Genomic DNA, 115,343 nt, shown 5'->3' on the forward strand with positions numbered 1-115,343 from the left:
GGAGTTGTTAACAAAGAAAAAGAAGCAAAAAGAAAGCTTCAACAATAATAACAACTCGTTTATTCTTGTTGAAGCTAATCTAAAGGTATGTCTTTATTCAGGAACCTACAACAGATCCTTCAAATGTTTGTAGTTTGATTTTACAGTATCCAGCACTTCGTCCATATGGCCGTTGAGCATCAGTTTGGTCATCGATACCGCCATACCCTTTACTTGTTCAAACTCAATTTTGGGTGGCATAGCCAGCGCGTTCGGGTCGGTAAATATATTGACTAATGCAGGGCCATTAAAAGCTAGTGCTTCAGCGATCGCCTCTTGAACATCGTCTGGATATTTGACGTTAATACCTTTGATACCCATAGCCTGCGCCACCAAAGCGAAATCGGGATTGTACATATCGGTTTGCCAATCGGGCAGTCCAGCAACCTCCATTTCTAACTTGACCATGCCTAAGGAACGGTTATTAAAAACGATGATCTTAACCGGAAGTTTATACTGAACAATAGTAGCCAGATCCCCCAGTAGCATCGACAGCCCTCCATCGCCGCAAAGCGCTATCACCTGTTGATCCGGACGGGCCAGGGCCGCACCAATAGCCTGTGGCATAGCATTAGCCATAGAACCGTGGTTAAAAGAACCTATCATTTTTCGTTTACCTGTGGCATTTATATAACGGGAACCCCATACGCAGGACATGCCGGTATCCACCGTAAATATGGCATCATCCGCGGCTATTTTATCCAGTACGCTGGCTACAAATTCGGGATGTACCTTGTCCTGGCTGCCGCTGTCGTCCACATAGGTTTGCATTTTGCTTTTTACATCGGCATACACTTTTAGCTGGGCCTTTAAAAAGCTATCGTCCTGTTTTTGATTGATTATTGGCAATAACGCTGTTAGTGTATCCTTGATATTTCCGCATAAGCCCACATCAACTTTGGCCCGGCGACCAATACGCTCCGGTTTAATATCTACCTGCACAATTTTACAATCGGTAGGCATAAATGGCGTGTAAGGGAAATCGGTGCCTAACAATATCAGCAGATCACTTTCGTGCATGCTATGATAGGCCGATGGCAGGCCTAAAAGTCCGGTCATGCCCACTTCGTTAGGATTGTCATACTGAATATCCATTTTAGCCCGGAACGAGTAAGCTACCGTAGCATGAAGTTTTTGTGAGAGGGCCACTACCTCGTCATGAGCTTCGGCCGCACCTATGCCGCAAAAAATAGTGATCTTTTGATGCTGGTTGATCAATGCAGATAGTTCTTGCAGATCGGCATCTGAAGGCCTGATCACAGGAGCAGGGTTAAAGTTTTGTGTCGACGTATTAATTTCCACAGCATCCATGCTGGTGATATCGCCGGGTAAACCAATTACAGCAACGCCTTTCTGATGCAGCGCACTTTGTATTCCGGCCTGTAGCATGCGTGGCAACTGCCTCGGGGTAGCAGCCACTTGGTTATAATAACTGCAATCATCAAACAATTTTATGGTATTGGTTTCCTGGAAATAATCTGTACCGAATTCAAAAGTGGCAATCGTTGAAGCGATGGCAATAACTGGCGCGCCAGACCGGTGTGCATCATACAAACCGTTAATGAGGTGCACATGGCCCGGCCCGCTGCTGCCTGCACAACACGCAAAACCATTCAGTTGTGCTTCGGCGCCGGCCGCGTAAGCGCCAACCTCCTCATGGCGCACATGTATCCATTGTATATTTCCTTCGCGTCTTACAGCATCATTTACCTCGTTAAGGCTATCGCCGGTAACGGCATATATTCTTTTTATACCAGCGTTTGCCAGCATTTCTACCAGTTGGTCTGCAACATTTTTTGCCATGGTTAGGTTGATTTATGTTTTGATATTTATAAAGCTAACCATTGAATATGATGTGGGTTTTAAAAATTGTAAATTGCTGTAAAATATGACAATTATGGGGCGAATAGTTATTGTGGCATATAAACCAAAACCGGGAAAAGCAGCTGCTTTAAAGCAGCTCACCAGAACCCATGTACCCCGGCTTAAGCTGGAAGGGCTGGTGACTGATCGTGAACCCATTATTATGGAAACCGCAGATGGTATCATCATTGAAGTTTTTGAATGGTTAAGTGCCGAGGCCATTAACCAGGCCCATCAAAACAAGGCCGTTCATGAAATGTGGGCCGAGTATGCCGATGTTTGTGATTATGTAAGCCTGAATAGTTTAAGCGAAACGGCAAACATGTTTGCTGAATTTAATGCCTTAGACTGAACTGGGGTGTAAAACAAAACAGGCAGACTTCAAAGAGTCTGCCTGTTTTTATGTGTCAATATATAGAGAAGCCTTAAACGGCTGTTGATTTCTTGTATTGATTAAGGATGACTATTTCCTCAATCAATACTCTATGTATTATATATGATAGAATTTACAGCGATAAAGATTATCTGTAAATGACGGTTAAAATTTGATAGGTTTCCCAGTAGAGCTGTAGCAACCTGCCTTTTAGTAAGTTTAAGTTTTGTTTTTTCATGACCTTTATTTCTTATTGACAAAACAAAGGTACTGCGGATAGCAAGGCGCATCAATCTCAATAAATCGGTTTTAAGAACCAATTTTTCCGGTAGATAGATTTCACCGTCAGGCAACGGTCACGAAAGGTGTATTTGGGTCGGAAAAAGTGATCAGCTTTTTATTGCTGTTGCTTAAACTCCGAAGGGTTATTACCCGCAAAGCGTTTAAAAAAACGACTGAAATGCGAGCTGTTATCAAAGTTAAGCCGCTCCGTAATTTCTTTAATACTAAGTCCCGATGATGATAGCAGATATTGAGCCTCCAGGTACAACCGGTTATGGATAACATGGAGCGCATTTTGCCCTGTTTCGTTCTTCACTATTTCAGTTAAATATTTGGCTGATATAAAGAGTTCGTCAGCATATTCCTGTACGGTTTTCAGGATTAAAAATTTCTCCTCAACCAGTTTTTTGAATTTGTATACCAGTTGATATTGTTTACTCAAATGACGGGTTGAATTTAATAAACAACTTTCGCAGGCCCGGTTCATTTCGTATAACAAATCGGTTAACAGCAAGCGCAGGATCTGTAAATGAAATGCTCCCTGCTCTTTACACTCATCGCTTATCTTTTCGTACAAAGCCTTTAATGATGCTACTCCTTTTTTGGGTAGACCATAAATAGGCGGATAATCGGGATTTACCTCCAGCAGGTTATCCAGGATGTTTTCTTTCAGAAAATTATGGGATAGAAACTCCTTTTTGAACAGCACCTGGTACAATAACAGATCATCAGACGCATCCTCAAAAGAAGTAATGTATGCAGGCGATACCAGGTGAATAGAATTTGTATAAACCTCAAAAACAAAATGGCCTATAGTTTTTTTACAACTACCGCTGAGGCATAAAATAACCGAGTAATAATCTGTTTTAACTGGCACGCCATGCTGCACCCCGTTTTCATTACTTAATACCGCAAAATCTTCCTGGCTCCAGTTATCGTTAACAATACCAAAATCAGGTTTGGTAATATTGGCGGATGTGATGTGGCGTTTAAGCGTGGAAGGAATATCAAAAACAGTTACTTTATTACTCATATGGGATGGTAAATCAAATATAACGCAAAATTATGATTCGTTGGTGCTTAGTCAAATTGTATCTGTTCGGCTTTGAGCTTTTTTTGAACATCCTGTTTATAATTACGACCTATGGGTAATTCATGACCGGCCACTTCAATACTATAAGAGTAAAAAGAGTCAATTTTACCCAGGGCTACAATGAACGACCGGTGGATCCGTACAAATTTGTTTTCAGGTAGCATTTCTTCCAGTATGCTGATCTTTTGCCTGGTAATATACACTTGATCTTTAATGACTACTTTTACATAATCGCGCAGGCTTTCTATCCATAAAATATCATTCACATTTACTTTAATGGTTTTACGCTCAACTTTAAGATAGATAAATGCTTCATGATCGCTTACCGGAGTTTCATGTATGATCACTGGTCTTGGTTTACTCTCGGCTAACTGGTAAATTTTATCAATGGCACGCAAGAAACGCTCGAACGAGATAGGTTTCAGCAGATAGTCAACCGCGTTTAGTTCAAACCCTTCCAGCGCATATTCGCTGTATGCGGTGGTGAAAATTACCTTAGGTGGGTTTTTTAGACTTCGGAGCAGGTCGGTACCTTTGATGCCCGGCATTTTGATATCCAAAAACATCAGGTCAACTGGTTTTTGTTGGAGCAACTGAAAAGCCTGTATAGCATCTGCGCATTTCCCTACCAGTTCCATTTGGTTAAACTGGGCCAGGTATTTCTCCAACACGACTATGGCATGAGGCTCATCATCAACTATCAGTGTGCGGATCTTCATGCGCTTATCAATTGTTTTTCGGTGTGTTTAACCACATTGAGTTGCATATCAAGTACAATCAGGAAAGTGTCGTCCTCATTCATGATCTTTAGTTTTGAGGTAGCAGGATAAAGCAGATCGAGCCGTTTCATCACATTTTTTAAACCGATGTGCCCACGAGTGTTCTCTTCATCTTCCTCTGCCCGATGTTCGGGCCTGTTATTAGCCACTTTTAGTTTAAAACGATTGCCGGTAACATTTACGTTGATGTTTATCCAAACCTGCCCCGTTTTTTCACTGGTACCGTGTTTAAAGGCATTTTCAATGAACGGCAGTATCAGCAATGGCGCTATTAATTTATTCCTCAGATCGCCTGTAATGGTAAAATTAATGTCGATACGGTCTTCATAGCGCAATTTTTCCAACTTTACGTATTGCTGCATCATGAGTATCTCTCGTTCAAGAGGCACTTCATCGGCATTGCACTCGTAAAGCATGTACCGTAAAATATCTGATAACCCCAAAATCAACTGAGGCGATTTGGGCGATTGATCTAAACTCAACGCATACAGGTTATTTAACGTATTGAACAAAAAATGGGGATGCACCTGGGCCTTTAAAGCACTTAATTCAGCCTCCAAAGAAGCTTGCTTGCGCTCATACCACATTTTAAATAGTTTGATGGCCAGCACAAACCCAATAATGAGGTTTACCCCTTTAAAAGAATTTACAAGATTTTCTATATCAAATAGTTTGGTGAAAAAAGGCAGCTGATCATACCGTATATAATCCGAATACGTAACCGGCATTACCCTGACTAGGTATGGATGCACAAACAATAAGCCCACAGACCGCGTAGCTAATGTTGAAACGATAACCAATATTAATAACAGAAAAGTGAACAAGAAATACCGGTTAACAAACAAATAACGTGGAATCACCCAATAAGCGATAGCATAATAATAAGCTATCTGAACCGGCATAAAAATTAGGTTGTTTCTTAAGGATATTACAAAACTGGACTGCACCGAGTACATACTGGCTATCAGAAGGTAACCCACACCCCAAAACAACAGGTGCTGGTAAACCCGTGGTATTTTGATGTTTTGCAGCCGGATATCAATCCTGTTATTCATATAGCTAATTTACCTGATATCGGCCGAAAGATGTAAAATCTTTTCAGTAAATGCGATAAACCGCACACTTTTATCGACATACAACCATAAAACATTTAACCAGGGTAATTATTTTTGACAAATGCTGATAGAGCTGCATTAAATGCTGTTTGTGCGCAAAAAATGGTTGAGTAACGACATCGGTTCTTTATCAGATCTGGCCTGGTTAATTTTAATCATCAAATGAAAATGGGCTATGAAAACAATCATGTTAACAGCATTGATCCTGATAAGCGCTGTATGCAGCCAGGCTCAAACAAAAACACCCGGATACGGTTTCTGGGTATAGAAAGCAACCCTAGTCAACCAAAGGTGCAAACCATTAGGTTTTATACAGATGACTCGAAGCTGATTTATGAAGAAACTATTAACGCCAGGCTGAATTTGAAACGCGAAAAAAGAAAGCTGGCTTTAAATCAGTTGTCTAGCAAACTGAACGAAGGGAAGGATAATCCAGAAAACAAAAGGCTGATCGCGCTTGCGTTCAATCTGAATAGATAAATGACCTTTTTTAATTATACTTTGAACAAGGGTTGGCGCGAGGCCAGCCCTGTTCTGTTTTATGCCTGTTCCTGTTCTACCCAGTTACCATCCTCTTTGATGATCCCGATCAGTTCATCCAGCGCGTTATTTGAGCTGATGTTTTTTTTGACGGCTTCTTTACCACGATAAAGGGTAACCTTATCGGTACCTGAACCTACGTAGCCGTAATCGGCATCAGCCATTTCGCCGGGGCCGTTCACAATACAACCCATAATGCCAATTTTAAGACCTTTGAGATGGCTGGTACGGCTGCGGATCATCTGGGTAGTCACCATCAAATCAAACAGGGTACGGCCACAGCTTGGGCACGATATATACTCTGTTTTGGAGATCCTGGAACGGGTAGCCTGTAAAATACCAAAGGCGGTTGAAGTGATAACATTTGCGGGCAACTCTGGTGCATCTATCCAAATGCCATCGCCAAAACCATCAACCAGCAGGGCGCCCAGATCGGTAGCGGCGTATAGTTGAAGTTTGGTAGTTAAGTCTGTTTGTCCATGGTCCATGGTCGATGGTCCATGGTCTTTTTCAAATTCATAACTTCTTTTCATTATCACCGGTATTTCCAATCCAAGCTCTTCCAGTTTAAAGAAGAAGGAGCGTTGATCGGCCATGCCATGTAATGCCTCAGTTTCCAGTACAAATACCAATGAGTTATCAAAGGGCAATGAACCAAATTCATCCGAATCCATATCGGCAGGCAATATTCTCACCAGGTTCAATTTAGATGAGCGATCGGTCCCCGGTGCAATATACTCGGCCAACGAAAACACTGGGTGACAATTGGTTTTGTCGGTCAGTTTTTGCCAGGTGTTATAGTTATATAGCTGTTTTAAATTGCTTGGAAATACAAACGAAGGCAATTCATCGGCCAGGTAAACAAAATCTACCGATTGCTCGGCCATATTGTATTTATCCAATAAAGGCGAGTAGAGATATCCTGCATCCTTCAAAACAGCCGGATCTTTTAAATTTTTGGCCGACAGATCAACCACTACCCTCGGTACCATATGTCCGCCTATGAATGCGTTAGCCTCATAGGTATGACGCTTTTTGTATTCGTAGGGATTGTGTGGTGTTTTGTCCATGGTCCATGGTCTATGGTCTATGGTCTCTTCTGCTTTTTGCTTTTCGCTTTCTGCTTTCCGCTCGGTATACCGGCGCACCAATTCAATAGCTACCGGAGCTTCTGCTTCGGGTTCTTCGGTGAGAGAAACACGTACGGTATCACCCAAGCCGTCTTCTAATAAAGTACCGATACCTACTGCCGATTTGATGCGGCCATCCTCACCGTCGCCTGCTTCGGTTACACCCAGGTGCAGCGGATAATTCATACCCTCGGCCACCATGGTATCTACCAGCAAGCGATAGGCCTGTACCATTACCTGCGGGTTGCTCGATTTCATGGAGATCACGAGGTTATAGTAGTTCAACGTTTCGCACATCCGCATAAACTCCATGGCCGACTCTACCATACCCTGCGGGGTATCGCCATAACGGCTCATGATACGGTCGCTCAGGGAGCCATGATTGGTACCAATACGCATGGCGGTACCGTATTCCTTACAAATGTTAACCAGGGGAGCAAATTTTTTGTAGATGCGTTCCAGTTCGCCTTGGTATTCCTGGTCGGTATAATCTATCTGGTCAAATTTCTTTTTATCGGCATAGTTGCCGGGGTTTACCCTTACTTTTTCAACTATGCGTGCGGCCACCTCGGCAGCATTCGGGGTAAAATGTATATCGGCTACCAGCGGAACGTTATAGCCACGCTGGCGAAGCTGCTTTTTGATCTCGGCCAGGTTTTGGGCCTCTTTGATGCTGGGCGCGGTAATGCGCACATATTCGCAGCCGGCATCAACCATACGGATGGATTGTTCCACCGTACCTATGGTATCCATAGTATCGGTAGTGGTCATGCTTTGGATCCGGATAGGGTTATTGCCGCCCATGGGCACATCACCAATATTCACCTCGCGGGTAACAAAACGCGAATATTCGGTTAGTGAATTACAATAACGGCCTTGAAGCAACTTAACAGCATCAGTATTCATGCAGCGAAAATTAATAAGATGCAAATTTAGTGAATATAGTCGAATAGCTATTTAATTTTCTAAGAGGCGTCCCCTTCTATGAATCGCCTCTAAAACAGTCTTTCCTTGATCACCAGGGTATTGGCCAGCATATCATGCAGGCATTGCTGTTTTTTATTGAAGAAGGCTATCACATAACCCAAACAAAACGGCAATGCTGAAAGTAGTTTGAGCAAATTACGACTGATAGCCACTCCTGTACTGATACGATCGCCATTGATATCTACCACTTTGATCTTGAGCATTTGTTTGCCATAGGTTGCCTGTTTGGCCGAGCTTTCCATCACGATATGATAAATCACTTTAGCCAATGGGATAACGCCTAAAATGCTGAAGGATACTATAATGCGCGTTTCTTTATCCTGTATAAACAGCAACACTACGATAAAAGCAATGATCACAAATACTCCAAAAAGTATAAACCAATCCAGTACCGAAGCCAGCAGGCGCTGATCAAAACTGCCATAATATTGCATGAGCAACGATGGTTTGGCAAAGCCGAAAAGTGTGCGCAGTTCGGCAATTTCCTGTGCTTCTTTATAATCGTCCATTTCGGGGGTTTTTATAAAATCGGTAGGTTTTACTTTGAGGTCTTTTAGCTGGTCGATGCTAAAAGGGCCCTGTGGTTTGCCTTCAATTACCAGTATATAAGTTTGAGCCATTGATCAGGATTTTTTGTGAGGCATTTACTCCCGTTTGATTATCGCAAACGCCCGAAGTTACTTTGTTGGATAGAAAAACTTTTTAAACCTCAAATTTTAACACTTTTTTGGTCAAAAATCGGACAAAAAGGACCAGCTATTACCCACTTTAACTAAGTTTTAACGCCATTTTAACACTTTTTAACAAATTTTTGATGGGTTTTGAAAGATTTAAAAAGTGTTAATTTGTTGATAGTTAAATATGTATGTGCTAAACGGTCGGTTTTTGTTGTCTTTTCATCTTTAACAAAACAGCCCGGTTTTCTGGTTTAGAGAATCCCGGGCTGGTTACTTGTATAAAGATACGGAAAATTACAGATATGTTTTGATGACAGTGCTCGTTTCGATTACTAATTAGCTATTATTGTCAGATTCCTATAAACCCCATGTCATTTCGAACGAGGTACGAGGAGAAATCTTATACAATATTCACAATCATGCAGCAGAAGATCTCTCTTTCGCGCCACCTTCTGTCCTCCAAAAGCTCTGTCGAGATGACATAACGATTTTTACATCATAATCACGACAAATACGGTTTCCACCAGTTGCTGTTGTAGGCTTCTTTTACTTCGGTTGGTTCGCCGGGTTTGGGCACAAACAGGTTGATGTTTTTATCTTTTGCCAGATCGGTTAAACGTTCAATGGGTTCGTACCAGGCGTGCGGGGCCAGGCTGAAAGTGCCATAGTGTACGGGCATCATCAATTTGCCTTTGAGGGCCAGGTGCGCGTTCGAAGCATGGTCGGGGCCCATGTGTATATCGGGCCAGTATTTGCCATAAGCGCCAATTTCCAGTATGGTCAAATCAAATGGGCCGAAGGCTTCGCCAATCTCCGCGAAACTGGGCGACCAGCCCGAATCAGCACCAAAATAAATATTGTGTTTGGGGCCCCTGATCACGAATGACGACCATAAAGTTTCATTACGTCCGGTAATTCCCCGACCCGAAAAATGCCTCGAAGGAGTAGCCGTAACCACTAGATCATTACCAATCACTACGCTATTACCCCAATCCATTTCGGAGATACGATTTTGGGAAATGCCCCATTTACTCAGGTGTTGGCCTACACCTACCGAACAATAGAACGGCGTTGAAGAAGAACCAGCGAAAAATTGAATAGTATCCTTATCCAGATGATCATAATGATCATGTGATATAATGATAGCATCCAGCGGGGGCAATTCACTTAATGAAAGCGGTGGCTGAAAAAAGCGTTTGGGGCCGATGTATTTGGAGAACGAAACACGTTCGCCCCAAACCGGATCGGTAAGGATGCGTTTGCCGTCTATTTCAATCAATATACTGGTATGGCCTATCCAGGTAATGCGCAGGCCGCTGGCCGGCGGATTTTGGTATGCAGTAGTATCGGTTTTAAAGGGGCCTAATGTTTTAAGAGGAGTATTCTCGGCTTTGTTGTTAATGTATTCTCCCAGTATAGGAAGTATTTTGCCAAAACCGCCTTCGTCGGTTGGTATAACGTTAATATATTTTTTTCCTTCTTTTCGTGATCCTTCTAAACTCATGGTAAGCTAATAGTATTTTGGTTTAAGATAGGGTTAAGTGTTTAAAGTTACGGTAATGGGGTGTTTATTGACGGAGGAATGACTGTTGGGGTTTATTGGGAGGATGAGCCTGTTATTCCCCTTTCCCGTCGTTTGTGTCCTCACAAACAACTTACTCGATAGAGACAAGACCTGTCGTAGAGCGCTCAATTGCCGCTAGGGCTGTTACTTTGTCTTGATACAAAGTAACCAAAAATCAAGTCATCAGAAATGCTTCTTTGCCGCACAGCGCCTTTACCTGGCAAACCGGACAGAACCAGGGCTGCAATTATTTTGCTCCACTTCGTTCCCTCATTTTTCCTGCGCTTCAGCAAAAACTTGCTATGCCCCGCAGCCACACAAGCCATCATTGTTCTGCCCGGTTTCGCCCGAAGCTTATCTGCTGACGGGGGAGAAAATTTAATAAATCACGGTAATCTCTTAATCTGAAAAATCATGGTTCAGACAAAATTCACTAATTCAATAATTAAAAAAGGCTATTGTCCTATCACAAAACCCCTGTAAGGAAGTGGGCAGCGTATCCCCTGTATAAGGATGCGAGGCTCCTAAAACATGGTCGCCGCCTTTGATGATCACCAATTCGGCCTTGGGTTGGGCTGTGTGTAATTCTTTGGCATGATCAAGGGGAACTGTTGGGTCGATGTCGCCATGTACCAGTAGCCAGGGCTGTTGTACTTCGGCGGCTTTGGCTTGGATATTCAGCCGTAAAGGGTGTTTGTCCAGGTCATCCAGCAAGGTTGATTTGAGCGGCATTTGCTGCCCGGTGCGGGAGTTATGCATATAAATGACGCCCTGCAGGTACCATTGCGCCTCGCTTTGCTGCGGCCACAGATTGCGGAAGCCGGATATAGAAGCCATAGTTACCAGTTTTTTGATGCGACGGTCCTCTGCCGATTTGATGATGCTGATGCCGCCGCCCATGCTATGACCTATTAAAAATACGCCGTTGGCCGCTGCCATGCCCGAGCCGCTGCAGGCAAAATCAATAATAGTATCCAGATCTTCCAGCTCGATGGAAAAGGTATTATCACTAAAGGCAATCAGATCGGCAAAATCGGTAGGATGATCGGGCGTAGTGCCGTTATGCGAGAAGTTAAATTTGAGGTACCGGAAACCGTTACGGGCGAAATAATCGGCTACCAGGTTATGTGTGCCCCAATCCTTAAAGCCTTTAAAGCCATGCGCAAAGATCACTACCGGCGCGTTTTTAAGTGCATCTTCATACGTTACATCTATCAACATCGGGCGACCCTTAGCGCCGGGCAGTGTATAATTATCTTTACGAACCATGGGTGAAAATTACACTTTTTTGGCGTGAATTGGTTAGTGCATACTCGGTATGTGTGCGTCAATTGTGGATGAAGAATTCAGCTGCCGCGAGCTTTTAGCTCGTGGTAAACATGGCTTCAGCTTTCAGCTGAACTATAAAGCTGAAAGCTTTAATCATGATCTCCACGAGATACGCTGCGCTAATCTCGCGGGAGCGAAAGAAGAACTCTGCTCCGAATTTTATTTTGCCAGCAACTCTTTTAAAGTAGTTGATGTAACTGGCTCGTTATTGATTGCAGTTAAAATAATCGAGTAAAGGGCCTGGTTTTTTTTGATAAAATAAATGGAAATTGGCATAGATGCCTTGTCATCTTTTGGTTTGATATAAATATCCTGTGCCTGATTCTGTCCATATTGAATGGAAAGATTTTTAAGATCTGAATAGTAGCCCGCTATAGAGTCCCTTTTTTCAATTGTTTGTGTGTCATTACCAAATATATTAAGCAAAATGGCCGATATCTTTTCTGGTTGCCCCACCTTATAACTGATGGAAAAAAGTTTATGATCACTAATCTTTCTATAAGATTGATCATAAGTAATGTGCTTATCCTGATGGCTTTCTGTGATAAAATCTGATAAAGAATGATTGAAGGAGGTATCTATTTTATACACCTGGATAAAATATTTGTTGTCATATCTGATATCGGCAACCGCATTCCGGAACCTGGTATTTGTCGTTTGGTCGGATGAAAGTTTGTTTTTGTATTTAAATAAGGCCGCATAATCGGCCGGAATAGTTTGACTTATTGTTACGTTTTCATTTTGCGTCGATTTTACATCTCTGTCGCCTGTATTTTTAATAAAAAAAAACAGCCTTATGAATAAAAGAGCAATGATCAAGCATATGATTAGGGGGAGATTTTTTTTCATGCGATGGCAAATTTAATTTAAAACCCCGCCAGTTCAAGCGTCTTTCGCTTGAACTATAATGATTGTAAGCGTATACACTTACTCTAAAATATCAATCAGGCGTTGACGCTTTATTGGGCAAAGCTTTAAGCCGGAGCTTCTTTAGTACAATCACTTGTTTTTTATTTAAAGCATTAGTCACAGCTAGCCAGTTTTTTTGTTTAACTAATTCAAAGAGGGTTTTTAATTCAGTAAATATTGGATTTGTTTGATCTGCTCCTGATAAAATATGATGTTCAACCCGTTCTTTCAAAATAGCCAAGGCATATTCATCACAGTGGTTGTGCAATTCACAAAATAAAAACAGATTGCCATTGCGTTGATGGAGTGCAGTTATTTGACGCAGATCGAAATCTTTAGGGTTGGCAAGAATTTGCGCGGCAGAATTGTATTTGTCGAAGTAAGGGAGAACAAATTCTATAATCTTCCTGGTTAAAAAATCAGCAAGCAATTCATATTCCTGGGTGATCCGATAAAAATTCCGGAGCCCGGGGATAATCTGTTCAATTTTCTTTGCTCCTGTAAGACCCCGGTTGTGAATAAATGAATCTTCATCATAAATGGTTGTTATGGCAATTTCCACATTAAATCTATCAGACATGCCCGTCCAACTCCCGCGTGTATCCAGATGGATAACGTGTAATAATTCGTTTGACTGTTTAATAAGCATTCGCCCATAACGCTTAAAGCCAAAATGAGATAAATTATGGAATATAATATCTGTAAACCGCTTGTAGCTATGCTTAAGATCTTCCTTTTTTAATGGTTTGTAAATAGTTAGATCTTCCCATTGAATGTAGCTTTCCATCAAAGGATAATATTACACCTTTTTGCCGTTAAATGTAATATTATACAAATCAGTTCGGCGATCTTTCAGATTCTGTACACTGCCGTATTCATGTAACTCATCCAGAAGGGAAAGATCTACGTCTGCAATCACAATCATTTCGCTGTTGGGCGTGGCTTCGGACTGGATACCATTGGTGGGGAAGCCAAAATCGGATGGCGTAAACACTGCCGATTGCGCATAGCTGATACCCATATTATTTACATTGGGCAAGTTGCCCACACAACCGGCTATGGCCACATAACATTCGTTCTCCACCGCACGGGCCTGGGCGCAAAATTTAACCCGGTTGTAGCCGTTCTGGGTATCGGTGAGGAAGGGTACAAACAATATCTGCATATCCTGACCAGCCAGTATACGCGACAGCTCCGGGAACTCTACATCATAACAGATCAGGATGCCTATTTTACCGGCGTCGGTTTCAAATACTTTTACCTCATCGCCACCGCGCATACCCCAGGAGCTGATCTCGGCCGGGGTTGGGTGTATCTTATAAACTTCCTCCATACTGCCGTTTCGCCTAAACAGGTACGATACATTGTACAGTGAATCCTCAAAAATAAAAGGCATGCTACCGGCAATAATATTCACGTTGTAGGATACTGCCAGTTTAGAAAACTCTTCGATAATAGGCTGCGTGTATTTAGCCAGCTCGCGCATAGCCTTGGCTGAATCCATGTGGTTATAATCGGCCATCAGCGGGGTGTTGAACAGTTCGGGGAACAAAATAAAATCGGCCTGGTAATCACTCACGGCGTCAATAAAATATTCGGCATGTTTCATCAATTCGCTGATGTTGCTGTACGAGCGCATTTGCCATTGCACCAAGCCAATACGCACCACCGTTTTTTGGTTAATGGCCGTGCTGATCTCTTCGTAATACACATTGTTCCACTCAATCAACGTAGCAAAACCTTTGGAACGGCTATCCTCGGGCAGGTAATTGCGCAGCACCTTGCGTACGTGAAAATCATTGGCCAGCTGGAACGACAGGGTAGGATCATAAATCTCCTTGTACTTTACCTTATCGATATATTGCCGGGGCGTCAAATCATTCTGGTATTTTTGATAATTGGGGATGCGGCCGCCGGCGATGATGCTTTTCAGGTTCAGCTTTTCGCAAAGAGCCTTTCGGGCTTCGTACAATCGGCGGGCCAGGCGCAGGCCGCGATAATTAGGATGGATAAAAATATCGATGCCATACAACACATCGCCTTTATCGGTATGGGTTTTAAAAGTACTGTCGCCGGTTATTTGTTTGTAGGTATGGTTATCGCCAAATTTTTGGTAGTCGACCATAATAGATAGCGCGCAACCTACCACTACATCGTTTACGGTGATACAGATCTGACCTTCGGGGAACAGCTTGATGAGCCTTTTGATGGAATTGGCATCCCAATAGTCCTCGTCCATATCCATATAAGCCGATTTCATTGACTTTTTAAGCTCCTGGTAATCCTGTACTTCCAGGTTACGCATTTCAACACTTTGCAGATCCATAGGTTGTTATTTTATATTTTAAGGGGAGCAAGGATTTTTGGAGCAAAGAGTAAGGATTTTTCTTTCTTCTTTATGTCCTTGCTCCTTGTTCTTTCTATCCTTGTTCTCAAAGTCCTTGTTCTCAGGATCCATACTCCCAATGTCCTTTATCTTTGTTCTTCAAATCTTCTTCCTCATATCCTTGTTCCTTGCTCCTCAAATCCTTGCTCCAAAAATCCATTTCCCAACTACGATTTAGTATACCACCATGCCCAGGCCATTAACACAGGCTGCAAGGCCAGCCGTATCCAGGCCAGTAAAGGTGTTACATTTAACTTGCCCAATCGGAATGGGGCATTAACGAGCATGGTTATGTGTACAGGTAAAAAAGCGATCAGCATTAATATGATAGTATAAGCCGCCCATGGCCTGATTTGGGTAGGGATAAGCAGCAGGGCCAGCAATATTTCGGCAGCGCCCGCTATGATATTAATAACTACCGGGTAGGGCAGGTAATGCGGAATGATGCGGTGATACGACGTTGGATTAACAAAATGGTTGATACCTGCAAGCGTATACCCAATTATCAGGATAATCAGGCTTATATTTTTGATAAGATGCATTATGTAATATACATTATTTTGTTAAATATTGTTTTAAGCAGTTTTAATGTTGTTTTACGGTCAGTTTTCGTAATTTATAAACATTCTAAATAGCCCTGTATGACAAAGTATTGACACGGTATCTCATTTATAGTGATATTTTTGTTCGGTCAAATTTAAAACTGCTTTGAAGTATTTAAAGGTTATTGCTTTTACACACAAACAGATTGAACTGAAGGAATTAGGTAGATTGGTGGTTTGCCAGGAAAATCTGACAGAAAAACTTCAACAGGTAAAAGCTCAATTTGGAATTCCGGAGATATTTTATCTGGCTACGTGTAACCGTGTTGAATTTGTTATGACAACCGCTCATAAGGTCGACAAGGATTTTGCCCGGAAGTTCATCGAATCGTTTAATACCGAATTGTGTGATCATTCCTTGAGTACCTTTATGGCCAGTGCTTCTATCTATGAAGAGCAGGAGGCCATGATACATCTTTTACGTACTTCGTGCTCGCTGGAAAGTTTGATAGTTGGCGAAAAAGAAATACTGGCCCAGCTGCGCAAAGCTTATGAGCATTGCAAAGAGGCAGGCCTTACCGGCGACGGTTTACGCATGGTGATGAACTGTGTGGTGAAAACCGCCAAAGAGGTTTATACACATACCAACATCTCTAAAAATCCAATCTCGGTAGTATCATTGGCTTACCGCAAACTGCGCGACCTTAACCTATGTGCTACTGATGCCCGTGTACTGATCATTGGTGCCGGCGAAACTAACCGCAATATTTCCAAATACCTTAAAAAGCATAAATTCACCAACTTCGCGGTATTTAACCGCACCCTGTCAAAGGCAGCCGAACTGGCGAGCGACCTGGGTGGTGAGGCTTTTGACCTGGAGGCTTTAAAAACATATAATAAAGGTTTTGATGTGATCATCACCTGTACATCAGCCATAGAGCCTATCATTACTACCGAAATATACCAATCGCTGCTGAACGGCGAAACCGGTCGCAAAACTATTGTCGACCTGGCTATACCAAATGACACCGCTCCCGAAGTACTGGAGCAGTTCCCGGTTAACTTTATTGAAGTACATTCTCTTAACGAAGTTGCCAAACGTAACCTGCAGGAACGCTACCAGGAACTGGTTCATGCCGAAGCTATTATTGAGCAAAACATCGCCGAGTTTTTAACCCAGTTAAAACAACGCCGTATTGAAGTAGCCATGCGCCAGGTACCGGAGAAGATTAAAGAGATCCGCAATACCGCTATTAATTCTGTTTTTGCCGATGAGGTGCAGGGTTTGGACGAGCAATCGCGCGAGATCCTGGAAAAGGTGATCAACTACATGGAGAAAAAATATATCAGCGTGCCCATGATTATGGCTAAGGATATATTGATCAACGAAAACTAATCTTACTGTTTTTCTGATAATTTTTAAAGTATGTCATTGCGAGCGCAGCGTGGCAATCGCATGCTATACAGAGCGGACAATGTATATCGCAGAGCGCTCAATTGCCGCTAAGGCTGTTACTTTTCCTTGATGAAAAGTAACCAAAAATCAAGTCACCAGAAATGCTTCTTTGCCGCACAAGGCCTTTGCCCTGCAAACCGGACAGAACCAGGGCTGCAATTATTTTGCCCAACCTTGTTCGCTCTTTTTCCTACGCTTCAGCAAAAACTTGCTAATGCCCCTGCAACACAGGCCAGCATCGTTCTGCCCGCTTTCGCCCGAAGCTGTTCTGCTGACGGAAAAAAGAAATCAATAATTCACTAATTCAATAATTAAAACCCGCGTTAGGGACAGCAGCGGATACCGGCCCCGAGCCTAATGCCTGCAGGCGTATGAGCGGATAGCCCGGGCCGCAGGCAACGCCCTTATTAAGTCAAAAGTTAAAATTCAAAAACTGCATGGTGTATACGCTGCATGTAGGATGCTGAAATAAATTCGGCATGACTTCCGGATGAACTAACCAGGCAATTCATTCCCTTGGCAATTCTTTGATAAAACATTAACAAACTCAAGTTGAATGCACTCCAAATCGCCCTTTTTTGACTTTTTAATTTTAACTTTTGAATTATCATTAGTCAGCCTACTTTCATAACATGAATTAATGTTAAATTCATGCCTATAAAAAATTAAATTTGCACCGTAAAAAATCATTCTTTTGGACAGAACACTGATAATAGGAACCCGCGGCAGTGAATTGGCACTATGGCAGGCTAATTTTGTAAAAGACAGCCTTGCCGCCATCAACGTAAACGCCGAGCTAAAGATCATAAAAACCCAGGGCGACCGTATACTAAACCTGAGCTTTGATAAGTTAGAAGGAAAAGGTTTTTTCACCAAGGAATTAGAAGAAGAATTATTGGCCGGTACCATTGATGTTGCGGTACACTCGCACAAGGACCTGCCAACTGAAAACCCTCCGGGACTCATCATCGCAGCAGTTTCAGAACGGGAGGACCCGGCTGAACTGTTGTTGATCTTGAAGGACTGTGTGGATGTGCACCAAAAGCTGTCGGTAAAATATGGCGCTATTGTGGGTACATCATCCAACAGGCGCAAGGCGCAGCTGCTGGCACACCGCCCCGACCTGGAGATAGAAGATCTGCGCGGCAACGTGCCTACCCGTATAGGCAAACTGCGCGACGAAAAATACGATGCTATTATGATAGCCAAAGCAGGGGTAGTACGTTTAGGTTTAGATCTGAGCGAGTTTCACGTAGAGGAAATTACCCCTGTGGAGCTGATCCCTGCCCCCGCACAGGGGGCGCTTGCTATTCAGATTCGCGAAAGCAACCAGGAAGTTTTTGAAATACTCCAGACACTTCACCACCCCGATGTAGCCGAAGAGCTGGCGGTGGAAAGAACCGTGCTGAGAATGTTCGGCGGCGGCTGTCATCTGCCATTAGGCTGTTATTGCCGGCGCGATGAAGGGATGTTCCAGGTATTTACCTCCAAGGCTGATGAAGGGGATGAATTTCCGAACCGGTTGTTTTTAGAGGCACCCACTACAGAGGGTCTGGCAGAAAAGGTTATAGCTAAATATGCCAAAGACCGCAAACACCCATCGAAGGTATTTATATCACGCGAACTGTCTGAGCAAAGCTACTTTAAGAAAGCGATGGAACATTTGGGTATCGAGGTAGAGGCCCGTTCGCTTATCCGCACCGTACCGGTAATCACCAAGTTTGATTCCTATATATTAAAAAATATCGACTGGATATTTTTCTCCAGTAAAAATGCAGTGGATTACTTTTTTCAGTTGAATCCGCTGTTTCCTAAAAAGGTAAAGTTTGGTGTAATGGGCAGCGGCAGCGAAGAGATGCTGCGCCGCAAAGGTCATTTTACCGATTATGTGGGCGAAGGCACCGATACTGCCGAAGTAGCCGAAGAATTTGCCAAACTGGCTAACGGCAAGATCGTGTTGTTCCCTGGTGCAGAAAGCCCAATGAGAAGTATACAGCAAGGATTATCTGCCGATACCAAAATTATTGACCTGCCGGTATATGAAACTGTATTGGTAGAAGATGTAGAGCCTAGTGGGGCCGACGTGATGGTGTTTACCAGTCCGTCAAACGTTGAGGCTTATTTTGCCGGTAACCTGCTGGATCCGTATCAAAAGGTAGTAGCCATAGGTAAATCGACAGGCAAAAAATTTGATGAAATGGGTGTAAAATATACCCTGCCTTACTCGCCCGACGAAGTTGGGCTGGCAGAGGCTGTGTTTGGATTGTAAGCCCCACCCAAACCCTCCCCGGTAGGGAGGGCTTTTGATAAAATTTAAATAAAAAGTCTCCCCTACCGGGGGAGATTTAGAGGGGGCTTATGTTACAAAGACCACGTAGAAACCGGAAAAGTGAAGTGATACGCCAAATGGTGCAGGAAACACATGTTAGCGCGGCTAATTTGATATTCCCACTGTTTATTGTGGATGGTACGTTTCAAAAAACAGAGGTGGCTTCCATGCCCGGCATTTATCGCTATTCTGTTGATAACCTGCTACGCGAGATTGAAAGCTGCCTGAAACTGGGCTTAAACTCTTTTGACCTGTTCCCCAATATTGAGGATGCATTAAAAGATCCATTAGCTACTGAAAGTTACCGTGACGACAGTTTGTACCTGCGGGCCATACGTGAAGTTAAAAAGAACTTTCCGGAGGCTTGTGTGGTTACCGATGTGGCGATGGATCCCTATAGCAGTGATGGCCATGATGGTATTGTGAAAGACGGTGTGATCCTGAACGATGAAACCTTAGAAGTATTGGGTAAAATGGCCCTGGCTCATGCGCAATGCGGTGCCGATATCATTGCCCCGTCTGATATGATGGATGGTCGTGTGGGATATATTCGCAATGTGCTGGACGAAAATGGCTTTACCAACGTTTCTATTATGTCATACTCGGCCAAGTATGCCAGTGCTTTTTATGGCCCGTTTAGGGATGCCTTAAATTCGGCTCCTAAGTTTGGTGATAAAAAAACGTACCAGATGAACCCCGCCAATCAGCGCGAAGCATTGATAGAGGCTAATCTGGACGAACTGGAAGGCGCCGACTTTTTAATGGTAAAGCCTGCATTGCCTTATCTGGATGTGATTAAACTGATAAAAGATAATACCGAATTGCCGGTAGCTGCCTACAACGTAAGCGGCGAATATGCGATGATCAAAGCAGCCATACAAAAAGGCTGGTTGAATGAGCAGCGCGCCATTACCGAGGTGCTCACCAGCATCCGCAGGGCAGGCGCTACCGCGATACTAACCTATCACGCCAAAGAGGTGTTGGAAAATAAATGGCTTTAAAATAAGTCAAAATTCAAAAGTTAAAATTCAAAACAAATACTGAATTTTTGACTTTTGAATTTTGATTTTTGACTTATAAAAAATGTTAGATTCAATAAAGAAAATGTTTTCGGGTGAGGCCAATGAGCCTTTGAATACTACAGGCAAACCTGATATCAGCAGGGAAAAGTCTGCGGAGTTATATGCGAAAGCGAAAACCTATTTTCCGGGTGGTGTAAATTCACCGGTAAGGGCGTTTAAATCTGTTTATGGTACACCTTTGTTTATACAAAAAGGTGATGGCAGCCATATCTGGGACGCCGATGGTAACGAGTTTGTTGATTTTTGCTGTTCATGGGGACCGCTTATTCTGGGACATAACAATACCAAGGTTCGCGAAAAAGTTACCGAGGTAATGCAAAACGGCATGTCGTTCGGTGCGCCAACCGCTTTGGAAAATGAGCTGGCCGAACTCATCCTGAAAAATAATAAACTGATTGAAAAACTGCGTTTTGTAAGTTCGGGTACCGAGGCCGTAATGTCGGCAATCCGCCTGGCCAGAGGTTATACTAAGCGCGACAAAATATTAAAGTTTGAAGGCTGCTATCACGGTCACGTAGATGCCTTGCTGGTAAAAGCGGGTTCGGGACTGGTAACTTTTGGCGAAACCTCATCAGCAGGTGTACCCAAAGCCTTTGCCGACGAGACCATCGTAGTGTCCCTGAACGATAAAGAAGCTTTAACCAAAGCTTTTGAAGATTTTAAAGACCAGATAGCCGCTATTATTATTGAGCCTATACCGGCCAATAATGGTTTGCTGCTACAGGAAAAAGAATACCTGCAGTTTTTGCGTGATATATGTACCCAAAACGGCACCCTGTTGATATTTGATGAAGTAATATCAGGCTTCAGGATTGGTTTTGAAGGTGCGTCAGGCCATTACGGCATTAAACCGGATATTATTACCTACGGTAAGATTATCGGTGGTGGTATGCCTGTTGGCGCTTACGGGTCATCGGCGGCTATCATGAGCAATATATCGCCCGAAGGGCCGGTTTACCAGGCAGGTACCTTATCGGGCAACCCGGTAGCTATGGCAGCGGGCATTGCCCAATTGAGCGAACTGCTGAAAATGGGTTTTTACCGCGACCTGAACAACAAAACTGAGGAGTTTCGCGACGCGGTACAGCGCTTTGCCACTGCACGTAGCTATAAGTTTAAAGTGTTTGGCATCGGCTCTATATTCTGGTTTGCTTTTACAGATAAAGAGTATATTCGTAAAGCCGAAGATATTGATGCTTCCAGCATGGAAAAGTTCAAGAAATTTCACCGCGAACTGATCAACCGGGGCATTTACCTGGGGCCATCTGGCTATGAAGTGGGCTTTATATCATCTGCACATACAAAAATAGACCTGGAGAAGGCTAAACGTGCTATCTTTGATAGTCTTGATCTGGTATTTAACGGAAAATAGGTTCGAGTTGCGAGGTTCGTGTGACGGGTAGTTTAGTTGAATTGCCGGCAACCCGAACCCCGCAACCCGAACCCAAAAACTAAAATAATGAAAAAGCCATTTATTATTTTCTATGCGCTCATCATATACGCCGTTTCCGAACTGGTTTGGTGGGGCTATATGCTGATGAAATTACAGCCGCAACGCATTGGGATGATCCTGGGCGAGGGCTCTATGTTCATATTGATATTAGTGGTGGGGGCGTATAGCCTGCATGCGTCCATCAATAAAGAGCGTAAGTTACAGGAGCAGAAAAGGAATTTTTTGCTTTCGGTTACGCATGAGCTTAAATCGCCGCTGGCCTCTATTAAAATATTACTGCAAACCATTCAGAAGCGTTCTTTAACTAAAGAACAGGTGCTTGATTTTGTAAGCAAATCATTGCTTGATGTGGAACGTTTGGATGATATGGTAGAGAATATGCTGCTGGCATCAAAAATTGATAACCGGTCATACACTTTCCCCAAAAATAGCTTTAACCTTTCGGTATTGGTGGATAGCATTGTTAACCGCTTGCAGATCACTAAGTGCGATTGTAATCAGCAGATCATTGATGCCGAAATAGAACCCAAGATAGAGATCACCGGCGATAAGTTTGCGCTGACATCGGTAGTAACTAACCTGATCGAGAATGCGGTAAAATATTCCAGTCCCTGTTCGGCAGTGGCTGTAAAACTGTTTTCTAAAGACGATAAGGTTTACCTGGAAGTGGCCGACCAGGGCATTGGTATAGCCGATAACGAAAAAACACGTATTTTCGATAAGTTTTACCGTGTAGGCAGCGAGGACACCCGTAATACTAAAGGTACCGGACTGGGGCTTTATATTGTAAAAGAAGTGCTTGATAAACACCAGGCCAGCATTAAAGTGCGGGATAACCGTCCGGCGGGTAGTGTTTTTGAAGTAGTATTTGGATAACCTAAATTTAAAAAAATAACATGCCTAACAAGAAAAGAATTTTATTAGCCGAAGACGAAGAACATTTGTTGGAAGCCATCAAACTTAACCTTGAGCTGGAAGGGTATAAAGTGTCTACAGCTAAAAACGGTAAAAAAGCTTTGCAATTATTTAAAGAAGAGCGTTTTAACCTGGTGATATTAGACGTAATGATGCCTGAGATTGACGGCTTTGTTGTAGCCGAAACCATCAGGTTGGAGAATACCGAAGTGCCTATTATGTTTTTAACCGCTAAAAACACTAACGAGGACAAAATAGCAGGTCTTAAAAAAGGCGCAGATGATTATCTGACCAAACCATTTAACCTGGAAGAGTTGATTTTAAGGGTGAACAACCTGGTAAAACGCAGCCTGAAAGGTGAGGATCTGAAAGAGTTTAACAGCTATAAAATTGGTGATAAAACCATCCATTTTAACTCTTTTGAACTGGTGAATGCCGATGAATCCATCACCGCACTTACCAAAAAAGAAACCATGCTGCTTAAACTGCTTATTGAACGCAGAAATGATGCCGTATCGCGCGAGCAGATCCTGGAAACGGTTTGGAATTATGATGTATATCCATCCACCCGTACTATTGATAACTTTATCCTAACCTTCCGTAAGTATTTTGAACCAGATCCTAAAAACCCGGTTTATTTTCACTCTATCCGTGGTGTAGGTTATAAGTTTACCGATAATCAGCATTAATGTTCAGTAATAGGGTACGTTTATTTATAGCATTTATTTTCCTGTTATCGTTGGGCCTGTTACTGTACTTGCGCATTTATGAGTTAGCGGCAGTAGCGGTAATGATGATATTGCTGCTCATCTGGGATTACTTTAAACAAGGCACTCTGGTAGTAGCTGCCAAACATTTTCATGCTAAGGACTATGTAAAAACCGAAGCATCGTTAAAAGAGATCAGTAACCCCAAATGGCTAAGCAAAAAGCGCCGAGGGTTTTATGAGTATATATACGGTGGTGTTTGTGTACAGCGGCAGGAGTTTGAGGCGGCAGAACAGCATTATGAACTGGCGGCGCAATATCCGCTGCATACGTTGAATGACCATGTGGCCGCGCTGGTTACGGTTGCCAATCTTAACATCAGGTTTGGTAACTATGATAAAGCCAAAGCTTATTTGGGATTAGCTGAAAAGCACACAGAAAAAATGACAGCCAAAATGAAGGAGGTGATTAGCCGTCTTCATCAGGAATTGAAAAAACACTAATACAGAGGCAAGAGATAAGAATCAAGACATAAGACAAAACTACAGTACATCGATAGTAGTTAAAATCTTGATTCTTGACTCTTATTTCTTGCCTCTTCTAAAGAATATGAAAGATTCGTTATTAATAAAAGCAGCTTTTTCCGAGAAAACAGAACGCCCGCCGGTGTGGATGATGCGCCAGGCTGGTCGTTTCATGAAAGAATACTGGGATATCAAAAACAAGTATTCGTTCCTGGAAATGTGTAAAACCCCGGAGCTGGCTGCTGATGTTACCATGTTGCCGGTTGATCTGTTGGGTATAGATGGAGCCATCTTGTTTTCGGACATATTGGTTACCGGCGAAGCTATGGGCGGCGATCTGAGTTTTACTAACGGCGTTGGGCCAAAGTTTGCCAACCCGGTACGTACAAAAGCTGATGTGGATAACCTGCAAATAGATGTATTGGATAAATTGCAATATGTTGCCGATGCCATTAAGGTAATACAACAGCGCCTAAATGGCCGTATACCATTGATTGGTTTTGCGGGCGCTCCATTTACCGTGATGAGCTACCTGGTAGAAGGTGGATCGACCAAAGATTTTAAACTCACCAAACTGATGCTGCACAATGAGCCCGAATTGGCTCATCAATTGTTGTCAAAAATAGCTACCGTTACCGCCGATTATCTGAACATGCAGATAGCTGCAGGTGTAAATGCCGTACAGATATTTGATAGCTGGGCACAAGCTTTAGCCTGGGACGATTATAAAGAATTTAGTCACCGCTATATTGCCGAGATCATCAGCAAGCTGAACCGGAAGGATATCCCCGTGATATCATTCTGTAAAGGCAGTTCTGTATTTGCACCGCTAATGGCCGAAGCTAAACCGGATGTGATCTCGATCGATTGGAATGTTGACTTGTTGGATATTAAAAAACGGTTACCTGCCGGTATTGCCGTACAGGGTAACCTTGACCCACATATTCTGTATGCCGATAAAAAGGTGATCAAGGAGCGTATTCATCGCCTGTTCGACAGGATGAAGGGCGAAAAGGGTTTCATCTTTAACCTGGGCCACGGTATTATGCCCGACATCCCGTTTGATAACGTGAAGTACGCGGTAGAGGTGATTAAGGAATACAGGAACTAACAGCAATAGGCGAATATCACCAACTTGCTTCATGGATAAATTGAACTCCGTGAAATTTAATTAATTTCATGAAGTTCAATTTATTAATCCGTAATTAAATATATTACCTATGTACGATTACGTAAAAGCTGTACACATTATTTTTGTGGTTTGTTATATGGCGGGCCTGTTTTACAGCGTGCGCCTGTTTATTTACCATACCGAGGCTCAGGAAAAACCGGAGCCCGATCGTAAGATATTGTCAGATCAGTTTACCATTATGGAGCGTAAGCTGTGGAATATCATTACCATCCCCTCCATGATCCTTACGGTTGCTGCCGGTATTACCATGTTGATCATGAGACCAATATGGCTTCATTTTGGCTGGATGCACCTGAAACTCACATTTGTAGTAGTGCTGGGTGTATATCACCATATGTGCCAGAATAAAATAAAGCAAATGGCCAATGGCGTATTTAAATGGACATCTACCCAATTACGTTTATGGAATGAGCTGGCCACGCTATTGTTGTTTGCCATCGTTTTCCTGGTAGTACTTAAAAGCGCCCTCAACTGGATATTTGGCGTAGTTGGTCTGGTTGCCTTAGCCATGATCCTGATGATAGCCGTGAAAATATACAAGCGTTACAGAAGGAAGAAGCAATAAAATCCCACAATACTCCGCTCCCGCGAGATTAACGCAGTGTATCTCGTGGGTGGCATGATTAAAGCTTTCAGCTTTAATTTCAGCTGAAAGCTGAAGCCCCATAATTTACCACGGGCCGGAAAGCCCGCGGTAGCATAAGTAGAATCACACCGGGATTTTATACATACTCCCCTCCTCTTTGCATCTCAAGAAAATATTTTCGATACCATGCAACCAATTACCAAAGCATCACATCTTACTGTTATAAATGATGTTTTTGGAACCAAAGTTTACTATTCAACAATTGATAGAACGCTGCAAAGCGGGCGAACGTAAAGCACAGGAGTTGCTATACAAGCAATTCGCGGCCAAAATGCTGGCGGTGTGTATGCGTTACGCTACCGACAAAATGGAAGCCGAGGATATGCTGCAGAATGGATTTATCCGGGTGTTTCAAAAAGCAGCCGATTACCGGGGCGACGGTTCATTTGAAGGCTGGGTAAGGCGCATCATGGTACACAGTTCCATTGAATATTATCGTAAACATCATAAGATGCTGCAAGTAGTTAATACGGATGAGGTGGGAAATGAGCCATCGGTAAACCCACTCGCAACATCAAATTTAGATGCCCAGGTATTGCTGGGTTTGATACAACAACTGGCTCCGGGCTATCGGATGGTATTTAACCTTTACGCGCTGGAAGGTTATTCGCACAAAGAAATAGCAGAGATGATGGGTATCAGTGAAGGCGCGTCCAAATCACAATTATCAAGAGCGCGGACTATATTAAAAGAACAAATTGCAAAAATGGAGGGCAAAAGTTATGGATATGCAGGGTAATGAATTGGATGAGTTTTTTCGGTCGTCACTTGATGAATTGGAGATACAGCCATCGGCCCATATATGGACAGGCATAGCCGCGGAGCTGGACGCCGGCAGGCGCAAAAGATCGCTGGTATCCTTTTTGAGTATCGCGGCAGGTATTGTATTGGTGCTTACTATTGGCGTGCTGTTTATTCCTAAACAGAGTAAGGTGAATAAGCAACATCCAAAGGCCGATAGAATAGTTAAAAACATATCTCCGGTTACTAAAACAACTCCTGTTGTAATATCCAGCGAACAGCAAAACAAAAAAACAGAAAAGGCAGTTATCACCCCAGCTAATCATTTGGCGATTGCAAAGCTCGAAAGGACGAACAACAGGGTAGATGCTGACAGAACAAAAAAAATAAAAGCACAGAAGGAAGGGCTAGCAAAGATAAATAACGATCCGCAGGTTGTTTTAACAACCCGTGGAGACGATTTGGCCAATGTAGTTGTTCCCGATAATATCGGAGACGGAATATTAGTAAAACCAGCCATTCATGACCTGAGTTTACTGGAGAATAAGCCGCAGCTGGATGCTTTGCCTCCAAAAGCGAAAGCTCCGGTTAAAAGACGTCGTATTCGTAGTATGGGAGATGTGTTTAACGTAGTGATTGCGGCAGTTGATAAACGGAAAGACAAATTCATTGAGTTTTCCAATACCGATGAGGATGATGCCACCATTACCGGCATTAACCTGGGTATCATTAAAGTGAAGAAAGAAAAATAATATATTTACCATCATATATGAAACGCCTAATTTTTACCATCATCATATGTCTTGCTGCAAGCACAACATTTGCGCAAACTAATTCTGATTCAACGCACACTTCGGCCGATAGTGGTCGTAAAAAACATGTAAGGGTAAAGTTGGGTGTTGGGGATGACGCGCCGGTTGTTGCAGTAAATCAACCGGATACAGCCTATCATGCTCATAAAGCGCCTGGCTTTTCATTCGGAGTAACCTTTTCCCGTATCGACCTGGGTTTAGCTACCCTGGTTGATCATGGTAGCTTCACCTTATCGCCCCAAAACCAGTTTTTGAGTTACCGCCAATGGAAAACCAGCAACGTTGGATTTGATGTGGTACAATTTGGCTATCGTTTTAACAGTGCCTTTAAAATATATGTTTCGGGCGGTTTCGACTGGACGTTGATCCGTTTACGCAGGGATATCACCATACAACGAAACACGCCGGTTTTAACTTATACCGAAGATGATATCCATTACAGTAAAAACCGGTTTTCATCAAGTTATCTGCGTATCCCGCTGTCGTTTTACTACCGTAGTCATGAAGATGACAGAGGCAATTACTTCCGGGTTGTTGCAGGCCCCGAAATTGGCGTACTCCTTAATGGCCGCGTAAAACAAATAAGTGAGGAGAACGGCAAACAAAAGTTTAACGACGATTATCATTTTACCAGGCTGCGCAAAGGCGCGTTTGTACGCGTGGGTTATGGCATTATGGGTATTTATGCCAAATACTACTTTAGCGATATGTTTGAGAACAGCCCGGCACAGAATGGCTTAAGGAATTTCTCTTTTGGTTTAACGCTGGGATTCTAAATGTTGATTTATTGGATTATGGTGCCTGTTGATCAGGTAATTAAGGGGAGAGCTGGAGACCCACCGGCTACAAAATATCCAGGGTATATTAATAATAGATAAAATGAGTGGTTTATACAGTATTGGAGGAGTTGCTTTATTGGGTGTCGGTTTATATCTCACGGTAAAGCAAATCAAGATATTTATGGCTGGAAAACAAGATCAATTAGGGTGGGATATTAGGGGATTAGGTACAGGTATCATAAGTATTATGATAGGTGTCTATTTGATTGTAAAATATCTTTAGCCCCACTGTCCGAATGTCTCCAACTTCAGACTACTGTGCTAATGCAAAGCAATCATGTTTAAGAATATTCTAAATATCTTTTGTACTAAGCTGATTAGTGTAAACCCACTCCTTACGGATATAATAAGTGGGTTTACACTAATTATGAAATAATTATACAATTTATTGACTGTCAGTAAATTAATCCAGTGTCAACCATGAAATGTGTAAACCATGTAAACCCACTTTTTGATATGCCCAGTCTGGGCAAGTTCTTAAAATCGTGTATCTTTGCCAGCGATGTCAGATACTCCTTTTTTGCAGGCTCTTGCGGTAAGTAAAATATATCCTGGTAAACAACTCTCGGGTGTGAAACCAACCAATATGGTGGTGCAACCCGGTAAAATAACGGCCATTATTGGCGAAAGCGGCAGCGGGAAAAGTACTTTACTTAAATTGCTTTATGGCTTACTATCGCCTGATACAGGAGAAGTACAATTTAAGGGTGAGCGCATCTGGGGGCCCGAAGAAAAACTGATCCCCGGGCATGATGCCATGAAAATGGTTACCCAGCACACCGACGACCTGAACCTGTTTGCCAAAGTTTGGGACAACGTAGCCGCCATGCTGCCAGCAACTGATCTGGCAGCCAAGCAACATAAAACAGAACAGGTATTGAAGCAATTGAATATGTTGCATATGGCCGAAAGGCGTGTAGCTGATTTGAGTGGTGGCGAAAAGCAACGTGTAGCCATTGCTCGCGCCATTATTACCCGTCCGCAGGTATTGTTACTGGACGAGCCATTTAACCAGGTGGATACTTCGTTCAGGGAGGGTTTGCAAAGCGATATCAGGCAAATAGTGAAAGAAACCGGGCTTACGGTGATCATGGTATCACATGACCCTGCCGAAGTGCTCTCCATGGCCGATGCATTGATCGTGCTACAAAACGGGGAGATCATCGAACACGGACATCCTAAAGCTTTATATCAATCGCCCCGTAATCTTTATACGGCGCAATTACTCAGCAACTGTAATGTACTTACCACAACCGAAGCCCGGCTTTGCGGTGTCGATATTAAAAAGGAACATGCCGTTATATATCCGGAATGGATAAAGATAAAGGTGGTTACCCCAAACAAAGGCTGGACTGTAAAGCAAGTGCTTTTTAAAGGTTTTTATGAGGACCTGATACTGGAGCAGCGCGGCGTGTCATTACGCATAGTGAACGAAGAGCCTGGCAAGTATACCGAGGGTGATAAAGTTGCTGTAAGGGTAGGGAAGTGGCTGGAGTATTAGGGAGTTGTAATATTATTTATTTAAACGCGTCATTGCGAGGCACGAAGCAATCCCCTTTATACAGGGCGGGTAATGCAAGTCGTAGAGCGCTCAATTGCCGCTGAGGCTGTTACTTTGTCTTGATACAAAGTAACCAAAAATCAAGTCAGCAGAAATGCTTCTTTGCCGCACAAGGCCTCTGCCCTGCAAATCGGGTAGAACCCACGGGCTGCTAAACCTTACCCCTGCTTCGTTCGCTCATTACCCACGCTTCAGGTAAGGTTCGCTATGCCCTTACAACCGCACAAGCCAACATCGTTCTATCCGTTTTCACCCGAAGCTGTTCTGCTGACAAAAAAGCCCGGGTCATTTGGTGACTCAGGCTTTAATGGTTATTAATGTGAGATATCTCAGTCTACACCAGGTACTCAAACAAAGTACGATCCTTATTCAATTCGAGCACGTTAAAGCGATGAGCCAGCATGCGTTTTAATAAGGCCGGGTAATCATCGGCAGATTGGAGTTCGATACCTACAAGGGCAGGCCCATTCTCCTTATCGTTCTTTTTGATGAACTCAAACCGGGTAATATCATCATGAGGACCTAATACGCTGGTCACAAACAATTTTAAAGCACCCGGGCGCTGCGGAAAGCGTACAATGAAGTAATGTTTAAGTCCCTCGTACAATAACGATTTTTCTTTAATCTCCTGCATGCGGGCAATATCATTATTACCGCCACTTACTACACAAACTACTTTTTTCCCTTTTATTTTATCCTTGCAGGCGTCAAGTACAGCCACAGAAAGGGCCCCTGCGGGTTCAACCACAATGGCGTCTTCATTGTATAGCTTGAGTATAGTGGTACAAACTTTTCCTTCGGGTACCAGCAGCATATCGTCCAGTAACTCACGGCAAATTTCGTAGGTTAAAGTGCCTACACGTTTTACCGCGGCACCGTCAACAAAACGGTCAATCTCAGGTAGTGTGATTGGTTCGCCGTGTTCAAATGCTTTCAGCATGGAGGGGGCACCTTCGGGTTCCACACCTATCAGGTAAACTCCCGGAACGTGTTGTTTTAAATAGCTGCTTGTGCCAGCCGCCATACCGCCGCCGCCAATAGGCATAACCACGGCTTCCACATCCGGCAGATCTTCCAATATTTCTAAGCCTACAGTTCCCTGGCCTTCAATAATACGGTAATGATCAAATGGTGGGATGAAGGTCATCTGATGAGCTTCGGTATAGATCAATGCTTCGCGGAGGCAATCATCAAAAGTATCGCCGGTTAAAACGATCTCGATATTGCCGTGCCCATGCATTTCTGTTTGGGTGATTTTTTGTCGTGGAGTAATCTCGGGCATAAAAATCACACCCTTAGTACCTAAAGCATTACAGCTGAATGCCACACCCTGCGCATGGTTGCCTGCACTAGCGCAAACGACGCCCCGGCTTAACTCTTCGGCGCTGAGCTGACTGATCATGTTGTACGCGCCACGTAATTTGTAAGAGCGTACTACTTGTAAGTCTTCACGTTTGAGGTATATCTCACATTCGTATTTTGCCGAGAGACCGGCATTGTATTCCAGTGGGGTGCGCTTAACAACACCTTTCAGACGTTGATTAGCAGCCTCAAAATCCAGCTGGTTTTTCGTATCAGTTTCCATTATTAGTTTTTTACCAGCTTGTGCGCTACCAGGCTCAACAGGTCATGATCGTTGATGTCTAATTTAACATCTGCAAGAGTTAAAAAGTTATTATAGGCTTCGGCCAGTTCTTCTTTGCTCAGGTTGATACCGAGGCGTTCCAAATGGAACTTAAGCGCGTGCCTGCCGCTGCGCGCGGTCAATACAATGCTGGCGCTTGGGAAACCTACATCCTCCGGACGAATGATCTCATAATTTTCGCGCATTTTCAAAAAGCCATCCTGATGTATACCAGAGCTGTGCGCGAAGGCATTGGCGCCTACAATAGCTTTATTAGGCTGCACAGGCATGCGCATTTGTGTACGGATCATTTGGCTAAGCTCATAAAATCTTTTAGAGTCTATTTGAGTATGCAAACCCAACACCTGGTGTGTTTTCAGGATCATGACGACTTCTTCGATAGAAGTATTGCCCGCCCGCTCGCCAATGCCGTTAATAGTACCTTCTATTTGGCGGGCGCCATTCTGCAAACCTGCTATAGAATTAGCTGTGGCCAAACCAAGGTCATTATGACAATGCACCGAAATGATGGCTTTATCGATATTTTTAACATTCTCTTTCAAGAATTTGATCTTGCTGCCGTACTGATCGGGCAGGCAATAACCATTAGTATCCGGAATGTTCACTACGGTAGCACCCGCGGCAATTACGGCCTCAACCATTTTGGCCAGGTATTCCACGTCGGCACGACCGGCATCTTCGGCATAAAATTCAATATCCTCTACGGCACGTTTAGCATATTTTACGGCTTCAACAGCACGTTCCAGAATTTCTTCGCGTGTGCTGTTAAATTTATGCTTGATGTGCATATCAGACGAACCAATGCCCGTATGGATACGCGGACGTTTGGCGTATTTTAACGATTCGATAGCCGCGTCAATATCGCCTTTGTTGGCGCGTGTTAAGGCACAAACGGTGGGTTCTTTTACAGCCTTTGAAATTTCAACAACACTGTTGAAATCGCCCGGACTTGAAACCGGGAAACCTGCTTCAATAATATCCACGCCCAGCAGCTCCAGTTCTTTTGCTATCTCAATTTTTTCGGGGGTTGTTAACTGGCAACCCGGTACCTGCTCGCCATCGCGAAGCGTAGTATCAAAAACATAAACGCGGTTGGGATCGTGTAACATATCTTTTTTAGATTTGAGATGTTAGATATGAGATTTGAGACTCGTACCTATCATCGGTTAATTCTTTATTTATTTACTTGTTATGTGTAATTTGAAAGCTGAAAAATCTCATATCTATTCTTTTATCGCCACAAACCTCAGCCTTTTATAGTCGGCATACCATTGGCCGTTTTCATTGTAAAAGGGCTCCAGTTTGTGTGTAATTTCTTTTAATATCTCCGCTTTCTCTTCTTCTGGGATGTTTTCCATGTATTGTGCACCAAACATAGTTACCCATTTAGCCACACCCAGATCGCCATCCTGAAGCGGTGTTTTGCGATCATAATGAACCGCGTAGGTTACCCTGAAGCCATGTTCTTCCAGCTTGGTGGCATACTCGCCAACGGATGGAAAATACCATAGCTTAGTGTCGGCCTGTACATGGTAACCATGATTTTGTAATACCAGTTGAATGGCTTCAATTAAGTGTGCCACATTACCTTTGCCACCCATTTCGGCTACAAAGCGACCGCCATGTTTCAAACTGTTGTACACACTACGGGCCGCGCCATTAGCATCAAGTACCCAGTGCAATGCCGCGTTTGAAAATACAGCATCATATTTTTCGTCCGTAAAAAAATCGGCAGCATTTTCAACCGCGAAATCAACTTCCGGGTATTTAGCCCTTGCCTGTTCAATCATTTCCGGCGAAAAATCGGTGCCTTTTACCCTGGCGCCTTTATCTTTTATCTGTTGTGTTAAATGGCCGGTACCGCAACCCAAATCCAGTATATATTCACCAGGTTTAACATCCAGTAACTCCAGCACATCCTCACCGTATTGAAATACAAAGGCATGCTTTTGGTCGTATAAATCAGCGTTCCATTTCATCTCTTTAGTCATTGGGTCATTGGTCATTGAGTCATTGAGTCATTTTATGACTTTCCCACCTCTGACTGTTTTATTTTCTGCTTTCGGCTTTAACCTTTCGGCTTTTAGCTCAACTACAAGTATTCCAGTACTTTTTGGCCCATGGCCTTGGTGCCTAAAATTTTGCTTTTGTCGGTATTAGCATCAGCGATATCGCCGGTGCGGTAACCATCTTTTAACGCTTTATCAACAGCCGATGTTACCAGTTTTGCTTCTTCTTTGAGGCCGAAGCTTATCTCGAGCATTAAAGCTACGGATAGGATAGAAGCCAGCGGATTGGCTTTGTCCTGCCCGGCAATATCATGTGCCGAACCGTGGATAGGCTCAAAGAAGCCTGTACCATCACCAATAGATGCCGATGCCAGCATTCCCATTGAACCTGCTATTTGTGAAGCCTCATCAGTCAAAATATCACCGAAAAGATTGGCGGTTAATACCACATCAAACTTTTTAGGGTTTTTAACCAGTTGCATGGCCGCATTGTCAATGAACATGTGTTCAGTTTCCACATCAGGATATTGCTTGGCTATCTCCTGTACTACCTCGCGCCACAGGCGTGAAGACTCCAGCACGTTGGCCTTATCAACAGAGCATAATCTTTTGCCACGAACACGGGCTGCTTCGTATGCTTTTATAGCGATACGCTCTACCTCATAACGGGAATAGATCATCAGATCTGACGCTGTATTACGATCTTCACTGCGTTTTTTTTCGCCGAAGTAAACATCACCAGTCAATTCGCGGAAGAAAAGGATATCAGTCCCTTTCAGTATTTCGGGTTTCAGGCTCGATGCATCCAGTAGCTCATCAAACAGCATGATAGGGCGCAGGTTAGCATACAACCCAAGCTCTTTACGTATTTTTAATAAGCCCTGTTCCGGACGTACTTTGGCCGAAGGATCATTATCATATTTAATGTGACCAATAGCGCCAAAAAGAATAGCATCGCTGGCTTTTGCTTTAGCTAAAGTTTCGTCGGGTAGTGGATTGCCGGTTGCTTCGATACCCGCATGCCCCATCAGGGCTTCGTCGAAGGTGAACTCATGGCCGAATTTTTGACCAATTGCTTCCAGTACGGCCTTACCCCAGGTTGTTACTTCAGTACCGATGCCATCACCGGGTATTACTAATATATGTTTTTTAAGTGCCATTTAGCCCCCTAACCCCCTAATGGGGGAATTTTTTGATTGTGTTAATTATTTAGATTCTTCGAACTCCTCTATCAGTTCTTTTTTGCTCAGGATGTAGTCAATATCATCATAACCGTTGGTCATGCAGGCTTTTTTGTAGGGGTTAACCTCAAATGTTTCCTGTTCGCCGGTGGCCACAATTTTAATGAACTGATCAACCAGGTCAATCTCCACTACAGCATGCTCATCGGCATAAATAGCTTCGAAGATCTTCTTTAAAAAATCTTCACTTACCTGTACCGGAAGCAGCCCATTGTTTAAGGCATTGCCTTTAAATATATCGGCGAAAAAACTGCTTACCACAGCATCAAAGCCATAATCAGCAATAGCCCAGGCAGCGTGTTCACGACTACTTCCGCAACCGAAATTTTTGCCTGCAACCAGTATTTTACCGCTGAAGTTTGGATTGTTCAATACAAAATCCGGTTTAGGATTATCGTCGCCATCAAATCGCCAGTCGCGGAATAGGTTGTTGCCAAAGCCGTCGCGGGTGGTAGCTTTCAAAAACCTAGCAGGGATGATCTGATCCGTATCGATATTCTCGATAGGCAGCGGCACCACGCTGGTTTGTATATGTTTAAATATTTTAGTTGCCATACTTTTAGATATGAGATGTTAGATGTGAGATATGAGACTATTTTGTCTATAACTCAATATCTTTATAATGTTCAACAACCGGAAAAGGATCATAAAAATGATGTAATAACCTCTTCCATTCCTGGTATTCTTTTGATTGCCTGAAACCCTCGGTATGATCAGCTAATGTTTTCCATTCAACCAGTAATATATAACGGCTTGAATTTTCAATACAGCCCTTTAACTGATGACTAATATAGCCGGCCATTTTGGATATGATATTCTGAGCCAGAGAAAAAGCTTTTTCAAAAGCATTTTCCTCACCCGGGATCACGTTTAATATGGCTACTTCAAGTATCATTGTTATTTGGATATGAGATGTGAGATATGAGTATTGAGATTCTGTCTCAAATCTCATATCTAATGTCTCAAGTCTATTTTAAACCAGTTCTTCTTCTTTCAAAAACTCCCGTATATCTGTTACCTTACCGGTAATGGCCGATGCTGCTGCGGTTAGCGGGCTAGCCAGGAAGGTGCGAGAATTTGGCCCCTGTCTGCCTTCGAAATTACGGTTGGAGGTAGATACGCAATATTTGCCTGCTGGTATTTTATCTTCGTTCATGCCCAGGCATGCGCTGCAACCTGGTTCGCGAAGCGGGAAACCTGCCGCGTCAAATATCTTGTCCAATCCCTCACGGATGGCTTGTTCCTGTACCTGTTTTGATCCGGGAACTACCCATACGGTAACATTATCTGCCTTGTATTTGCCTTTTACAAACTCGGCCACCTGTCGCAGATCTTCAATGCGTGAGTTGGTGCAACTGCCGATGAATACATAGTCAATTGGTTTGCCCAATAGTGTTTCGTCATCGTGCAGGCCCATGTATTCCAGGGCTTTTTTGTATGATCCCTGCTCTTTGGCTTCAAACGAAGCGGTTTCAGGAACGTGTTGTGTAACGCCAATGCCCATACCGGGGTTTGTTCCGTAGGTGATCATTGGCTCAATGTCTTCGGCTCTAAAGGATAATACTTCATCAAACTGAGCATCAGCGTCAGAGTATAAAGTTTTCCAGTAAGCTACTGCTTTATCCCACTCTTCGCCTTTAGGGGCAAATTCGCGGCCTTTTACGTATTCAATAGTTGTTTCGTCTGGAGCAATTAAGCCGCAACGGGCACCCATTTCGATGCTCATGTTACAGATGGTCATACGACCTTCCATGCTTAAAGAACGGATGGTATCGCCTGCATATTCCACCGCATAACCTGTGCCGCCTGCGGCTGAGATCTGCGCGATGATGTACAGGATGATATCTTTAGCGCCAACGCCTTTGTGCAGCTTACCGTTTACTTCAATCTTCATCCTTTTGGGGCGGGATTGCAGCAAACACTGGGTTGCCATAACTTGCTCTACCTGAGAAGTGCCTATACCGAACGCTATGGCACCAAAGGCGCCATGTGTTGAGGTATGACTATCACCACAAACATAAGTACCACCCGGGCGCGTAATGCCCAGCTCGGGCCCTATTACGTGTACTATACCCTGGTAAGGGTGCCCCAAACCGTATAGCTCAATACCAAATTCCTTACAGTTTTTGGTAAGCATATCAACCTGGTAGCGGGAAAGTTCTTCTTTGATGGGGAGGTGCTGATCAATGGTAGGAACGTTATGATCGGCGGTGGCCACAGTTTGTTTTGGCCTGAAAACCGGTAACCCTCTGGTACGCAAGCCGTCAAATGCCTGCGGACTGGTTACTTCGTGGATGAAATGTGTGTCGATGTATAAAATGTCGGGAAAACCCTCGTTGCTACTGACGACGTGTGCATCCCAAATCTTATCAAATAATGTTTGTCCCATGTTTTTTAGTCTTTAGTCTAAAGTCCGAAGTAGTAAGTCATAAGCCGTAAGTATAAAGTCATTGACTTATAACTTCATACTTATGACTTACGACTCAAGACTTGATTATTACGCTTCTACAGCCTGGTTTTCAGGGCGTAAGCTGCGTACAGTTTTACCTGCCTGCCATAATTCGCTTTCGCGTAATTCTTTCAATTCAGCATCCAGTTTTTCGCGGTAATCAGCTTTGCTGTTGGAGTCAATTGATTTTTGTGACTCAACACCTGTTGCAACGCTTTTGTATAATTCTTCAAATACTGGTTTAGTAGCGTCACGGAATTTTTTCCACCAATCCAAAGCACCACGTTGTGCGGTAGTTGAGCAATTGGCATACATCCAATCCATACCATTTTCTGCAACTAGTGGCATTAATGATTGTGTTAACTCTTCCACAGTTTCGTTAAAGGCTTCTGAAGGAGAGTGGCCATTGGCACGCAATACATCATATTGAGCGGCAAAGATACCCTGGATACAACCCATCAGTGTACCACGCTCGCCAGTTAAATCGCTATATACTTCTTTTTTGAAGTTGGTTTCAAATAAGTAACCGCTACCTACAGCAATACCTAATGCAATTACACGGTCAAATGCTTTACCGGTAGCATCCTGGAAAATAGCGTAGCTTGAGTTTAAGCCACGGCCTTGTAAAAACATGCGGCGTAATGAAGTACCTGATCCTTTAGGAGCAACCAAAAATACGTCAACATCGGCAGGTGGAACGATGCCGGTTTGCTCGTTAAAAGTAATACCAAAACCATGAGAAAAGTATAATGCTTTACCAGGAGTTAAGTGTTTTTTAACAGTTGGCCAAAGGGCAATCTGAGCTGCATCGCTTAATAAATAGCAAATTACAGTTCCTCTTTCCAGAGCTTCTTCAATTTCAAAAAGTGTTTCGCCGGGTACAAAGCCATCGCTTACTGCTTTATCCCATGTTTTGGTGCCTTTACGCTGACCAACAATTACATTGATGCCATTGTCTTTTTGGTTTAATGCCTGACCCGGACCTTGAACGCCATAGCCAATTACCGCTACAACTTCGTCTTTTAATACGTCCTGAGCTTTTGATAAAGGGAACTCTTCGCGGGTTACTACGTTTTCTTCAGTACCGCCGAAATTTAATTTTGCCATTGTTTTGTTTATTTTTATTGATTACACCGGTGTTTTAATGGTTGCACCGATTTTATTTAAAGTTTAAATTTTATTGCTTATAAAGATAAGAAGCTTTCGGCTCTTAACTTACATTGTAAATACTTTTTCGCCTTGGTTAAGGTATTCGTTTTCTATTACTTCTTCGCCTGGTTCCAGTCTTTCAAATTCGCGTAGTTTACGGTTAAAACCATCACTATCTTTAATAATGGCTACACGAGCGCTGCGTACAAACTCGATTAGGCCGAAGGGCTGCAATATACTGATCAAATTGTCAGTTTCCTCACGGTGACCAGTGGTTTCAAATACCGTATAATCTTTACGAAGTACAACTACCCGTGCACCGTTTTCACGCAATAGACGTTCAACACTCACTTTTTCGGCAATAACATCGGTTGATACTTTATATAACGCTAATTCCTGCCAAATCACATCGGCATTGGTATGATAATAGGCTTTCAGTACTTCCACCTGTTTTTCTATCTGGCGAACAAGCTTGTGTACCACTTCTTCCGATTCGGTGATCACAATGTTAAAGCGGTGAATTTTATCGATCTCGGATGGAGACGTATTCAGGCTTTCGATATTGATCTTACGGCGCGAAAATATGATGGCTATGCGTGTTAGCAGGCCTATCTGATTTTCGGTGTATACCGTGATGTTAAATTCTTGTTTAGAAGCCCCCTCTAAATCTCCCCCGGCAGGGGAGACTTTATGATTTATAACTTTATTGTTGTTTTCCATTTTTTATTGTCTTTTTTAAACTCCTCCCTTCCGGGGAGGTCGGGTGGGGCTTTTATTTCAACCTGATCTCGGCTACGCTGCATCCTTGCGGTACCATCGGGAACACGTTGTTCTCTTTTGTTACCATTACTTCTAAAAGGAATGATCCTTTGGTGCTCAGCATTTCATTTAATGCAGCAGGCAAATCTTTACGATCATCGATCATTTTACCGGCAATTCTGTATGCAGCAGCAACCGCAACAAAATCAGGGCTTTGGATATCTACAAACGAATAACGGCGCTCATTAAATAACTCCTGCCATTGCCTAACCATACCCAGGAAACGGTTGTTCAGGATGATGATCTTTACATCTATACCAGTTTGCATAATAGTACCTAATTCCTGCAAGGTCATCTGGAAACCGCCATCGCCAATAATAGCAACAACAGTGCGGTCCTGGGCGCCAAATTTAGCGCCGATAGCTGCAGGCAGGGCAAAGCCCATAGTACCTAAACCGCCACTGGTAACGTTGCTGCGTGTTTTATTGAATTTGGCATAACGACAGGCCACCATCTGGTGCTGACCAACATCGGTTACAATAATAGCCTCACCTTTTGTAATTTCATTCAATTGTTTGATCACCTCGCCCATGGTCATTTCTGGGGTGGTAGGGTTCAATTCGTCATGAATTACGGCTTCAATTTCTTTCTGAGTGTATTCGTTAAAGGTATTCAGCCATTCGGTATGCTTCTTTTCTTCAATTAGTTTAGTCAGCATAGGAAGGGTCTCTTTACAGTCGCCCCATACCGGTACAGTTGATTTTACGTTTTTGTCAATCTCCGCCGGATCAATATCCAGATGTACCACCTTGGCTTGCTTAGCATATTTATCCAAACGGCCAGTTACACGATCATCAAAGCGCATACCGATAGCAATCAGCACATCGCATTCGTTAGTTAATACATTAGGGCCGTAATTACCGTGCATACCCAACATACCTACGTTTAAAGGATGCTCTGTAGGGATGGCACCGGCACCTAAAACAGTCCATGCTGCAGGGATACCGCTTTTTTCAACAAAAGCTTTAAACTCCTGTTCGGCAGTGCCCAGGATTACACCCTGGCCCCAAATGATAAATGGCTTTTTAGCCTGATTGATCAGCGCGGCAGCTTCCTGAACGTATTGTGTACGCACAATAGGTTTTGGCCTGTAGCTACGGATATGGTTACATTTTGTATAACCCTCAAAGTTAAATTTTTGTATTTGTGCGTTTTTGGTAATGTCGATCAATACCGGTCCGGGGCGGCCGCTTTTGGCTATATAGAAAGCTTTGGCGATAACCTCAGGGATCTCGTTGGCGTCCGTTACCTGGTAATTCCATTTGGTTACCGGAGTGGTGATGTTGATCACGTCGGTTTCCTGGAAGGCATCGGTACCCAATAAATGAGCGAACACTTGTCCGGTGATACATACTACAGGCGTGCTGTCTATCTGAGCGTCGGCTAAGCCGGTTACCAGGTTGGTTGCACCAGGACCGCTGGTTGCAAATACAACACCCACTTTACCAGAAGTACGGGCGTAGCCTTGACCTGCATGGATACCACCTTGTTCATGACGGACCAGGATGTGGTTCAGTTTATCATTATAATCAAATAGAGCATCATAGATGGGCATGATAGCGCCACCCGGGTAGCCAAAGATGGTATCAACACCTTCAACAATTAATGCCTCCAATAATGCTACTGATCCTGAAACTTCTACCGCTGTTGTTGGTGCGGGTGTAGTTAATGTTTCCTGTGCAACTTCCATAGTGTTGGGTATTATGTTGTATGTTTATTGTTGTTTTACGTAGTACGTTTTACGTGATACGTTTTTATTTATTAGCAATTTTAATTAGGTATAACCTTACGGCATTTCGTCAGTTACACAACCTTCGGCAGCGGTACTTACTGTTTTGGCGTAACGGTATAATAAACCTTTGGATACCTTTAAAGCAGGTTGTTTCCAGGCTGCTTTACGTGCGGCAAATTCTTCATCACTGATGAGTACGTTGATGGTGCGGTTAATCGCATCAATAAATATCCGATCTTCGTCTTTCACAAAAGCGATACCGCCGCCATCATAGGCCTCGGGTGTAATGTGACCAACTACAAAGCCGTGTGTTCCGCCTGAAAAACGTCCGTCGGTAATTAATGCTACCGAACTACCCAGCCCGGCGCCAAATATGGCAGAGGTAGGTTTTAACATTTCTGGCATACCCGGAGCACCTTTAGGGCCCACGTTACGAATAACCACTACATCTCCAGACTTAACACGTCCGCTTTGTATGCCGTGTATCAATTCAAATTCGCCATCAAATACACGGGCAGGGCCTTCAAAGCTGGTGCCTTCTTTACCTGTAATCTTGGCTACGCTGCCACCTTCGGCAAGATTTCCGTACAATATCTGTAGGTGACCGGTAGCTTTAATTGGTTTTTCGGCCGGGCGGATTATAGTTTGTGTTTCGAAATTGATCTCCGGAACATCTGCTAAATTCTCAGCAATGGTTTTGCCGGTAACAGTAAGGCAATCCCCATTCAGCCATCCCTGGCTAAGGCAATATTTCATTACAGCAGGTACACCGCCAACCTTGTGCAGGTCTTCCATCATGTACTTACCGCTTGGCTTCATATCGGCCAGTACCGGGATACGGTTACTTACGGTTTGGAAATCATCCTGGGTTACTTTAACATCAACGCTTTTGGCCATGGCTATCAAGTGCAATACCGCGTTGGTTGAGCCACCCAATACCATGATCACTACTATAGCATTTTCAAATGCCTCACGGGTCATGATGTCTGATGGTTTAATATCTTTTTCTAACAATACCTTGATCGCTTTACCGGCGGCAAGGCATTCTGCTTTTTTATCTTCGCTTAATGCCGGGTTTGATGACGAGTATGGCAAACTCATACCTAATGCTTCAATAGCAGCCGCCATGGTATTGGCTGTATAGATACCACCGCATGCACCAGCGCTTGGACAAGCGTTTTTAATTACGCCCATAAAATCAACGTCATCTATCTGGCCCGCAATCTTTTTACCTAAAGCCTCAAATGCCGATACAATGTTCAAGTCTTCACCTTTCCAGTGACCTGGTTTAATAGTGCCACCATATACCATAATAGACGGGCGGTTTAAACGCCCCATGGCCATAATGGAGCCTGGCATGTTTTTATCACAGCCCGGTAGGGTAATTAAACCATCATAATACTGTGCACCGGTAACCGCTTCAATAGAATCGGCAATGATGTCGCGGCTCATTAATGAGTAGCGCATACCCTCTGTACCATTGCTCATACCGTCGCTTACGCCAATGGTATGGAATATCAGGCCTACCATATCCTCATCCCAGATACCTTGTTTAACCAACTTGGCCAGATCGTTCAGGTGCATATTGCAGGTGTTACCATCGTAACCCATGCTGGCTACTCCAACTTGTGCTTTTTCCATGTCGTCGTCGGTTAAACCTATGCCGTATAACATGGCCTTGGCAGCAGGTTGTGTTTCGTCCTGCGTAAAAGTTTTGCTGTACTTATTCAATTCTATAGCCGCTGTAGTATCTGATGATGAACTCATTTTTATTTGGTATGATAGACTAATTTGTAAATAATTCTGCCTGTTGATCCTGGTTTATTCGTACAGTACGAATCTGTATTTGTAAGGTAGATATAGCAATAAAGAATAGCAATAGCTACGAATTTTTTTTGAAAAAAGTATTTTATGTTGTTTTTATTGTAAATATGAAATTTAATTCTGTTTAAAATAAAAATATAGCAATAATGTATGTTATAAAATATACCAAAGTTCAAAACGGTATTCGGTACATTTTTTATGCATGCATAGTAAGTTGCCGATTTTCTGCCTGAAATAGCTAAACCTGTTAGCGGATTTGTAAAAATTCGGCTGCTTTGCATGGTGTAATTGCTGCTTAATGATATTGCTTAATTCTATGTATAAATTGCCTTAAAATTTACCCCCGTTAATTTAAACAACTTTTGAGCAGGGGCCGATAAAAAAAGGATTCACTTTGTTCAGTATCGGCTAATGTCATGTTGCTTATGAATTGATGTTTAGCCCATAATATTATCCCAAAAACATGGTTTACACTTTTTTGAAGAAATAAAACACAATGAATTGATTTACAATTATTTAAATGTATGTTAACCATAAAAAGTGTAAACCATGTAAACCCACCTTTTTTATTAATTGAGTTACTCCCCAACTCAAGACTCTACGCCAATTGATGGTTGACATAGTTTGTTAAATCCCCTGTCGAAAAAAATGTCAAAAAAAAACGTCCGGGGTATTATACCCGGACGTTTTTTGTAAATGTAGGTATAAGGACTATTTGTGCTGAATGCCTTCAGCAAGAATAATGACCTTATTGTTTAATACTTCAACCACACCGCCTTTAATAAAGAAAACTTCTTCTTTAGCAGCGCTGCCACCGCGCACAGTTAATTTACCATCCTGTAAAGTAGAGATGATAGGCGCGTGGTGGTTTAATATTTCAAATAATCCCAAAGTACCGGGAACGGTTACCGATGTGGCTTCGCCCTCGTACACTTTTTTATCGGGAGTAAGAATTTCTAATGTCATGTTTGATTAGATGTGAGATATTAGATGTGAGATTTGAGACAAACGCCTCTTTACTACCATATCTTTATATCTCTTGTTTTTAATAGGAGATATAAGATTTGAAAAGCTAATCTCAAATCTCATATCTCAAATCTCCTATCTTAGTTATTAGCCTCAGCTAATAGTTTTTTACCTTTTTCAATGGCGTCTTCGATGCTGCCTACTAAGTTGAAAGCTGCTTCTGGATATTCATCCACTTCACCGTCCATGATCATGTTGAAACCTTTGATGGTTTCTTTGATATCAACCAATACACCTTTTAAGCCGGTAAATTGCTCGGCCACGTGGAATGGTTGTGACAGGAAACGCTGAACACGACGCGCACGTGATACAACCAGTTTATCTTCTTCAGATAACTCGTCCATACCCAGGATCGCGATGATATCCTGTAACTCTTTGTAACGTTGTAAAGTTTCTTTAACACGTTGAGCGGTGTTGTAGTGCTCATCGCCTAAAACAGCTGGGCTAAGGATACGTGATGTAGAATCCAATGGATCCACAGCAGGGTAGATACCTAACTCGGCAATTTTACGTGAAAGTACAGTTGTTGCATCTAAGTGAGCGAAGGTTGTTGCCGGCGCAGGGTCGGTCAAGTCATCCGCAGGTACGTAAACGGCCTGTACTGAGGTAATTGAACCTCTTTTAGTTGAGGTGATACGCTCTTGCATGGTACCCATTTCGGTAGCCAGTGTTGGCTGGTAACCTACCGCTGATGGCATACGACCTAATAGCGCCGATACTTCAGAACCTGCTTGTGTAAAGCGGAAAATGTTATCGATAAAGAACAAGATATCACGGCCTTTACCATCTTCTTCACCATCACGGAAATACTCGGCAATAGTTAAGCCTGATAAAGCCACACGTGCACGTGCACCTGGAGGCTCGTTCATTTGTCCGAAAACGAATGTTGCTTTTGACTCTTTTAAAGCTTCGGTATCAACTTTTGATAAGTCCCAACCGCCTTCTTCCATCGAGTGCATAAAGCCATCGCCATATTTAATAATGCCCGATTCAAGCATCTCACGCAAAAGGTCATTACCTTCACGGGTACGCTCACCTACACCGGCAAATACTGATAAACCAGAGTAAGCCTTGGCAATATTGTTGATCAATTCCTGAATTAATACGGTTTTACCTACACCGGCACCACCAAACAATCCAATTTTACCACCTTTAGCATAAGGCTCTAACAGGTCAATAACTTTGATACCTGTGAACAATACTTCAGTTTCGGTAGATAGATCTTCGAAACGCGGAGGTACATTGTGGATAGGACGGCCATTAGATTTATCTAAGTTTGCGATACCGTCAATAGCATCACCAACTACGTTGAACACGCGACCTTTAATGTTTTCGCCAACCGGCATTTTGATAGCGGCTTCGGTATCCAACACTTTCATGCCACGTAGCAATCCGTCTGTCGAATCCATCGCGATCGCACGTACACGATCTTCACCCAAATGCTGTTGAACTTCTAAAATTACTTTTTGGCCATTATCTTTCGTGATCTCTAACGCATCATAAATCTTGGGAAGATGAGCATCATCAGCGAAACTTACGTCAACTACCGGACCAATGATCCGTGATATTTTTCCAATGTTTGGCATACTATAACCTGGTGTTTAAAGAATTTTTCTGCGAAATAGTTGTTACTGTTTAAATATAAGATGCTATTTCAGAGGCGCAAAGTTAAGATTTCTATCCAAATATTTAAATAGCAATGTCAACATTTTTGCATATATTTTCTGCACACCCGTTTTGACGTTTTTAATGCGCAAAACTCAACATAATTTTGCCTATGTGTGCGCTGCTTTCCATCAGCTCATGAGCCTGCGCGGCTTCTTCGGCTTTAAAAACTTTGTAGATAACCGGTTTTATTTGTCCTGATATTAGCAGGGGCCAGATAGTTTTTTTTAGATTTTGAGCTATTGCGGCTTTAAACTCCACGTCCCGTGCCCGCAATGTGGAGCCAGTGATCACCAGTCTTTTCATCATTACCTGCGACAGATCAACCTGGGCATCCTTGCCTTTCATGGTATTGATCATCACCAGGCGACCTTCAACTGCCAACGACTGGATATTGCCCGGTGTATAATCGCCGCCTATCATGTCCAGTATCACATCGACCCCTTTGCCATTGGTTAGCTGTTTGATTAAATCGGCAAAGCTTTCAGTTTTATAGTTAATGGCTTTAGAAGCGCCTAATTGCTCGCAAAAGCGGCACTTTTCATCAGATCCGGCGGTAACATAAACCGGGTGCCCCAAGGCTTTCGCTATTTGTATAGCTGTAACCCCTATGCCGCTCGAGCCACCGTGTACCAACAATGTTTCAACGCCTTTGAGGTTGGCACGATCAAATACATTACTCCAAACGGTAAAAAATGTTTCAGGGAGCGAGGCTGCTTCTATAAAGGAAAGTCCCTCAGGAACAGGCAGGCATTGACCCTCCGGGGCATTGCAGTATTCGGCATAACCGCCTCCTGCTACCAGGGCGCAAACTTTGTCGCCAATTTTCCATTGGGTAACCGCCGCGCCGATTTCAATTATGGTGCCGGCTATTTCCAGGCCGGGGATATCCTGTACCACACCGGCTGGCGGAGGATATTTACCCTCGCGTTGTTTTACATCCGGGCGATTAACCCCGGCAGCCATCACTTTTACCAGTACCTCGTTAGGGGCATAGCCGGGTTTCGGTTTTTCGGCGATCTGCAAAACAGAAGGTGCACCCGGCTGAGTTATAACAATTGCCTTCATTTATTTAATTACTGAATTATTGATTTAGTGAATTAGCGATTTCAGCTCTCAAAAACTTTTTAAACCTTAAATTTTAACACTTTTCTGCTCAAAAACGGGATAAAAACGCTTAAAAATTGATTCAAAATCACCGATTTTAACACTTTTTAACAAATTTTAACATGGTTTTTACGTGTTTTTAAAACTTTAAAAAGTTTTAAAAAATTGCTTGTCAAGCAACTATGATAAAATTGCTCAATTTTTAGCTTCTTTTATCCCTTAACTAAACAGCCCGTTTCTCTTTTTATTGAAGAGAAACGGGCTGCCGTTTATACAAATATACTGAATTTTAAGTAGAAATAGAATTAGTTCTGTAGCATTCCGCGTTGCTTTGAATGATTGCAATTATGATAAACAGAGCAACCCCATTTGTATCAATATTTACAGTTGGATGTTTGGCAGGTAGATGAACATTACGGCAGCTCTATACTGCTTTATGTATATATTTACAAAAAATTTAGTAGCTCATTTTGGTATTCCTGAACCTCATCATGCATAAAAGACTAATATGGGTCTTCGTGATCCTTATATTTATTGTAGCCTGCAAAAAAGACAATGCTGGCAGTAACGCTCCTCAAATAACTCCTGTACAAAGCACAATAAAAGCAGACTGGGGCGATGAAATAATACTTACAGGTAAAAACATACCCCTGGATGCGAGTGTGTTTTTTGGTGAAAATCAAGCAACTGTGATATCAAATAATGGAAGCGAGATACGGTGTATTGTACCCAATTCTTTTGACGATCAGCTCACTACCTCTGTATATATTAAATATAAAGATCAGACCATTGAACTGAAAAATTATATAACGTTGAATGCACCGCTGATCACCTCTTTTACCCCAACGCAAGCCATAGGTGATACGGTGATTATAAAAGGCAATCATTTTTCTACTTTCAAGCTCCATGTTAAGTTTGGTGATACCGAAGCAAAGGTTGTTGGCTTATCAAAGCAATCGCTTAAAGTGTTAGTGCCCGACGATATTAAAAGCATACATACAACAATCAGTGTCACATCGCAATTGCAAACGGCTTTAGCTGGTTCCACTTTCGAAGTTTTAAAACCTGTGATCACTAACATTACCCCCGAAGCGTTTATCGGAGATAAAGTGGTCATTACCGGAAAATATTTTCACCCGCTAGGGCCTTTTTTCGTGTATTTAGACGATGAACAGGTGGGCGCGACTATAGAGAACAACGGAGTGATATCATTCAATGTTCCGTACAAGACGTATCCGGGTCGTAAAACCACGATCAAGATAAAGTTATTGGAATATGAGGTGACTTATCCGGTAGATCTGAAAATTAAGGACAACTGGGTTATGGTAAGCAAGGGTATTCCATTTTCGGCATATAATGCTACCCCACTTATTATTGGTTCCCAGGTATATGTTGTTGCTCAGATAAAAGGCTTCAGAGATGATGGATTTTATTTATGGCGTTTTAATCAGACTGATTTTTCCTGGACAAAAATCGGTAATCCAATAACTACTGTTAAAGGCAGTTACCGTGTAGGTACAAACGGAAGCAAGATATACTTGTACAATTCGAACGGTCCTGACACCTTTTATGAATGCGATCCTACATCCGGCACCTGGACAACCAAAGCTAATTTTATTGGACCGCAACGAAATGATCCGGTTATGTTTGGAATTGGTGGTAAATTGTACATGGGGGCCGGAGCTCATTATGTTGATAATATCAGAAAATCAATAGATGATTGGTATGTTTACACACCCGCAACAAACACATGGGCACAGATAGCCGATATGCGAAAAGGTTTTGAGGATGGTTACCCAATGGCGTTAGCGCAATCAGTTGTGATTAATAATATAGCTTATGTACTTTGCGGTGGTTGGTTTGAGGGCTATAAGTACAATCCCGCTGCCAACACCTGGACAGGCATACAAAATGCACTTGAGCCACGTACTCAAGTAGGTGTTGTGGCCTACAAAAATAAAATATATACTTTAAAAGGCTATCTGGTTCAGAATGTAGGTAATAGCAACCGCGACATTTTTAGCTACGATCCGGCTTCAGATCATTGGGAATTTGAGCCCGTTAAAGTTGATCCTTATAGTGACGAATTGGATTTCGCTTTTATTTCGGGAGGGAAAATATATATGCTGAGTTATGACGCTTCTGAATCCCAAAATAACCTTTACGAAGCACTTATGCTACCCTGATCGAATTAATAATAACATTATGTGAGGATGTGAGGGCGTAGTATGTTAGTAGCTATATTGATGAAATACTCTCTTTCATATCAGGGGCATAAAAAAACGCATTCCATAAGGATGCTCCTAAACAGAAACCTTACGGGGTGCGTTTTTAAATAAAGTTGTAGACAGTCGTTTTTCACTACCCGAAGTAGCTTCCCTGTTCCAAATCGGAAATAAGGCCAATGCCGTTTGGCTGCCAGCCCAGTTGCCTGCGGGTTTGGGCGCTGGAAACCTGGTTGTCCATGCCAGCGAAATGCCCGAACCAGCCAAAATGATCAGCAGCTTCTTCGTGGGTTTTGCTCACAACCGGTACATTCAGTTGCCGGCCGATTACGCCGGCCATGTCGCGGAAGGGTACACCTTCTTCGGCAGCCGCATGATACCTGGCACCTGCGATACCTTTTTCGAGGGCGAGCCGGTATAAGCGGGCTGCATCCAGGCGGTGCACGGCAGCCCAGTGGTTAATTCCATCACCTACATAAGCCGAAACTCCTTTTTCGCGGGCAAGGCCGATAAGTACTGGCACAAAGCCATGGTCGCCATCGCCGTGTACGGTTGGTGGCAGGCGTAATACTATTGTATGTACACCCTGGGCCGCTACGGCCATTGCTGCTTCTTCTGTAGCCACACGGGGAAAAGATGAGGTGTTGAAATCGGGTATAATATCTTCGGTAGCCAGAGGATTACCTTTTACCAGTCCGGTGCCTGAGGTAATAATCAACGGGCGATTGGATCCGATAAGCGCTGAGCCAATCGCTTGTATCACTTGCCGGTCTGTTTCACAGCTGGCTTTAAATTGGGTAAAATCATGTATAAAGCCGGTATGGATTACGCCATCAGCCATGGCCACTCCCGACTGTATACTTTCGAGATCGGTCAGATCACCCCGATGTACCTCGGCGCCGGCGGCAATAAGGGTTTTTGCACCCGCATCTGAACGCGTGAGCCCAAGCACCTGATGCCCCGCGTTTATTAATTCCTGAACTATGGCTGAGCCTACAAAACCTGTAGCGCCTGTTACAAATACACGCATGTTTTTTTTGATTAGATAAATAAAAAATTGAATCGTTTTAACGATTCAAAATTGGCCAATACCTCATCGGGAAAAGAGGACATTTGACGCTGTTTTTATTTAGGTAATTTGTCACTCCCGCGAGTTTTCAACTCGTGGGCAACATGGCTTCAGCTTTCAGCTGAACAACCGGCAGAAGCTGAAAGCTTCAAACATGCGTCTCACGAGATACGCTGCGCTAATCTCGCGGTAGCTGAAAAGGACGGATAAAAAAGCAGCAATTGCAGTTATTATACGGCAATTGCTATTTTCTGTATTTAGCTTATTGTTGAATTATTTTAGTCCGTAATTAAGATAGCCACCATCAGCTATGAGTTCCGTCCCGGTAATAAAACTTGCATCGTCAGAAGCCAGGAATAATACTGTTTTTGCAATTTCATCGGGATCGCCCAATCTTTGCAGGGCTGTAGCGGCGGCTAAATGCACCTTAGCTTCCGCAGGTACAGCATATTCTAACCCGGGTGTTTGAACCGGGCCCGGACTGATAATATTTACGCGGATTTTTCTTTCGGCCAATTCGTTTGCAGCTATTTGTGCAATTTTGTTTAACGCTCCCTTGGTTGCGGAATAAACGCTGGTTCCCGAATTTGAAGCGGTTGCTACCGTTGATGAAGTAAACACTACGGCCGATCCGTTTGCCAAATGCGGAATAAGCTTTTGCAACGTAAAGAAATGACCTTTTACATTGGTGTTAAATTGCGCGTCAAAATCTGCTTCTGTTGCTTGTTCAATTGGCGCAAATGTCCCTATTCCTGCGTTAAGGAAAAGGACATCTAATTTTTCTCCGCTTTCCGCGATTGCTTTTTCCAAAATGGAAATATCCGCTAAATTTGAAGTGTCCGAAACCACAGTTTTCAATTTCACACTGTTAATCTCTTCGGTTGCTTTTTGTAGATTACCGGCACTTCTGCCTGTAATCCAAACATTTGCCCCGGCGTTAATAAATGCTTTTGCGGTTGCGAATCCAATCCCTGTGGTTCCGCCTGTTATAACTACGTTTTTATTGTTAAAATTCATGATTAAAATTTTTGTTGTTTACCATGCAAACTTATGATGATTGAGTTTATTTTAGTTACTTTGTAACAAAAAGTAACAGTAACATTTGAGTAACTAGGTAACTTATGGCTGACAACGTATGCCTTCCAGGGCACAAAAAAGAAATCATGGCTGTCCATGATGCAATGGACGTATTGAGTGGAAAATGGAAAATCTCTATCATATCCTCCATTTGCTATTATAACGAAAGAAGATTTTCTGATATATTGAATGATGTACATGGCATATCAAACAAAATGCTGAGTAAGGAATTAAAGGAGCTGGAAATGAATAAACTGATAAAACGAACTGTTTTAGACACTCAACCTGTTACGGTTCAGTATAATTTAACCGAATATGGCAGAACGTTGCAAACCATCATTGATGAGCTTGCCGACTGGGGAATAAAACATAGAAAGGCGATTATAGAGGATATATAATAAAAGTTAAAATTCACTTTTGGAATTCAGCATACCTCGGTAATTCAATTAGATTAATTTAAAAACTGAAAGAGTGTTTATGAAAACGCTTCATCTATCGTTTGAGCTGAGCGTGCCGCACGCGGGTAAGGGTTTTGAGTGAGATTCCGAGGTATGAAGCGATCATGTGCAGGGGCACACGTACAAATACGGTGGGGTAGATTTGTACAAACTCATCGTATTTTTCTTCGGGTGTTGAGCTGATGGTGCTAAATATGCGATCGCGGCCCAAAGTAACATTACGGGAGATCAGCCGCTCCGTAAAATATTTTAAGCGGGGCACCTGCTCATATAAGAAATCAAAGTCACTTTTGGTCCAGAAGATAATCTCACTGTCTTCTAATACATCGATATAATAACGGGAGGGAGTACTGTTATGTAAACTATCCGGCTCGGTAACCCAAAAATTCTCCGGCGAAAACTGGATAATATGTTCCGTGCCATCTTCGCGGGTACGGTAGGTGCGTATCAGGCCTTTGCACACAAATATCTTGAAGCGGCATATTTCGCCTTCCCGCAACAGTACCTGTTTCCTTTGTAATTTTCTTTCAACAGCAAAAGAACACATCAGCCTGAACTCGTCATCAGGCAGCTGCATATTCTCCTTAAGGTAAGCTTCAAATCCGGCGTGCATAGTATCATCAAAAATAAGGAAAATACTGGAAGAGGGTTATAACACTACAAGAAAATCACTTTTAGATGATGAGTTGTAGGAAGTTTGGGCTAAAGCCTTTTTAGTATTTTTTATTTAACCGTTGACTGAAGCCGAACGGCAATGAAAAATAAAAACAAAATTCATTGCCTTTCCATTTATGGGGAGGATAGCAGGATTTGAAAAGGGCTTTAGCCAAACAAAATTCTCAATGCGGCTTTCGTACATGCTACGGGTTAACTTCATTCTTCAGTTGATGCATGCGTATCGCGAATGTCCCTTATGAAATTTATAAATCTGCTTACTCACTCCTTAAGCTATCAACAGGATTGCTCCGTGCGGCTTTGAATGATTGTGAGCTAATGGTAACAATGGCAATAACAAGCGCACCCGCACCTGCTGAAAGCAGCATCCACCACTGGATATTTTGCCGGTAGGCATATCCCTGCAGCCATTTATTCATCATTAACCAGGCCAGCGGGGTAGCGATAATAATAGAAATAAAAACCAGCTTGATGAAATCTTTAGAGAGCATAGCTACTATTGTGGAAACACCGGCACCCAATATTTTGCGTATGCCTATTTCCTTGTTACGCTGCTCGGCGGCGTATGCAGCCAGGCTAAAAAGGCCCAGGCAGGCAATGATCACGGCCAGTGTGGTAAAGGATAAAAATAATTTTCCGGTGCGTTGTTCTGAACGATAGGCAGCATCAAAATCTTCGTCCATAAATGAATATTCAAAGTGTTCGTTAGGACTCATGTTTTTCCATAATTGTTTTACCTGGGCCACAAAAGCCTGATAATTATGAGTATTCACCCTGATACTCAATGCGCCCTTATCCTGAGACAAAAACATCACTACGGGTGTAATATTTTCGCGGAGGGAGTTGAAATTAAAATCTTTTACAACACCTATATCAATTTGTTAAATAAAGTTAAATCAACATCTTTCAATTTTTGGTGCCGATCAATGTTTGCCGGTTTTGGGGCAAGATCTACTTTTGCTTCGCTATGTCAATAGTATGGTCAAGCATCTGCGTGCCACCCTGCCAGCCCTGGTGGCCGGGAATAAGGTATTTAATGTCGTTAAAATGGTTTTTAACCCGGGTTACGCTCAGTGGCCATTCGGTAATATTGCCGTCGGCTGTGTAGCCTTGCTCGTTGGTATCCATGCTTTTGATGAGGCAGCCGCCAAATAATACTTTGGTTTGAGGAAGCCAGATCACAATATTGTCTTTAGTATGACCTTCGCCTGGGAAATACGTTTGCACTTTTACACCACCAACATTAAAAACGGTGTCTTTGGTAAAAGTAAACTCGGGTTGTTTATCGTTATGTTGTTTGGCCAGCTGTTTGGTTAACACGGTGGTGTAGGTTTTAGTGCCGTTCTTTTTTAACACGTCGAGCCCTGCGGTACGGTCGGTATGGAAATGGGTTGCTATGCAAAGCGCTATCTTTTGATGATAACGTTGTTTAATGGTATCTATCAGTTGCCGGGTCTGATCTTCGTCCCAGGGGGTATCAATTAGTATGATGCCGGCTGGTGTTACAATATAAAGGCCATTGGCCGGGAACGGTGTTTTACCATCGGGCAGTCCGTAGGAAATATATACATATACATTACCCGTTAAATGTTTTGTACTGATGCGGAAAGGCTTGCTTTGTGCTTTGGCGAAAACGGACGATAGCAGGAATAAAGCGAACAATATATATTTCATGATTCAAAATTATATGAAGAACGAATTAATTACCTGTTGATTACTAATAAAGCCGTTAATTTTTTTTTATTTGTAATAAAAAATTAACTATGACACTAAAAGCAGGCCAGGCGGCACCTCAATTCTCCTTATTATCAACCGATATCAAGTCGGTATCATTGGCCGATTTTAAAGGCAAAAAAGTAGTTATTCATTTCTTTCCCTTAGCTTTTACCGGTGTTTGCACTACGCAACTGTGCACCATGCGCGATAGCTTTGGGTATTACGACGGATTGAATGCTGTGATATTGGGCATATCTGTCGATTCGCCTTTTACACTGGCCAAATTCAAGGCCGAAAACAATTACCAGTTCGATCTGCTGTCTGATTTTAACAAAGAAGTATCGTCTGCTTATGGCGCTTTGTACGAAGAATTTGCACTGGGCCTGAAAGGCGTATCCAAACGCTCTGCCTTTGTAATTGACGAAGAGCAAAACATTATTTATGCCGAAGTACTGGAAGATGCCGGCCAACTGCCCGATTTTGCAGCTATAGCCGAGATAGTAAAGTAGTTTTAGGCCGATGCTGAGCCGCAGGTTCAAAAAAATAAAACAGGTTAGTAAGCATCAAACAGCTATTTGGCTATTCCGAAAAAATAAATCAGAAAGTTATTTTAAAAAAGTTTGCAACGGACGGTGAAAAATTCTATTTTTGCATTCCGTTTCAAAAAGCACTTGTAGCTCAATTGGATAGAGCACCTGACTACGGATCAGGAGGTTAGGGGTTCGACTCCCTTCAAGTGCACCATAACGTTAAGCCTTTCTGTGTAGTACCGAAAGGCTTTTAATTTGTATAGAGCATGCTAAATCTGGTATTGTTTGGCCCTCCCGGAGCAGGGAAAGGGACTCAGTCGCAAAAGCTTATTGAAAAACACGGTTTAATACACCTTTCAACAGGCGACCTATTACGCGGCGAAATTGCACAAGGAACAACGCTTGGTTTAGAGGCAAAGAAACTGATGGATGAGGGGATGCTGGTTCCGGACGAGGTAGTTATAGGTATGATCAGCAATAAGCTGGATGCCAATAAAGATGCCGAAGGGTTTATATTTGATGGCTTCCCACGTACCGTGGCTCAAGCCGAAGCATTAGATCAACTGCTGAAATCAAAAGAATCGGCCATATCTGGTATGATAGCCCTGGAGGTAAATGACGACGAACTGGAACACCGCCTTTTATTACGCGGAAAAGAATCTGGTCGCCCGGATGATGCCAACCCGGAAGTTATCCGCAAACGTATTAAAGAGTATAACGATAAAACAGCGCCGGTTGCTAATTTTTATAAAAACCAGCATAAGTTTACCAGCATAAATGGTATAGGTTCAATTGACCAGATATATGGTGCAATTGATACTGTTATCGAAGAATATTAATTGATTTCGGAGTTCGGATGTTCGATTTTGGATTTATGTATTCATCATAAAATCAAAAGTTTCTCAATTTAAAACATCCCAAATCCTAATTCCGAAATCCGAAATCAAAAAGAAATGTCGCAGGGTTCCAATTTTGTTGATTATGTGAAAATCTGTTGCCGTTCTGGCCACGGAGGGTCGGGCTCTGCTCATTTACACCGTGATATATTAACATCCAAAGGTGGTCCGGATGGTGGCGATGGCGGCAGAGGCGGTCATGTGATCATCAAAGGGAATGCCCAGTTGTGGACAATGCTTCACCTCAAATACCGTAAACACGTGATTGCCGGCGACGGTGATTCAGGCGGAAGTTCTTTAAGAAGCGGAAAAACCGGGCGCGACGAGATATTGGAAGTACCCCTGGGTACCACTGTAAAAAATGCCGAAACGGGAGAGATCATTTTTGAGATAACCCAGGATGGCGAAACAAAAATATTAACACCCGGCGGTCGCGGTGGCTTGGGTAACTGGCACTTTAAAACCGCTACCCAGCAAACACCCCGTTTTGCCCAACCCGGCGAAGATGGCAAGGAAGACTGGAATATACTGGAGCTGAAAATATTAGCCGATGTAGGTTTGGTAGGTTTCCCTAACGCGGGTAAATCAACCCTGCTTTCGGTAGTATCTGCTGCCAAGCCCGAGATTGCCGATTATGCTTTTACTACGCTGGTGCCCAACCTGGGTATCGTATCATACCGTAATAACCGATCATTTGTAATGGCCGATATTCCTGGAATTATCGAAGGGGCATCACAAGGCAAAGGTTTGGGCTTTAGATTCCTAAGGCACATTGAACGTAACTCGGTACTATTATTCATGGTACCTGCCGATACTAACCGCACCATTAAAGAAGAATACGAGATATTACTGAACGAGCTGGAGCAATACAATGCTGAGTTGATGCACAAGCCCCGCGTTTTGGCAGTAACCAAAATGGATATGCTTGATGACGAGCTGCAGGCAGAAATGAAAAAAGAACTCCCTGAGGGCGTTCCTTCCTTGTTTATATCCTCCGTGGCACAAAAGAACCTCACAGAACTGAAAGATCTTCTCTGGACGGAAATTAATAAAGGCGCTTAGAATTAAGAGTCAAGAGATAAGAACCAAGAATCAAGAAAGCGCTGTCCGAAGTCTCTGACTTCCGATTGCTATGTCTGGAGTTTCTAGACTACCTGGAGCGATGTGTTTTATCTTGATTCTTGACTCTAATATCTTGCCTCTACTCTACTTGGCTGAGTATAGCACATAATCATTGCTCAGCATATCCATTTTAAAGCCCGTATAGCCCGGGAAACACTTGCGTATAATGTTTGATTTTGGCCCCATATAACTTGCGGGTAAGAGGATAAAAATAGGTCCGGCGTGACCGTAATGTACGTAGCTATCATAATCAATTTTAATATCCGAATCGATAGCCTCTAAAGTAATAAAACGGTTATGGTTGATCTCGAGGCCCAGATCCGGACTGGTAAATACAAAAAGGGCGTTGTTGTTCTTTTTGTCGAGGTCCATAATATAGTTTAATGAGGGCTGATCAATAAACATTTGAGCCAAACCAGAGGTACCTCTGGCATTCACGGTTTTGTTTTGCAGATAACCGGGCACAAAATAGCGAAAGCTAAAAAAGGCGATCACCATACAAATAAACCCAAACGCCGTTTTGTAAAATATACCGCTCTGGCTTACCAAATACACCACTCCCGGTATAATTAACAGGCCAATTAAACGGAGGTGCCTGGCTTCGTAAGAAATATATGCCTGCTTTAAAAAGTTGTATCCAAAAAACAATATGGCAACGGAATAGAAAACGATCAGCAGCAAGGCATATTTTTTATCTGGGGCTTTTTGCACTATCCGGCGTACCAATAAAATACTGAGTACCGCGGCTAACACTACGATGAGTACCGACCAGAAATGGTTTAATATAGGTGTATCGTCATGATATATTAGTCCGTTCATGATGTCATCGACCGAGAAGCCCGCCAATATAGGCGCCGCCATCGGGAAGCTAAAAGTTTCCCAGGCTAGCTTGATACTTCCTGCTCCGGAGGCAGGTGTGGCGCCCCTGGATAAATAAAATTTGTATATCACCGCTAATGATAGTATGGCAGGAGTGCCAATCCAGAATCCTTTTTTTATCCATCCCCATATAGTGGTTTGGCCAGAGGAGAGCGTGATCCATAGATAAATACAACCGGCCCCATAAATCCACAAAAAGGATGATTTGCAGCAAAAGCCCATCCAGCCAGAGAGTAGCAAAAAAACTACTATTTTCCATCCTGGTTTATCAATAGCCGCACAGCCATACAGAAACCATCCAGCGAAGCCGAAAAGTAAAACTTCGCCGCCGTTATAAAAAATATAAGGGACAATAAAAGCCTGCTGACAGGCAATAACCAGCACGCTGACTGCAGCAACCAACGGTGTAAAACCCACTTTTTTAAATAACAGGTAAAAGCCACCTAAACCAGATAAAGTGAATAAAGTAACCGTAACCGCCGCCGCCTTGCCGGTATTAATGCCCAGTATCAACTTAAAAACATAAGGCACAAGGTACTGTCCCGGCGACCACCAGGTTAAAAACTCTGCTGAATTTTTTGCAACATCAGCAGGATCGGGCTTTATGGCCATGTTAAAACCGCCCCCCATTTGCATAGCACGTAATACCTGGAAACCCCAGCATGAATCGGGAAAAATTGAGGTAGGGTAAAGGTATATCATCGTACCCAGAATAAGGACGAGGATGCCCAGGGCAGCTAAAATAATTTGGTGGATGTGAGACTTTTGTGCTGGCATATTAAGTTTTAGGGTTGATGTGTGATAATGCGGTCGCGGATTTTTACGGCGGGGTTACCCTGGTATACACTGTACGCTTCGAGGTTTCTGGTAGCCACAGAGCCACTGGTTAGTACTGCATGGCTGGCAATTGTAATGCCCTGGTTTACGATGGCACCGGCACCTATCCAGGCACCATCTTCTATAATAAGTGGTTTGGTTATGAGGTTAAAACTTTTTTTTTTATAATCGTGACTGCCGGTGAGCAACACAGCCCCTTGCGAAAGGCATACATGGGCGCCGATACTGATGGTAATCAAACTGTCTATCCATACCTTTTCGCCTATCCAGCTTTCATCGCCGATATTCAGGTGCCAGGGATATTTGATGTTTACACAAGGTTTAATAGTTACGTTTTTACCCACCTTTGCGCCAAATACCCGAAGCAAAAATACCTTAAACCCACTAACAGGCACCAGGCTGGTTTTAAAGAATAAAGCATTTACGTAAAACCACAATAACCTTTTTACAGCATTGCCCCCCGGATGAAAAGGATAATTGTTATAGGTAGATAGATCGGTTTTATGCATGCTTCTTAGATGTAAGAATCAAGATATTAGAATCAAGAATTAAGAAAAAATGACTTGCTCTTGTTTGTAATTTCAATAAAGAAATAAATTTTTTATAAATCATTTGTTTTTTGGTCCTTATCTTGATTCCTGATTCTTGACTCCTGGTTCTCTTTTTACCCAAAAATAAAGACAGATCATAATCAATATATAGATAATGATATTAAAAATAGTATGATGATCAACTATCCTGTTTGTTTTTTTACTCCAAAACAAAGCTAACAGCACAAACCGTATAATGTTTAAAAACTGGATGCCTAATAATCCAGAAATCAGAAACCAGAGCTTTGATCTTAGTTTCTTAGGATAAGCAATTACAAAGGCAGTAAAGAAGCTCATTACCCCCAGGCCCAGGCAATCATAGGCTAACCTGATGGTACCTTTGCCCGCCACCAACAAATCGATATGGTTGTAAATTACATCAAAACCAAAGGCTTTAAGTATTAAGGCGCTGCACGATAGTAAAAGCGAACGTAACCATTGAATATAATTGAAGTGCCCGGCTAAAAAGGAACTGTAATAATTTCCGGGACTGGCGAGGCCTATAAATGCTAAATTGAAATAATAGAACAGCAGGAACAGAAAAAGAAAGGTAACTATAAATCTGATTGCCGGGTTTTTCATGTTCAATAACTAACGCTGCATGTGTTTACTGTTTTGTGAACGCCTAAGTTCATAAAGCTTTACATCAATTAAAAACCTAAACCAAAAGCCTTGTAAAAAATGAAATATAAAGCCCCTGGTACCATCTAAGAAACCCAATCTGATAAAATATCTGATCATAAAATAAAAAACCGGTCTTATAAACAGTGGGAACGATTCATATTGTTTTTTCATATATCGCCTTCGTTCCATCGGGTTGCCCAACAGTCTGGGTTTAATCAATTGGGTATCATGCCCGGTGGTTTGTGTTTGCAGGGCAAACAAGTGCCGGGCTTCAAGCGTAGCCCAATGGTTGTGCCGGATAATAAAAGTATTTACAGAATCGGTAATAATATCTATAATATCGTTTTTAAGGATGTTTGTTTTACCGGTGACTACAAAATGCTGATCGTATAGCTTTTCTTCGCAATGGCCAAAACCTTTGCGAAACAAGTTGGCATGATACGTTGGATAATGGCCGCCGTGTTTTATCCATTTATCCATGAATAAGGTTTGGCGGCTTATTAAAAAACCATTGACCCCGGTATCTATATCATGCCTAAACAAATCAGTCAGCTCATTTGCCAGGGCTTCGGTAACCCGGTGATCGGCGTCGATGTTAAGTGTCCATTCGGCTTCGAGTGGTAAATTTTGCAGGGCCCAGTTTCGTTGCGAAGCATAATTCTCAAATGGATGATGAAAAACATGGGTGTTATAGGACTCACATATAGCTAAAGTACGATCGGTAGAGCTGGAGTCGACAATAAATATTTTCGCGTTTAACGCTGATACACTTTGAAGGCAGGCCTCAATGTTTCTTTCCTCGTTAAATGTTAATATAACAATGTCAATACTTTGGCTCATCTAAGATTTGCTTTTACGATCATTGATTTCCAAAAGTAGGGTATCCGCCCGCTGCCTTTAAAATCAGTTACTTTAAAACCATGCTCCTGCAATATGGCCGATAATGTTTTAACCGACCAGAATTTAATATGCCCACCCTGCCATAACGGGCTAATGTGTGTATCCCATTTATCGAATAAACTAATAAATAAGTTTTTTAAATAACCATGATAAGGAGTTGATAAAATTAGCTCGCCATTGGTTTTGCTTAGTATCTCTTTACAAAGGCTGATGAACAAATATGGATCATAAAGATGCTCGATAACTTCTGTTGAAACAATGGTATCAAAAGGTAAATGACTTATTTGCTGCGGCAAACCCCCGCTTGCCAGATCCTGTATAAAAAAATGACCAGGATTTGTTTTATTGGCTATAGCAATGCCTTGTTCTGAGGCATCGATACCGTAGGCATTAAACCCTTGTGTAATCAGATAATTTACAAAATAACCATTACCGCAGCCTAAATCAAGGATGCAACTGTTGCTTGTTTTGTTGAGCAATGAAAGCAGGGGAGCCAACATATAATCAAACGCGTGGCAGGGATTATCGTTCGGATATCCATAGTCTTGGTACGTTGTCATGCTGATATAATTTGCTGATACATGTTCAGGTATTGGTTTACTAAGCGGCTTTCGTTAAAATCATGGCGTATAATTGGCCCGGCTGAGTTTCTGATACGAAGCAGATCGGTATGCTGTTGTGTGATGCGCTCGATGGCCTCGCTTACTGATTGTTGGTTGGGCTGGCATACCCAGCCAAGCTGATTTTTTTCTACATAGTCGGCTAATCCAACGCTTTCGCTGATGAGTACCGCTGTGCCTACACTCAAGCTTTCAATCACCGTATTACCAAAATTTTCATCATGTGAAGGTAGTACAAAAAGGTGATGCTGCTGGAGCAATTCAAATTTAGAGTCGTTAACGAAGCCTGTCCAGGTGATGTTATCATGGATATTTTTTTGAATAGCCAATGATTTCAATTGATCGATGTAAGTACTATTACCAGTGCCTGCAATAGTAAGATGAAAAGGAATCTTTACCATCCCCAAGGCGTTCAACAAAATATCCAGGCCCTTTTTTTCTTCTATTCTTGACAGGAAGATTAATTTGATCGGGCTCGGGATAGCGCTCTGTTCCTGGGAATAGTAAACCGGTAGTTTTACAAAATTATAAATGGTGGCGATGCTTTTATACCTGATGATACTATCAACCGCGCTCTGTTCATATGCCGAAGTGGTGTGGATATGGCATCTTTTTAATAAAGGCCTGGTAAGCAAACGATGGATAAGGGATTTTATCATGCCGTTTTTGTTTTGAAAAGAGTAAGGACTTAATGTACCCCTGGCCGAAACCACAACGGGCACTTTGCACCATACCGCTATGAGGCAGGATAAAACCGACACCAAATTCCACCAGGCTTGAATATGCACTACATCATATTTTTTAACGTTTTGCCAAACTGACTTTAATAAGGCCGGTGAAAAATGGGTATGATCTTTAGTGATACGTTTAAAATAGATAACAGGAACCCCATCCATATTTACTGGTTGGTTTGGAGTTACAGTAAGTTCACTTGATCCGTTAGCAGTTGTGGTATACACCATGATTTCGCAACCGGCTTTGGTCAATTGTTCACACAACATGGATACCGACATGATGGGGCCGCCATAAATAAACGCGGGTTTGTAAGAGGCTGAGATCTGTAAAATTTTCAAACCTTTTGAAGGATATGAGTTGCTGTAAGTATTTTATGAATGATCAGCATGGTAATATAACTCCAGAACACGCTGTTAATTAAAAACTCAAAACTAAGTCCGCGCCACATAATTTGGAATAGTCCGCTAAAAATAAGTGCAGTGCCCAGGATATATCCCCCAAAAAGCTTCTCGGCCTGCAAGGCAATTAGTTGAGCGATGGCGCCATAAGCAAACAAGCATAAAATGATACCCAAAGCTCCGCCCGAAAGATAAGCATCCACAATAAATGCAGGTTTAGCAGATACATTGGAGAAACGGTTAATAACCCCGGCATTGTAAACGCGTTCCATGATCATTTCTTCGGTAATGGGTTTGTAGGGCCAGAATATCCGGGGGATGATGGCTGTACCGGATTGTTTAAGCAGCGTAAAACCATAATAATCTACCTGTTTGGGGGTTGATTGTACAAAACGGGTAAACATATCTATTTCGCTTAGGCGGTTCACCAAAAACGACCAGTTGGAATCATCGCCCTCTATATCGTTGTTTAAGGTAGCATCCAATGCCAATTGACTGGCTTCACTGGCATTACTGTTACCCGCCCATGCGTTTTGTCTAAAAACACGATTGTAGGTAGGCAAAAAAATAAATAACAACAGCAATAAGGGGATGAAGGTAAAGGTAACTGCCTTTTTATAACTTGGATACAGGAATATCCCTAATACCATTACGCTTACAATAATGGGCTCTTTAAACCCGGAGATGAGCGACTGATAAAAATTAAAACAGTAAAAACCAATGCATACCAGTGTGTTGCCAATTTTTTTAAGTGGAATAGCAAATGCCAAAGCCAATGTACCCGCAATAAAGCTGAGCGAGTTGAACTGATAATAAAATTGTGATAGCCCGGGAATCCTTAAAAACAAAATAGATACAGGGAAACTAATCATAGCAAATAGCATGAGCAAATTGGCCAGTTTTTGTGTATCTACCTGATAAATTTTTTTGGCAGGATAATCCATAAAGATGAGCATCCCCAGAACAAGAGAAGCATGTCCCAAACAATAATAACGCTGGCATTGTGCGGTGAGCAGCAGCTTTTCCTGGTCGACTAAAATATAACCTGGCTTTACAAAGTTTTCATACCCCATTACATCCATAAAATAAAAAATGGAAGTACAAGCCATGTATCCGGCAAAAATAATCTGAACTAAAAAGATGGGACGCATTAATTGGCCTGCAGTGCTTCTGTCGGCGGGTATGGGTTTTACCCATCCGCTTAATGTAAGCCAGAATATCAAGAACGAACCCAGCCAGGCAATAAAATAGGAGAGTACCGGGTCGCCTTTAAATAAAAAGGAGAGCCCCCAGGGTAAAAATAATATGAAAAACCGCTCCAACGGAGCCTGATTAGTTCGCATAATTATGCTTTACGGTATTTAAAATAGCAGCCACCTGCTTGTCAAAACTCCAGTCGGTTATTTTATTTTGAGCATTTTCTCCTAAAGCCTTCAACCTTGATCTGTCTTTCAAAAGCGTGCCAAGCTTTTGGGTAATATCTGATAAATTTTCCGAATCAAAAATATCACCTGTAATTCCGGGTATCACTAAATCGGCAGCACAGCCCACTTTGTTGGATACCAGTACGGGTGTACCTGTAGCCATGGCCTCGTTTACAGCAAGTCCCCAGGTTTCGCCGGGACCCTTGGAGGACAGGCAAAAAAGATCGGCAGCCTGGTAAATCACCGGCATGACTGATTGATTTTGAAAATCCATAAAATGGATACGCTTATTTGTGCTGGCTCTTGTTTTTAAGGGGATCTCTAAAATACCGCCCCCTACCAGTAATAAATGGGCAGCCGGTTTATTTAAAGCCAAAAAAGCGTCGATGAGTAACTGAGGCGATTTTTTAGCTTCAAATTTGCCTGCAAAAAGTATCAGGGTATCATCATCGGCAATACCCAGGTTTTGCCTTAATTGTGAAGCTTCCTGAGTTCTGTCGGCACTAAATCTTTCGTTATCTATGGCGTGCGGAGCAAAGGTTAGTTGTTGGTCAGTCAGTCCATATTTTTTAAAATAAGTTTTGCTATTGGCCCCCACATAAAAAGCATGATCAACGTGCCGGTAAACCCATTTTAAAAAAACAGATCTTAAAAAGGCACGGATGCCTGGTTTTATATCAAGCAGGGTAGAGTCGCCCCTGAAATATACGGGCAGCTTATGATGGTAATAACGAATAACTTTTAAGTGGCTGTTGAAGGCCCAGCCAAATACCAATAAAGCATTGGGCTGCCATTGATTAATCTGATCGATTAAGCCAGGGTTGATGATCCCGTTACGATGGTGCGAGCCCGGGTCTGATGCTGTGTTTATTACCCATTCAAAATTATATCCCTGCAACAGCGGAATGTCCCAGTCAACTTTCTGTCCAAAACCAGGATCGAACTTTTCTATAGCTTTTTCGCCCCAGGTATAAAATACCCTGATCTCTATACCCGGACTTTCGGTCAGCAATTTAAAAACCGGGGCGTAGTATTGTACAGGATGGGTGGTTATAATGGCTAAGCGCATAATTTGTGAAGAGTCAAGATGTTAGAATCAAGAATCAAGAGGGAAACAAAAAATTGTTCACTTGTTATTGACATGTTTAAACTTTAGCTTTTTTATGTCTTGATTCTCAACTCTTGATTCCTGACTCTCGATTTAAAACCTGATTAAAAAGCCGGCATTGATTCACCGTCATTTGTTGTGCCGAATATTTGCTGATCGTTTCCTGATCATATAATGGCGGTTCAGGATTACCGTTATGGAGTTGTGAAAGAAACTCGTTAATATTTATTTCTGTTACTTTTTCATAGTCATACACGTGCTTTACACCGTATGATTTAAGTATCGGTATGGCGGAGCTTTTTCCGTTAAAAATAGCCAGTAAGGGTTTTGGGGTAAGCAGATAAGGATAAATTTTCGATGCCGTATATTGCGGATCGTCGGAGCCAGGAATAAAAAGCGCATTGGCTTGCTGCAAGGTAAGCAGGGTATGATAATAACTGATCCGATCGGTTATTTCAACAACATAGTCTGCTACCCCATATTGTTGGGCGAGGGGCAGTATAGTTGGTTTACCCTGACCAGCCGGGGCATAACTGGTCCCTATAAAATAAAACTTCAACCGACTGAAAAACGCATCTCCCTTATCTGTAAGGCCTTTTTTAAGGGCTTCAAATACAGGTGTTATAGCCTGATGCATATCGGCACCGCCGCGACCGGTATAAACTATGTTGATAAACCGGGCATCTAACAGGTTCACAAATTCCGTTTGGTTTTCCCGGGCGATGGATATATCCGGTTCAAAAGCTCCAAAAGTGATCACAGCTGATGGCCTGTTTTTTATAACAGGATATTTGTTTTTCAGCACATCAATATAGTCTTCCGAAACACTGATTAAGCCATCGGCATTTTTTATGGCGATGGGTTCAAGATATTTATTTAAACGGTACGAGAAAAAGTATTTTGGTGGCCTTTGTTCCCGGGGTTTGTTCTGGTAGTAATCAGAATGCCAGGGATCTTGCATATCAATAACATAAGGGATACCAAACTTTTTTTTCCAATAGGTGCCTAGAATACAAACCGGAAATTGGGTGGTTGAAAAATAAATCAGGTCGAATTTTCCATCCTTCAAAAGGCGGTTAACTTTACGGCGATAAAACCAAAGCGAACGTAAAGCGATGCTGCCCAAGCCTAATTTGGATGTCCATTGTTTATTCAGTGCCTTAACCCGATGTATTGGGATATCTTTGGGGATACTTTGAAGCAACAAGGGGTCTATCTGAATATCCGCATAACGCTCATCCACCATCACCACTTCTACATTCCAGCCTTCATCGACAAAGTAGGGTAAGCTCATGCGTATCCGTTGCATATCGGCCGCATTTACCGGTGGAAAGTAGGGCGATATAATGAGGAGATTTTTGATTTCGGAATTCGGATTTTTGATATCGGATTTATTTTGATTTTAGAACTCACTTTTATTATCCTGGTTCTTAACGCTAATATCTTGACTCTCTATTATGCGCTGAAATATTTTACTTTCATTTTCCCAGTTCAGCTCGGTTTGGCCCAACCGATAATTCATTTGCTTGGTTTGTGCTAGCCTTTCCGGATTTTCGGCATATCCCAATATACAATTGGCCAGGGAGTTGATATCATCTTTTTGATATAGACTTCCAGTGGCGGGATATTGCTCCAGGAAAAGGCGTTGGGCCTGCGTATCGCTGGCAATCATAGCCAGGCCGGCTTGTATATAGGTAAAAATTTTATTGGTGAGGCAAATATCCCTGTTCAGGTTGGGAGCAGTTTCTGTAGCCATGCCGATATCAAACCGGGCCGCAAATTTAAAAAGTTCATCGGGGGCAATAGGCCGGTGAAAATGGATTTGATCAGCAGTAAGACGATTGTATTCTGCCAGTTTTATGATCATCAGCTTATCCTCGTCAGAACAATTTCCCAGTAAATGCAATTCTGTTGGTTTTGCAACAAGCGCCATGGCCCCGATGATGTTTTCGATCCCCCGTTCTGTGCCAATGGTTTGTGAAAACCAGAAAAGTTTCAAAGGCTGCGTGGTATCAGTTCCAGACCTGATCGGAAGCTCAATCTTCGGGAAAACATTATTGATCAACACTGGATTCAAATAAGAATAAACCTCTTTATAGTTTTGAGCAATAAGCGGACTTGCTGCCGTAAAATAATCTGTTTGAGGGAAATATTTTTCTTCAATAAATTTATTCAACAGATAGCCTTTTTCATCTTTAGTTTTGAACTGACCGGAGTGCATATCTTCGGCATCATAACCTACTTTGGCATGGTTAAATTTTGCCGCCAAAACCGCCGCTGGTAAAGCGCCAAGATTGTGCGCGATATACAGATCGGTTTTTATGGATTTGGCGATAGTCAGCGCCTCTGCATGCGTCCGGGATATGGCATTTTCTGGCACATCGAAAGCTTTGGTAAAGTTAAAAAGACGCCAGCTTATTTTTTGCCGTAAACGTGTTTTGTAATAGCTTAATTTTTCATTCACAGGATCACCGCCACAATAAATATATACATCTTTATTTCTATTGACGATCTCAAGGTCAAACTCCCGCGCCCATTCCTGATAAAAGCAGCAGATCACCTTAACCTGATATCCCAACTTAATTAATGTTTCAGCTTCTTTAACCAGCCGGGGATTGGTACTCGGCTGCCCGGTGGTAATGAAGGTGATGTTTTTCATCGTATCAAGTAGTTAGTATCAAGTATCAAGATTTTTGAAATCCTCATAAAACAATTGCAGCAGTCATGATACTTGATACTAACTACTTGATACTCGATAATACAATTGTTCATATTGCGTAGCCATTACGGCCGAACTGAATTTTTCTTCGGCCACCTGGCGGCATTTTGATCTGCTTAAGGTGGAGATATTATTAACCACTTCAATCATTTCGTTGATATTGCTGCATACAAAACCGGTTGATCCGTTGGTTACCACTTCGGGTACTGCGCCCCTGTTAAATCCGATTACGGGTGTGCCGCAGGCCAGGGCTTCGGCCATTACAATACCAAAAGGTTCATCCCAGGTCACAGGCATCAACATGGCGCAGGCCTTACCTAATAACTCATTTTTTTGACTATTATTAACCGGACCGATGTATTTGATCTGGTTCTGATCAATGAAGGGGCGTACCTGTTCATTAAAGTATTGCTGATGAATTTGCTCCGCCGGTATATTACCCGCTATGATCAGTTTTTTGTTTGTTTTAAGCGCTATTTCAATAGCTATGGCGGTTCCTTTTTCCTGCTGTATCCTTCCTAAAAATACCAATGGCGCATCTGCATCAACTTCGGCGTTAAATTGATAGTCGGCCATATCCACGCTGTTGTAAATGGTGGTTACCTTACCGATATGGCTGATCTGCCCGGCAATAAAATGGCTGCAAGCTGTAAAATAAAGTGAGTTTTTGGCAGCTATATTTACCGCTTTTTTTACCTGCGATATGGTAGGTGGTAACTGGTACGAAACTATTTTAGGCTGCTTAAAAGGCATGAGCGATGCTATATTACTCATGCGGCCAAAGGTGTGTACAACGTCGAAGTTTTTAAAAAGCAAGGAGGATGTTAACCGGTTAATCTTTATAAAATCTTTTAATCCATAATTTTCAGACTCCCGGTAACCCATAAGCTTGCAGCCCGGTTGAGAATTTGGATTGGCATACAGGGTAACATTATGTCCCATTTTTATCAACTCCCTGATCAGTACATACACCACGCGTTCTATACCGCCATATTGTTCGGGTGGTACAGGTATTAAAGGGTTTACGATAAGGGCTATTTTCAATTCAATGTATGTTTTGTTTTGACTCCTGAAACCGCAACCGGGTATGCTTTAGCAAAAAAATATACGTTGCTTTTTGCGATGCCAGGTAGGTTTTAATATAGTTTAGTTTATGCCCGTTTCTGATGAGCCATTTGCCAATAACCATCCAATCTGATAGGTTGAAGTATTGATAAAGCGATCTGTTTTTTAATAAAAAAAGATCAGCTAAAAAGAAATTGACCATAGGATTGGGTTTTAGCTGGCGATGATAGGACAGCGCTTCCTTTATGATCGCAACATCGTTACCAGAAGCCTCTATGTAACTGGCCAGTAACATTACCTGGGAAGCGATCCATGGATACGGATCGGCAGAACGGTTGGTGTTTATGGTGATGGCGAAATTAGCCAAAGGCTTGTGATTTAAAATAATGGGGTGTTCAAAAGCTCGTTCGCGCACTAATTCAATAGCATTTAACAGTGTTTCATGAGGTGCTATATAATGATGAGCATATTTACCTCTATATAACATAGCTCCGGTTGAATGGAGGGCACTGATTGCTTGTTGTTGTGCAGGCCACGAAAATGTTGTTGTATGAGCACTGGCGGGCCAAATGGTATTACCAGTATTTTGCCATTCATTACCCGCTTTTTCCTGCCACAAATTCATATTGCTCCAGGATATATTTACAGCTGGTCTGTTTTCCATTAGCGCAATCATTTCTTCCAGAAAAGTGGGTTCCCACCAATTGTCATCTTCCAGGATACTGGCATAATGTTCTGTACAACCCGCAAAAGCAAGATTAAAACCGGCAACAGCACCCATATTAACCGTATGGTTTTTCATGATAAATCTGGGATCATTTAATGACTCTGTATAAGCAGCCGGAAATGGATCATCCGGGCAATCATTGTGCAGTTCGCAAACCCAGTTTTGAAAGGTTTGATTGATGAGGCTTTCAACAGCCCTGGGCAGCAGATGGTTCCTTTTATAAGTAAATAAATAGATTCTGCAGCTAACCACGATTTTTGAATATGAATTTAAGATACTGGGTGGCTTTCCATCCTAATACCGATGCCAGTATTTTTGTATAACCACCCGCCGGGAAAGCAATGGAGGAACCCCCGAGTTCCTTTACTTTTAATACTGCTTTTTGAACGACAGCTTTATGCTGAGGGTAAAAAGTATAAACCAATCGCTGAAAACAATCGGCAGCTATCCTGTTTACCCTGGTGCTGGTTTCCTGTTGTAAAAGATACTGCGTGCCCAGGTTTACCGAATGATATGCCGATTCTGCACCCTTTGCTGAAGTGGTGGTTGATACAGATCCGGCAAGCCCGCTGCGGTAATATAAAATAGCATCATTGGTAAAACGAAGTTCATGTGCACATAACAATACCCGGATAAAAAATTCAAAATCATTGATCAGCGAAAGCGTTTCGTTCCATAAGCCGGAAACCTCTAAGATCCTGCGTGGAATAAGGAACATAGCATTCTGCAGCATAACCTGTTTATCGGTCATGGAGGCAATGAGCCATTCGGCAGGCTTCATAGATTTTGTTAAAAAGTTATCATCCAGGCGAAACGTTTTCAATGAGTTGTTATAAAATCGCCCCCAGGCAGCAAAAGCAATGGCATCTTCATCGTCATTGATCACAGAAACCTGGTTTTGAATATAATTAGGTGATAACAGATCGTCGGCATCCATAAATTTGATCAGCTTGCCTTTTGACAGTTTGAATGCTTGATTAGAAGCTGCACTTGGTCCTTTATTTTCCTGGTGAAATACCTTGATCCGGGTGTCGGTTAATTGATTAAGGATAGCAGCTGTATCATCTGTTGATCCATCATTCACCATAATGAGCTCCCAGTTGGTATATGATTGATCGATAATTGATTTTACCGTATCAGCAATATATTCGCCTGCATTGTAAGCCGGCATGCAAACAGAAACTAACGGAGTGTTTCTTTCCAAGCCTGCGTATAATAATGTTTTTTGGAGAGATCTACATAGTGATGCAGAACAGGAGGTTCGGTGTCGCCCGGGGAAGGGTTTACTTTATATTTATCCTTATCCAAAGCCGTCAACTTTTGATCACCGATGAGCATAGCAGTTAAGGCTTGTTCCAGGTAATAACTGGAACCCTCCTTTTTTTCCAGAATGTTCACCCAGTTATCCAATGCCGACCAGTTTATTTCAGTACTGTTTAGTCCTATCGCTCCCACATTAAGTAAAGAGGGAATAGGATGCCCACTCAGTTTTTCCATGAGTTGTTTGGAATAGCCATAGCTTTCTACACAATCCAGCATATGTATGGGCTGTTCAGGCTTTTTTAGCCACTGCATGATCTCATGAGGCGTATCCCAAAACAGCATGTCAGAGTCCAATACCAGTTTCCAATGCGCGCCCATGAGCGTATGAATATCTGTCAATTTTTTTAAATGAGGATATACTTTCCTTTTTTGATATAGATGGGGGTACTGTTGCCGTGGTAAACGTTGTTGCAGATTTTTATCTACCTCATCTTGCATAACAACCCTGCAGCCCGGAAGCTGTTTTTGAATTTGTGCAACAAGGGTACTATCAAAGCTGCCATCATCAACCAGTATAAACTGAAACTCCTCGTTGGTGAATTTTACGAGTGATCGGATACAAAATAAAGTTTGATAGAGGTAGTTTTTACCGGTTAAAAAATAAACAGGTAAGCCATGAGCATAGCACTGAACAGGAGGTAGTTGTATGGATGCTTCCTTCATGCGCCGGGTACCACGTATCATGGCCCGATAGCTAAAATATCCACCAAAACGCCTATACCTTTTTAGCTCAGAGAGAGGATGCCGGTAAAGTAAATTAATAATTTGCTGTAGCATTATGATTTAATTCTTCCTTCCAGCATGCCACAGGCTCCTTGCCATTTAATAAAATTAACCTCGTTTTTCCAGGCTTTGTAACTGAGGTAGGCTTTTACTTTTCTGGGCAACAGCGTTTGTTTATTGATATTTTTCCATGGGTTGATGTGGTATTTTTCCAACAACTGAACCCATGATCTGTTGGTATCCCGGAGCAGCCGGGCCAGGTAATGAACCTGCATTCTTTCTTTTGGAATGATATGCCGTAGCACCAATTCTGGAAAATACCCAATTTCCCAGCCAGATTTTAAAATCTGGATATTGATCTCATTATCCCCGCCCGATGTTAAGGAGGTATCGGTCCGGTCGGTTATCATATTTTTATCAGAGCGCATGGCATCAATGTATGATTGTAGTGCAACTTTTCTGATAGCCATGCCGGCGCCTATGGGGGCGGAGTTGGGATAGCTGTTTTCCCATTTGGTAATGATGGCATCATTGCCCAGGTCACGTAAGGCCAGGTTGCCATAAAACTCCTTTAACCAGGCCGGCGTCGCACATTCAAATTCGGGCAGTGATTTGCCACCTGCCGAACCCATCCGAGGGTGATCTTTAAATAGATTAATGGTCTTTTGCAGATAATCATTTTGGAGTATATTGTCGTCATCAACCATAATTATAATCTCTCCTTTGGCTTCATCAAATCCTTTAAGCCGGGCATAGGTAAGGCCTTGTCGCTGTTCCCTGACGATCCTGGAATTTGGGAAAAAGCAGAGATCAAGATGAGCGTCAAAGCCGTTAGAAGAATTATTATCTACAATGATGAGCTCCCATAATAAAAGATCCAATGATTGTTTTTGCAAAGATGAAAGCGTTTGGGCAAGCCTTGTTAAATTAGGATTGTAAGTACAAATAATAACCGAGATATCCATCAAGCGAATTTGTTGACAGCCTCTTGGTACCAGGCTATTGAATTTGAGGCAAGTTGTACATCTGAAAATTTATCTTCAACTGTTTTTCTGGCATTTGCGCCTAATTCTTTTCTCAGATCCGCGTCTTCTATGAGCGCGGAGAGCTGATGGACAAGACTTGATACATTCTCCGGTTCGGCCAATAAACCATTATGGTTGTCTTTTATAATATCCGGTGCTCCGCCTGCTTTCAGCCCGATAACGGGCTTTCCATAACTCATTGCTTCAATATATATCAATCCGAAGGACTCATATCGTGATGGTGCCACAAAAATATGGCAGCTGGCATAAGCCCTGTTGGTATCCGCCTGGTTAGCTGAACCGCAAAACATTACTTTGTTTGTAATATCAACAGGATGCTGAACACGGAAAGCTTTTTCGTAAGCATTATCGTTATCAGCACCAATCAATTTAAAAACCACTTTTTCATATTTTTCCAACACCAGGGGAATGGCTGCTAACAATAAGTCGATGCCTTTTCTGTATTCAAAACGCCCCACAAACAATATCTCGATCTGATCGCTATTTGGGGTTTGAATTGATGATAAAATAGGCAAAGGAATGCCATGGGGAACGATATGGAACCTACCGGTATTAATACCATACAGCCGTTCCATTTCAGCCGCATGATGATGAGTATGGGTAACCAGGCAATTGCTTTTTTTTAACATCGCTATCTCCATATGTCCCAATCTTTTTTGAAGCCTTGACTTAAATGGATAGTACTCCTCCATGATTTGTAAAAATGTTGTACTTACCCGCACAACAACGGGTATTTGCGGCTTTCTTATTAAAAAGTTAAAATAGCATAGTGAATAATAATTGGTTGTTTCAATAACATCCAGCTGATATTCTTTGATGACCCTGTTCAGTATTTTAAAAGTAACCAGCATACATCGCAGTTTAAGCAGAAAATCAAGCACGGCCCATCTGTTTTTGAAAAGCTTGTGGAAATAAGCTGGCAAAGTTATAGGATAGGTTAATAAGGTAATTAAAGGATTGATTTGTTGACTCCCGATGTTATCACCATCTCCATAAGAAGGCCGTACATATAAAATCACTACGCGATGCCCTTGTTGCGCTAATGCATTCGCCAAAATGGAGAAATGATTAGCTATACCACTATTAAAAGTTTGCTTATCCGGGTAATAGGGTGTAACTAAACCAATGGTCATCCGGGAATAATTATTGAATTAGTGATTTATTGAATTAGTAATTTTGTATTGGCACTTTTTAAAGTTCTATTTACTTGCCGTATCCAGATATCAAAACCCAAAGGGTTCCAATGGGCGTCGCTTAAAAAGTATAGGTTATGTTGATCAGATTTAAAAGTCTTATAGATGCTGATGAGGGGCAGGTCGGTTTGCTCCTCTATCCGTTCCAGCAGATGGTTATAAGGCATCCGGTTTTCATCATAGATGGATACCGGGTTTGGGACAATACTCAAGAACACTTTTTTAAACCCGATGGCTTCGTAATAATTTTTAGCCTCTTTAAGGTTTGCCGTTATCGTATCAATTTGCCGGGCAGTTTTATATCTGAAGGCCGAATGGATATCGCTGGTGTCAACAGTGATATTTAATAGTAATCTTTTTTTGTCGGTACTCACGGCAACTTCTTTCGCTACGCGGCCAAATAAATTATAGTTGAGCGATGCTTTTAACTCTTTTATCGGGGTAAATAACTTGTCGTCAAATAGTAAAAGTTCCAAATTCCGGCTCAGGTCTTTGTTGAAAATAATGTTTCCTAACCTGTTTAAGAGAGAAGGTGATACAGAGGGATTTGCTTTTATTTCATCGGTTTTGTTCATAACATAGCCATTGAGGTTACGCTCGGCAAATTCCATGATCAGGAAATTTTGTTGGGTACTGTCTAACCGGAGAGGGCCGAAGGGGAATCTTCTGTCTAAAAAAATAACCTTATCGAAACCATCAAATGCGCTTGTTAATGTTTTGTCAGCCAAAAAGCTATCGCCAATAATATAAAGCACCCGGTTTTGAGGATTCGCTCCACTTGTGGAATTGTATTTTTTGAAAGGTTCCAGCTTAAACCGGTATTGGGGCAGATAGCATAAGCCATAAAGGTCGCCGTATGCCCAGCGATCCGATCTTACAAAAAATCGGTGATATAATGATCTGGGTGTATGGTCATTATTTAAATGGTCAAAATATCTGTCCTGCTTAATCCGGTTGATGAACGACTGGTTCATGGCCGTCAATAGTACTATCATACTAATAGCTAATACCAATATACCGGTGATCTTTTTCATCAGAATTGAAAATAAATAAATTGAGCCTCATTAAATATCCCCAGGAAATAACAGGCAATAAATAAAATAGCCGTAGTCAATAACATGCCACGTTTTGACCACACGGCTTTACGCTGCAGGTACCATTCACCCCCTAACAAAGCCAGGATAATGAATATGCAATAAAAGATTTCGTTCCATGGCATAATAGAAGCTGCAGTATAATGGAAGGAAGCTAAAGTAAAGATCTTGTTTAGGATGAAAATACCTTCGGTAACCGTATTGGCCCTGAAAAATATCCATGCCAGGCAAACCAGGTTAAAGGTGAGTATCCATTGGAGATAACTAAATCCCTTTACATGAATTTCGAATTTTTTCAGTAGCTGATAGCCAATGAGCAGTAGGCCATGTACTAAGCCCCATACCAGGTATTTCCAATTGGCGCCATGCCACAAACCACTAATGATAAATACAACAAGTATATTAATGCAAGTGACTGTGAAAGTTACCCGGCTGCCGCCAAGGGGGATGTAAACATAATCGCGGAACCAGGTAGATAAGGAGATATGCCAACGCTGCCAAAATTCTGCAATGTTTTTGGAGAGATAGGGCATGTTAAAGTTTCGCATCAGTTCAATACCTAAAGTTAAGGCAGCACCTACAGCAATGTCTGAGTATCCGCTAAAGTCGCAATAGATCTGGAATGCGAAAAAATAAACAGCCACCAGGAGATCAAATGCAGAATGGCCGTGGGGGTTGTTAAATACCGGGTCAACAAACATGCCCAAACGGTCGGCAATCACCATTTTTTTAAACAAGCCTATCGCTATTAAAAATATGCCGGTAATAAAACCTGTGGTATTGAATTGGTTTACACGGTGCAACTGGGGTAAAATATGCTGAGGTCTTTCAATTGGCCCGGCAACCATCTGCGGATAAAAAAGCACGTACAGTGCGTAAATACCAAAATGCTTTTCGGCCTTTTGATTACCACGGTAAACTTCAATGGTATAGCTCATAGCTTGGAAAGTGTGAAACGACAATCCTATAGGCAACAAAATATGCAGCAAGGGTATTTGCGGACCATTAAAATGATGACTCAGGAAATTAATGTTACCCGCGAAAAAGTCGAAATATTTAAATACGGCCAGTACCCCTACGTTAGCGATTATACTTGCCAGCAGAAAAAACTTTTTATTACTGCCCTGTGCCTTTTCAATTAATAAACCCGCTATATAATCAATTACAATGGTGAAAAGTATAATTAAAATATATACCGGTTTAAAATACATGTAAAAGTAACAGCTGACCAGTAAAAGCCATATCCAGCGTAATTTGGGCGTTAGCAGATAATACGCGCTGGTTACTACCAGGAAAAAGAGCAGGAATAAAAGAGAGTTAAATAACATATGGGGGAAGAATCAAGAGATGAGAGTCAAGAGCCAAGACAGATCGAAAAAAGCAGCTTGTTATTTTTTCATGATTCTTGACTCTCATCTCTTGATTCTTCTTTTAAACGATCTTTAGTAATCTGTATAATTTTAACCTGATGCGGTTCAGGAAAACTATTCTTTTCCATTCCGGTACTGGTCCGTGCCCTTCTGCCGACCACATTTTTACATGATCCTCGTGCCATTTATTTTTTGTAGCTTCATTATGGGTCTTGGCATCGTCATGAACGTTAGCTACAGCCAACGGCTGCCTTATCCGTTTGCGTTTATGGCCTTTTACCAATCTTAGCCAAAGCTCATAATCAAGCGCACAATACATTTCTTCCCAAACCGGCTGATGGATGCTTGCGCTCCAAAAGCAGGCTGGTTGTGGTAATGATGGTATCTTTAAAAAATAATCGTATAACGGCGGTACAGTCATCAATTCCAACTCATTGTTCTTTTTGTTAAAGACATATCCGTAAACAAAAGCAGTCTGATGTTTTAAAAAGGTATTGGCCACCAGGTGGAATATATTTTTCAGGTAGTAATCGTCACTGTTTATCCACGCATAATAGCTGCCACTTGCCAGGCTGAAACCTAAATTGATAGCGTTTGATTGTCCCTTATCTTTTTTGCTTTGCCAATAACTTATCCAGGGAGAATATTTTTCGAGTATTGCACCGCTGTCATCTGTGCTACCCCCATCAATCACTATATATTCCAGGTTAGGATAGTTTTGCAAGAGTATTGACCGGATGGTTTCTTCCAGAAAGTGACCCTGATTAAAAGAAGGTGTAACAATGGTGAGCTTTGGCCATGTTATCTTTTCATCATATAAAGCCGGTGAAGTTTCCTCGGTCCAGGGCCAGCCTGTTTTATCAGTTTCGGGTTTGGGTAAAATATTTAATAGACCCTGTTTGGTAAACGGTACCGTTTGCAACGGAAATGCCGCTCCGTTTTTTTCTAATTCGGCACGATATTGAAGCAGATCAGGCAGAAGCATTTATCGTTTTATTTTCAAGAGAGTAATTTGTTTTTTAATGGTAATGAAGCTATCATGAGCCGGTTTACTCATTCCGGTTTGTGAACTTTAGCTCATGATGGTTTCAAGAGAAAAACATCTTTGATCAAAATGATCTAAAAATGCCCTGTCCCTGTCTCTTAAGATTATATCCGTATTTATTTCACCAATAAAACCGGCATTGTTATCTAAGGGTATAACTATCGGCTCTTCATCTGGAAATCTTGGAAAACTATCATGTACCATCACGTCATGCTTAACCAGCGGATATATGATCTTATTTAAAAAAGCCATATCCATTCCGTATTGGTTTGTCATCAGGAGCTTTTTCGTTTCTTTTTTGATGTCGATATCTATCAATCCCTTTTTTATACCCCAAATGCCTCCCATAATTCTGCCGGTGTGGTTCACATGGTCCCGGATAATGTGAAATTTCTTCTCGGAATTTAACCACTCATCGATCATTAATTTTTCCCGGTAAGTGCAAAAAGAATCAATATCCCTAATAATAACAGCATCCTTGTTTTTGTCTTCTATCACTAAAAAACGCCAGTTCATATACCGTGCGTCAATTCCGCCTCTTTTCATGATAATCACCTCACACTGTTTATCCAGGAGTAGTTGGATGGTCTTGGCGCTTACATCACTGCCAATGTATAATCGGCATTGCCAATCAGGAAGCCATTCATTATACGATGCCAGGGTTTGATCGATGTTTTCTATATATCTCGGTTCATTACCATAAAGTGCAAAGGCTATGGTTTTAGTTTTTACGGCTTTTGCAGGGATTGTTTTTAAAACCTGGTATAAGTCTTTATCGAAAAGAAGCTGCTTTAGCTGTTTAATGGCGAGATAAACCGCCTTAACCGGGTTTTTAAATGACTGAAAAAAGAAAGCCTTATGATCAGACCCCGCTTCAACAAAATTGATAAGGTTTTTAAGCTTACTAAGATTTGGGTTTAGCGGCCTTATGCTATGGGCATCAATATATTTGTTATTAAATAACCCTAATTTGGAATACCACCACTTCCCCCTGTCTATTCTTTTTCTGGCAAAGGGAGCCCACCCGCCTCTTGTTAAAAAGATGGTTTTTTTTAACAAGGGCGATTCATGTAACTGTTTAGCGAAAAAAAGCTCGTCGGTTTCCCAGTGCAAACCTAAAGCATACAGAGATTCGATAAATTCTTTTATGGTAAGCCAGTTGGTATCTTTAAGGCCAATAATTTGTTGAAAAAACTTCCCTTTGGCAGCTATATAACACATCGGGTACCTTACCTGATCTTTATAAGCATCAGCCGAAAATATGATGATGCGATCATCGTCATATTGGGATATCTGATTGGTAAAGTATTCTCTGCTTAGGGGAATCATGTCTATGTCGCCTATGACAGATATTTCTTCCGGAAACAGACAAGGTATAATAAAGCGGATAACCTGTGCTATAAATCCTGTAGGTATGTTATCAATAAGCGGAACTTTAATGACCAGGCCATGCTCGTAATTGAGGTTAAGATCGCCAATAACTGCTACAACCGGGGCTATTTTAAAATTGCTCCATGCTGTTGCAGTTAATGGCCAAAAATCATAATAGAATGGGTTGGCGTCTGTAGAGACTATTGCTTTTTGGATGATCAAGGGATTATCAGTTGAATTTTTTCTTGAGTTTTAAAAAGCGGCTTTCAAAGAGGTAGTATGATAAATAAGAAACGACAAAGAGAATGGGTACATTAAACCATGCTGAATCAGCATACCGGAAATAATGCCCCCAGGGCTGGTATTGGGTAAACAATTGCTGCCATATATAAATGCTGTATGATAAGGTCCCAATTTGCATCAAAATCTTGTTTTTTAAGATTTTAGACAATAAAGTGCTTTCATCAAAACACAGATATATTATTACAGCTATCAATAAATCAAAGATTAATGTGGTGATGAACTCATTTTCGATGAGCTGGCTGTTTCTGAAAATAATGGCAGCAACAAAAAGAACGAAGGTAAAAAGGAAATTGCTCTTTATTTTATTTGTAGGTAGTATCCCCTTAAAAATCAGGGCTGAAAGTAGGGTGCCAATTAATATGGATATCGTATCGTTCCCGAATAAAAGAACGATCAGGAGCGAGAGGTAGTGAATGATTTTAACAGAGAAAAACCAGCCGACATTATTGTAAACCAAAAGCCCTAGTATCTTGATTGTTAAAATGATGAGGCATATAATTTTTATATAATGTTTAAAGCAAAAAACTATAATTATCGGAAAAAATAAATAGAATTGCTCCTCGACAGCCAACGTATAAAAGTGCCCGTTATACCAATCAGCGTTATTGGTATGTATAGGCAGGTTTCGTAAATAAAGGAAAGAAGTGAGGAATGAAACGTTTGAAATGGAAAGCTTTAAAAGAACGTTTAAAATAAGCAATACGATGAGGAATAAATAGGATACAGGCAAGATCCGTAGCGCCCTTCTGATATAAAAATTTTTAAACGAAACTCTGCCATTTAAAATATTTTCTTTGTGCAATAAGGTGGTGATCAAAAATCCACTCAATACATAAAATATCCCCACTCCGGCATTCCCTTTGAAATAATTGCCAAATTGGGTGCCGATGGTTAGGTGGCCAATTACAACTATTAAAATGGCTACGCCCCGGAGCCCGCTTAAGGTTGGATAATAGGGTTGGTTAAGTAATGGAGGGATAGTTTTTATTTCCAATTTGATTGGTAATAACCTGAGGTCAATTATTGACTCTTGTCGGTTGGAAGGAAGATCATCCCAACCCCTTTTTCATATTCAAAGACATGGCCGCTGGCCATGCCATATCCGGTATATTCGATGCTTAATGCGTTTTCGCAGGATGCATATATTTCCACATCCGGGTGGGTAAAATACAGGTTCATATCCATGTTGATCTTATTCAGATTATGGGGAAAAGTTATTTTGTAAGACAATGATATTTCTCCTTTATTTTGAACGGTGACCCCATCGTGATGCCCGGGACTAAAAAAAGCAACCCGGTTTAAATCCCTATCTAAAAAGCGGCATTCGATATCTAAGGGCATATCGGTTTTTAACGATAGCTCAACTTTTATTTCAAATGAAAAGTTATTTTCCGAATTCAAAACAATATCATTGATGCTGCTATTGTTAAAAAGTATATTGGTTATTTTTAAATTATCAGAAGAGTAAGTTATTCTATCCAAAAAATTCGCATCTGTTTTAACGCCGTTTTGGCTGTAATTGTATACCGCATCTTTACAAGATCCGTTAAACGTAACTTGCCCGTTATTCAATAAAATTCCCTTATTGCATAGCTTCTGTACGGCGCCCAAATTATGGCTCACAAATAAAACAGTTTTGCCTTCTCCCCGGCTTACGTCGCCCATTTTGCCCAGGCATTTTTTTTGGAACTCTGCATCCCCCACGGCTAATACTTCGTCTACTATCAATATTTCTGATTCCAGGTGGGCAGCCACCGCAAATGCCAGGCGTACGTACATGCCCGATGAATATCTTTTTACCGGTGTATCTATGTAGCGCTCTACACCTGAAAAATCTACGATCTCATCAAACTTTCGTTTGATCTCGGCTTTGCGCATCCCCAGGATAGCGCCGTTTAAATATATATTTTCCTTCCCGGTTAATTCCGGATGAAAACCGGTACCTACTTCCAGTAAACTGGCTATACGCCCTTTTACCTTTACCGAGCCGGTAGTAGGCGAAGTAACCCGGCTTAATATTTTAAGCAAGGTGCTTTTGCCCGCGCCATTGCGACCAATAATGCCCACGGCATCACCTTGTTCAATATCAAAATTAATATCGCGTAAACTCCAAACCACATCACTTTCGCCTTTGGTTGTGCGATCATTGGTTTCACCAATTTTTAAAAAAGGATCTTCTTTACCGCGCATCCTGGCCCAGTAACGTTCCAGATCGCGGGAGATGGTGCCGGTACCAAAATCGCCCAGTTGGTAGGCTTTTGACAAATTTTCAACTTTAATTGCAGTGCTCATTTATACGGTATCTACAAAAGTTTTTTCAACCCTGTTAAATATAATAGTACCTATTAACAGGATTATGATAGTAGTGATGAAACTATAACCTATCAGTTCCCAGCTAAAACTGCCTCGACCTAAAAACCCATATCTGAAAGTTTCAATGATAGCCGTTATCGGATTGAATTTTACCAGCCAGCTATAAGCCGGATACCGGGCCTCGGCTACCGATAGGGGGAAAATTACTGTTGTAGTATACATTAACAATGGTACCCCGAACGATACGATAAAGGCCAGATCCCGGTATTTGGTTGTTACTGCTGATATGATCATCCCAAGGCCCAAACCCAAAGCCGCTATCATGATGATGAGCACAGGCAATAGCAATAAAAAAGCATTTGGAACAATAACGGTTCCCTTAAACAGGTAAAACACGTAAAGAATCATAAACAATAAAAACTGTACCCCAAATCTGATCAGGTTGGATAGTACGATGCTCAGTGGCATAATTAACCTTGGGAAATAAACTTTCCCTAACAGTGCCGCGTTATCCCTGAAAACGGTAGATGTTTTGGTAAGACACTCAGCAAAATAATTCCATACAATGGTTCCTGCCAAATAAAACAAAGGCTTTGGCAGGCCATCAACGGGTATACCGGCCAGGTTGCCAAAAACCAGGGTATAAAACAAAATGGTGATAGCCGGCTGAATAAAAAACCAGATGGGGCCCAGTATGGTCTGCTTATAAAATGAAACAAAATCGCGCCTTACCAATAACAATAACAGATCGCGGTAATGCCATACATCCTTAAGCTTTAGGTCGAGAATGTTGTTTTGCGCGGTTATTTCAATATCCCAGTCTTCGTTTTCCAACATGCTTATTCGGTTAATAGTTCCTCAAGTTTATGCGCGTAATCTGCTTGATTGAAGTAGCGTAAACTGTGTTTTTGTAGTTGCTCCCGGTCAGTGGTTGTTAGCGGTTGTGCTAACGATTCATTAATGCAGTTATATAATTCGGCAGCATTATCTGTGTTAACAGATTTGCCTAATTCACCGTTACGGATAGCATCAATGCTTCCGTCGGCATTACCACAAATAACAGGTAAGCCACAAGCCAAAGCTTCAATAAATACAATGCCGAAGCCTTCTTTTTTGCTTGGTAAAACAAACAGATCGGCCAGCAAAAAATGATCGGTCAATTCGGCTTCATCAATAAAACCGGTTAAGATGATTTGATCGCTCACGTCATGATTGGCTATTAATTTATTGATCCTTACATCTTCCAGTTCATCGTATTTTCCAGACAATATATATTTAATGTGGGGGAATTTGTTTTTCAATTTTCCTATGGCTTCGATTACCAACTCGTGACCTTTGTATTTTTCTGTAGAAGCCATACGGGTTAACGTAAATACAACCGGATAGCTATTGTTAAGTTGGTAACGATCAAGCAAATTTGTTGGCCTTGAAAAGGTGGCAGGTAATTGCATCAAAGGATCGATAGTATTATTCAGCACAATACAAATGTCTTTATCAACATGGTGCCAGTTGAGCATTTGTTGTTTGGTGTAATTGCTTACACAAATTATTCTGTCGCAGTTTTTCAGAAAACGTTTTTGGATGAACGAAAAAGGTCTCCATACCTCAATGCCATGAGCTACTAACCAAACCTGGCATTTAGGGTTAATGATCTTGATGATAAACCCAATTACAGCCAGGTTGATATGGCTCAATATGACAACATCCTGAAAAGAGAACTTTTTACAAAGAACTTTTAAAGCAAAGCTTAATTTATTGATACCAAATCCTTTAAAATTTGAGGATGGCAGATACTCCGGCATCAGATCGCCTGCATGATCATAAGCCGACCATAATTCAAAATCCCAGTTATTGTTCTTCGCTATTTGGTTTAAGGTATAGCCTAAGGTGCGGGTCATTTTTTGGATGCCACCGGTGGTGCTAAACGTTTGCAAAGTAAGCAGGAGTACTTTTTTAGACATGACCTTGTATCTGATAAAGTGCAAACGCTTTTGACCAGTGTATGCCTTGGTGTTTAAATTTTTTAATCACTGCCTGGGCCGCTTGCCCTTTGTAAAATTCACTGTTACTTATTTCGGGATGGGCAGCCATCCATTGTTGCAGCGGAAAGGAAAAACCCATTTTGGGCCGGTCCCATATTTGCGGCGGCAGCAGGTCTCCGAAGCTGTCAATCAATAGTTTTTTAGGTGGATTGCTGTCAAACCGGATGGATGGAGCAATACAATTTACGATGCTTGTAAAGTCCTCATCTAAAAAAGGGACCCTAACTTCCAGCCCATGATTCATGCTCATCACATCGGTATCCCTGAGTAACTGATTCTGCATGTATAAATTGGTTTCGAGCCAGGATGCATGTTCTTCATTGTAACTGCTTGGACCGGAGGCATGGCTGGTGTCAAAAAGTATCTCCATGACCTGTTTACTGTCGGCATCCAGAAATTTAGCTATCTCGATGGGAGAGAAGAAGCCTCTTAGCAAAAGGTAATCGGCTAAATAATGGTCGTTAGCTAAAAAAGTCAATTTTTTATACTGATCAGGTAAAAATCCGGCAATAGCCGAAAACAATAACGGATTAATTTTTCGGAGATACCTCAAATACTTTATCCGCCTGAAAGATGGATACCCACCAAAAAGTTCATCTGCACCAATACCCGATAGTACTGCTTTTAAACCATCTTCATGAGCGTATTTACTAATAAACCAGCTATTGATGCCATCGGTAGTTGGCATATCCATGGCGGCAATTATCTGAGGTAAAAAAGTATCAAAATCATGTTGTTGTACCAGGTGCGAAAAGCTTTGACCCTGTAGCTTATTTAAAATTACACGCTGGTAGTTTTGCTCATTATAATTTTGCTCATTAAAATAAATGGATACCGTTTTTAGCTGTTGTTCTTTTTTGAGGTTGGCCAATAAGGTGAGCAAACTGGAATCAATACCTCCGCTTAAAAATACACCAATGGTAGCGTCGGCCATCAGTTGCCGGTTCACGCTTTTTATGAGCGCGTCTTTGATCAACAAGCGGGCCTCGTTTACATCGGTAATTTGTTCCTGCGCCGGTGTTTCATGATACGAATTGACGGTGTAGGCAGATGAGGTAATATCCCAGCGTAAAAAATGCCCCTTCGGTAAACTAAAAACATTTTTTAAAGTAGTGTAGGGCTCTGGAATGTGGCCAAAGGCTAAAAATCTTACCGGCCAGTTGGGGTCTTTTTCTGTAACGATACCTGCAGCGGTAAAAGCCCTTATTTCTGAGGTAAAGCTTAAAGCCCCATGCTGTGTGTAGTAATATATGGGTTTGATACCCGCGCTATCACGAACCAGGTAAACGAGATGCTTAGCAGTATCATACAAAGCAAAAGCAAACATCCCACGGAATTTGGCGAAGGCAGCAGTTCCCCATTGCAGATATGCTAATAAGATCACCTCGGTATCGGTTGCCGATTTGAATTGTGCACCCAGGGTTAACAGCTCTGTTTTTAACTCCTGGTAATTATAAAGCTCGCCGTTAAAAGTTATCCATGCCTTTTGCCCGGCATCGGCCATGGGCTGGTGCCCGTTGCTGCTTAGGTCAATGATGGATAAACGACGGTGCCCAAACCCTATATGATTTCTTTCGTCAAAAAACAGGCCCTCATCGTCTGGGCCGCCATGCTGTAATACCTGGCACATGGCCTTTACTTTTTGATGTATCTCAGCAGGCGGCAAGCTTTTATCAATTATTCCTGCTATCCGGCACATGGTTGGTATATCTTCACAGCTTCGCCCCGTAAGTTACAGTTGTATTTTGTAACTTATTATTTTACAGTTATTTATAAGAGTCAAGAGCTAAGAATTAAGAAGCAAGAAAATAACTAAATATGCGATAATGCCACAACAAAAAATATTCAGGTACGGCTTTTTACTATTCTTTCTTGTTTCTAATTTCTTGACTCTTGATTCGTTGTATTTTCTTTAATGTTAAAAATAATATCCTGATTAAAAGCGCTCAATATAGGAGGCTGCAACATGTACAATAATGGAGCGCCCTATACTTTCAAGCCTTAATATCAATTGCTTTTGCGACCGGTATATAATCACCTCGCCTGTAAGCCCTTTCAAGGGGCCCGCTTTTATAATGATCTTTTCTCCGGGCTGCAGATTTTCTTCTGTAATTTCCAGATCAAGTGAACTTGTCATTAATAACTTTAGTTCGTTGATCTGGCGGTCGGGCATGGTGGCCGGTTTGCCCGAAAAATATAAAAAACGGGATATGCCCTTAGTCATTAGCACCTCTGTCTGCGCATGTTCGGCGATGTTAACAAATAGGTATGATTTGATAAAGGGCTCCTCGACCCACTTTTTACGATCGCTCCATTGTTTAAGTTGCCGGTGTAGCGGCAGGTAGGCTAAAATTCCTTTATTGATTAGCGCTTCGTATGCTTTTTTTTCGGCCCGCGCATGGGTATAAACCGGATACCATTTGTTTTTTGCCTCACTTGTTAGCAGGTCCATTGTATTTGAAAGTATACTTATTTAAACCATCTTCTGATATCCCACCATTTGGCTTTGTTATCATCCAAATAATAACCCGAATCTTCATAACCGCTGTAATCGGCATAATAGTAATAGTGCACGCCCGAACTATCACCGGTAAATTTGGTGGTATAGTACCTGGAGTGCAGAGGTTCTTCCTCAAACGCATTCAGCACTATTACCGTGTTATTAAGCTGATATTCCTGCGCTACGCGCTGTGGTACAGTAGCCGCATAAAACTTTGACCTCCCTGATCGTATCACAAAAACATTGATATCACTCATCCGGATAAGTGGGATAGCATCAGACACCAGGCCTATAGGAGCGGTATCAATCATCACAATATCGTATCTGGTTTTTAACTGGGTTATTAAAGTATTCATCCGCTCGCTATGCAGCAGTTCGGAGGGGTTGGGTGGTACCGGGCCAGAAATTATAAAATCAAGATTTTCCTGCTCCGAATGAAAAATGATATCATCCAGTTCGCTTTGGTGTGCCAGGTAGTTGCTTAGCCCTATGTGGTTAGCTACATTAAATATTTTATGTATCCTGGAACGGCGAAGATCGGCCCCAATAAGAATAACTTTTTTATCGATAAGTGAAAGTGTACTTGATAAGTTAACTGCGACAAATGATTTTCCTTCACCGGCCACTTCTGACGTGATACAGATAACCTTGCTTTTTTTGTCAGATGCCAGGAAGCTTAAATTGGTGCGTACAGAACGCACCGATTCTGCAAATATAGATTTGGGCTTAACGAGCGCCAGAATTTGCCCGTTATTTTCATCAATAGGCTCAGGAAATTTGCGGATGATGCCCAGTATTGGTATAGAGGTAAGGCTTTCGATAGTTTCTTTATCATAAATGTAGGGATTCATGATCCTGACAATAATAATAAGACCCAAACCGATAACTAAACCCATGATAATGGCTGAGCGGTGTATATTATGCTCATCTGGCGATACCGGGTTAAAATTAGGCTGTGCGGGTTCAATAATGGTAGCCCCCGGCAATATACCCGCCCTGCTTATTTGCGCCTCCAGCTTTTTTTCTGATAAAAATGAATAAACTTTATCGTTGATCTCAAAATCCCGTTGAAGGCTCACCAGGTCGCGCTGAGCGGCCGGCAATGTCATGATGGTTTGATTAACCTGCGACAGCTGGCTATCTAAAAAGGCAATGTTTTTCTCAATCCCCGAACGTAAAACTTTGATATTATTAAGGGCATTCAGTTTTATTTGCAATACCTGCTGATTGATATCACGGATAGGTTGTGAGTCATTATTATAAGTTTTTAATAATGCGTTCCGTTCCTGTATCAGGACATCCAGTTTTTCGACCATGGCCTGCAATAAATGATTATCAGCGCCTGCGGTGGTAAAATTTAAATTAACGTTATCTTTTTCCCTGGTGATTTGATCTTTGAGCTGATCAATGGCCATCAGCTGTATTTTTAATAATGATTTGTTTGATTCAATTTCGGCTGCTTTAGTAACTGATGTGGTTGAAGCCGAACTTACATCCAGGATCTTTGATTTTTGCTTGTATTTTTCAATGGAATTTTCCGAACCTTTAACTTCTGTTGACAAAAAAGCCAATTGACTATCAATAAAGTCAATCATTTGCGAAGCTGATTGTGCTTTTTGATTGCGATCAAAAGCAACATACTCATTCATGATACTATTGATAATATCGGCGGCAAACTGAGGGTTAGAGTCAATTTCCTGCAGGCCGATAATATTGGAGTTTTTTGATGTTTCGCCTGTGGCCAAGCCAGCTTTTACACGGTCTATATAATCTTCAGGAATATTGAATTTAAATAGATAAACGGTGTTTTTGCTCAGCATCCCCGGGTATTTTATAGTGAAGCTGGTAGGGCCTATATTTACAGGAGTATCGTAGTTAAACGTGTTTTGAGTTTCTTTACCGGCAATTTTGTAGGAAAGCTCAAATGATTTGTTATTAAGGGCTTTAAAGCCTATTTGATCATGGTAAAAATTCAAACTATCAAACCTGATCAGTTCAATATTCAATGGTTTTGAAGGGTAGACTTCAGAAGTGCGTACCCGCCCCATGATATAAAAGCTTACCCTGTAATCCAGGTCTTTTATAGCGCTCAGGATAAGGTTACGGCTTTGCAGTACGGAGGTGATACTTTGTATTTTTGATGGCCCGCGTTCGGGAACGGCCATCACAGTTACCAGATCTGATATTTCCGTTTTCTTTTCTTCAATTTTTAATGTGCCTGCGGATGAATACGTTTTTGGGGTATACCACAGGTATGTATAAGAAATAAGCACAGATATACCCACGGAAGCAGCTATCCAATACCAGCGGCTCAATAATATTTTGCCGATCTTAAAATAGTCAATCTCCTGGTTGGGCAGTTTTCGCTGAATTTTTTCTGTTTCTTCCATTAGCGATGGGAAAGCGTGAAAATAATTAAGGCCGTATTCAACAAAAGCAACACCGGTTGACTGATCACTGATATGTTTTGCAGGTTATCATTCCGTACAGCACGTTTGTTTTGGGCAATATAAATAATATCTCCATTTTGAAGAACAGCGCGCGGATCATTGATGGATTGAATATTCCGCAGATTGATGACTGCTACCTGTGGATTGGCCTGATCGCCCCTTATAATTTGGATGTTGGTTTCATTGGCTTTGTCTGTAAGGCCACCGGCCGCGCCAATCATTTCCACCAGGGTAGTCCTGTCTTTGGTTAGCGGATAATTTCCTTGTCCTTTAATTTCGCCCAATAATGTAACCTTCAGGTTTACAATTTTTAGCTCGATGATGGGATCTTTGAGCAAACTTTTACGGTAAAGGCCTTCTATAACCTTCGCAGCTTCGGCCCGGGTAAGCCCCGCTACAGCTACATGGCCAATAACCGGCAGGGCTACGGTACCATCATCATCAACCTGGAAAGTTTGGCCTGTAGTTGCACCATTGCTCCCGCCCGAAGTGGTGCTGTTGCTTACAGGAGCTTCGTCAACTATATACTTTACGTTTTGTAAGTTCCTGATCTGTAGTATATCCTGAGGTTTTATGCGATAAGCAGCCATGGTTACAGCGGCCTTTTGTGCTGAACTGCTGTCCGGAGCGGCTGTTTTTTGTTCAAAAAGCACTTGGTATTGTTTGCTGGAACAAGAAGCTAAAACAAAGATTATCCCAAGAAATAAAAGAGTAAAGGTACAAATGCGCATAGAAAAGAGTAGAAGGCTAAATAACTATATAATTAGGGATTGATTTCAAAAATACATAATTTGCGGGTATATATATTTGTATTCTTTTCCAACTTGTACGTTTTGAAGCTCTCCCTGGTTACAGTAGTTTATAATGCTCAGGATACCATCAAACAATGTATCCAATCTGTTATCAGCCAAAACTACCCCAACCTGGAGTATATTATTATTGACGGCGGCTCCACAGACCATACGCTTCAGATTATTAATGAATATCGGGAGTATATCCAGATTTTAGTTTCGGAACCGGATAAGGGCATATACGATGCTATGAATAAAGGTATCCGGCTGGCTACCGGCGATATAGTGGGTATGTTAAATGCCGATGATCATTTTGCCGATGAGCGTGTTTTACATTCAATAGCCGGTGTATTTACGCAGCACGATGTAGAAGCATTGTACGGCGATCTGGATATTGTTGATCAACGCCAGCAGGTTATCCGTAAGTGGCGCTCCGGTAAATGTAATCACAACTCCTTTAAGCTGGGATTTATGCCACCGCATCCCACTTTTTATTGCAGGCGCAGCTTATTTGACCAATTTGGTTTTTACAGTCTTGATCATGGATCGGCAGCTGATTATGAATTGATGCTCCGGTTAATGTACCGGCATCAAATCAGGAGTTATCATTTAAAAATGGTAATGGTTAACATGAGTGCCGGTGGCATCAGCAGCAAAAATTTAAAGAACAGGGTAAAGGCCTGGCAATTTGATTTGCTGGCTATGCGTCAAAATAAAATTCCGTTTCCCGTACTAACACTGGCTTTAAAGCCGCTCCGAAAAATAGTTCAATTTCTTTAAATTCTACTTGAACTTAAATTATTTATACTCGTATAAGGAGTATAAATAATTATAACCTGTTTTTATAAGATAGCCCCCGCTAACATTATAAAAGCATTACATGATAGAACTATTGCATCCTAACAACTTTGGATATCAGGTTTTAATACTTGTAATATCGACCCTTATAACCTGGTTAGCCATACCGTCCATTTTACATGTGGCACGTGCGCGTCATTTATATGATGATGTGGGGCATTTCCGCAAGCAGCATGACCACGGCATACCACGCTTGGGTGGTGTAGCTATATTTGTAAGCTTTATTATTACCACCCTTTTATTTAGTATTATAGACAAGGCCCTGCCCATCAGTTATTTACTGATAGCCTGCATTATTTTATTTGCCATGGGTTTAAAGGATGATCTTTCGGGCGTAAACTCCAGTACCAAATTCCTCATCCAGTTTATTGTGGCAGCCATCCTGGTATTGCTGGGCGATATCCGGATCACCAGTATGTATGGCATATTCGGTATTTTTAATTTGCCCTATGTGCCCAGTGCTATATTTTCTATCCTGCTCATCATGCTGATCGTAAATTCCTTTAATCTGATAGATGGAATAGATGGCCTGGCCGCCACCACCGGACTGATTGTTAACGGCACGCTGGCTTTGATGTTTATGTCGGTAAAACAGTATGAACTGGCCGCTATTTGCCTGGCTATGATAGGGGCAGTAGCTGGTTTTTTACGCTATAACATTACCCCGGCTAAAATATTTATGGGCGATACAGGAGCTTTACTGATCGGTTTGGTATCGGCAGTGATGGCTATTAAATATACAGAGATCAGTAAAATCAGTATATCGGATGTACCGCATCTGTTTACAGCGCCTGCGCTTACGGTAGCCGTACTGATAGGGCCTGTTTTTGATACCTTGCGGGTGTTCACACTCCGGATATTAAAAGGGGTATCGCCATTTGATGCCGACCGCAACCATATGCATCACCGGATGCTGAAGCTGGGGCTTACCCATTTGCAGGCTACACTATGCCTGGCAGGTATGAATCTCGGCGCCATTGGTTTTGTGTTGCTTTTCAGCGACCTGAGCAATACTTTTTTGATTTCGGCGATCTTATTAATCCCCATTATTTTTAACTGGATGGTTACTTTCTGCATCCGCTCCAAAGAACGTGAACAGGTAGCTTTACGAAACTTATTTGTGTAAAATTCATTAAGGCATTAAGTTATTTACTTTGTAGTCATTGGGCCATTATGTAATTAAAATGACCCAATAACTCAATGTCCCAACGACTTAATTACTAACTTTGACCTGTTTTTAAAACAGAGAGAATGAAGATCGCTATAAATGGATTTGGCCGTATAGGTCGCATTTTTTTAAGAAATGTTTTAGCTAAACCCGGTATTGAGGTGGTAGCTATCAATGACCTTACGGATACGCAAACACTAGCCCACTTATTTAAATATGATTCCGTTCACCGCGGCTTTAAAGGCACGGTTGAGCATGATGCCAGCAACCTTTACATCAATGGGCACCAAATAAAAGTATTGGCCGAGCGCGATCCACAGGCACTACCCTGGGGTAAACTGGATATTGACCTGGTGATAGAATCAACCGGGAAATTTACTTCCAGGCAAGGTGCCGAATTGCATTTAGCCGCTGGTGCCAAGCAGGTGATTATTTCGGCCCCATCCACTGATAAAAATGTACCAACTGTTGTATTGGGGGTAAATGATGGCCTGGTCGATCTGCATTCACCCGTGTTATCTAACGCTTCATGCACCACCAATAATGTGGCGGCTATGGTGAAGATACTGGATGAGAACTGGGGAATTATTGATGGCTACATCACTACCGTTCACTCCATGACCGGCGATCAAAACCTGCATGATGCTCCGCATAAAGACCTGCGCCGGGCAAGGGCGGCTTCGGCTTCTATTATACCTACTAGTACAGGTGCTGCCAAAGCTATCACCGCTATATTTCCGCATCTCGAAGGCCGTTTGGGTGGGGCTGGTATTCGCGTACCGGTACTTAATGGTTCCTTAACAGATTTTACCTGCAGCCTTAAAAAGCAACCCACTATTGAAGAAATTAACCGGGCATTTAAACAGGCCGCCGATGGGCCTATGAAAAATGTACTGGAGTATACCGAAGATCCCATTGTATCAACCGATATACTGGATAATCCGCACAGCTGTATTTTTGACGCGCAGCTCACCTCCATTGTAGGGGGACTGGTGAAAGTGGTTGGCTGGTACGATAACGAAATGGGCTACAGCAGTCGCCTGGCCGATCTGGTGGAGGAAATAGCTAATTTAGAACCAAGAAGTTAGAGTCAAGACATTAGAATCAAGAGCCAAGAATCAAGAAAATTGCTAACTAACAAATTAGAAAATGTTATGCATGCCAACAATAAATGATTTGCCTTTTTTTCTTGATTCTTGACTCTAATATCTTGACTCTTATATGAAATTATGATCAAATTTATAACTGTAGAGGACTTATTGCCTATCCGCAACGAAGTGCTGCGTGAAGGCAAACTCACCTTAGAAGAGTGCATTTTTCCGACGGATAAAATAGAGGGTGCTTTTCATTTAGGCTATTACCAGGATGATGAACTGGCTTGTATAGCATCGTTTCATCCCCAAAATTATGAAGGTTTCGCTGGTAAGGCCTACCAGCTGCGGGGCATGGCCACTACCGAAAAATATCAGGGTAAAGGACTTGGCAACCAACTGGTAAATTTTGCCCTGGTTTACCTGCGCGGGCGAAAGACTAATTACGTTTGGTGCAACGCGCGTAAAAAGGCAGTGCCGTTTTATCATAATGCTGGTTTCGAGATCATTTCGCCGGAGTTTGAAGTGCCTGGAATTGGGCCACATTATGTGATGTATGTTAAAATAGCATGAAGTTTGAGCCATTTTCAAACACCTTTTTTACTTTTTCGTTAAGAATTAAGAATAAAATGTTGAATTTGCGCGCCTTACAGTAAATGACCCATATAATTAATATGAAAACAGTAGATCAAATAAGTTTTGCAGGCAAAAGAGCCCTGATCAGGGTTGATTTTAATGTGCCTTTGGATAAGGATTACAACATTACTGATGATAACAGGATGACGGCTGCTTTGCCAACTATAAAAAAGATTTTAAAAGATGGCGGTAAGGTTATCCTGATGTCGCACCTGGGTCGACCAAAAGATGGTCCGAATGAAAAGGATTCCCTGAAACATGTTGTTTCGCATTTATCTGATCTGCTGGGTCAGCAGGTACAATTTGCTGACGACTGTATTGGCGCTGATGCTCTTGAAAAATCACAAAAATTAGGAAAAGGCGAGGTGCTTTTATTAGAGAACCTGCGTTTTTATAAAGAAGAAGAAAAAGGCGATGTGGCTTTTGCCGAAAAGCTTTCCAAATTGGGCGATATCTATGTGAACGATGCCTTTGGGACCGCTCACCGTGCTCATGCTTCTACAGCAGTAATCGCACAGTTTTTCCCTGATGCCAAATATTTTGGTTACCTGATGGCTGCCGAATTAAACAATGCCGAAAAGATATTGAATGGCGCTGCTAAACCTTTCACCGCTATCATGGGTGGTTCCAAGGTTTCTGATAAGATCGAATTAATCGAAAAATTGCTGGATAAGGTGGATAACCTGATCATTGGTGGTGGTATGGCTTATACCTTTGCTAAAGCAGAGGGCGGCAATATCGGTACATCACTGGTTGAAGCCGATAAATTGGACCTGGCCATCAGCCTAAAACAAAAAGCTAAAGATAAAGGTGTGAACCTTTATTTACCGGTTGATAACGTTATTGCTGATGCTTTTGCTAATGATGCCAAAACCAGCGTTGCTAAAACCGGCGAAATTCCTGACAACTGGATGGGCCTGGATATCGGTCCGGAAACCGTTGCTATATTCAGCAAAGTGGTTGAGGAATCAAAAACTATTTTATGGAACGGCCCGATGGGTGTTTTTGAAATGGAATCATTTTTAGTAGGCACCAAAGCTATTGCCGAAGCGGTAGTTAAAGCAACCGAAAACGGTGCTTTCTCGCTAATAGGTGGTGGCGACTCAGCTGCTGCGGTTGCCAAATTTAATCTGACCCATGAGGTGAGCTATGTATCAACCGGCGGCGGCGCTTTGCTGGAATACATGGAAGGTAAAGAATTACCGGGTGTAAAAGCCATAAACGAGTAATCGAATATCTTTTATAAAAACAAAAGCTCCCCGATTTTTAGGGGAGCTTTTGTTTTTTGTAGGGTTTGCGGGCTGCCATGCTGAGCTCCGTCGAAGCATGGTGTGCAGACCTCTGCACTCTACCCTTCGACAGGCTCAGGGTGACATCCCTTTTGGGGAATTATTACTCACTTATGGGTTCATGATCTTGATCAGATCCTTGGTTACCTTGTAATCAGGAACACGGAGTGTGTTGTCATGCATAGAGGTTAGCGGCGCATCACGGTCAATAGCATAACCAAAGGTGCCACCTTTTTTGCCTGAAGTTGGCTCCCAGCGGGCATAATCATAAGCACGACCTGTACCATTCTCCGGGTAAGTAACATCATCCCAGTAATTGCTTGGGTAGCCGTTTTCTTCATAAAATGAAAACCCGGGTACAAACTGAGTTGAGGTAATGTAAGATTTAAACGTGTTCCATGTGCCTTGTAAGGTGGATGAGCCTCTGCCATAAGCCTGTAACCACACAAAGTCGATCATGGTATACACTTTTCTGAAAAGGCTGTTGGTACCGGTTTGGTTGGTATCAAAGGTAAGCAGTTTGCCGGTGCCCGATTTTGGCCCCAGGTAAGCCGAAAGTGCAGTGTAAACGCCAGTCATATCAGTTAGCGTACTACCCGATGGATTGCTTTCCACATCAATATCATAACCATCCAAACCGTATTTGTTAACCACACTATCCATGATCATTTTAGCAGTTGTCTGGTACCCAGCGGTGTTATGCGGTACGCCCGACGGAATATTCAGGTTGCCTGTGACAATTACTTTGGTGCCTTTGGCATGTAACGAGCTCACCCATGCCGGTACGCTGCCGGCAATAGGCGATGTTTTGTCAAAACAAAAAAGGATAAGTACGTCGAGACTATCGGGTACCAATGAAAAGTTAGAGCCATTTACACCAGGACCATAGCAAGGGCCCTGTACACGGTAAAAGCCTGCGCTAATTTCATGCTTGGTGGCTTTATAAGCAATCAGGTCGGCATTTGAAGCCATGGTTGTAAGCCCATTTTTAGATGCACCTGTAGTTAGTGATTTTGAGACAGTGTTTCCAGAGTTCTTTTTACAAGCCTGGGTTGTGAACAAAGCAGAAAGACCAATCAGCAAAAGACCGGCTTTTAATGAAGATGTGTTTTTTTTCATAATGGGGGATTTTAGAGGGTTTATGTTTGATGAAATTGTTTCTGAAATAAATAACAAGGAGGTTGCATAGGAACCCTTCCGGAGAAGGGCCCTTATACAAACTAATCAACCTTACCCAGTTTCTCAAGCTGGATAATGCCTTATTCATTATTGAATTTTAACAGAGGTTACTTTATCATTGGCATTTGGCGACAAGGTGGTAAAGTCGGGCGTGTTTGCCGTACGTGTCCAGGATGTGCCGCCAAAGTTATCGTTGATATACATGATCACTGTCCATCCCGATGGTACTTTTACCGATGATGCCCAGTTATCCACAAAACCATAAGCCTGTAATTGGGACAGGGTATAGGTGCCTTTAGGTATCAGGCTGGTAACCGTACCGCCATAATTAGTATTTTGATAAAAAGTTACGCCGGTGGTTGGAGTACCGCTGCCAGAGCCGTTCATAAGCTGAATGGCATTCCTTGACACTATAAATGGAGGAGTATGGTTATAATCGCGGCTCATGCGGTAAGCGCCAACGCCGGCAACCTTGTTGGTTTTGGCCCAATTAGTGGCATAACTGTACAGATCGGATGTTGCTTGAGCATCGCCGCCTGATTGATCTTCAGTGCCATCGGCATGTTTAAAGCTATCGCCGTTAACCAGCAAAATAGTTTTATCCGATCCATAAGTAGAAGCTATCGAAGATAGTGGGAAGGAACTGCTGCTCCAGAAATGGCTTCCGGTAGTATAGGACTGGAATAATATATAGTCATAATTGCTTTTAGTGCCGGTTAAAGTATTGTTATCCAAAGATCCGTCGGTATCATAAAAGAATACCGGTTTTTTGCCCATGCTTTTGGTAACTGCCGAGGTAGAGTTCGGTCCGAACCATTTGGCCACCGATGTTAGTAAATTCGGATAACTGCTGCTGGTTACGTTTTTGTTGTCGATGGTACCGGATTCTATATCCAGATCTATACCGTCTAAAGAATCGGCTACAATATGCTGGTTATACATCGCCTGCGACCAATGATCATAAGTGCTGGTTGAACTGGCAACGGTCTTGGTTGAAGTTGGCGTAGCCGGATCCTTGGATGATCCATCAAAATAGGCATCCTGCAGAAAGTGACACACCACTATCCTGGTTCCTTTGGCTTGTGCTGCACGCCAATGAGATCTGGTGGCATCATTCCCGGCAAAAAACTCCAGAAAGTCGGTACTGTCTGGTGCATTGGCCGGATTATAACTGGCAGCAGGATCGGCACCATCACCTACCAAAAAACCTACAAATATTTTATGTACACTATTTTTGTAAGCAATCAGGTCGGCATTTGAAGTGGCCGCCTGGGTTTTTAAACTATTCTTGGATGCACCAAGTGTTTGTAGTTTTTCGGCCGAGTTTCCGCTATCCTTTTTGCAGGATGAAGTAAGGGCAAGCGCCAACATACAGAGCATAGGCAATCCTACCCTCGTTAAAAAAGCATTTTTTTTCATAATAGTTTTTTTATAAACAGTTAAATAGAGTCAAGAGCCAAGAGTCAAGAATCAAGAAAGGAGTGAAATTGATCGATGACCATTTTTAACTCTTGATTCTCGATTCTTATTTTGTTATTGAATTTTAACAGAGCTTACCACATCGTTCGCATTGGGCGACAGGGTGGTGAAATTGGTAGTGTTGGCGGTTAACGTCCAGGAGGTGCCGGTAAAATTATCATCACTGTACATGGTCACTGTCCATCCCGAAGGAATTTTTACCGATGATGCCCAATCGTTCACAAACCCCAAAGCCTGCAACTGTGATAAGGTGTAATTGCCCTTGGCTATGTTGCTGGTAACGGTACCGCCATAATTGATATCCTGATAAAAAGTAACACCGGTAGCCGGTGGAGTAGTGCCGCCGCTGCCAAACACCGTAGCTTTACCATATAACGCGTTAGATACATTGCTCAGGTAAGTGTGCGAATCAGCATTAGGCAGATTATAGTACAGGTAGATGCCATAACCATCGCTTACTGTTTGTGTTGCTAATGATGCTGCTGTTGATGCGTCGGTGCTTTGGATATCAATAGCAGCAGGACCCAGGTTGCTTTTAGCTAATCCCGGTACATTTGGGGCGCCGTAGCTGCCGTAATAAGCTTGCCAGCTATAATCAATTTTTGAGCCTACGGTTACACCATTATAACTTAAGTTTGATGCGGCAGGGCCAATAAAATAAAAGGAGATCAGCTTATTGGGCATCAGCTGGCGTAGCGCGGTTACCAGGTAAACAAAAGAGCTAGAGTTGGGTTGCCCGGTGTTGTTGGTTCCGTAATCGGCATATTCATCGTCAAAATCAATACCATCCAAACCGTAGGTGGTTACAGCATTTGCGAGTAGTTGGGCAAAATCCTGTGCAGCCTGCTGGCTCGGGAAGTTGGAGATACCTGCGCCTTGGTGATTACCCAGGATGGATAGCATTACCTTAATACCCTTGGCTTGTAATGGCTGAATCTTAGTGGCCGCGTTGTTTAATACAGCAGTTACCTGCGGATTGAAAAATAATTCGGCCTTTTGGGTAGTGGTGTTGTAATTGATATTGGCCGCGAATATAATACCGATATCAAAAAGCTGCTCCCCGGTTGACAGGGTATAATTGCCTACATTAAGAATATCGTTATTGTTCACCTCTACATAACAAACACCTTTAGGACCGCTAACGCCAATGGCATTGGTGCCCAATTTTGATGAAGCAGTGTTTGTTTTTGCATTAGGGGTAAGGTCTTTTTTACAGGCTGCTGTACACATTAGCGCAAAGCCAAATAGGGCTACAGCTATCCTGTTAAAGGATAAATTGATAGATGTTTTCATGTCGGTTTCTATTGGTTTTTCAAGGGTAAATTTTAGGGCTGTTTCACGGTAGCTTTACCATATAGCGCGTTAGAAACGCTGGTTAAGTAAGTATGCACATCTGTATTAGGCAGGTTATAATACAGGTAAATACCGTAGCTGTTATTAACAGTTTGTGTAGCCAGTGAAGCCGCGGTTGATGAGCTGGTACTCTGGATATCAATAGCAGCAGGCCCTAAATTGCTTTTAGCTAATCCCGGAACATTTGGTACTGAATAAGACCCATAAATGGCATTCCAGCTGTAATTAACTTTTGAGCCTACGGTTACGCCATTATAGCTTAGGCGAGATGCTGCCGGGCCATAAAAATAAAAAGAGATGAGTTTGTTAGGCATCAGCTGACGCAAGGCGGTTACCAGATATACAAATGAGCTGGAGTTGGGTTGCCCGGTATTATTGGTACCGTAATCGGCATATTCATCGTCAAAGTCGATACCGTCAAGACCGTAAGTAGTAACGGCGTTGCTGAGCAGTTGGGCAAAATCCTGCGCAGCTTGTTGGCTCGGGAAGTTAGAGATGCCCGCACCCTGGTGATTACCCAAAATAGAAAGCATTACCTTAATACCTTTGGCCTGCAGGGTTTGTATATAAGTAGCTTTGTTGCTCAATACATTAGTTACCTGCGGATTAAAAAATAACTCGGCCTTTTGGGTGGTGGTGTTATAGTTAATGTTGGCCGCGAATATAATGGCGATATCAAACAATTGTTGTCCGGTTGATAAGGTGTACTTACCTACGTTACGGATGTCGTTGCTGTTAACCTCTACATAGCAAACACCTTTTGGGCCGCTAACGCCAATGGCGCTGGTACTTAATTTTGATGAGGTATTGTCAGTTTGTGGAGTTGGAGCGAGGTCTTTTTTACAGGCTGCTGTAAATAGGAGCGAAAAGCCCAACAAGGCCACTGACGCTTTGGTAAATAGTGAATTAGATGTTTTTCTCATTGTCGGTTTTTTAAAATTGGTTTATAAATTTTTAATCGGTTTAAGCTCAAGAGCCGTGTTTATGCATAGGCGTATTGGTTTTATTGGTGGCATAAAGAAATAATTGGAGATAAATTAATAGGGCGGGTGGGTATTAAACGATTTAGCATTATAATATGTTTAGTTAAATAACTAAGAAATGTTAAATATTTTTTAACGTCCGGTAAATGAATGAGCATATATTAATGGGTTTATATGCGTAATGATTTAATTGGTTTACAGCTATATGGACAAGCAATAAATAATAATTGCCTACAAACATTTAAAATTTAATTATATTAATATCTATATTATCGTCATATATGGTTTAATAGCATCATTTGGCGCTATAAGCCGTGGGATGTCACCAGGGAAAAAACTACATTTGCCATGGCTTTAGGGGTATTCTGTGAAGAATTGAGATAAACCCTTTGAACCTGATCCGGCTGATACCGGTGTAGGGAAAAGTTGGAATTTATTTTATCCGCAGCGCTCAGTCCTGAGCCCATAAGCCAAATTTTTTATCCGGAAACTAATGATGAATAAAAAAGCATACAGCTATCCATCTGTTTTAACCATAGCAGGGTTTGATGGCAGTGGTGGCGCCGGCATACAGGGCGATATCAAAACCATCTCGGCATTGGGCTGCTACGCTACCTCGGTGCTTACGGCGCTCCCAGTTCAAAATACCTGTGGAGTTAGGTCCATTTATCCTATACCTGCTCATATAGTGGAAGCCCAATTGCAAGCCGTATTGGATGATATTTTCCCGGATGCTATCAAGATAGGTATGGTACATTCTGCCGATGTGGTCGAGGTCATTGTTAATACCTTGCAACAGTACCCGGAGGTTCCGGTGGTCTTTGATCCAGTCATGGTATCAACCAGCGGGCACCGGCTCCTGGAAGATAGTACGGTGGAAATGATTGTTAAAAAACTGTTCCCCCTGGCTACTGTTATTACCCCCAATCTGGATGAAGCCGCTGTTTTAACCGGGATGCTTATACATACGGTGGACGATATGCAAGCAGCCGGCAAAAAAATCATGGAGCTGGGAACCCGGTCGGTATTACTGAAGGGGGGCCACCTGGATGCCACGCAATTGACTTCCTTATATTTTACAAGCGATGGCGGGGGTCAGGAATACAGCTTTGAAAAAATCGATACTCCAAATACTCGTGGTACCGGATGTGCCTTGTCATCGGCCATAGCCAGTTACATAGCTATGGGAAGATCATTACCAGATGCGGTAGCCCTTGCGCAGCAATATGTGCATAAGGCCATATTGAACGGAAAAGATGTACAAACCGGCAAAGGCAATGGTCCGCTGAATCATTTTTTTGATCCACAAAAACAGATCATCAACACGTAAGGCCTGTTTATTAACGTTTATAGCTTCTGCTCTTTGGCCGCCTTTTCAATTTCAGGGAGCGAGTTTTTATAGGCTGTTATATCCCAGGTTAAATTAAACACTTTGGCATATTCCGCAATGGGCTGAAGATCTACAGTTTTGCGCCTTTCATCCACATGGTCGGGATCTTCTATCGGGTAAAAACATAATTTGCCGGTTGCTTTATTGGTGAATAGCTGGCTGCCGTAAATTTGCTTTTTGCCCTGGCGCATAGCCACACGATCTTCTAACAGTGCTAAGTTACTTGAGAGTGTTTTGCCATCTTTTACCGCCTTTTTCACCATGGGTAAATATTCTTCCTGCGTGGCAAGGTCGGCGTGTTGTATGGTTAAAAACAAGCCCTGGCTGCTATTCATACCTACATCCTGCGGGCCAAGCCAGCCATATTTGTTGATGATAGCTCTTACCTTAACTAAATTTTTAGCATCGATGGCCCGTAATGCTTTTCTTGCAGAATCAATCTGGGCCTCACTGGCTTTGCTTTTTGAAATTTCACCCATTCTAACCCTGCCTCCCTGGTCGTCCTTGTAAATGGTATCTAGCATCAGCATTACCGGTTTATTGAATTTACTACTGTCTATGGTAAAAGAATTTACCTGTGCCATGGACATCAACCGTAAAAATACCAGGATCAGGACCAAATAGATGTGTTTCATTTTCATTGTGATAAATTTATGGTTTATATCAATAAGGTGCTTGGTATTAACGGGAAACCGTTTTTAAAATTGTCTTTGAATAGGCTCAACCCGTGGTTATTACACCGGAAAAAATGTGCAATAAGCAATCCGTGAAAACCCCGCAACCCTGATGGATTTTACGCGATGTAATCAGCGTAAAATCACGATGCCGATCACGTAAATATCCCGGCTGCTTTTTCTTTCCGGTGCTGCAATTTTGCAGCTCACAATTTTTTATAACGAGGGAAGACAGCAAATACTAACCCGCCCAGCACAGCACATAGGTAGAACGTTTTATTCCCTGAAACGGACAATCATGTACACAGAAAAAGTTAGAACATTCACCAAAAGAGAAATGGAAGTGCTGGATCTGATTGGAGAAGGATTTTCCTCCAAACAGATCGCTGGGAAATTATTTATCAGTATCAACACCGTGGAGACACACAGGCGTCACATGCTTGAAAAAATGGAGGTTAAAAACTCCATGCAATTGATTAGACGTGCAACCCACGCGTTATTACTTACGGAGAGCGGATTTTAATAAAAAATTTATTATTACCTCCCTTCAAGCCCTTGGTCATAAAACTAAGGGCTTTTGTTTTACAATTCTTTTAACTTTTGTCCCCTCAGGGTCTCTCGCAGATTTAAGTTAACCCATAAAATCTAAATATGAACTAAAGAGTCCCCGGAAGGCAAGTTCAGGATCAGGAGACTCCGCAGGAGTCCACCATTTCTTTAATTTTATCTATAAACAGGAGGCCTCTCTGAGGCCGAATGGCAGGCCAGGTATACTAATTATAGTATAAAGCATTGCCGGCCCCAGCGGGGCCACGTGTTTATAGCCTAAAAGAGCACGTTCTTTGGCTCCGTAGGTGCCTCCCGTTGAAATTTCAAGTTGATCAATTTTGTGGGTTAACTTAAACTTTCAGGAGACCCCCGAGGGGACGAAAATCCTTGGGGAGGAACTACTGACTTCCGGCTCCAAACTTAAGACTCGCCACCAGTTGCCTCTTTTATTTTATTCAGGTACATTTAGGGCTTGATTGACTAATTAAATGAAAAAAACATTATTTATCTGTTTATGGCTGACGATAGCGGCCATCAGTGTTTACGCTCAACCCCAGGCGCCTGATGCCGAGTACATCAAGGCTAATTATCAGAAATACGAATACCAGATACCCATGCGCGATGGCAAAAAACTGTTTACCTCGGTATACGTACCCAAAGATCAGTCGAAAAAGTATCCTATCATGATGGACCGCACACCATACAGTGTTGCGCCGTATGGAACTGATTTGTATAAAGGCGGCCTGGGGCCATCATCGTTATTTGTGCATGATGGTTTTATTTTTGTTTACCAGGACGTACGCGGTCGCTGGATGAGCGAAGGCATTTTTGAAGAAATGACACCCGAAAAAGAGGCGCATAAAACCAAAAATGATGTTGACGAAGGCACAGATACCTACGATACTATCAACTGGCTGCTTAAAAACCTACCCAACAATAATGGTAAAGTAGGGGTATGGGGTATATCGTATCCCGGCTTTTATACTACTGCCTCATTGCTGAGCCGCCATCCGGCACTGGTTGCTGCATCGCCACAAGCTCCCATGGCCGATTTGTACCGCGATGATGCTTTTCATAACGGTGCCTTTATGCTGGTGGCCAATTTTGGCTTTTACCCATTTTTTACCAATCGCCAGGATGATAAGCCTACGCAACGCAGGGTTCCCGGACTTAATACCGGAACCGAGGATGGATATGATTTTTTCCTGAGAATGGGTTCGGTAAAAAACACAAACGATAAATTTTATAAAGATACCATTCGCCTGTGGAACGAGATGCTGGATCATCCCAACTATGACCAGCATTGGAAAGATCGCAATGTACTAACCCACTTACACGATATTAAAACCGCCGTACTGGTTACCGGCGGCTGGTACGATGCTGAGGATTTGTATGGCGCTATTAATACCTACAAAACATTGGTGAAAGAAAATCCTAAAACACCGGTTTACTTTACCATGGGGCCTTGGGTGCATGGTGGCTGGGCTCGCGGCGATGGCGACCATTTAGGCGATGTAGATTTTGGTGGGCCAACCGGTCCGTTTTATCGCGAAAAGATAGAGTTTGCCTTTTTTAGTCATTACCTGAAAGGGACTGACCTGAACCTGGCACCGGTATCTGCATTTGAAACCGGCACCAATCAATGGAAAACCTATAATACCTGGCCGGCAAAAGAAGCCGCCGAAAAGAACCTGTACCTATTGCCCGGCGGGAAACTGGCTTTTGATGCACCGGCAGCCACAGCAGGCAGTTTTGATGAGTTTATATCCGACCCGAACAAACCCGTGCCATTTACAAATGATATTACCATGGATATGAAGCGGGAGTATATGACCGGCGATCAACGCTTTGCTGCCCGGAGGCCGGACGTACTGACCTATCAAACCGACGTATTGGATAAGGACATTACCCTTGCCGGTAATATATGGGCCAATTTAAAAGTATCAACCACCGGCACCGATGCCGATTGGGTAGTTAAAGTGATTGATGTTTACCCGGATTCGACCAAAAATAATAAGTGGACAGGCAAGGATGTTTACTTGTCGGGCTATCAGCAAATGGTACGGAGCGAAGCTATCCGTGGTAAATACCGTAATGACTTTAGTAAACCAGAGCCATTTGTACCGGGCCAGGTAACACCGGTGAATTTTGAGCTGCAAGATGTACTGCATACCTTTAAAAAAGGTCACCGATTAATGGTGCAGGTACAGAGTACCTGGTTCCCGCTTATCGATAGGAATACCCAGCAGTTTCAGGACATTATGAAAGCAAAAGACACCGACTTTAAAAAGGCTACCCACCGGGTTTATACCTCAAAAGATAGCCCAAGCTTTTTGAAAGTAAGGGTGATAGAATAGTAAATATCGAACACCGGATGCTGAATGTTGAACATCGAAAGGTTTTAGCATTCGGCATCCGGTGTAAAGAATTAAAAGCAAAGGGCTGTGCGATTCATTCCTTGGGGAAGGGGTAATGTCATTAAGTTAAGCACATAGAGCCCCACCTAAATCCTCCCCGGTAGGGAGGACTTTAAAGAATTGAAGCTAAGTCTCCCCTTCCGGGGGAGATTATTACATGAGGGCTTCGCCGTTTAGAGGGGGCTTTTGCGGAATTGCTTTTGCGTTTCCCCTTAACTTAATGACATTGGGGGAAGGGGGGGAAGGGGTTTATGGTATAGGATAAACTATCGTCCATAAAAGAGGGCTCTCATCCTGAGCTTGTCGAAGCATGGTGGGCAGGCCTCTGCGCTCAACCCTTCGACAGGCTCAGGGTGACAGCCCTCTTTTTCGTGGGTTTACATAAAACTTGGTATATTATGGAAAAATTTGTATAAATTATTGATTTTCAATATAATAAATCAATGTTAACCATAAAAAGTGTAAACCATGTAAACCCACTTTTTAACAAATGGTTCTCCGACGGTTCAGGCGTTCACGCTTGAATTTTATTTAGCCTGTGGTTGGTGATTTCACTTCACCACTTAAAATTAGTTACGGATGAAAAAAATAACCTACTCTCTTAAATTATTCCACATCGCAGGACTGTTGTTCCTATACCCTTTGATGGGATACGCTCAGCACAGCCCCGAAAAAAACTATGGACAGGATCCGATAAAGTATGATACCACCACCAAGCTTTTCAAAACCGCTTACATTCCTAAGGCACCAGTAAAAGCACCGAACATCGTGATCATTATGCTGGACGATGTGGGTTTCAGTACCGCTGGCAGTTTTGGAGGTTTGGCAGAAACACCTGTGTTTGACAGTCTGGCCAAAAGGGGATTAAAATATACCAACTTCCATACAACAGCTTTGTGCGCGCCTTCGCGTGCTGCTCTTTTAACCGGGCGCAACCATCATTCGGTACACATGGGACATTTTACCGAAACCGCTTTTGATGCGGCCGGTTACGACAGTTATATGCCCTTTGAAAAAGCCACCATAGCCGAAGTATTACGCGAAAACGGTTATAACACTTTTGCGGTGGGTAAATGGCACCTAACGCCACTGGCGGACCGGACTGCGGCTGGTCCGTTTAACCGCTGGCCAACCGGGCGTGGCTTTGATCGTTTTTATGGTTTCCTGGAATCGGCAACCGATCAGTATTACCCCGTACTTTGGGAGGGTATAACCCGGGCGGCCGTAGATACTGGCAAAGGCACGCATTTAACCACCATGCTGGCCGACAGGGCTATTGATTACATCCGCAACCAGAACAAAGCCAATCCGCAGAAACCATTTTTCCTGTACTTTACGCCAGGTGCGGTGCATTCGCCATTGCAAACAGATCAACGGTGGATAGATAAATATAAAGACAAATTTGATATGGGCTGGGATAAATACCGGGAACTGGTGCTCACCAATCAAAAACGCCTGGGCGTGGTACCTGGCTATGTTACGCTGCCGCCACGTAATGAAAAAATAGCAGCTTGGGAAAGCCTTTCGGCTGATGAAAAAAAGGTAATGGCCAGGGCCATGGAAGCACATGCCGGCTTTTTATCGCAAACTGATTATGAGATAGGCAGGGTGATCAATTATTTAAAACAAAGCGGGCAGCTGGAAAACAGTGTGGTGATGGTCATCATCGGCGATAATGGCGCCACTAAATACACGGCCGATTTGCCCGGTGTACCCGAAGGAATGGAAAAGGCCAGCCACGAAGAGCGGGTAAAAGCGGCGTTGAAAAATATAGATCAGATCGGCCGGAAAAACTTCAAAGGCGATATACCGCTGGGCTGGACACAAGCCACCAACGCCCCCTTTAAACTCTGGAAAGGTGACGCAAATGCAGAAGGAGGTACGCACAATCCCATGATCCTGTACGCTCCGGGTTTTATCCGGGAAAAAGGGGGCATCCGCAACCAATACGTACACTTGATTGATGTGTGGCCAACAGTGATGGAACTTATAAAGGCGAAGATTCCCGCATTAGTCAACGGCTACCAGCAGGCACCAGTGGAAGGAACAAGTTTTGCATATACGCTGAATAATGCTGCTGCCAAAGACAGGCACACGCTGCAATATTATGAAACCGGGGCTTCAAGGGCTTTATATAAAGATGGCTGGAAGGTAGAGGCCTATCATCACCAGGGGCGATCATATCTGAAAGATACCTGGGAACTATATGATATGCAGCACGATTTTAATGAGCATTTTAACCTGGCTACAAAATATCCCGAAAAGGTAAAAGAATTGCGCGCCTGGTTTGAGATCGAGGTCAAAAAGTACCATGTTTACCCGCTGCACGATTCCTGGTTCCCTGCAAACCAATATTTGCAGATAAGTGATAGCCGGGAAAAAGAAGCGCAGGAGGAAGAATGACCGGGCCGCTTATCTGATTACTATTGTATTTTTGTATAAAATCTGTTTTTATTAAATATGGAACTTTTACAACCAACTGTTATCGACACAAAAGCAATCTCTGCAGAACATCCGGAGGATTATTTTAATACCATTCTGAGCAGTGTGAATGATCATATCGTACGGATAGGTATCATGACCGAACCTTATTTCTGGCACCTGCATCCTAATTCCGACGAAACCTTCCTGGTGCTGGAAGGCACCTTGTTAGTCGACCTGGAAACCGGCACCCTCGAATTGCAGCCTGGGCAAATGTTAACCATCCCGAAAAATATGCGCCACTGCACCCGTCCCGGTGGAGAAAGATCTGTGAATCTAACCATAGAGCACCAACAAACGGAGACGGTAATGGGCTAAATTAAATGTCTTCCCAAAGCTCAATGCTGTTTCCTTCTGGATCGAGGATATGGACAAATTTACCGTAATCATAAGTGGCTACCTCATCAATAATGGTTACGCCATCAATTTTTAGCTGTTCTACCAAAGCTTCGATATTCTCGACCCGATAATTGATCATGAAATCTTTTTTCGAAGGTTCAAAATATTTAGTGTCTTTTGCAAAAGGGCTCCAAACAGTAGTGCCCTCTTTATCGGGGTCATCCGCGTCTCTCCATTTAAACATGGTGCCGTATTGCTCAACAGGCAGACCCAGATTTTGGGAATACCAGTCCTTCATTTTCTGCGGATCATTACATTTAAAGAAGATGCCGCCTATGCCAGTTACTTTTTTCATATAGCTAAATTTAAACAAATTAACCATATAAAATAGTCGACACATCCCAAAAAGATTTGATGTGCAAACAGGCAGAAACTACGATAGGTTAAGCATGTAATCATGTTGATTTTTCTTGTATTACCGGCCAAGATTTTGTATATTAGTATGGGCAGCCCGGTTTCTCCGAAAAAGAGAGAAACCGGGCTGTTTGGTTAAGGGAGAATAAGCTCCAAAAATCAACTATTTTGCATGTAGTTATTTGATATTCACAAAATTAATACTTCTTAAACCTCTAAAAACTCATCTAAAATTTGTTAAAAAGTGTTAAAATCGATGGTTTTGAGTGATTTTTAAGCAGTTTTTGATGTGTTTTTGCCCTGTTTTTGAGCAGAAAAGTGTTAAAATAAAACTTTAAAAAGTTTTTGTTTCCCTTAGGTCAATGAAAGTCGGGAATAAAAAATAACGGTTGTGGTATAATGCAGGATTTGTGCTAAACTATAGTTTTGGGGTTATAAACCTGAAGTTCCAAACTTTATCAGTGAAAAAGTGCATGAAAAATCTACTGTTTATTTTGTTGCTGTTTGTCATAACAGGTGCTTATGGTCAGCAAACTAAGGTTGAAAATAATGTGTTGTATAAATCTGTAACATTACCAAAAGATGATGCCCGGTTTCTGGCTTTAAAAGGTACAGCTCAAAAATATATGCCCCAGTTTATTGATAGCCTGCAAAAGCACGGAAATGATACCCAGGGCTACAGGTTTGTAGTAAAATCAGATTTTGTGGAGGGCGATACCCATGAGCATATGTGGTCTGAAGTGGTGGGTTATAGCAATGGTTTTTTTAAAGCCATATTCATCGATTCGCCATTTACACTTAAAAATATTAAGCTTGGCGATAAGATCAGCATTAAAGAAACCGATATAGAAGATTGGGCAGTTGAAAATATAAGAACAAAAAAAATAACCGGCGAATTCTCAGAGAAATACCTGAACAGCAAACCGTAAGAAGAGTATTGGAATTATATCCCTGTTAAAATCACCGGATTCCCGTTTGGCAAAACCTGATACAGCGTATAAACACCTTTAGTATCGGTGGTGGTGGCGGTTGTTTGTTTTTTATTGCCTTGTACAACATTTACATTTTTCCAACCGGCGGGCACATAGGTTTTAAGCGTAAGCGGGAAGTTGTAAAAAACTTTGCTAAGCGGGTGGTTGATAATTATGGTTACTTGATTGCCTTTTAAACTGCTCTGTACTTTGGCACTTTGTCTTTCGCGCATGTACTTGGTTACATCGCCAAAAGTGGCCACCCAAAGCTTGTCCTGGTGGTTTTTAATATAGGTAAAATACTCATTCAGCTCCTGGTGGGGCAGGGCTTCCCACCCTATACCATCCACTCCATGATGGGTAAGTACCAGCCAAGTATCTTTCCTGTTCATGGTGGTATCAACCCAGGCTTTCATCATAAGTAATGGCGTTTTGGTTGTTGCACCACGTTGATATTGAACATATTCCTTGTTGGTATTGCCGGGAGTATCCTTGTTGCTACGGCTTATTTCTTTGAGCCAGGGTTCGGGCATGCGGTTACGCAGAGCAGGATAAACTTTGGCCAGGTAGGCAACAGCACGCTCGTTCTCGGTGCCAAACGGCCCTTCGGCACTAAAGGTATATGGAAGACCAAGGTGGTTTAAGACATCCAGCCGGCTTTTTTGGGCTTCGTACATTAAATTGGTTTCGTCAAGGGCGGCCAGGCGTGGATGGGTTACCATATGGCTGGCAAATTCATGGCCTTGCGCGGCGTAAGCTTTGATCTGTGCCCAGGTAGTGCCGTGGGCATCTTTATATTCGTCGTTATGCTGTATGCCGGGTTTAAATTCACCATTGCGTACCTTGGCGTAACACTCATCAATGGCTTTATAAGCTGCTTCGGGTTTGCCAGCATCTATTAATGATCCGGCTTTGTAATGATAATCCAGCGGACCGATCAGTCCAAGATACCCTGCTGCTGATGCCCGCTCAAAAAAGTTATCCTTATTGGTAGGTATGCTAGCTGTTTCCCTGATGATATCTTTTACCGGACGGCCGATGAACAGGCCATGATATTGTGAGCCTGGTATTTGGCCGGTGATGATAAAAAATGTAGCGGGTAGCTGCAGCCTGTTGAGTATGGGCAATGCTATTTTGAATTGATTGATAGAACCATCATCCCAGGTAATGGATACTGCGCCGTTGCGGTTATACTGCCACTTGGTTATTTGGGTTTTGCCTGGCTGGGCCTTTGCAAACGAAGCTAGAAACAGGACGACAATAACTAGCAGGAACAGTTTTTTCATCATAAAAAGTTTATGTAGCTAATATAATCACGCTATCTAAAGGTAAGATCGATTAATGGCTTTGTAACGAAATAGTTAAGATATCTTATTAATTTAAACTAATTCTAAATAATGTTTGCGGATTGAGATCACGTTATTACTTTTGCGCTTAGTTAGGCTATAGGAATTATTACGGTTTTTGCAGATACAGTGACAATGAAGGTTTTTTTTCGTACGATACATCTTTACCTGAGCCTGGCGGCAGGTATTATTATTTTTTGCTCGTGCTTTACGGGTACCATGCTGGTATTTGAAAAGGAGATACAGCATGCGCTTCATTCGCAGCGTTATGCTATAAAACCCGAAGGGGGCAGGATGGCTCTGGCAAACCTGGTGCCAACAGCTCTAAAACAGGTGCCTAAAGCCAAACTCTCATCGGTTATGGTATATAACGACCCGGAGCATGCCACAGAAATAGCAGTAAGCATTCCTGGAAAAAAGAAGAATAATGCTGAAATGCCAGCCCCAAAAGCCGGAAAAAGCGAAAAAGGTCATGACCATAAAGACAAGAAGCCTAAAGCCGATGAGAAGCCCAATATTACTCTTTTTGTAAATCCCTATACAGGTCAGGTGATGGAACAGTTTAACCGCCGCCAAACTTTTATGTACAAGGTGGAGATGTTTCACCGCTTTTTACTGGGAGCGAAGAATAGTCTTGGCGATTGGATCATATCATTATCTACGCTTATTTTTCTGTTTATATTGATAACCGGGGTGATATTGTGGTGGCCTAAGACAAAAGCTATCATGCGGCAACGTCTTAAAATTAAGTGGGATGGGAGCACCAAAAGGTTAACGCATGATTTGCATATAGTCACCGGGTTTTATACTTCGATATTTTTGATCATCGTAGTATTAACCGGACTAATTATGACCTTTAAGTGGGCTAACGTGGCTTTGTTTGCTATTACGGGTTCAAAACCACCTGTTAAAGAGCAATCCAAAGTGCCACTGTCTGTATACAAACCCGATACCCCGGCTTTATCTGCTGATGTGATTTTGGCTGATATGGGTAAAACAATCACCTCAGCAGAATATTACAGCGTTCGGCTACCAAGAGATTCGTCGGCTACCTATACCGTAAATGTTTGGCCAGAAGGCGCTATCGAAACCACGGCAGACGTGTATTATATTGATCAGTATAGTGGTGGCTTAGTTGGTTCTCAAACCTTTGCCTCTAAAAGTTTAGGGCAACGGGTAAGGGCATATGTGAAACCGGTTCATACAGGTGCCGTGTACGGCCTACCTACTAAAATACTCAGCTTTGTAGTTTGTGCGTTATCGCTCATATTCCCGGTAACCGGGGTAATGATGTGGCTAAATCGCACAAAGAAAAAGAAACCCCGTGCAAAGACATTGGTTGCAGCCTAAATTGGATATAAATTTATTTTCCTGACCCCATTTTTCTGCGGTAAGCGAGATTTTAGCTAGGCATTTATAAAAAACGCCCTTTGGTTGGATGGGGGCGTTCTGTCCCTATTGTCACGTAGAAGTATACTTGTTTCTCAAACAAATTGAGCCATGATATGGCTAATCCAAGCTCCATTTAATATTAATTATTATAAAAAACGCAAACGTTTGTTTATATATTTGATATCTATTTTGTATAATAGCTAGGTGATAATTATTAAAAGTTTAATAATATTGATTTTTTTTATAATCATTTTGGATGATTCTTGACCAGTTATAAAAATTTGTATTATTAGGTGATTTAATTACGCTATTGATACTAAAAACTAAAACAAACGTTTGCGTGGAAGTATAAAAAAATAATAACTTTCGCTTACGTACCTTGCTGTTTAATAAATAAAAATACCAGATTATAATTTCTTGGTCTTGTATTATATTTATACTTATTTTAAATATTAAAGCCTAAAGCCGAATAACATACCCTACTTATGGTTTCTCTTTTTGAATCTAAAACCAATGGCCCCAAGGCCGCAAAACTCCTGCTTGACATTTTGAATGTTAAAGTTACGGAAACAACACTAACTCAGGAAATAGAAGAACATCCGGATTATCCAAGCTTATTAAGCATAAGTGATGTGTTGAATAATCATGGCGTTGAAAATATGGGTATAAGAGTTGATCCTGAAAAGTTTGATGAACTTCCCTGTCCATTTATTACCCAGATACGGTGGGGAAAGGTACCCGCAAATCTTTTTACTGTTGTAAAGGAAGTGAATGAAAAAAATATCCAGTTTTTTGACCCGGAAAAACATCGATGGACTTCCCTTGATAAAGAGACTTTTTTAAAGAGGTGGTCAGGCATTGTATTATTAGCTGAAGCAAGCGATGATGCAGGAGAGAAGGACTATAACAAAAAGGCAAAAGAAGAAAACAGGAAAAATATCATTCAATATCTAAGCGCCTTTTGTATCCCTGCTATAGTTATTATTGCCGGGCTATTGACCCTAACGCAATTAGGCGCAAACGCTTTGCTGCCGGTTGCTTTTACTTTGATAACGCTTGCCGGAGGTATCACCGGGGCTTTATTGCTTTGGTATGAGATCGATCAGCATAATCCTGTATTTCAGCAAATTTGCAATGCCGGTAAAAAGGTAAACTGCGGAGCTATATTGCAATCCAAAGCCGCAAAAATTGGAGGTATTAGCTGGAGTGTTTTAGGCTTTAGTTATTTCATGGGTATATTGCTGTTGTTGTTATTTTCAGGTATCACCAATCCAACTGCATTGTTTGTTATATCCTGGCTAAATGTAGTAGCTGTACCGTATGTGATATTCTCCATTTACTATCAGTGGCGTGTAGCCAAACAATGGTGTGTATTGTGTTTATGTGTACAGGGGGTATTGGTGCTACAGCTGGCAACTACACTTGTGGGTGGCTGGCACACTTTACTATCATTTAATATCATTGAACCCGGATTAATCATTTCAACTTTAACGGCTCTGGTTATTCCGTTTATTGTCACCACTTTATTAATACCGGCTTTTCAAAAAGCTAAAGGAAGCAAACAGATTAATACTGAACTACAAAAGCTAAAACACAACAGGCAGATATTTGAAGCATTGCTTGAAAAACAAAAGAGGGTGGTAAATATCCCCACTGGACTTGGCATAACCCTGGGTAACCCCAACGGTATTTATAAATTGATTAAAGTATGCAATCCTTATTGCGGCCCATGTGCTAAAGCCCATCAGCCGATGGAGGATTTACTGGAAAATAACCCGGATGTTCAGATACAAATATTATTTACCGCTACAAACAGCGAAGGAGACACAAAAGCGCCTCCTGTAAGGCATTTGTTAGCTATTGCTGAAAAAAATGAAGAGCCTGTTATAAAAAAAGCGTTGGATGACTGGTATCTGGCCGAAAAGAAAGATTATGAAGTATTTGCTGCCAAATATCCAATGAATGGCGAATTGAAACAGCAAAATGCTAAAATAGAAGCTATGGAAAATTGGTGTGATACTATAGAAATAGAATTTACCCCCACTTTTTTTGTTTCCATTCCAAATGATGAAAATGAAGTAACATATTATCAATTGCCAGAAATATATAGTGTAATTGATTTAAAATATTTCTTTTCTGTATAAGATAACTATTCATGATGTATGAGTAATATAAAGAGGAGGTAACCTGATCAGTAAATTACGTGATTGCCCCCTGTGCTTCCGGGCTTAATAATAAGGAAGTAAAAATCATTAACCAATTCAATTTATAAAACAATGAAAAAACTAAAATTAAAGGCGCAGGAACTTAATGTTAATGAAGTGCTTACAAGAGAACAATTGAAAAAAGTATCTGGTGGGGGCAGTAATTGCGTTAAAGACAAGGCTCCGTGCGAATGGTTTACACCATGTTGTCATGTTTGTGCCGGAGTCTATTGTGGTGATATATAAGCAGAAAATAGAAGATTAAGGCTATTACTTATAAAAACGGCTGGAGGTAAGTCTCGGCCGTTTTTTTACTAATAATTTGTTTATAAAAAACTGTTCACTCATGGTGTATCTAAGAGTATAAACATCTTTAAATAAATACAAGAGAGGTGTGTCGGTGCTTTATAAAAAGGAAGCAAAAATCATTAACCAATTTAATTTATAAATAATGAAAAAACTAAAATTAAAAGTATTAGGATTGACTACTAATGAAGTGCTCACAAGGGCACAGTTGAAAAAAGTATCAGGTGGAGGGAGTCATTGCCTTGCAGTTGGCAGTGCGTGCTCATTTTTTAATGACCCACCATGTTGTCTTATTTGTCTTCCATCATTTCTTTGTGGCTATCCGTCATAAGCTAAAAGTTGTAACCTCCAGAGCAAACTTTTTAATATTTTGTACATCTTAAAAAGAGAGCAAAGCTGACCAATTAATTTAACGCATGAAGCAATGAAAAACTAAAATTAAAAGCATTGAAATTATCTGCTAACGAGGTGCTTACAAGGGCGAAATAAAAAAGTGTTGTGCGGTGGGAGCAATTGTGTTAAATATGGTGAAGCTTGTGAATTTTACATATTATGTTGCGGTATTTGCCTTGCTTCACTCGTTTGTGGCTGGCCTTCTTTATAGGCCAAAATGGAGGATCAAACAATTGCCTGTATAAAAGTGGTTGAGCCAAAGCCTTATCGTTTTACTTTCATTATTATTTTGTAAGAGAGGGGCTTGAAATTACGAAAGTGAACTATTCTATTAGAAGACTAATGAAGGTGCCATTTGTGCTTTTTATTATTATTTATAATTCAGGTATGGTGCCCATGTTTTCAAGTGACGGGAACACTTTGGCAGATAGATTCGTTATTGTAAAAGGCTAATTTTTATAATGTCTCCAAATACAAAAAAATGCTTAAAGACAAAGGAAATGGTTAATAATGAAATAAAAACTATCTCTGCTTATATTATCAATTTAAAGAGCAGAGTAGATCGTAAAGAACACATTTTAAAAGAATTTGCCGGTCGCCCGGAATTTACTGCACATGTAGTGGAAGCTTGCCAGCACAAAATTGGCGCCGTTGGTTTATGGAATACGATCAGGCACATCGTGCAAAATTTGGTAAATGAAGATGATGAATATGTATTGATTTGTGAGGATGATCATCAATTTACGGCTTCTTATTCTAAAGAGTTATTGTTTAACAGTATAGCTAGCGCCCAGAATAGAAATGCAGATATATTGTTGGGAGGTATAAGTTGGTTTAAGGGTATTGTGCAGATTGAAGATCCTTTGTTTTGGGTGAAAAGCTTTAACGGAACACAGTTCCTGATCATATTCAGAAAGCTTTTTACCTCATTGTTGGCCGCTGATTTCAATGATAATGATACCGCCGACTTTAAAATATCCATACTCGCTGAGAGTCAATTTTTTATACACCCTTTTATTTCTGTACAAAAAGATTTTGGGTATTCTGACGCTACACCTAATAATAACCAGGAAGGTCATGTTGGGGAATTGTTTGCAACGAGTTCAGAATGGATTCAGAATTTAAAAAGTGTTGGCTTTTATTATGAAAATATTAATCGACAAATTGAGGATGAAAGTGATGAAGATGTATATCATAATTTAATCATTCCAACTTATGTTATTAATCTGCCTGAAAGAACGGATAGACTGGAGCATATAAAAAAGCAATTTAAAGGAAAACCGGAGTTTAATGTAACAATTGTAGAGGCCTGTAACCATAAAATAGGTTCTGTAGGCCTATGGCAAAGTATCAGAAAGATTATTAACCTGGCAATGGAAAACGATGATGATGTGATAATTATATGCGAGGACGATCATGAGTTTACAGAGTATTACTTCAAAGAGTATTTGATGAAAAATATAATAGAGGCTCACTTACAGGGGATAAATTATTTATCGGGCGGCAGCAGCTATACTGATAATGAAATACTCATTGCTGATAATAGATTTTGGGTAAGTAATTGTCTGGCCACTCAGTTTATTATTCTTTATAAAAGCTTTTTCCAGCAAATTATTGATGAACCTTTTGATGATGGGGTTATTGTTGATCGATTACTCTCTGAAATGACAAGTAAAAAAATGGTATTGTATCCATTTATTTCAAGGCAACATGATTTTGGATATTCAGATGTTACGACGATCCACAATGAAAATAAAAATTTGGTTAACCGGTTATTCGAGGAGAGTGATAAGAAGCTAAACGCCATTTATATTATGCATCAAAAGTATAATTCCGTAGATATATAAAATATAAACAAAGAATTTTCAGAATCCGGTACCCGCCGGATTTTTTGTTTTTATGGGTATGGCAAAATATCCTCCAAAAATGTTGAAAACTTTTT

General features: G+C 41.9%; 102 protein-coding genes, 1 tRNA gene and 1 riboswitch. Of the genes, 37 read left to right on the forward strand and 66 right to left on the reverse strand.

From position 1 onward, the window contains the following. Positions 1–105: 105 nt before the first annotated feature. Positions 106–1,842, reverse strand: coding sequence for a thiamine pyrophosphate-dependent enzyme (locus tag BW976_RS16870; RefSeq protein WP_076374566.1), 1,737 nt, complete (start codon positions 1,840–1,842; stop codon positions 106–108). Between the two features lie 94 nt (positions 1,843–1,936). Here BW976_RS16870 and BW976_RS16875 point away from each other — a divergent pair, with 94 nt between their 5' ends. After that, complete coding sequence (locus BW976_RS16875) at positions 1,937–2,254, forward strand: hypothetical protein (protein ID WP_076374568.1); 318 nt, start codon at positions 1,937–1,939, stop codon at positions 2,252–2,254. Positions 2,255–2,672: 418 nt separating this feature from the next. Here the strand turns inward: BW976_RS16875 and BW976_RS16885 are convergent, their stop codons facing one another. From BW976_RS16885 to BW976_RS16895, 3 genes are read right to left on the reverse strand one after another with little or no spacing between them, the layout of a single operon-like run. Then, entirely contained in the window at positions 2,673–3,590 is a 918-nt protein-coding gene (locus BW976_RS16885; RefSeq protein ID WP_084192238.1) for a helix-turn-helix domain-containing protein, read from the reverse strand. A gap of 47 nt (positions 3,591–3,637) precedes the next feature. Further along, on the reverse strand, positions 3,638–4,369 hold the full coding sequence (locus tag BW976_RS16890; protein WP_076374572.1) for a LytR/AlgR family response regulator transcription factor: 732 nt from the start codon (positions 4,367–4,369) through the stop codon (positions 3,638–3,640). Continuing rightward, on the reverse strand, positions 4,366–5,484 hold the full coding sequence (locus BW976_RS16895; RefSeq protein ID WP_076374574.1) for a sensor histidine kinase: 1,119 nt from the start codon (positions 5,482–5,484) through the stop codon (positions 4,366–4,368). Before BW976_RS16895 ends, BW976_RS16890 begins: the two co-directional genes overlap by 4 nt. A gap of 222 nt (positions 5,485–5,706) precedes the next feature. Between BW976_RS16895 and BW976_RS16900 the strand changes: the two genes are divergently transcribed. Next, a complete protein-coding gene (locus BW976_RS16900; protein ID WP_076374576.1) occupies positions 5,707–6,024 on the forward strand; it encodes a hypothetical protein in 318 nt (105 codons plus the stop codon). Between the two features lie 59 nt (positions 6,025–6,083). On the opposite strand, the gene ispG is transcribed toward BW976_RS16900, so the two are convergent. The 8 genes from ispG to BW976_RS16945 form a co-directional block, all read right to left on the reverse strand. Next, entirely contained in the window at positions 6,084–8,120 is a 2,037-nt protein-coding gene (ispG, locus tag BW976_RS16905) for a (E)-4-hydroxy-3-methylbut-2-enyl-diphosphate synthase (RefSeq protein WP_076374578.1), read from the reverse strand. Between the two features lie 89 nt (positions 8,121–8,209). Further along, positions 8,210–8,821 carry an RDD family protein gene (locus BW976_RS16910; RefSeq protein WP_076374580.1) on the reverse strand — a complete coding sequence of 204 codons (612 nt, stop codon included), beginning with the start codon at positions 8,819–8,821 and terminating at the stop codon, positions 8,210–8,212. Between the two features lie 559 nt (positions 8,822–9,380). After that, a complete protein-coding gene (locus BW976_RS16915) occupies positions 9,381–10,382 on the reverse strand; it encodes an MBL fold metallo-hydrolase (protein ID WP_076374582.1) in 1,002 nt (333 codons plus the stop codon). 498 nt (positions 10,383–10,880) lie between these two features. After that, entirely contained in the window at positions 10,881–11,711 is an 831-nt protein-coding gene (locus BW976_RS16925) for an alpha/beta hydrolase family protein (protein WP_076374586.1), read from the reverse strand. A gap of 219 nt (positions 11,712–11,930) precedes the next feature. Beyond that, on the reverse strand, positions 11,931–12,620 hold the full coding sequence (locus BW976_RS16930) for a hypothetical protein (RefSeq protein WP_076374588.1): 690 nt from the start codon (positions 12,618–12,620) through the stop codon (positions 11,931–11,933). A gap of 91 nt (positions 12,621–12,711) precedes the next feature. Beyond that, positions 12,712–13,467 (reverse strand): hypothetical protein, encoded by a 756-nt coding sequence (locus BW976_RS16935; protein WP_076374590.1) that lies wholly within the window; start codon positions 13,465–13,467, stop codon positions 12,712–12,714. A 12-nt stretch (positions 13,468–13,479) separates the two neighbouring features. After that, positions 13,480–15,006 carry a carbon-nitrogen hydrolase family protein gene (locus tag BW976_RS16940; protein WP_076374592.1) on the reverse strand — a complete coding sequence of 509 codons (1,527 nt, stop codon included), beginning with the start codon at positions 15,004–15,006 and terminating at the stop codon, positions 13,480–13,482. A gap of 227 nt (positions 15,007–15,233) precedes the next feature. Next, the gene (locus BW976_RS16945; protein ID WP_076374594.1) at positions 15,234–15,608 is read right to left on the reverse strand and encodes a DoxX family protein; all 375 of its coding nucleotides are present in this window, start codon (positions 15,606–15,608) and stop codon (positions 15,234–15,236) included. A 166-nt stretch (positions 15,609–15,774) separates the two neighbouring features. Here BW976_RS16945 and hemA point away from each other — a divergent pair, with 166 nt between their 5' ends. The 14 genes from hemA to BW976_RS17020 all read left to right on the forward strand — a co-directional run bounded on the left by hemA (position 15,775) and on the right by BW976_RS17020 (position 29,805). Further along, on the forward strand, positions 15,775–17,004 hold the full coding sequence (gene hemA, locus BW976_RS16950; protein WP_076374596.1) for a glutamyl-tRNA reductase: 1,230 nt from the start codon (positions 15,775–15,777) through the stop codon (positions 17,002–17,004). Between the two features lie 754 nt (positions 17,005–17,758). Next, entirely contained in the window at positions 17,759–19,333 is a 1,575-nt protein-coding gene (hemC, locus tag BW976_RS16960; protein WP_076374600.1) for a hydroxymethylbilane synthase, read from the forward strand. An 89-nt stretch (positions 19,334–19,422) separates the two neighbouring features. Further along, complete coding sequence (hemB, locus tag BW976_RS16965; protein ID WP_076374602.1) at positions 19,423–20,394, forward strand: porphobilinogen synthase; 972 nt, start codon at positions 19,423–19,425, stop codon at positions 20,392–20,394. Between the two features lie 82 nt (positions 20,395–20,476). Beyond that, a complete protein-coding gene (gene hemL, locus BW976_RS16970) occupies positions 20,477–21,847 on the forward strand; it encodes a glutamate-1-semialdehyde 2,1-aminomutase (RefSeq protein ID WP_175614127.1) in 1,371 nt (456 codons plus the stop codon). An 87-nt stretch (positions 21,848–21,934) separates the two neighbouring features. Beyond that, on the forward strand, positions 21,935–22,804 hold the full coding sequence (locus BW976_RS16975) for a sensor histidine kinase (RefSeq protein WP_076374604.1): 870 nt from the start codon (positions 21,935–21,937) through the stop codon (positions 22,802–22,804). Between the two features lie 20 nt (positions 22,805–22,824). Next, a complete protein-coding gene (locus BW976_RS16980) occupies positions 22,825–23,532 on the forward strand; it encodes a response regulator transcription factor (RefSeq protein ID WP_076374606.1) in 708 nt (235 codons plus the stop codon). Next, the gene (locus tag BW976_RS16985) at positions 23,532–24,053 is read left to right on the forward strand and encodes a hypothetical protein (RefSeq protein ID WP_076374608.1); all 522 of its coding nucleotides are present in this window, start codon (positions 23,532–23,534) and stop codon (positions 24,051–24,053) included. The genes BW976_RS16980 and BW976_RS16985 overlap by 1 nt, the downstream gene beginning before the upstream one ends. A 106-nt stretch (positions 24,054–24,159) precedes the next feature. Beyond that, positions 24,160–25,185: a uroporphyrinogen decarboxylase gene (hemE, locus tag BW976_RS16990; protein ID WP_076374610.1), complete on the forward strand. Its 1,026-nt coding sequence runs from the start codon at positions 24,160–24,162 to the stop codon at positions 25,183–25,185. A 109-nt stretch (positions 25,186–25,294) separates the two neighbouring features. Continuing rightward, on the forward strand, positions 25,295–25,831 hold the full coding sequence (locus BW976_RS16995; protein ID WP_076374612.1) for a CopD family protein: 537 nt from the start codon (positions 25,295–25,297) through the stop codon (positions 25,829–25,831). A gap of 250 nt (positions 25,832–26,081) precedes the next feature. Continuing rightward, positions 26,082–26,651 (forward strand): RNA polymerase sigma factor, encoded by a 570-nt coding sequence (locus tag BW976_RS17000; RefSeq protein ID WP_076374956.1) that lies wholly within the window; start codon positions 26,082–26,084, stop codon positions 26,649–26,651. Next, positions 26,635–27,405, forward strand: coding sequence for a hypothetical protein (locus BW976_RS17005; RefSeq protein ID WP_076374614.1), 771 nt, complete (start codon positions 26,635–26,637; stop codon positions 27,403–27,405). The genes BW976_RS17000 and BW976_RS17005 overlap by 17 nt, the downstream gene beginning before the upstream one ends. 17 nt (positions 27,406–27,422) lie before the next feature. Beyond that, positions 27,423–28,241: an outer membrane beta-barrel protein gene (locus BW976_RS17010; protein ID WP_076374616.1), complete on the forward strand. Its 819-nt coding sequence runs from the start codon at positions 27,423–27,425 to the stop codon at positions 28,239–28,241. A 103-nt stretch (positions 28,242–28,344) separates the two neighbouring features. After that, a complete protein-coding gene (locus tag BW976_RS17015) occupies positions 28,345–28,527 on the forward strand; it encodes a hypothetical protein (RefSeq protein WP_076374618.1) in 183 nt (60 codons plus the stop codon). A 279-nt stretch (positions 28,528–28,806) separates the two neighbouring features. Continuing rightward, on the forward strand, positions 28,807–29,805 hold the full coding sequence (locus BW976_RS17020) for an ABC transporter ATP-binding protein (protein WP_139332325.1): 999 nt from the start codon (positions 28,807–28,809) through the stop codon (positions 29,803–29,805). 394 nt (positions 29,806–30,199) lie between these two features. Here BW976_RS17020 and ilvA read toward each other — a convergent pair whose 3' ends face one another. The 14 genes from ilvA to BW976_RS17095 all read right to left on the reverse strand — a co-directional run bounded on the left by ilvA (position 30,200) and on the right by BW976_RS17095 (position 46,492). Further along, complete coding sequence (gene ilvA, locus BW976_RS17025) at positions 30,200–31,450, reverse strand: threonine ammonia-lyase IlvA (RefSeq protein ID WP_076374620.1); 1,251 nt, start codon at positions 31,448–31,450, stop codon at positions 30,200–30,202. A gap of 2 nt (positions 31,451–31,452) precedes the next feature. Then, complete coding sequence (locus BW976_RS17030; RefSeq protein ID WP_076374622.1) at positions 31,453–32,619, reverse strand: 2-isopropylmalate synthase; 1,167 nt, start codon at positions 32,617–32,619, stop codon at positions 31,453–31,455. Positions 32,620–32,733: 114 nt separating this feature from the next. Continuing rightward, positions 32,734–33,516, reverse strand: a complete 783-nt coding sequence (locus BW976_RS17035) for a class I SAM-dependent methyltransferase (RefSeq protein ID WP_245834722.1) — start codon at positions 33,514–33,516, stop codon at positions 32,734–32,736. Between the two features lie 86 nt (positions 33,517–33,602). Continuing rightward, complete coding sequence (gene leuB, locus BW976_RS17040) at positions 33,603–34,679, reverse strand: 3-isopropylmalate dehydrogenase (protein WP_076374624.1); 1,077 nt, start codon at positions 34,677–34,679, stop codon at positions 33,603–33,605. A gap of 45 nt (positions 34,680–34,724) precedes the next feature. Next, entirely contained in the window at positions 34,725–35,315 is a 591-nt protein-coding gene (leuD, locus tag BW976_RS17045) for a 3-isopropylmalate dehydratase small subunit (protein ID WP_076374626.1), read from the reverse strand. Between the two features lie 46 nt (positions 35,316–35,361). Next, positions 35,362–35,655 carry an antibiotic biosynthesis monooxygenase family protein gene (locus tag BW976_RS17050; protein WP_076374628.1) on the reverse strand — a complete coding sequence of 98 codons (294 nt, stop codon included), beginning with the start codon at positions 35,653–35,655 and terminating at the stop codon, positions 35,362–35,364. A 78-nt stretch (positions 35,656–35,733) separates the two neighbouring features. Continuing rightward, positions 35,734–37,149: a 3-isopropylmalate dehydratase large subunit gene (gene leuC / locus BW976_RS17055; protein WP_076374630.1), complete on the reverse strand. Its 1,416-nt coding sequence runs from the start codon at positions 37,147–37,149 to the stop codon at positions 35,734–35,736. A gap of 108 nt (positions 37,150–37,257) precedes the next feature. Continuing rightward, a complete protein-coding gene (gene ilvC, locus BW976_RS17060) occupies positions 37,258–38,316 on the reverse strand; it encodes a ketol-acid reductoisomerase (RefSeq protein WP_076374632.1) in 1,059 nt (352 codons plus the stop codon). 108 nt (positions 38,317–38,424) lie between these two features. Next, complete coding sequence (ilvN, locus tag BW976_RS17065) at positions 38,425–39,078, reverse strand: acetolactate synthase small subunit (protein ID WP_076374634.1); 654 nt, start codon at positions 39,076–39,078, stop codon at positions 38,425–38,427. 52 nt (positions 39,079–39,130) lie between these two features. Beyond that, a complete protein-coding gene (gene ilvB, locus BW976_RS17070) occupies positions 39,131–40,867 on the reverse strand; it encodes a biosynthetic-type acetolactate synthase large subunit (protein WP_076374636.1) in 1,737 nt (578 codons plus the stop codon). A 96-nt stretch (positions 40,868–40,963) separates the two neighbouring features. Continuing rightward, positions 40,964–42,676, reverse strand: a complete 1,713-nt coding sequence (gene ilvD, locus BW976_RS17075) for a dihydroxy-acid dehydratase (protein WP_217696270.1) — start codon at positions 42,674–42,676, stop codon at positions 40,964–40,966. Between the two features lie 768 nt (positions 42,677–43,444). After that, entirely contained in the window at positions 43,445–43,699 is a 255-nt protein-coding gene (gene atpC / locus BW976_RS17085) for an ATP synthase F1 subunit epsilon (RefSeq protein ID WP_076374640.1), read from the reverse strand. 140 nt (positions 43,700–43,839) lie between these two features. Further along, on the reverse strand, positions 43,840–45,345 hold the full coding sequence (gene atpD / locus BW976_RS17090) for a F0F1 ATP synthase subunit beta (RefSeq protein ID WP_076374642.1): 1,506 nt from the start codon (positions 45,343–45,345) through the stop codon (positions 43,840–43,842). A gap of 160 nt (positions 45,346–45,505) precedes the next feature. Further along, a complete protein-coding gene (locus BW976_RS17095) occupies positions 45,506–46,492 on the reverse strand; it encodes an NAD(P)H-quinone oxidoreductase (protein WP_076374644.1) in 987 nt (328 codons plus the stop codon). Between the two features lie 530 nt (positions 46,493–47,022). Between BW976_RS17095 and BW976_RS17100 the strand changes: the two genes are divergently transcribed. After that, positions 47,023–48,717 carry an IPT/TIG domain-containing protein gene (locus BW976_RS17100; RefSeq protein WP_139332326.1) on the forward strand — a complete coding sequence of 565 codons (1,695 nt, stop codon included), beginning with the start codon at positions 47,023–47,025 and terminating at the stop codon, positions 48,715–48,717. Positions 48,718–48,892: 175 nt separating this feature from the next. Here BW976_RS17100 and BW976_RS17105 read toward each other — a convergent pair whose 3' ends face one another. Further along, complete coding sequence (locus BW976_RS17105) at positions 48,893–49,786, reverse strand: SDR family oxidoreductase (protein ID WP_076374648.1); 894 nt, start codon at positions 49,784–49,786, stop codon at positions 48,893–48,895. Positions 49,787–50,098: 312 nt separating this feature from the next. Beyond that, the gene (locus BW976_RS17110; protein ID WP_076374650.1) at positions 50,099–50,842 is read right to left on the reverse strand and encodes an SDR family oxidoreductase; all 744 of its coding nucleotides are present in this window, start codon (positions 50,840–50,842) and stop codon (positions 50,099–50,101) included. 104 nt (positions 50,843–50,946) lie between these two features. Between BW976_RS17110 and BW976_RS17115 the strand changes: the two genes are divergently transcribed. Then, positions 50,947–51,300, forward strand: a complete 354-nt coding sequence (locus BW976_RS17115) for a winged helix-turn-helix transcriptional regulator (protein ID WP_076374652.1) — start codon at positions 50,947–50,949, stop codon at positions 51,298–51,300. 94 nt (positions 51,301–51,394) lie between these two features. On the opposite strand, the gene BW976_RS17120 is transcribed toward BW976_RS17115, so the two are convergent. The 3 genes from BW976_RS17120 to bla form a co-directional block, all read right to left on the reverse strand. Next, entirely contained in the window at positions 51,395–51,973 is a 579-nt protein-coding gene (locus tag BW976_RS17120) for a Crp/Fnr family transcriptional regulator (RefSeq protein WP_076374654.1), read from the reverse strand. Between the two features lie 319 nt (positions 51,974–52,292). After that, positions 52,293–52,847 (reverse strand): ABC transporter permease, encoded by a 555-nt coding sequence (locus tag BW976_RS17125; RefSeq protein ID WP_076374656.1) that lies wholly within the window; start codon positions 52,845–52,847, stop codon positions 52,293–52,295. Between the two features lie 139 nt (positions 52,848–52,986). After that, complete coding sequence (gene bla / locus BW976_RS17130) at positions 52,987–53,709, reverse strand: subclass B1 metallo-beta-lactamase (protein ID WP_076374658.1); 723 nt, start codon at positions 53,707–53,709, stop codon at positions 52,987–52,989. Between the two features lie 89 nt (positions 53,710–53,798). Between bla and BW976_RS17135 the strand changes: the two genes are divergently transcribed. The 4 genes from BW976_RS17135 (at position 53,799) to obgE (ending at position 56,239) form a co-directional block, all read left to right on the forward strand. After that, on the forward strand, positions 53,799–54,260 hold the full coding sequence (locus BW976_RS17135; RefSeq protein WP_076374660.1) for a redoxin domain-containing protein: 462 nt from the start codon (positions 53,799–53,801) through the stop codon (positions 54,258–54,260). A 158-nt stretch (positions 54,261–54,418) separates the two neighbouring features. Further along, positions 54,419–54,495 (forward strand) — tRNA-Arg (locus BW976_RS17140). 52 nt (positions 54,496–54,547) lie between these two features. After that, the gene (locus BW976_RS17145) at positions 54,548–55,120 is read left to right on the forward strand and encodes an adenylate kinase (protein WP_076374662.1); all 573 of its coding nucleotides are present in this window, start codon (positions 54,548–54,550) and stop codon (positions 55,118–55,120) included. Positions 55,121–55,234: 114 nt separating this feature from the next. After that, positions 55,235–56,239, forward strand: a complete 1,005-nt coding sequence (obgE, locus tag BW976_RS17150; RefSeq protein ID WP_076374664.1) for a GTPase ObgE — start codon at positions 55,235–55,237, stop codon at positions 56,237–56,239. A gap of 144 nt (positions 56,240–56,383) precedes the next feature. Here the strand turns inward: obgE and BW976_RS17155 are convergent, their stop codons facing one another. The 28 genes from BW976_RS17155 to BW976_RS17290 all read right to left on the reverse strand — a co-directional run bounded on the left by BW976_RS17155 (position 56,384) and on the right by BW976_RS17290 (position 88,351). Beyond that, complete coding sequence (locus BW976_RS17155) at positions 56,384–57,955, reverse strand: hypothetical protein (protein ID WP_139332327.1); 1,572 nt, start codon at positions 57,953–57,955, stop codon at positions 56,384–56,386. Between the two features lie 8 nt (positions 57,956–57,963). After that, on the reverse strand, positions 57,964–58,524 hold the full coding sequence (locus tag BW976_RS17160) for a putative colanic acid biosynthesis acetyltransferase (protein ID WP_076374668.1): 561 nt from the start codon (positions 58,522–58,524) through the stop codon (positions 57,964–57,966). Between the two features lie 117 nt (positions 58,525–58,641). Continuing rightward, on the reverse strand, positions 58,642–59,187 hold the full coding sequence (gene xrtY, locus BW976_RS17165; protein WP_076374670.1) for an exosortase Y: 546 nt from the start codon (positions 59,185–59,187) through the stop codon (positions 58,642–58,644). A gap of 9 nt (positions 59,188–59,196) precedes the next feature. Further along, positions 59,197–60,069 carry a glycosyltransferase family 2 protein gene (locus BW976_RS17170; protein ID WP_076374672.1) on the reverse strand — a complete coding sequence of 291 codons (873 nt, stop codon included), beginning with the start codon at positions 60,067–60,069 and terminating at the stop codon, positions 59,197–59,199. Beyond that, positions 60,066–60,689, reverse strand: coding sequence for a class I SAM-dependent methyltransferase (locus BW976_RS17175; RefSeq protein ID WP_076374674.1), 624 nt, complete (start codon positions 60,687–60,689; stop codon positions 60,066–60,068). The genes BW976_RS17170 and BW976_RS17175 overlap by 4 nt, the downstream gene beginning before the upstream one ends. Further along, a complete protein-coding gene (locus BW976_RS17180; RefSeq protein WP_076374676.1) occupies positions 60,686–61,822 on the reverse strand; it encodes an XrtY-associated glycosyltransferase XYAG1 in 1,137 nt (378 codons plus the stop codon). Before BW976_RS17180 ends, BW976_RS17175 begins: the two co-directional genes overlap by 4 nt. After that, positions 61,819–63,225: an exosortase Y-associated Wzy-like protein gene (locus tag BW976_RS17185; protein ID WP_076374677.1), complete on the reverse strand. Its 1,407-nt coding sequence runs from the start codon at positions 63,223–63,225 to the stop codon at positions 61,819–61,821. Before BW976_RS17185 ends, BW976_RS17180 begins: the two co-directional genes overlap by 4 nt. Further along, positions 63,215–64,375 (reverse strand): glycosyltransferase family 4 protein, encoded by a 1,161-nt coding sequence (locus tag BW976_RS17190; RefSeq protein WP_084192239.1) that lies wholly within the window; start codon positions 64,373–64,375, stop codon positions 63,215–63,217. The genes BW976_RS17185 and BW976_RS17190 overlap by 11 nt, the downstream gene beginning before the upstream one ends. Before the next feature lie 106 nt (positions 64,376–64,481). After that, positions 64,482–65,723 carry a glycosyltransferase gene (locus BW976_RS17195; RefSeq protein ID WP_245834724.1) on the reverse strand — a complete coding sequence of 414 codons (1,242 nt, stop codon included), beginning with the start codon at positions 65,721–65,723 and terminating at the stop codon, positions 64,482–64,484. A gap of 93 nt (positions 65,724–65,816) precedes the next feature. Then, positions 65,817–67,073 carry a glycosyltransferase family protein gene (locus BW976_RS17200; RefSeq protein ID WP_076374683.1) on the reverse strand — a complete coding sequence of 419 codons (1,257 nt, stop codon included), beginning with the start codon at positions 67,071–67,073 and terminating at the stop codon, positions 65,817–65,819. 78 nt (positions 67,074–67,151) lie between these two features. After that, positions 67,152–68,177, reverse strand: a complete 1,026-nt coding sequence (locus tag BW976_RS17205; RefSeq protein ID WP_076374685.1) for a glycosyltransferase family 4 protein — start codon at positions 68,175–68,177, stop codon at positions 67,152–67,154. 1 nt (position 68,178) lies between these two features. Further along, positions 68,179–69,177 carry a glycosyltransferase gene (locus tag BW976_RS17210; RefSeq protein ID WP_076374687.1) on the reverse strand — a complete coding sequence of 333 codons (999 nt, stop codon included), beginning with the start codon at positions 69,175–69,177 and terminating at the stop codon, positions 68,179–68,181. Continuing rightward, positions 69,170–70,129 carry a glycosyltransferase family 2 protein gene (locus BW976_RS17215; RefSeq protein WP_139332328.1) on the reverse strand — a complete coding sequence of 320 codons (960 nt, stop codon included), beginning with the start codon at positions 70,127–70,129 and terminating at the stop codon, positions 69,170–69,172. The genes BW976_RS17210 and BW976_RS17215 overlap by 8 nt, the downstream gene beginning before the upstream one ends. After that, complete coding sequence (locus BW976_RS17220) at positions 70,108–70,932, reverse strand: glycosyltransferase family protein (RefSeq protein WP_076374691.1); 825 nt, start codon at positions 70,930–70,932, stop codon at positions 70,108–70,110. Before BW976_RS17220 ends, BW976_RS17215 begins: the two co-directional genes overlap by 22 nt. Positions 70,933–71,024: 92 nt before the next feature. Further along, positions 71,025–71,936 carry a glycosyltransferase gene (locus tag BW976_RS17225; protein ID WP_076374693.1) on the reverse strand — a complete coding sequence of 304 codons (912 nt, stop codon included), beginning with the start codon at positions 71,934–71,936 and terminating at the stop codon, positions 71,025–71,027. Further along, positions 71,936–73,150: a glycosyltransferase family 4 protein gene (locus BW976_RS17230; RefSeq protein ID WP_076374695.1), complete on the reverse strand. Its 1,215-nt coding sequence runs from the start codon at positions 73,148–73,150 to the stop codon at positions 71,936–71,938. Before BW976_RS17230 ends, BW976_RS17225 begins: the two co-directional genes overlap by 1 nt. A gap of 26 nt (positions 73,151–73,176) precedes the next feature. Continuing rightward, a complete protein-coding gene (locus BW976_RS17235) occupies positions 73,177–74,244 on the reverse strand; it encodes an alginate O-acetyltransferase AlgX-related protein (protein WP_076374697.1) in 1,068 nt (355 codons plus the stop codon). Further along, positions 74,244–75,632: an MBOAT family O-acyltransferase gene (locus BW976_RS17240; protein ID WP_076374699.1), complete on the reverse strand. Its 1,389-nt coding sequence runs from the start codon at positions 75,630–75,632 to the stop codon at positions 74,244–74,246. The genes BW976_RS17235 and BW976_RS17240 overlap by 1 nt, the downstream gene beginning before the upstream one ends. A 103-nt stretch (positions 75,633–75,735) precedes the next feature. After that, complete coding sequence (locus tag BW976_RS17245) at positions 75,736–76,659, reverse strand: glycosyltransferase family 2 protein (RefSeq protein WP_076374701.1); 924 nt, start codon at positions 76,657–76,659, stop codon at positions 75,736–75,738. 87 nt (positions 76,660–76,746) lie between these two features. Next, on the reverse strand, positions 76,747–78,312 hold the full coding sequence (locus tag BW976_RS17250; protein ID WP_076374703.1) for a hypothetical protein: 1,566 nt from the start codon (positions 78,310–78,312) through the stop codon (positions 76,747–76,749). Between the two features lie 7 nt (positions 78,313–78,319). After that, complete coding sequence (locus BW976_RS17255) at positions 78,320–79,387, reverse strand: acyltransferase family protein (RefSeq protein WP_076374705.1); 1,068 nt, start codon at positions 79,385–79,387, stop codon at positions 78,320–78,322. A 26-nt stretch (positions 79,388–79,413) separates the two neighbouring features. After that, on the reverse strand, positions 79,414–80,685 hold the full coding sequence (locus tag BW976_RS29810; RefSeq protein ID WP_084192242.1) for an ABC transporter ATP-binding protein: 1,272 nt from the start codon (positions 80,683–80,685) through the stop codon (positions 79,414–79,416). Continuing rightward, positions 80,686–81,543 carry an ABC transporter permease gene (locus tag BW976_RS17265; RefSeq protein ID WP_076374707.1) on the reverse strand — a complete coding sequence of 286 codons (858 nt, stop codon included), beginning with the start codon at positions 81,541–81,543 and terminating at the stop codon, positions 80,686–80,688. A gap of 2 nt (positions 81,544–81,545) precedes the next feature. After that, positions 81,546–82,667, reverse strand: coding sequence for a glycosyltransferase family 4 protein (locus tag BW976_RS17270; RefSeq protein WP_076374709.1), 1,122 nt, complete (start codon positions 82,665–82,667; stop codon positions 81,546–81,548). Further along, positions 82,660–84,447: an asparagine synthase (glutamine-hydrolyzing) gene (asnB, locus tag BW976_RS17275; protein WP_076374711.1), complete on the reverse strand. Its 1,788-nt coding sequence runs from the start codon at positions 84,445–84,447 to the stop codon at positions 82,660–82,662. The genes BW976_RS17270 and asnB overlap by 8 nt, the downstream gene beginning before the upstream one ends. A 237-nt stretch (positions 84,448–84,684) precedes the next feature. Beyond that, complete coding sequence (locus BW976_RS17280) at positions 84,685–85,200, reverse strand: UpxY family transcription antiterminator (protein WP_076374713.1); 516 nt, start codon at positions 85,198–85,200, stop codon at positions 84,685–84,687. Positions 85,201–85,217: 17 nt separating this feature from the next. After that, entirely contained in the window at positions 85,218–87,638 is a 2,421-nt protein-coding gene (locus tag BW976_RS17285) for a GumC family protein (RefSeq protein ID WP_076374715.1), read from the reverse strand. After that, positions 87,638–88,351, reverse strand: coding sequence for a polysaccharide biosynthesis/export family protein (locus BW976_RS17290; protein WP_076374717.1), 714 nt, complete (start codon positions 88,349–88,351; stop codon positions 87,638–87,640). The genes BW976_RS17285 and BW976_RS17290 overlap by 1 nt, the downstream gene beginning before the upstream one ends. Positions 88,352–88,489: 138 nt before the next feature. Between BW976_RS17290 and BW976_RS17295 the strand changes: the two genes are divergently transcribed. The 5 genes from BW976_RS17295 (at position 88,490) to BW976_RS17315 (ending at position 93,471) form a co-directional block, all read left to right on the forward strand. Then, positions 88,490–89,269 (forward strand): glycosyltransferase family 2 protein, encoded by a 780-nt coding sequence (locus BW976_RS17295; RefSeq protein WP_245834726.1) that lies wholly within the window; start codon positions 88,490–88,492, stop codon positions 89,267–89,269. A 100-nt stretch (positions 89,270–89,369) separates the two neighbouring features. Beyond that, entirely contained in the window at positions 89,370–90,473 is a 1,104-nt protein-coding gene (locus tag BW976_RS17300; protein ID WP_076374721.1) for an MraY family glycosyltransferase, read from the forward strand. Positions 90,474–90,598: 125 nt separating this feature from the next. Continuing rightward, the gene (gap, locus tag BW976_RS17305) at positions 90,599–91,603 is read left to right on the forward strand and encodes a type I glyceraldehyde-3-phosphate dehydrogenase (RefSeq protein ID WP_076374723.1); all 1,005 of its coding nucleotides are present in this window, start codon (positions 90,599–90,601) and stop codon (positions 91,601–91,603) included. A gap of 141 nt (positions 91,604–91,744) precedes the next feature. Then, a complete protein-coding gene (locus BW976_RS17310) occupies positions 91,745–92,179 on the forward strand; it encodes a GNAT family N-acetyltransferase (protein ID WP_076374725.1) in 435 nt (144 codons plus the stop codon). A 101-nt stretch (positions 92,180–92,280) separates the two neighbouring features. Next, positions 92,281–93,471 (forward strand): phosphoglycerate kinase, encoded by a 1,191-nt coding sequence (locus BW976_RS17315; RefSeq protein WP_076374962.1) that lies wholly within the window; start codon positions 92,281–92,283, stop codon positions 93,469–93,471. A gap of 171 nt (positions 93,472–93,642) precedes the next feature. Here the strand turns inward: BW976_RS17315 and BW976_RS17320 are convergent, their stop codons facing one another. The 4 genes from BW976_RS17320 to BW976_RS17340 form a co-directional block, all read right to left on the reverse strand. Further along, on the reverse strand, positions 93,643–94,650 hold the full coding sequence (locus BW976_RS17320) for an EndoS/ChiA family endoglycosidase (protein ID WP_139332329.1): 1,008 nt from the start codon (positions 94,648–94,650) through the stop codon (positions 93,643–93,645). A gap of 147 nt (positions 94,651–94,797) precedes the next feature. After that, the gene (locus BW976_RS17330; protein WP_076374730.1) at positions 94,798–96,129 is read right to left on the reverse strand and encodes an EndoS/ChiA family endoglycosidase; all 1,332 of its coding nucleotides are present in this window, start codon (positions 96,127–96,129) and stop codon (positions 94,798–94,800) included. 114 nt (positions 96,130–96,243) lie between these two features. Continuing rightward, positions 96,244–97,482 (reverse strand): endo-beta-N-acetylglucosaminidase H, encoded by a 1,239-nt coding sequence (locus tag BW976_RS17335; RefSeq protein WP_076374732.1) that lies wholly within the window; start codon positions 97,480–97,482, stop codon positions 96,244–96,246. Between the two features lie 32 nt (positions 97,483–97,514). Beyond that, complete coding sequence (locus BW976_RS17340) at positions 97,515–98,465, reverse strand: endo-beta-N-acetylglucosaminidase H (RefSeq protein ID WP_084192244.1); 951 nt, start codon at positions 98,463–98,465, stop codon at positions 97,515–97,517. Positions 98,466–98,871: 406 nt separating this feature from the next. Continuing rightward, positions 98,872–98,964, forward strand: a riboswitch (TPP riboswitch). Positions 98,965–99,018: 54 nt separating this feature from the next. Here BW976_RS17340 and thiD point away from each other — a divergent pair. Continuing rightward, a complete protein-coding gene (gene thiD / locus BW976_RS17345; RefSeq protein WP_317042944.1) occupies positions 99,019–99,855 on the forward strand; it encodes a bifunctional hydroxymethylpyrimidine kinase/phosphomethylpyrimidine kinase in 837 nt (278 codons plus the stop codon). A 17-nt stretch (positions 99,856–99,872) separates the two neighbouring features. Here the strand turns inward: thiD and BW976_RS17350 are convergent, their stop codons facing one another. Further along, positions 99,873–100,556, reverse strand: coding sequence for a DUF6624 domain-containing protein (locus BW976_RS17350; RefSeq protein ID WP_076374736.1), 684 nt, complete (start codon positions 100,554–100,556; stop codon positions 99,873–99,875). Positions 100,557–100,887: 331 nt separating this feature from the next. Here BW976_RS17350 and BW976_RS17355 point away from each other — a divergent pair, with 331 nt between their 5' ends. The 4 genes from BW976_RS17355 to BW976_RS17370 all read left to right on the forward strand — a co-directional run bounded on the left by BW976_RS17355 (position 100,888) and on the right by BW976_RS17370 (position 106,354). Next, complete coding sequence (locus BW976_RS17355) at positions 100,888–101,112, forward strand: response regulator transcription factor (protein WP_076374738.1); 225 nt, start codon at positions 100,888–100,890, stop codon at positions 101,110–101,112. A gap of 514 nt (positions 101,113–101,626) precedes the next feature. After that, positions 101,627–103,495 carry a CocE/NonD family hydrolase gene (locus BW976_RS17360; RefSeq protein ID WP_076374740.1) on the forward strand — a complete coding sequence of 623 codons (1,869 nt, stop codon included), beginning with the start codon at positions 101,627–101,629 and terminating at the stop codon, positions 103,493–103,495. Between the two features lie 639 nt (positions 103,496–104,134). Next, entirely contained in the window at positions 104,135–105,958 is a 1,824-nt protein-coding gene (locus BW976_RS17365; protein WP_076374742.1) for an arylsulfatase, read from the forward strand. Between the two features lie 57 nt (positions 105,959–106,015). Beyond that, positions 106,016–106,354 (forward strand): cupin domain-containing protein, encoded by a 339-nt coding sequence (locus BW976_RS17370; RefSeq protein ID WP_076374744.1) that lies wholly within the window; start codon positions 106,016–106,018, stop codon positions 106,352–106,354. 1 nt (position 106,355) lies between these two features. On the opposite strand, the gene BW976_RS17375 is transcribed toward BW976_RS17370, so the two are convergent. Then, a complete protein-coding gene (locus tag BW976_RS17375) occupies positions 106,356–106,730 on the reverse strand; it encodes a VOC family protein (RefSeq protein WP_076374964.1) in 375 nt (124 codons plus the stop codon). Positions 106,731–107,262: 532 nt separating this feature from the next. Here BW976_RS17375 and BW976_RS17380 point away from each other — a divergent pair. Continuing rightward, positions 107,263–107,718 carry a DUF2314 domain-containing protein gene (locus tag BW976_RS17380; RefSeq protein WP_076374746.1) on the forward strand — a complete coding sequence of 152 codons (456 nt, stop codon included), beginning with the start codon at positions 107,263–107,265 and terminating at the stop codon, positions 107,716–107,718. Positions 107,719–107,732: 14 nt separating this feature from the next. Here BW976_RS17380 and BW976_RS17385 read toward each other — a convergent pair whose 3' ends face one another. Then, complete coding sequence (locus BW976_RS17385) at positions 107,733–109,049, reverse strand: polysaccharide deacetylase family protein (RefSeq protein ID WP_076374748.1); 1,317 nt, start codon at positions 109,047–109,049, stop codon at positions 107,733–107,735. 192 nt (positions 109,050–109,241) lie between these two features. On the opposite strand from BW976_RS17385, the gene BW976_RS17390 reads away from it, so the two are divergent. From BW976_RS17390 to BW976_RS29740, 4 genes are all read left to right on the forward strand, one after another. Then, entirely contained in the window at positions 109,242–110,456 is a 1,215-nt protein-coding gene (locus BW976_RS17390) for a PepSY-associated TM helix domain-containing protein (protein ID WP_076374750.1), read from the forward strand. A gap of 527 nt (positions 110,457–110,983) precedes the next feature. Next, a complete protein-coding gene (locus tag BW976_RS17395; protein WP_076374752.1) occupies positions 110,984–112,642 on the forward strand; it encodes a cysteine peptidase family C39 domain-containing protein in 1,659 nt (552 codons plus the stop codon). Between the two features lie 132 nt (positions 112,643–112,774). Continuing rightward, positions 112,775–112,948, forward strand: coding sequence for a hypothetical protein (locus BW976_RS29445; RefSeq protein WP_175614128.1), 174 nt, complete (start codon positions 112,775–112,777; stop codon positions 112,946–112,948). A gap of 914 nt (positions 112,949–113,862) precedes the next feature. Continuing rightward, complete coding sequence (locus tag BW976_RS29740; protein WP_217696271.1) at positions 113,863–115,248, forward strand: glycosyltransferase family 25 protein; 1,386 nt, start codon at positions 113,863–113,865, stop codon at positions 115,246–115,248. The last annotated feature ends 95 nt before the right edge of the window (positions 115,249–115,343 follow it).

It is taken from the genome of Mucilaginibacter lappiensis, from assembly GCF_900155965.1.
GTDB lineage: Bacteria > Bacteroidota > Bacteroidia > Sphingobacteriales > Sphingobacteriaceae > Mucilaginibacter > Mucilaginibacter lappiensis.

Bases quoted from the DNA above. Each gene is read 5' to 3' on its own strand.
- BW976_RS16870 (WP_076374566.1), bottom strand. From the start codon at position 1,842: ATGGCAAAAAATGTTGCAGACCAACTGGTAGAAATGCTGGCAAACGCT.
- BW976_RS16875 (WP_076374568.1), top strand. From the start codon at position 1,937: ATGGGGCGAATAGTTATTGTGGCATATAAACCAAAACCGGGAAAAGCA.
- BW976_RS16885 (WP_084192238.1), bottom strand. From the start codon at position 3,590: ATGAGTAATAAAGTAACTGTTTTTGATATTCCTTCCACGCTTAAACGC.
- BW976_RS16890 (WP_076374572.1), bottom strand. From the start codon at position 4,369: ATGAAGATCCGCACACTGATAGTTGATGATGAGCCTCATGCCATAGTC.
- BW976_RS16895 (WP_076374574.1), bottom strand. From the start codon at position 5,484: ATGAATAACAGGATTGATATCCGGCTGCAAAACATCAAAATACCACGG.
- BW976_RS16900 (WP_076374576.1), top strand. From the start codon at position 5,707: ATGAAAATGGGCTATGAAAACAATCATGTTAACAGCATTGATCCTGAT.
- ispG (WP_076374578.1), bottom strand. From the start codon at position 8,120: ATGAATACTGATGCTGTTAAGTTGCTTCAAGGCCGTTATTGTAATTCA.
- BW976_RS16910 (WP_076374580.1), bottom strand. From the start codon at position 8,821: ATGGCTCAAACTTATATACTGGTAATTGAAGGCAAACCACAGGGCCCT.
- BW976_RS16915 (WP_076374582.1), bottom strand. From the start codon at position 10,382: ATGAGTTTAGAAGGATCACGAAAAGAAGGAAAAAAATATATTAACGTT.
- BW976_RS16925 (WP_076374586.1), bottom strand. From the start codon at position 11,711: ATGGTTCGTAAAGATAATTATACACTGCCCGGCGCTAAGGGTCGCCCG.
- BW976_RS16930 (WP_076374588.1), bottom strand. From the start codon at position 12,620: ATGAAAAAAAATCTCCCCCTAATCATATGCTTGATCATTGCTCTTTTA.
- BW976_RS16935 (WP_076374590.1), bottom strand. From the start codon at position 13,467: ATGGAAAGCTACATTCAATGGGAAGATCTAACTATTTACAAACCATTA.
- BW976_RS16940 (WP_076374592.1), bottom strand. From the start codon at position 15,006: ATGGATCTGCAAAGTGTTGAAATGCGTAACCTGGAAGTACAGGATTAC.
- BW976_RS16945 (WP_076374594.1), bottom strand. From the start codon at position 15,608: ATGCATCTTATCAAAAATATAAGCCTGATTATCCTGATAATTGGGTAT.
- hemB (WP_076374602.1), top strand. From the start codon at position 19,423: ATGTTACAAAGACCACGTAGAAACCGGAAAAGTGAAGTGATACGCCAA.
- hemL (WP_175614127.1), top strand. From the start codon at position 20,477: ATGTTAGATTCAATAAAGAAAATGTTTTCGGGTGAGGCCAATGAGCCT.
- BW976_RS16975 (WP_076374604.1), top strand. From the start codon at position 21,935: ATGAAAAAGCCATTTATTATTTTCTATGCGCTCATCATATACGCCGTT.
- BW976_RS16980 (WP_076374606.1), top strand. From the start codon at position 22,825: ATGCCTAACAAGAAAAGAATTTTATTAGCCGAAGACGAAGAACATTTG.
- BW976_RS16985 (WP_076374608.1), top strand. From the start codon at position 23,532: ATGTTCAGTAATAGGGTACGTTTATTTATAGCATTTATTTTCCTGTTA.
- hemE (WP_076374610.1), top strand. From the start codon at position 24,160: ATGAAAGATTCGTTATTAATAAAAGCAGCTTTTTCCGAGAAAACAGAA.
- BW976_RS16995 (WP_076374612.1), top strand. From the start codon at position 25,295: ATGTACGATTACGTAAAAGCTGTACACATTATTTTTGTGGTTTGTTAT.
- BW976_RS17000 (WP_076374956.1), top strand. From the start codon at position 26,082: ATGTTTTTGGAACCAAAGTTTACTATTCAACAATTGATAGAACGCTGC.
- BW976_RS17005 (WP_076374614.1), top strand. From the start codon at position 26,635: ATGGATATGCAGGGTAATGAATTGGATGAGTTTTTTCGGTCGTCACTT.
- BW976_RS17010 (WP_076374616.1), top strand. From the start codon at position 27,423: ATGAAACGCCTAATTTTTACCATCATCATATGTCTTGCTGCAAGCACA.
- BW976_RS17015 (WP_076374618.1), top strand. From the start codon at position 28,345: ATGAGTGGTTTATACAGTATTGGAGGAGTTGCTTTATTGGGTGTCGGT.
- BW976_RS17020 (WP_139332325.1), top strand. From the start codon at position 28,807: ATGTCAGATACTCCTTTTTTGCAGGCTCTTGCGGTAAGTAAAATATAT.
- ilvA (WP_076374620.1), bottom strand. From the start codon at position 31,450: ATGGAAACTGATACGAAAAACCAGCTGGATTTTGAGGCTGCTAATCAA.
- BW976_RS17030 (WP_076374622.1), bottom strand. From the start codon at position 32,619: ATGTTACACGATCCCAACCGCGTTTATGTTTTTGATACTACGCTTCGC.
- BW976_RS17035 (WP_245834722.1), bottom strand. From the start codon at position 33,516: ATGACCAATGACCCAATGACTAAAGAGATGAAATGGAACGCTGATTTA.
- leuB (WP_076374624.1), bottom strand. From the start codon at position 34,679: ATGGCACTTAAAAAACATATATTAGTAATACCCGGTGATGGCATCGGT.
- leuD (WP_076374626.1), bottom strand. From the start codon at position 35,315: ATGGCAACTAAAATATTTAAACATATACAAACCAGCGTGGTGCCGCTG.
- BW976_RS17050 (WP_076374628.1), bottom strand. From the start codon at position 35,655: ATGATACTTGAAGTAGCCATATTAAACGTGATCCCGGGTGAGGAAAAT.
- leuC (WP_076374630.1), bottom strand. From the start codon at position 37,149: ATGGGACAAACATTATTTGATAAGATTTGGGATGCACACGTCGTCAGT.
- ilvC (WP_076374632.1), bottom strand. From the start codon at position 38,316: ATGGCAAAATTAAATTTCGGCGGTACTGAAGAAAACGTAGTAACCCGC.
- ilvN (WP_076374634.1), bottom strand. From the start codon at position 39,078: ATGGAAAACAACAATAAAGTTATAAATCATAAAGTCTCCCCTGCCGGG.
- ilvB (WP_076374636.1), bottom strand. From the start codon at position 40,867: ATGGAAGTTGCACAGGAAACATTAACTACACCCGCACCAACAACAGCG.
- ilvD (WP_217696270.1), bottom strand. From the start codon at position 42,676: ATGAGTTCATCATCAGATACTACAGCGGCTATAGAATTGAATAAGTAC.
- atpC (WP_076374640.1), bottom strand. From the start codon at position 43,699: ATGACATTAGAAATTCTTACTCCCGATAAAAAAGTGTACGAGGGCGAA.
- atpD (WP_076374642.1), bottom strand. From the start codon at position 45,345: ATGCCAAACATTGGAAAAATATCACGGATCATTGGTCCGGTAGTTGAC.
- BW976_RS17095 (WP_076374644.1), bottom strand. From the start codon at position 46,492: ATGAAGGCAATTGTTATAACTCAGCCGGGTGCACCTTCTGTTTTGCAG.
- BW976_RS17100 (WP_139332326.1), top strand. From the start codon at position 47,023: ATGCATAAAAGACTAATATGGGTCTTCGTGATCCTTATATTTATTGTA.
- BW976_RS17105 (WP_076374648.1), bottom strand. From the start codon at position 49,786: ATGCGTGTATTTGTAACAGGCGCTACAGGTTTTGTAGGCTCAGCCATA.
- BW976_RS17110 (WP_076374650.1), bottom strand. From the start codon at position 50,842: ATGAATTTTAACAATAAAAACGTAGTTATAACAGGCGGAACCACAGGG.
- BW976_RS17115 (WP_076374652.1), top strand. From the start codon at position 50,947: ATGGCTGACAACGTATGCCTTCCAGGGCACAAAAAAGAAATCATGGCT.
- BW976_RS17120 (WP_076374654.1), bottom strand. From the start codon at position 51,973: ATGCACGCCGGATTTGAAGCTTACCTTAAGGAGAATATGCAGCTGCCT.
- BW976_RS17125 (WP_076374656.1), bottom strand. From the start codon at position 52,847: ATGTTTTTGTCTCAGGATAAGGGCGCATTGAGTATCAGGGTGAATACT.
- bla (WP_076374658.1), bottom strand. From the start codon at position 53,709: ATGAAATATATATTGTTCGCTTTATTCCTGCTATCGTCCGTTTTCGCC.
- BW976_RS17135 (WP_076374660.1), top strand. From the start codon at position 53,799: ATGACACTAAAAGCAGGCCAGGCGGCACCTCAATTCTCCTTATTATCA.
- BW976_RS17145 (WP_076374662.1), top strand. From the start codon at position 54,548: ATGCTAAATCTGGTATTGTTTGGCCCTCCCGGAGCAGGGAAAGGGACT.
- obgE (WP_076374664.1), top strand. From the start codon at position 55,235: ATGTCGCAGGGTTCCAATTTTGTTGATTATGTGAAAATCTGTTGCCGT.
- BW976_RS17155 (WP_139332327.1), bottom strand. From the start codon at position 57,955: ATGCCAGCACAAAAGTCTCACATCCACCAAATTATTTTAGCTGCCCTG.
- BW976_RS17160 (WP_076374668.1), bottom strand. From the start codon at position 58,524: ATGCATAAAACCGATCTATCTACCTATAACAATTATCCTTTTCATCCG.
- xrtY (WP_076374670.1), bottom strand. From the start codon at position 59,187: ATGAAAAACCCGGCAATCAGATTTATAGTTACCTTTCTTTTTCTGTTC.
- BW976_RS17170 (WP_076374672.1), bottom strand. From the start codon at position 60,069: ATGAGCCAAAGTATTGACATTGTTATATTAACATTTAACGAGGAAAGA.
- BW976_RS17175 (WP_076374674.1), bottom strand. From the start codon at position 60,689: ATGACAACGTACCAAGACTATGGATATCCGAACGATAATCCCTGCCAC.
- BW976_RS17185 (WP_076374677.1), bottom strand. From the start codon at position 63,225: ATGCGAACTAATCAGGCTCCGTTGGAGCGGTTTTTCATATTATTTTTA.
- BW976_RS17190 (WP_084192239.1), bottom strand. From the start codon at position 64,375: ATGCGCTTAGCCATTATAACCACCCATCCTGTACAATACTACGCCCCG.
- BW976_RS17195 (WP_245834724.1), bottom strand. From the start codon at position 65,723: ATGCAACGGATACGCATGAGCTTACCCTACTTTGTCGATGAAGGCTGG.
- BW976_RS17200 (WP_076374683.1), bottom strand. From the start codon at position 67,073: ATGAAAAACATCACCTTCATTACCACCGGGCAGCCGAGTACCAATCCC.
- BW976_RS17220 (WP_076374691.1), bottom strand. From the start codon at position 70,932: ATGATACGTGGTACCCGGCGCATGAAGGAAGCATCCATACAACTACCT.
- BW976_RS17225 (WP_076374693.1), bottom strand. From the start codon at position 71,936: ATGGATATCTCGGTTATTATTTGTACTTACAATCCTAATTTAACAAGG.
- BW976_RS17230 (WP_076374695.1), bottom strand. From the start codon at position 73,150: ATGACCATTGGTTTAGTTACACCCTATTACCCGGATAAGCAAACTTTT.
- BW976_RS17235 (WP_076374697.1), bottom strand. From the start codon at position 74,244: ATGAAAAAGATCACCGGTATATTGGTATTAGCTATTAGTATGATAGTA.
- BW976_RS17240 (WP_076374699.1), bottom strand. From the start codon at position 75,632: ATGTTATTTAACTCTCTTTTATTCCTGCTCTTTTTCCTGGTAGTAACC.
- BW976_RS17245 (WP_076374701.1), bottom strand. From the start codon at position 76,659: ATGCTTCTGCCTGATCTGCTTCAATATCGTGCCGAATTAGAAAAAAAC.
- BW976_RS29810 (WP_084192242.1), bottom strand. From the start codon at position 80,685: ATGAGCACTGCAATTAAAGTTGAAAATTTGTCAAAAGCCTACCAACTG.
- BW976_RS17265 (WP_076374707.1), bottom strand. From the start codon at position 81,543: ATGTTGGAAAACGAAGACTGGGATATTGAAATAACCGCGCAAAACAAC.
- BW976_RS17270 (WP_076374709.1), bottom strand. From the start codon at position 82,667: ATGTCTAAAAAAGTACTCCTGCTTACTTTGCAAACGTTTAGCACCACC.
- asnB (WP_076374711.1), bottom strand. From the start codon at position 84,447: ATGTGCCGGATAGCAGGAATAATTGATAAAAGCTTGCCGCCTGCTGAG.
- BW976_RS17280 (WP_076374713.1), bottom strand. From the start codon at position 85,200: ATGGACCTGCTAACAAGTGAGGCAAAAAACAAATGGTATCCGGTTTAT.
- BW976_RS17285 (WP_076374715.1), bottom strand. From the start codon at position 87,638: ATGGAAGAAACAGAAAAAATTCAGCGAAAACTGCCCAACCAGGAGATT.
- BW976_RS17300 (WP_076374721.1), top strand. From the start codon at position 89,370: ATGATAGAACTATTGCATCCTAACAACTTTGGATATCAGGTTTTAATA.
- gap (WP_076374723.1), top strand. From the start codon at position 90,599: ATGAAGATCGCTATAAATGGATTTGGCCGTATAGGTCGCATTTTTTTA.
- BW976_RS17310 (WP_076374725.1), top strand. From the start codon at position 91,745: ATGATCAAATTTATAACTGTAGAGGACTTATTGCCTATCCGCAACGAA.
- BW976_RS17315 (WP_076374962.1), top strand. From the start codon at position 92,281: ATGAAAACAGTAGATCAAATAAGTTTTGCAGGCAAAAGAGCCCTGATC.
- BW976_RS17320 (WP_139332329.1), bottom strand. From the start codon at position 94,650: ATGAAAAAAAACACATCTTCATTAAAAGCCGGTCTTTTGCTGATTGGT.
- BW976_RS17330 (WP_076374730.1), bottom strand. From the start codon at position 96,129: ATGAAAAAAAATGCTTTTTTAACGAGGGTAGGATTGCCTATGCTCTGT.
- BW976_RS17335 (WP_076374732.1), bottom strand. From the start codon at position 97,482: ATGAAAACATCTATCAATTTATCCTTTAACAGGATAGCTGTAGCCCTA.
- BW976_RS17340 (WP_084192244.1), bottom strand. From the start codon at position 98,465: ATGAGAAAAACATCTAATTCACTATTTACCAAAGCGTCAGTGGCCTTG.
- thiD (WP_317042944.1), top strand. From the start codon at position 99,019: ATGATGAATAAAAAAGCATACAGCTATCCATCTGTTTTAACCATAGCA.
- BW976_RS17350 (WP_076374736.1), bottom strand. From the start codon at position 100,556: ATGAAAATGAAACACATCTATTTGGTCCTGATCCTGGTATTTTTACGG.
- BW976_RS17355 (WP_076374738.1), top strand. From the start codon at position 100,888: ATGTACACAGAAAAAGTTAGAACATTCACCAAAAGAGAAATGGAAGTG.
- BW976_RS17360 (WP_076374740.1), top strand. From the start codon at position 101,627: ATGAAAAAAACATTATTTATCTGTTTATGGCTGACGATAGCGGCCATC.
- BW976_RS17365 (WP_076374742.1), top strand. From the start codon at position 104,135: ATGAAAAAAATAACCTACTCTCTTAAATTATTCCACATCGCAGGACTG.
- BW976_RS17370 (WP_076374744.1), top strand. From the start codon at position 106,016: ATGGAACTTTTACAACCAACTGTTATCGACACAAAAGCAATCTCTGCA.
- BW976_RS17375 (WP_076374964.1), bottom strand. From the start codon at position 106,730: ATGAAAAAAGTAACTGGCATAGGCGGCATCTTCTTTAAATGTAATGAT.
- BW976_RS17380 (WP_076374746.1), top strand. From the start codon at position 107,263: ATGAAAAATCTACTGTTTATTTTGTTGCTGTTTGTCATAACAGGTGCT.
- BW976_RS17385 (WP_076374748.1), bottom strand. From the start codon at position 109,049: ATGATGAAAAAACTGTTCCTGCTAGTTATTGTCGTCCTGTTTCTAGCT.
- BW976_RS17390 (WP_076374750.1), top strand. From the start codon at position 109,242: ATGAAGGTTTTTTTTCGTACGATACATCTTTACCTGAGCCTGGCGGCA.
- BW976_RS17395 (WP_076374752.1), top strand. From the start codon at position 110,984: ATGGTTTCTCTTTTTGAATCTAAAACCAATGGCCCCAAGGCCGCAAAA.
- BW976_RS29445 (WP_175614128.1), top strand. From the start codon at position 112,775: ATGAAAAAACTAAAATTAAAGGCGCAGGAACTTAATGTTAATGAAGTG.
- BW976_RS29740 (WP_217696271.1), top strand. From the start codon at position 113,863: ATGTCTCCAAATACAAAAAAATGCTTAAAGACAAAGGAAATGGTTAAT.